This window comes from Paraburkholderia sp. BR14312 (assembly GCF_040948675.1).
Taxonomy (GTDB): domain Bacteria; phylum Pseudomonadota; class Gammaproteobacteria; order Burkholderiales; family Burkholderiaceae; genus Paraburkholderia; species Paraburkholderia nodosa_A.
Window position 1 is genome coordinate 115,343 of sequence record NZ_JBFPKI010000016.1, and the last position, 115,343, is coordinate 230,685.

The 115,343-nt window shown below is 62.2% G+C and carries 99 protein-coding genes and 8 pseudogenes (2 of these 107 running past the window's edge); 67 read left to right on the top strand and 40 right to left on the bottom strand.

All coding sequences use genetic code 11. From position 1 onward, the window contains the following. From AB3X98_RS35750 to AB3X98_RS35790, 9 genes are all read left to right on the top strand, one after another. A protein-coding gene (locus AB3X98_RS35750; RefSeq protein WP_368604579.1) for a LuxR C-terminal-related transcriptional regulator crosses the window boundary here: on the top strand, positions 1-52 show its final stretch. The gene continues 686 nt to the left of window position 1, outside the view; the window shows 52 of its 738 coding nt (coding positions 687-738); the start codon falls outside the window, past its left edge; its stop codon occupies positions 50-52. Between the two features lie 313 nt (positions 53-365). Further along, positions 366-1,358 (top strand): polysaccharide biosynthesis/export family protein, encoded by a 993-nt coding sequence (locus AB3X98_RS35755; RefSeq protein ID WP_368604578.1) that lies wholly within the window; start codon positions 366-368, stop codon positions 1,356-1,358. A gap of 128 nt (positions 1,359-1,486) precedes the next feature. Continuing rightward, entirely contained in the window at positions 1,487-2,566 is a 1,080-nt protein-coding gene (locus AB3X98_RS35760) for a hypothetical protein (RefSeq protein ID WP_368604577.1), read from the top strand. 6 nt (positions 2,567-2,572) lie between these two features. After that, positions 2,573-3,361, top strand: a complete 789-nt coding sequence (locus tag AB3X98_RS35765; protein ID WP_368604576.1) for an ABC transporter permease — start codon at positions 2,573-2,575, stop codon at positions 3,359-3,361. Then, the gene (locus tag AB3X98_RS35770; RefSeq protein ID WP_368604575.1) at positions 3,358-4,014 is read left to right on the top strand and encodes an ABC transporter ATP-binding protein; all 657 of its coding nucleotides are present in this window, start codon (positions 3,358-3,360) and stop codon (positions 4,012-4,014) included. Before AB3X98_RS35765 ends, AB3X98_RS35770 begins: the two co-directional genes overlap by 4 nt. A gap of 44 nt (positions 4,015-4,058) precedes the next feature. After that, positions 4,059-5,381 (top strand): hypothetical protein, encoded by a 1,323-nt coding sequence (locus AB3X98_RS35775; RefSeq protein WP_368604574.1) that lies wholly within the window; start codon positions 4,059-4,061, stop codon positions 5,379-5,381. A gap of 47 nt (positions 5,382-5,428) precedes the next feature. After that, positions 5,429-6,466 carry a GDP-mannose 4,6-dehydratase gene (gene gmd, locus AB3X98_RS35780; protein ID WP_368604573.1) on the top strand — a complete coding sequence of 346 codons (1,038 nt, stop codon included), beginning with the start codon at positions 5,429-5,431 and terminating at the stop codon, positions 6,464-6,466. A 115-nt stretch (positions 6,467-6,581) separates the two neighbouring features. Beyond that, complete coding sequence (locus tag AB3X98_RS35785) at positions 6,582-6,881, top strand: hypothetical protein (protein ID WP_368604572.1); 300 nt, start codon at positions 6,582-6,584, stop codon at positions 6,879-6,881. A 178-nt stretch (positions 6,882-7,059) separates the two neighbouring features. Next, positions 7,060-8,325, top strand: coding sequence for a capsule biosynthesis protein (locus AB3X98_RS35790; RefSeq protein WP_368604571.1), 1,266 nt, complete (start codon positions 7,060-7,062; stop codon positions 8,323-8,325). 94 nt (positions 8,326-8,419) lie between these two features. Here the strand turns inward: AB3X98_RS35790 and AB3X98_RS35795 are convergent, their stop codons facing one another. The 5 genes from AB3X98_RS35795 to cysC all read right to left on the bottom strand — a co-directional run bounded on the left by AB3X98_RS35795 (position 8,420) and on the right by cysC (position 15,129). Next, on the bottom strand, positions 8,420-9,841 hold the full coding sequence (locus tag AB3X98_RS35795; RefSeq protein ID WP_368604637.1) for a mannose-1-phosphate guanylyltransferase/mannose-6-phosphate isomerase: 1,422 nt from the start codon (positions 9,839-9,841) through the stop codon (positions 8,420-8,422). Positions 9,842-9,869: 28 nt separating this feature from the next. Next, positions 9,870-11,747, bottom strand: coding sequence for a capsular biosynthesis protein (locus AB3X98_RS35800; protein WP_368604570.1), 1,878 nt, complete (start codon positions 11,745-11,747; stop codon positions 9,870-9,872). 143 nt (positions 11,748-11,890) lie between these two features. Beyond that, complete coding sequence (locus AB3X98_RS35805) at positions 11,891-13,051, bottom strand: glycosyltransferase family 4 protein (RefSeq protein ID WP_368604569.1); 1,161 nt, start codon at positions 13,049-13,051, stop codon at positions 11,891-11,893. Then, positions 13,048-14,397: a hypothetical protein gene (locus AB3X98_RS35810; RefSeq protein ID WP_368604568.1), complete on the bottom strand. Its 1,350-nt coding sequence runs from the start codon at positions 14,395-14,397 to the stop codon at positions 13,048-13,050. The genes AB3X98_RS35805 and AB3X98_RS35810 overlap by 4 nt, the downstream gene beginning before the upstream one ends. Positions 14,398-14,559: 162 nt before the next feature. Further along, positions 14,560-15,129 carry an adenylyl-sulfate kinase gene (cysC, locus tag AB3X98_RS35815; protein ID WP_368604567.1) on the bottom strand — a complete coding sequence of 190 codons (570 nt, stop codon included), beginning with the start codon at positions 15,127-15,129 and terminating at the stop codon, positions 14,560-14,562. Positions 15,130-17,108: 1,979 nt separating this feature from the next. Here cysC and AB3X98_RS35820 point away from each other — a divergent pair. The 4 genes from AB3X98_RS35820 (at position 17,109) to AB3X98_RS35835 (ending at position 22,393) form a co-directional block, all read left to right on the top strand. Continuing rightward, a complete protein-coding gene (locus AB3X98_RS35820; RefSeq protein WP_368604566.1) occupies positions 17,109-17,732 on the top strand; it encodes a ParB-like protein in 624 nt (207 codons plus the stop codon). Between the two features lie 45 nt (positions 17,733-17,777). Next, on the top strand, positions 17,778-19,478 hold the full coding sequence (locus AB3X98_RS35825) for a SulP family inorganic anion transporter (RefSeq protein ID WP_368604564.1): 1,701 nt from the start codon (positions 17,778-17,780) through the stop codon (positions 19,476-19,478). Positions 19,479-20,024: 546 nt separating this feature from the next. Continuing rightward, a complete protein-coding gene (locus tag AB3X98_RS35830; RefSeq protein ID WP_368604563.1) occupies positions 20,025-21,275 on the top strand; it encodes an AAA family ATPase in 1,251 nt (416 codons plus the stop codon). Then, on the top strand, positions 21,272-22,393 hold the full coding sequence (locus AB3X98_RS35835; protein WP_368604562.1) for a hypothetical protein: 1,122 nt from the start codon (positions 21,272-21,274) through the stop codon (positions 22,391-22,393). Before AB3X98_RS35830 ends, AB3X98_RS35835 begins: the two co-directional genes overlap by 4 nt. Before the next feature lie 393 nt (positions 22,394-22,786). Here AB3X98_RS35835 and AB3X98_RS35840 read toward each other — a convergent pair whose 3' ends face one another. Beyond that, positions 22,787-25,210 carry a CHASE2 domain-containing protein gene (locus tag AB3X98_RS35840; RefSeq protein WP_368604561.1) on the bottom strand — a complete coding sequence of 808 codons (2,424 nt, stop codon included), beginning with the start codon at positions 25,208-25,210 and terminating at the stop codon, positions 22,787-22,789. Positions 25,211-25,282: 72 nt separating this feature from the next. Then, positions 25,283-25,561: a hypothetical protein gene (locus tag AB3X98_RS35845; RefSeq protein WP_368604560.1), complete on the bottom strand. Its 279-nt coding sequence runs from the start codon at positions 25,559-25,561 to the stop codon at positions 25,283-25,285. Positions 25,562-25,921: 360 nt separating this feature from the next. Here AB3X98_RS35845 and AB3X98_RS35850 point away from each other — a divergent pair. Beyond that, positions 25,922-26,170: pseudogene (locus tag AB3X98_RS35850) on the top strand (hypothetical protein); the annotation flags it as partial. Between the two features lie 14 nt (positions 26,171-26,184). Here the strand turns inward: AB3X98_RS35850 and AB3X98_RS35855 are convergent. The 3 genes from AB3X98_RS35855 to AB3X98_RS35865 form a co-directional block, all read right to left on the bottom strand. Next, positions 26,185-28,596 (bottom strand): dockerin, encoded by a 2,412-nt coding sequence (locus AB3X98_RS35855; protein WP_368604559.1) that lies wholly within the window; start codon positions 28,594-28,596, stop codon positions 26,185-26,187. Between the two features lie 61 nt (positions 28,597-28,657). Then, positions 28,658-30,973, bottom strand: a complete 2,316-nt coding sequence (locus AB3X98_RS35860; protein ID WP_368604558.1) for a LamG-like jellyroll fold domain-containing protein — start codon at positions 30,971-30,973, stop codon at positions 28,658-28,660. 168 nt (positions 30,974-31,141) lie between these two features. Further along, the gene (locus tag AB3X98_RS35865; protein WP_368604557.1) at positions 31,142-32,383 is read right to left on the bottom strand and encodes a DUF937 domain-containing protein; all 1,242 of its coding nucleotides are present in this window, start codon (positions 32,381-32,383) and stop codon (positions 31,142-31,144) included. A 153-nt stretch (positions 32,384-32,536) separates the two neighbouring features. Here AB3X98_RS35865 and AB3X98_RS35870 point away from each other — a divergent pair. Then, a pseudogene (locus AB3X98_RS35870) lies at positions 32,537-32,647 on the top strand (IS5/IS1182 family transposase); the annotation flags it as partial. An 8-nt stretch (positions 32,648-32,655) separates the two neighbouring features. Here AB3X98_RS35870 and AB3X98_RS35875 read toward each other — a convergent pair. Next, positions 32,656-33,078, bottom strand: a complete 423-nt coding sequence (locus tag AB3X98_RS35875) for an NUDIX domain-containing protein (protein WP_368604556.1) — start codon at positions 33,076-33,078, stop codon at positions 32,656-32,658. An 814-nt stretch (positions 33,079-33,892) separates the two neighbouring features. Between AB3X98_RS35875 and AB3X98_RS35880 the strand changes: the two genes are divergently transcribed. The 6 genes from AB3X98_RS35880 to AB3X98_RS35905 all read left to right on the top strand — a co-directional run bounded on the left by AB3X98_RS35880 (position 33,893) and on the right by AB3X98_RS35905 (position 38,742). Then, positions 33,893-34,981 (top strand): porin, encoded by a 1,089-nt coding sequence (locus AB3X98_RS35880; RefSeq protein WP_368604636.1) that lies wholly within the window; start codon positions 33,893-33,895, stop codon positions 34,979-34,981. A gap of 114 nt (positions 34,982-35,095) precedes the next feature. After that, positions 35,096-35,416: a hypothetical protein gene (locus AB3X98_RS35885; RefSeq protein ID WP_368604555.1), complete on the top strand. Its 321-nt coding sequence runs from the start codon at positions 35,096-35,098 to the stop codon at positions 35,414-35,416. 101 nt (positions 35,417-35,517) lie between these two features. Continuing rightward, on the top strand, positions 35,518-35,736 hold the full coding sequence (locus AB3X98_RS35890) for a hypothetical protein (RefSeq protein ID WP_368604554.1): 219 nt from the start codon (positions 35,518-35,520) through the stop codon (positions 35,734-35,736). A 67-nt stretch (positions 35,737-35,803) separates the two neighbouring features. Next, complete coding sequence (locus AB3X98_RS35895) at positions 35,804-37,693, top strand: tetratricopeptide repeat protein (protein ID WP_368604553.1); 1,890 nt, start codon at positions 35,804-35,806, stop codon at positions 37,691-37,693. A 118-nt stretch (positions 37,694-37,811) separates the two neighbouring features. Beyond that, complete coding sequence (locus AB3X98_RS35900) at positions 37,812-38,216, top strand: DUF3597 domain-containing protein (RefSeq protein ID WP_368604552.1); 405 nt, start codon at positions 37,812-37,814, stop codon at positions 38,214-38,216. Between the two features lie 307 nt (positions 38,217-38,523). After that, positions 38,524-38,742, top strand: a complete 219-nt coding sequence (locus AB3X98_RS35905; protein WP_368604550.1) for a hypothetical protein — start codon at positions 38,524-38,526, stop codon at positions 38,740-38,742. Between the two features lie 737 nt (positions 38,743-39,479). On the opposite strand, the gene AB3X98_RS35910 is transcribed toward AB3X98_RS35905, so the two are convergent. The 8 genes from AB3X98_RS35910 to tssK all read right to left on the bottom strand — a co-directional run bounded on the left by AB3X98_RS35910 (position 39,480) and on the right by tssK (position 48,111). Continuing rightward, on the bottom strand, positions 39,480-39,653 hold the full coding sequence (locus tag AB3X98_RS35910) for an OmpA family protein (protein ID WP_368610399.1): 174 nt from the start codon (positions 39,651-39,653) through the stop codon (positions 39,480-39,482). Then, complete coding sequence (locus tag AB3X98_RS35915; RefSeq protein ID WP_368604549.1) at positions 39,650-40,087, bottom strand: hypothetical protein; 438 nt, start codon at positions 40,085-40,087, stop codon at positions 39,650-39,652. The genes AB3X98_RS35910 and AB3X98_RS35915 overlap by 4 nt, the downstream gene beginning before the upstream one ends. 261 nt (positions 40,088-40,348) lie before the next feature. Continuing rightward, positions 40,349-40,777, bottom strand: a complete 429-nt coding sequence (gene tssE / locus AB3X98_RS35920) for a type VI secretion system baseplate subunit TssE (RefSeq protein ID WP_368604548.1) — start codon at positions 40,775-40,777, stop codon at positions 40,349-40,351. Between the two features lie 13 nt (positions 40,778-40,790). After that, positions 40,791-43,496: a type VI secretion system ATPase TssH gene (gene tssH, locus AB3X98_RS35925; protein ID WP_368604547.1), complete on the bottom strand. Its 2,706-nt coding sequence runs from the start codon at positions 43,494-43,496 to the stop codon at positions 40,791-40,793. 139 nt (positions 43,497-43,635) lie between these two features. Next, positions 43,636-44,121: an Hcp family type VI secretion system effector gene (locus AB3X98_RS35930; protein ID WP_040140390.1), complete on the bottom strand. Its 486-nt coding sequence runs from the start codon at positions 44,119-44,121 to the stop codon at positions 43,636-43,638. Between the two features lie 155 nt (positions 44,122-44,276). Next, on the bottom strand, positions 44,277-46,022 hold the full coding sequence (locus AB3X98_RS35935; RefSeq protein ID WP_368604546.1) for an OmpA family protein: 1,746 nt from the start codon (positions 46,020-46,022) through the stop codon (positions 44,277-44,279). Then, on the bottom strand, positions 46,019-46,762 hold the full coding sequence (locus AB3X98_RS35940; RefSeq protein ID WP_368604545.1) for a DotU family type IV/VI secretion system protein: 744 nt from the start codon (positions 46,760-46,762) through the stop codon (positions 46,019-46,021). The genes AB3X98_RS35935 and AB3X98_RS35940 overlap by 4 nt, the downstream gene beginning before the upstream one ends. Next, positions 46,759-48,111 (bottom strand): type VI secretion system baseplate subunit TssK, encoded by a 1,353-nt coding sequence (gene tssK, locus AB3X98_RS35945; RefSeq protein ID WP_368604544.1) that lies wholly within the window; start codon positions 48,109-48,111, stop codon positions 46,759-46,761. Before tssK ends, AB3X98_RS35940 begins: the two co-directional genes overlap by 4 nt. 568 nt (positions 48,112-48,679) lie before the next feature. Here tssK and tssB point away from each other — a divergent pair. From tssB to AB3X98_RS36035, 18 genes are all read left to right on the top strand, one after another. After that, positions 48,680-49,192, top strand: a complete 513-nt coding sequence (tssB, locus tag AB3X98_RS35950) for a type VI secretion system contractile sheath small subunit (protein WP_368604543.1) — start codon at positions 48,680-48,682, stop codon at positions 49,190-49,192. Positions 49,193-49,265: 73 nt separating this feature from the next. After that, entirely contained in the window at positions 49,266-50,810 is a 1,545-nt protein-coding gene (gene tssC / locus AB3X98_RS35955; RefSeq protein ID WP_368604542.1) for a type VI secretion system contractile sheath large subunit, read from the top strand. An 88-nt stretch (positions 50,811-50,898) separates the two neighbouring features. Next, a complete protein-coding gene (locus AB3X98_RS35960) occupies positions 50,899-53,247 on the top strand; it encodes a type VI secretion system Vgr family protein (RefSeq protein WP_368604541.1) in 2,349 nt (782 codons plus the stop codon). After that, on the top strand, positions 53,244-54,053 hold the full coding sequence (locus AB3X98_RS35965; RefSeq protein ID WP_368604540.1) for a DUF4123 domain-containing protein: 810 nt from the start codon (positions 53,244-53,246) through the stop codon (positions 54,051-54,053). Before AB3X98_RS35960 ends, AB3X98_RS35965 begins: the two co-directional genes overlap by 4 nt. A 783-nt stretch (positions 54,054-54,836) precedes the next feature. Next, entirely contained in the window at positions 54,837-55,235 is a 399-nt protein-coding gene (locus AB3X98_RS35970) for a DUF3304 domain-containing protein (protein ID WP_368610400.1), read from the top strand. A 5-nt stretch (positions 55,236-55,240) separates the two neighbouring features. Then, positions 55,241-56,863 (top strand): DUF2235 domain-containing protein, encoded by a 1,623-nt coding sequence (locus AB3X98_RS35975; protein ID WP_368604538.1) that lies wholly within the window; start codon positions 55,241-55,243, stop codon positions 56,861-56,863. Positions 56,864-56,898: 35 nt separating this feature from the next. Next, entirely contained in the window at positions 56,899-57,147 is a 249-nt protein-coding gene (locus tag AB3X98_RS35980; protein ID WP_368604537.1) for a PAAR domain-containing protein, read from the top strand. A gap of 4 nt (positions 57,148-57,151) precedes the next feature. Next, positions 57,152-58,387 carry a hypothetical protein gene (locus AB3X98_RS35985; RefSeq protein WP_368610396.1) on the top strand — a complete coding sequence of 412 codons (1,236 nt, stop codon included), beginning with the start codon at positions 57,152-57,154 and terminating at the stop codon, positions 58,385-58,387. Further along, positions 58,384-61,893: an ImcF-related family protein gene (locus tag AB3X98_RS35990; RefSeq protein WP_368604535.1), complete on the top strand. Its 3,510-nt coding sequence runs from the start codon at positions 58,384-58,386 to the stop codon at positions 61,891-61,893. The genes AB3X98_RS35985 and AB3X98_RS35990 overlap by 4 nt, the downstream gene beginning before the upstream one ends. Further along, positions 61,893-63,482, top strand: coding sequence for a type VI secretion system protein TssA (tssA, locus tag AB3X98_RS35995; protein ID WP_368604534.1), 1,590 nt, complete (start codon positions 61,893-61,895; stop codon positions 63,480-63,482). The genes AB3X98_RS35990 and tssA overlap by 1 nt, the downstream gene beginning before the upstream one ends. Then, positions 63,479-64,057 (top strand): hypothetical protein, encoded by a 579-nt coding sequence (locus AB3X98_RS36000; protein WP_368604533.1) that lies wholly within the window; start codon positions 63,479-63,481, stop codon positions 64,055-64,057. Before tssA ends, AB3X98_RS36000 begins: the two co-directional genes overlap by 4 nt. 13 nt (positions 64,058-64,070) lie before the next feature. Next, on the top strand, positions 64,071-65,885 hold the full coding sequence (tssF, locus tag AB3X98_RS36005) for a type VI secretion system baseplate subunit TssF (RefSeq protein ID WP_368604532.1): 1,815 nt from the start codon (positions 64,071-64,073) through the stop codon (positions 65,883-65,885). Continuing rightward, positions 65,882-67,060 (top strand): type VI secretion system baseplate subunit TssG, encoded by a 1,179-nt coding sequence (tssG, locus tag AB3X98_RS36010; protein ID WP_368604531.1) that lies wholly within the window; start codon positions 65,882-65,884, stop codon positions 67,058-67,060. The genes tssF and tssG overlap by 4 nt, the downstream gene beginning before the upstream one ends. Before the next feature lie 25 nt (positions 67,061-67,085). After that, a complete protein-coding gene (gene tssJ / locus AB3X98_RS36015; protein WP_368604634.1) occupies positions 67,086-67,616 on the top strand; it encodes a type VI secretion system lipoprotein TssJ in 531 nt (176 codons plus the stop codon). 27 nt (positions 67,617-67,643) lie between these two features. Beyond that, positions 67,644-67,976, top strand: coding sequence for a hypothetical protein (locus tag AB3X98_RS36020; RefSeq protein WP_368604530.1), 333 nt, complete (start codon positions 67,644-67,646; stop codon positions 67,974-67,976). Positions 67,977-68,070: 94 nt separating this feature from the next. Beyond that, complete coding sequence (locus AB3X98_RS36025) at positions 68,071-68,703, top strand: hypothetical protein (protein WP_368604529.1); 633 nt, start codon at positions 68,071-68,073, stop codon at positions 68,701-68,703. 375 nt (positions 68,704-69,078) lie between these two features. Next, positions 69,079-69,600, top strand: coding sequence for an outer membrane protein assembly factor BamE (gene bamE / locus AB3X98_RS36030; protein ID WP_368604633.1), 522 nt, complete (start codon positions 69,079-69,081; stop codon positions 69,598-69,600). Between the two features lie 594 nt (positions 69,601-70,194). After that, entirely contained in the window at positions 70,195-70,512 is a 318-nt protein-coding gene (locus AB3X98_RS36035; protein ID WP_368604528.1) for an RDD family protein, read from the top strand. Positions 70,513-70,618: 106 nt separating this feature from the next. Here the strand turns inward: AB3X98_RS36035 and AB3X98_RS36040 are convergent, their stop codons facing one another. From AB3X98_RS36040 to AB3X98_RS36065, 6 genes and pseudogenes are all read right to left on the bottom strand, one after another. Continuing rightward, positions 70,619-71,311: a hypothetical protein gene (locus AB3X98_RS36040; protein WP_368604527.1), complete on the bottom strand. Its 693-nt coding sequence runs from the start codon at positions 71,309-71,311 to the stop codon at positions 70,619-70,621. A 7-nt stretch (positions 71,312-71,318) separates the two neighbouring features. Further along, the gene (locus AB3X98_RS36045) at positions 71,319-72,296 is read right to left on the bottom strand and encodes an AAA family ATPase (protein WP_368604526.1); all 978 of its coding nucleotides are present in this window, start codon (positions 72,294-72,296) and stop codon (positions 71,319-71,321) included. Between the two features lie 25 nt (positions 72,297-72,321). Further along, a complete protein-coding gene (locus tag AB3X98_RS36050; RefSeq protein ID WP_368604525.1) occupies positions 72,322-74,304 on the bottom strand; it encodes an integrase in 1,983 nt (660 codons plus the stop codon). Continuing rightward, the gene (locus AB3X98_RS36055; protein ID WP_368604524.1) at positions 74,301-74,933 is read right to left on the bottom strand and encodes a hypothetical protein; all 633 of its coding nucleotides are present in this window, start codon (positions 74,931-74,933) and stop codon (positions 74,301-74,303) included. The genes AB3X98_RS36050 and AB3X98_RS36055 overlap by 4 nt, the downstream gene beginning before the upstream one ends. A 182-nt stretch (positions 74,934-75,115) precedes the next feature. Continuing rightward, a pseudogene (locus tag AB3X98_RS36060) lies at positions 75,116-75,496 on the bottom strand (SDR family NAD(P)-dependent oxidoreductase); the annotation flags it as partial. 61 nt (positions 75,497-75,557) lie between these two features. Beyond that, positions 75,558-75,970, bottom strand: a pseudogene (locus AB3X98_RS36065) (VOC family protein). A 392-nt stretch (positions 75,971-76,362) separates the two neighbouring features. On the opposite strand from AB3X98_RS36065, the gene AB3X98_RS36070 reads away from it, so the two are divergent. Further along, positions 76,363-77,691, top strand: a complete 1,329-nt coding sequence (locus AB3X98_RS36070; RefSeq protein WP_368604523.1) for an MFS transporter — start codon at positions 76,363-76,365, stop codon at positions 77,689-77,691. 1 nt (position 77,692) lies between these two features. Here AB3X98_RS36070 and AB3X98_RS36075 read toward each other — a convergent pair whose 3' ends face one another. Further along, positions 77,693-78,487 carry an IclR family transcriptional regulator gene (locus AB3X98_RS36075; protein ID WP_368604521.1) on the bottom strand — a complete coding sequence of 265 codons (795 nt, stop codon included), beginning with the start codon at positions 78,485-78,487 and terminating at the stop codon, positions 77,693-77,695. A gap of 163 nt (positions 78,488-78,650) precedes the next feature. Between AB3X98_RS36075 and AB3X98_RS36080 the strand changes: the two genes are divergently transcribed. The 18 genes and pseudogenes from AB3X98_RS36080 to AB3X98_RS36165 all read left to right on the top strand — a co-directional run bounded on the left by AB3X98_RS36080 (position 78,651) and on the right by AB3X98_RS36165 (position 97,006). Next, a complete protein-coding gene (locus AB3X98_RS36080) occupies positions 78,651-79,433 on the top strand; it encodes an enoyl-CoA hydratase/isomerase family protein (RefSeq protein ID WP_368604520.1) in 783 nt (260 codons plus the stop codon). Between the two features lie 14 nt (positions 79,434-79,447). Continuing rightward, a complete protein-coding gene (locus AB3X98_RS36085) occupies positions 79,448-81,550 on the top strand; it encodes an acetate--CoA ligase family protein (RefSeq protein WP_368604519.1) in 2,103 nt (700 codons plus the stop codon). Positions 81,551-82,551: 1,001 nt separating this feature from the next. Continuing rightward, positions 82,552-83,322 (top strand): class II aldolase/adducin family protein, encoded by a 771-nt coding sequence (locus AB3X98_RS36090; RefSeq protein ID WP_368604518.1) that lies wholly within the window; start codon positions 82,552-82,554, stop codon positions 83,320-83,322. Between the two features lie 392 nt (positions 83,323-83,714). Beyond that, the gene (locus AB3X98_RS36095; protein WP_368604517.1) at positions 83,715-84,053 is read left to right on the top strand and encodes a BON domain-containing protein; all 339 of its coding nucleotides are present in this window, start codon (positions 83,715-83,717) and stop codon (positions 84,051-84,053) included. Between the two features lie 71 nt (positions 84,054-84,124). Further along, entirely contained in the window at positions 84,125-84,778 is a 654-nt protein-coding gene (locus AB3X98_RS36100) for an NAD(P)H-dependent oxidoreductase (RefSeq protein WP_368604516.1), read from the top strand. A gap of 50 nt (positions 84,779-84,828) precedes the next feature. Next, positions 84,829-85,479 carry a BON domain-containing protein gene (locus AB3X98_RS36105; RefSeq protein WP_368604515.1) on the top strand — a complete coding sequence of 217 codons (651 nt, stop codon included), beginning with the start codon at positions 84,829-84,831 and terminating at the stop codon, positions 85,477-85,479. Between the two features lie 243 nt (positions 85,480-85,722). Then, the gene (locus tag AB3X98_RS36110) at positions 85,723-85,947 is read left to right on the top strand and encodes a CBS domain-containing protein (RefSeq protein WP_368604514.1); all 225 of its coding nucleotides are present in this window, start codon (positions 85,723-85,725) and stop codon (positions 85,945-85,947) included. Next, complete coding sequence (locus AB3X98_RS36115; protein ID WP_368604513.1) at positions 85,947-86,114, top strand: CBS domain-containing protein; 168 nt, start codon at positions 85,947-85,949, stop codon at positions 86,112-86,114. The genes AB3X98_RS36110 and AB3X98_RS36115 overlap by 1 nt, the downstream gene beginning before the upstream one ends. Before the next feature lie 173 nt (positions 86,115-86,287). Then, positions 86,288-86,798, top strand: a pseudogene (locus AB3X98_RS36120) (polyphosphate kinase 2); the annotation flags it as partial. A gap of 135 nt (positions 86,799-86,933) precedes the next feature. After that, a pseudogene (locus AB3X98_RS36125) lies at positions 86,934-87,557 on the top strand (IS110 family transposase); the annotation flags it as partial. 248 nt (positions 87,558-87,805) lie between these two features. After that, positions 87,806-88,648 carry a potassium channel family protein gene (locus tag AB3X98_RS36130; protein WP_368604512.1) on the top strand — a complete coding sequence of 281 codons (843 nt, stop codon included), beginning with the start codon at positions 87,806-87,808 and terminating at the stop codon, positions 88,646-88,648. Positions 88,649-88,898: 250 nt separating this feature from the next. Then, a complete protein-coding gene (locus AB3X98_RS36135; protein ID WP_368604632.1) occupies positions 88,899-90,629 on the top strand; it encodes a PHA/PHB synthase family protein in 1,731 nt (576 codons plus the stop codon). A gap of 66 nt (positions 90,630-90,695) precedes the next feature. After that, on the top strand, positions 90,696-92,438 hold the full coding sequence (locus AB3X98_RS36140; protein WP_368604511.1) for an ABC transporter permease: 1,743 nt from the start codon (positions 90,696-90,698) through the stop codon (positions 92,436-92,438). Between the two features lie 25 nt (positions 92,439-92,463). Further along, a complete protein-coding gene (locus AB3X98_RS36145; protein ID WP_368604510.1) occupies positions 92,464-93,798 on the top strand; it encodes a nitrate/sulfonate/bicarbonate ABC transporter ATP-binding protein in 1,335 nt (444 codons plus the stop codon). A gap of 125 nt (positions 93,799-93,923) precedes the next feature. Beyond that, positions 93,924-94,961, top strand: coding sequence for a zinc-dependent alcohol dehydrogenase family protein (locus tag AB3X98_RS36150; protein ID WP_368604509.1), 1,038 nt, complete (start codon positions 93,924-93,926; stop codon positions 94,959-94,961). A 170-nt stretch (positions 94,962-95,131) separates the two neighbouring features. Continuing rightward, positions 95,132-95,497: pseudogene (locus AB3X98_RS36155) on the top strand (transposase); the annotation flags it as partial. Positions 95,498-95,918: 421 nt separating this feature from the next. Continuing rightward, positions 95,919-96,227 (top strand): DUF1488 domain-containing protein, encoded by a 309-nt coding sequence (locus tag AB3X98_RS36160; RefSeq protein WP_368604508.1) that lies wholly within the window; start codon positions 95,919-95,921, stop codon positions 96,225-96,227. 89 nt (positions 96,228-96,316) lie between these two features. Then, a complete protein-coding gene (locus AB3X98_RS36165) occupies positions 96,317-97,006 on the top strand; it encodes a CBS domain-containing protein (protein ID WP_368604507.1) in 690 nt (229 codons plus the stop codon). Between the two features lie 181 nt (positions 97,007-97,187). Here the strand turns inward: AB3X98_RS36165 and AB3X98_RS36170 are convergent, their stop codons facing one another. Next, positions 97,188-97,688: a universal stress protein gene (locus tag AB3X98_RS36170; RefSeq protein ID WP_368604506.1), complete on the bottom strand. Its 501-nt coding sequence runs from the start codon at positions 97,686-97,688 to the stop codon at positions 97,188-97,190. A gap of 44 nt (positions 97,689-97,732) precedes the next feature. Beyond that, the gene (locus AB3X98_RS36175) at positions 97,733-98,572 is read right to left on the bottom strand and encodes a universal stress protein (RefSeq protein ID WP_368604505.1); all 840 of its coding nucleotides are present in this window, start codon (positions 98,570-98,572) and stop codon (positions 97,733-97,735) included. Positions 98,573-98,825: 253 nt separating this feature from the next. On the opposite strand from AB3X98_RS36175, the gene AB3X98_RS36180 reads away from it, so the two are divergent. The 5 genes from AB3X98_RS36180 to AB3X98_RS36200 all read left to right on the top strand — a co-directional run bounded on the left by AB3X98_RS36180 (position 98,826) and on the right by AB3X98_RS36200 (position 102,141). Further along, complete coding sequence (locus AB3X98_RS36180; RefSeq protein ID WP_368604504.1) at positions 98,826-99,260, top strand: Hsp20/alpha crystallin family protein; 435 nt, start codon at positions 98,826-98,828, stop codon at positions 99,258-99,260. Between the two features lie 171 nt (positions 99,261-99,431). Continuing rightward, positions 99,432-100,265, top strand: coding sequence for a universal stress protein (locus tag AB3X98_RS36185; protein WP_368604503.1), 834 nt, complete (start codon positions 99,432-99,434; stop codon positions 100,263-100,265). 100 nt (positions 100,266-100,365) lie between these two features. Beyond that, positions 100,366-101,373, top strand: coding sequence for a universal stress protein (locus AB3X98_RS36190; protein ID WP_368604502.1), 1,008 nt, complete (start codon positions 100,366-100,368; stop codon positions 101,371-101,373). Between the two features lie 108 nt (positions 101,374-101,481). Further along, a complete protein-coding gene (locus AB3X98_RS36195; RefSeq protein WP_368604501.1) occupies positions 101,482-101,721 on the top strand; it encodes a UDP-glucose 4-epimerase in 240 nt (79 codons plus the stop codon). Positions 101,722-101,790: 69 nt separating this feature from the next. Next, positions 101,791-102,141 (top strand): hypothetical protein, encoded by a 351-nt coding sequence (locus tag AB3X98_RS36200; protein ID WP_368604500.1) that lies wholly within the window; start codon positions 101,791-101,793, stop codon positions 102,139-102,141. A gap of 29 nt (positions 102,142-102,170) precedes the next feature. Here AB3X98_RS36200 and AB3X98_RS36205 read toward each other — a convergent pair whose 3' ends face one another. The 7 genes from AB3X98_RS36205 to AB3X98_RS36235 form a co-directional block, all read right to left on the bottom strand. Then, positions 102,171-102,539: a DUF3564 family protein gene (locus AB3X98_RS36205; RefSeq protein WP_368604499.1), complete on the bottom strand. Its 369-nt coding sequence runs from the start codon at positions 102,537-102,539 to the stop codon at positions 102,171-102,173. A gap of 34 nt (positions 102,540-102,573) precedes the next feature. Beyond that, positions 102,574-102,969: a c-type cytochrome gene (locus AB3X98_RS36210; protein ID WP_368604498.1), complete on the bottom strand. Its 396-nt coding sequence runs from the start codon at positions 102,967-102,969 to the stop codon at positions 102,574-102,576. Between the two features lie 219 nt (positions 102,970-103,188). Beyond that, a complete protein-coding gene (locus tag AB3X98_RS36215; RefSeq protein ID WP_368604497.1) occupies positions 103,189-103,977 on the bottom strand; it encodes a helix-turn-helix domain-containing protein in 789 nt (262 codons plus the stop codon). 13 nt (positions 103,978-103,990) lie between these two features. Then, the gene (locus AB3X98_RS36220) at positions 103,991-104,398 is read right to left on the bottom strand and encodes a response regulator transcription factor (RefSeq protein WP_368604496.1); all 408 of its coding nucleotides are present in this window, start codon (positions 104,396-104,398) and stop codon (positions 103,991-103,993) included. 125 nt (positions 104,399-104,523) lie between these two features. After that, on the bottom strand, positions 104,524-105,177 hold the full coding sequence (locus tag AB3X98_RS36225) for a response regulator (protein ID WP_368604495.1): 654 nt from the start codon (positions 105,175-105,177) through the stop codon (positions 104,524-104,526). After that, on the bottom strand, positions 105,174-107,258 hold the full coding sequence (locus tag AB3X98_RS36230; protein WP_368604494.1) for a PAS domain S-box protein: 2,085 nt from the start codon (positions 107,256-107,258) through the stop codon (positions 105,174-105,176). Before AB3X98_RS36230 ends, AB3X98_RS36225 begins: the two co-directional genes overlap by 4 nt. A 214-nt stretch (positions 107,259-107,472) precedes the next feature. Next, a complete protein-coding gene (locus tag AB3X98_RS36235; protein ID WP_368604631.1) occupies positions 107,473-108,912 on the bottom strand; it encodes an MBL fold metallo-hydrolase RNA specificity domain-containing protein in 1,440 nt (479 codons plus the stop codon). Positions 108,913-109,118: 206 nt separating this feature from the next. Here AB3X98_RS36235 and AB3X98_RS36240 point away from each other — a divergent pair, with 206 nt between their 5' ends. Beyond that, positions 109,119-109,592 (top strand): hypothetical protein, encoded by a 474-nt coding sequence (locus tag AB3X98_RS36240; RefSeq protein WP_368604493.1) that lies wholly within the window; start codon positions 109,119-109,121, stop codon positions 109,590-109,592. A gap of 17 nt (positions 109,593-109,609) precedes the next feature. On the opposite strand, the gene AB3X98_RS36245 is transcribed toward AB3X98_RS36240, so the two are convergent. The 4 genes from AB3X98_RS36245 to AB3X98_RS36260 all read right to left on the bottom strand — a co-directional run bounded on the left by AB3X98_RS36245 (position 109,610) and on the right by AB3X98_RS36260 (position 113,652). After that, complete coding sequence (locus AB3X98_RS36245) at positions 109,610-110,734, bottom strand: PAS domain S-box protein (RefSeq protein WP_368604492.1); 1,125 nt, start codon at positions 110,732-110,734, stop codon at positions 109,610-109,612. Positions 110,735-110,891: 157 nt separating this feature from the next. Then, positions 110,892-111,917 (bottom strand): nitroreductase, encoded by a 1,026-nt coding sequence (locus AB3X98_RS36250; protein ID WP_368604491.1) that lies wholly within the window; start codon positions 111,915-111,917, stop codon positions 110,892-110,894. Positions 111,918-111,960: 43 nt separating this feature from the next. Next, positions 111,961-112,767 carry a universal stress protein gene (locus tag AB3X98_RS36255; RefSeq protein ID WP_368604490.1) on the bottom strand — a complete coding sequence of 269 codons (807 nt, stop codon included), beginning with the start codon at positions 112,765-112,767 and terminating at the stop codon, positions 111,961-111,963. Positions 112,768-112,833: 66 nt separating this feature from the next. Further along, entirely contained in the window at positions 112,834-113,652 is an 819-nt protein-coding gene (locus AB3X98_RS36260) for a universal stress protein (protein ID WP_368604489.1), read from the bottom strand. Positions 113,653-113,886: 234 nt separating this feature from the next. On the opposite strand from AB3X98_RS36260, the gene AB3X98_RS36265 reads away from it, so the two are divergent. Further along, positions 113,887-114,633, top strand: coding sequence for a beta-ketoacyl-ACP reductase (locus tag AB3X98_RS36265; protein WP_368604630.1), 747 nt, complete (start codon positions 113,887-113,889; stop codon positions 114,631-114,633). Positions 114,634-114,688: 55 nt separating this feature from the next. Here the strand turns inward: AB3X98_RS36265 and AB3X98_RS36270 are convergent, their stop codons facing one another. After that, positions 114,689-114,916, bottom strand: coding sequence for a hypothetical protein (locus tag AB3X98_RS36270; RefSeq protein WP_368604488.1), 228 nt, complete (start codon positions 114,914-114,916; stop codon positions 114,689-114,691). 161 nt (positions 114,917-115,077) lie between these two features. Between AB3X98_RS36270 and AB3X98_RS36275 the strand changes: the two are divergent. Together AB3X98_RS36275 and AB3X98_RS36280 are read left to right on the top strand one after the other, a co-directional pair. Beyond that, positions 115,078-115,188: pseudogene (locus AB3X98_RS36275) on the top strand (1-phosphofructokinase family hexose kinase); the annotation flags it as partial. Positions 115,189-115,321: 133 nt separating this feature from the next. Next, on the top strand, positions 115,322-115,343 hold the 5' portion of the coding sequence (locus AB3X98_RS36280; protein ID WP_368610401.1) for a hypothetical protein. It continues 197 nt past the right edge of the window; 22 of the gene's 219 nt are visible here — the first part of the coding sequence; its start codon is at positions 115,322-115,324; its stop codon lies off the right edge, out of view.

Sequence of the window (115,343 nt, forward strand, 5' to 3'; positions counted from 1 at the left end):
CGCGGACCTGGTGCGGTATGCGTTGCGGCATGGACTGGCCCAGCTCAACTAGCACAGGCGCGCTCATAAGCGCAGATTTCGCAGGGAAAAACGCCGCAATGAAGAAAAGGACATTGACCCGTTGCCATAACGGCCGGACCTCCTTTCAGGAACCGGATCTGACACGGGAAGGGCACGGGGCCCACAGTCTTAAAGAGAAAGCGCTCCTGCGGGGCGTAATCGCCGCCCTGTGCATTGCGCCCGCCGCGTGCACCTGGATTCCGAACTCCGGACCGGCCACGAGCGCAGTGATAGAGAGCGGCAGGTCTGCAGCAGCGCCTGGTCCTATCGAGCTCGTAGAGATAGATCCCCAGGTGGTACGGCGCATGGGCAAGACGATGGTGCAGGGTGATTTCGCCAGGTCACTGGGACAGGGTACCCAATGTGGGAACGGGCCCGGTATTGGTGACACGGTATCCGTGACCATCTGGGAGGCGCCGCCTGCCACGCTGTTCGGTGGGGTGGTCGAAATGGGTGTCGCCCCGCAGGTATCAGCCAGCCAGGGAACAACCTTGCCCGACCAGGTCATCGATGGCTCTGGCGCACTGCGCATCCCGTTCGCAGGCAAGGTCCGGGCCGTCGGCCTGACCCTCAGTGAGCTTGAGGCACATATCGCCGCAGCGCTAGCCGGCATTGCGCACCAGCCACAAGTCAGCGTGCGCGTGGTAAAGAACGCCGCTACGGAAGTCACAGTGGTCGGTGACGTGAACAGTACTGCCCGCGTGCCGCTGACGCCTGCATGTGAGCGTGTGCTTGACGCGCTGGCTGCGGCTGGGGGCGTCCGGCAATCCGTCGACAAGATTACGCTTCAGCTAACCAGGGGCGGCGGTGTCTACGCCATGCCCCTTGATGCTGTGATCCGCGATCCCGGCCAGAACGTTCCGCTGCGCGCGGGTGATGTCGTGACGGCACTGTATCAGCCGTCAAGCTTTATTGCGCTGGGCGCAACCGGCAAAAACGAGGAAATCGGCTTCGAGGGTAAAGGGATTTCATTGGCGCAGGCGCTGGCGCGCGCTGGGGGGCTGCTGGATAGCCGCGCCGACGCGGCGGGCGTATTTGTGTTCCGTCTGGAGGATCGCCGCGTTCTCGAAGACCAGGGACGCACGGATATCCCTGCGATGGTGGGAGACAGGATACCCACGGTCTACCGCCTCGACCTGAAGAGTCCCGCCGGGATGTTTCTCGCACAGCAGTTTCCGATCAGGGACAAGGATACCGTCTATGTTTCCAACGCGCCCGTTGCAGACGTTCAGAAGCTGGCCAGCCTGTTCTACACGGTGGTTTTCCCTGCTGTGACGCTGGGAACGCAGTTCAGGTAAGCCTGCCGAAACGCATTCAGCACGCGGCGGGACAATCCTGGAGAGCGGCCAGTCGACCATCAGTTACGCAATTTGGTTACAGCGATATGTCAATTTACAGTGCACTAACAAGTAGTACTAACCGGAAGATGTTCATTGCCACGGTGATTATCCCGACGCTGATCGCGATCACTTACTTCTTCCTGTTCGCATCGGACCTTTACGTGAGTGAGAGCCGCTTTGTTGTGCGCAGTCAGCAAAGACAGGATAGCGGAACACTCCTGAGCACCTTCCTGCAGGGCACGAGCTTCGGTCGATCTCAGGATGACGCGTGGATCGTGACCGACTACATCGAATCAATGGATGCGTTGCAGGAGCTCAACCACAGACTGAACCTGCGATCCCTTTTCGGTGCATCAAAAAGCGACTTCGCAAGCCGGTTTCCCCATCCGGGGGATGATGCGAGCGATGAGAGCCTGCTGCTGTACTACCGCAACCATATCGTGTCGGTCATTCACGACAGTACGTCGAGCATCACGACGCTGCGCACGTCCGCATTCGATGCCCATTCAGCGCAACTGATCAACGAAAATCTACTGGCCATGAGCGAAGGCCTCGTCAATGAGCTCAATCGCCGGGGACTCGAGGACGGGGTGCGCTATGCGACTGAGGCGGTACGCGCAGCCCAGGCGCGAGTGAGCGCGGCGTCGCTGGCCCTTGCAAGGTACCGCAGCGAGCAGTCCGTATTTGATCCCGACAGGCAATCCGCGCTTGCATTGCAGCAGGTCGGCAAACTGCAGGACGAACTCGTTGCCACAAGGGAAAGGCTCGCTGTAGTGGCGGCCGTATCGCCCAGGAACCCGCAAATCGAGACGATGAAAACAAGACAGTCCGTTCTGGAGCAGGAAATCGACACGGCATCGCGTTCGGTTACGGGTCGGGATGCCGGAAGTTTTACCTCGAAGGCGCGGACATACGAACAACTCAACCTCGAGAAGGAATTCGCGGAAAGAGAGCTTGCGAGCGCGCTGGCGTTGCAGGAACAGGCCCGCAGTGAGGCAGCAAAAAAGCAGCTATACGTCGCACGCATCGTCAAACCGGCCTTGCCTGACGCCCCGGTCGAGCCGAGACGGCTTCGCAGTGTGCTGATGACGTTCGTCATCGGGCTGGTGACGTGGGGCATTCTCTGCCTCCTGCTCGCGGGCGTTCGCGAGCATACGCAGGAGTAAGCGTCCATGCACGATACAACCTTGCGTCAGTCGTTCACGATCCAGCTACGCGTCATTGTTGCACTGCTGCTGCGCGAAATCATTACGCGCTACGGGCGTCACAACATAGGGTTTCTATGGCTGTTTGTCGAACCAATGATGTTTACGCTCGGTATAGCGACCCTCTGGTACGTCACGAAAGCAGCGCACGGCCACGATGTGCCCATTGTCGAATTTGCATTGACCGGCTATTCGACCGTGCTTCTGTGGCGCAACTGTGCGACGCGTTGCGTTGGAGGACTCAAGCCCAACCTGAGCCTGCTGTTCCACCGGAATGTGACGCCGCTCGACGTTTTCCTGGCGCGCATTGCGCTGGAAATCGCAGGCGCAACGATCTCGTTCTACAGCCTGACGGTCATCTTCTTCCTGTTCGGCCTGGCCGAGCTCCCCGCAAATCTTTCACGGGTGATTGGTGCGTGGATGCTCACTTCGTTTCTGTCGACGGGACTTGGCGTCTTTGTTGGAGCCGTGAGTGAACTGTCGGAAGTCGCCGAGCGCGTCTGGCACACGGCGACGTATCTTCTGTTTCCATTTTCGGGTTCCGTATTCATGGTTGAGTGGTTGCCACCGCCGGCGAGGCAGGCTGTCTTGCTGCTGCCGTGGGTGCACGGCGTTGAAATGCTACGTAGCGGCTATCTTGGACAGGCGTACCGCTACCACTACAGCCCCGCCTACATGTTGGCCTCATCTTCGATTCTGCTTCTCATGGGGCTTCTTGTACTGAGGATTGTGCATCGCCATGTGGAGGCGGGATGATCAGCTTGCAGCGTGTCACCAAGTGGTACGGAAGCAGTGCGGGCAGGAGGCGAGTCCTGGATGACGTCAGTTTCGAACTGGCAAGAGGGCAACGAATCGGCATCCTGGGCGCGAACGGCGCCGGCAAGTCCACGCTCATCAGGGTACTGGCTGGAGTCGAGCATGCGTCGAGCGGCTCGATCTATCGCGGTATGAGCCTGTCCTGGCCTCTCGCGTTTTCAGGAGGATTCCAGAGCAGTCTGACGGGCCTGGACAATCTGCGCTTTATTGCAAGGATCTACCGCCGCGATGAGGCACGGATGCGCAGTTTCGTGGACGACTTCGCTCAGTTGGGCCCCTATCTGAAGGAGCCCGTAAAGGTCTATTCGAGCGGGATGCGGGCGAGGCTTGCGTTTGCACTGTCGATCGCAGTTGAGTTCGACTGCTTCCTTGTCGACGAGGTTATTGCCGTTGGTGACCAGACGTTCCAGGAGCGATGCCGCGAGGAACTGTTCGTCAAGCGAAGGGACCGTTCGATGATACTTGTGTCGCACGATCCGAATCTCGTACGCCAGCATTGTGACCTCGCCGCGATCCTCGATCGCGGCCGCATAACGGTTTACGACTCGCCAGACGAAGCTTATTCCATCTACACCGCAAAACTCGCAGCCTGAATGAAGGGGCGATCAACAATAGCCGGTCTCAATGAACCAGATAAATGAAACGTGATAAACCAACACTTGCTGTAATCAGCACATACGACGAACTGTGCGGAATTGCCAGCTATGCAAGGGCGATTGTCCGGCAGCTCTCACCGTATTTTGACATCCAGGTGTTCGATCTTGACCAGTACATGTTCCGGCACACAAACCGGCGAGTCCGCAAGATGGCCGACAAGGAGATCGAGCGTATTTGCCGGGAACTGCGCCATTTTGATTGCGTCAACATCCAGCTTGAACACGGCCTGTTCGGCAAGAACAAGCGGGACGCGTACAAGCGCATTTGCCGGCTTATCGCGGCGTCGCCGAAGGTGTGCATTACATTCCACACCGTTTTTGAAGGCGAGTCCGTTAACTGGAAGCAAGTGCGCGAGCGCCTTGCCCGGTTGGATTTCGCCAGCGCGTGGTCGCTTGCCATCAACTCCAAGGTCGACAACGCGCTTCTCGGCGCGGGTATCTATAGCGCGATACGTCGCGCCCAGTGGAGAAAGAAGGTGAGCGTCGTTGTTCACACGCGGCGGGATGCGAGAATGCTCCGCGTGCTTGAGCGTATGTCCAATGTGTATGACCATCCGCTCGCATACTATTCCGAGCGGGAAGCGCTGGACTACGAAGCAAATGCGCAAAGGTCCGAATTCCCGTTACTCAAGCGTTGCTCCGACGATGTGGTGCTGCTTGGTTGCTTCGGATTTACAGGAAGCTATAAGGGCATCGATACCGCACTACGCGCACTACACCTGCTTCCCGAAAACTATCACCTTGCAATCTTTGGCGGCGTGCACCCTGAGTCGATCCAGCGCGGCGTGCCACTGGATCCGTACCTCGCAGAACTGGTGAATATCGTGAGCCCCGGGCGCAACTGGCTGGAGGACATGCAGGCCGACACTGGCAGGGCTATCCAGATCAATGCGTCCGTCCCCGAACTGCTTGAACTGGCTGCTACGCCACACGGCCGAGACATCTCGCGGCGCACCCACTTCATGGGGCCGATATCGGACGACGAGTTTCCGCGCGCGATGGCGGTTTGCGATGCTGTCCTGCTGCCGTACCTCGAAGTCGGACAGTCAGCCTCCGGCCCGATGTCGATGGCAGTGAATCTGAACAGGCCGGTGATTGCGACAAGAACGAAAACGTTCCTGCAGTTTTCCCGGTATTACCCGGGGCGGGTCGCGCTATTCGACATCGGCAACTACCTGCAACTCAGTCAGATCATCCGCGCGGGGGATTTTCGTCGTCGTGCATCTGCTGGCGCGGCGGAGCCTGACACGGTTTCAAATGTTGCGACCTATCGCAATGCGTTGTTTGTGGGCGCCGATTCCTGAGCGTCTGCAACTTTAAAATCGGATGCTGTTATTTAGGGAGAAAAAGAGTGAAGCGTAAGGCTATTGTGACGGGTGTGGGCGGTCAGGACGGGGCATATCTGGCGAGACTTCTGCTGGATAAAGGCTATACGGTTTACGGCACCTATCGAAGGACAAGCTCCGTCAATTTCTGGCGCATCGAGGAGCTCGGAATCAGTGACCATCCCGAGCTTCACCTGACCGAGTATGACCTGACCGATCTGGGCGCGAGCGTGCGGCTTGTCGAGAAAACCCAGGCTGACGAGATATACAACCTCGCTGCGCAAAGCTTCGTCGGCGTTTCATTCGAGCAGCCTGTCACGACGGCGGAGATTACGGGGCTGGGGCCGCTGAACCTGCTCGAGGCCGTTCGCCTCGTTCATCCGAAGGCGCGCTTCTACCAGGCTAGCACGTCGGAAATGTTCGGCCGTGTTCAGGCAATTCCGCAAAGAGAAGATACGCCTTTCTATCCTCGCAGTCCGTACGGTGTCGCGAAGCTGTTTGCGCACTACATGACGGTCAACTATCGCGAGAGCTATGGGATTTTTGGTAGCAGCGGGATCCTTTTCAACCACGAGTCGCCGCTGCGTGGGCGGGAGTTCGTGACGCGCAAGGTGACTGACTCGATGGCAAAGATCCGGCTGGGCAAGCTCGACGTGCTGGAGCTTGGTAACCTGGATGCGAAGCGCGACTGGGGCTATGCAGAGGAATATGTCGAGGGCATGTGGCGCATGCTCCAGGCAGCACGACCGGATACCTATGTTCTGGCAACCAATCGTACCGAAACGGTCCGGGACTTTGTGACGCTCGCGGGGAAGGCAGCGGGCTTCGATATCTTCTGGAAGGGTGCTGGTCAGGACGAGGTCGGCATCGATGAGCTGACCGGTCGTACGCTCGTCAGGATCAACCCCAAGTTCTACCGGCCCGCCGAAGTGGATCTGCTGATCGGGGACCCCTCGCGCGCCATCAATGAATTGGGCTGGCAGCCAACGACCACGCTCGAACAGCTGTGTCAGATGATGGTAGAGGCGGATCTTCGTCGAAACGAATCGGGTTTTTCCTTTTAAGGTTCCGCGGACGACGCAGCAGGTCGAGAACCACGCCATGCGCCAGAGTCGCCGCTTCACCGACTCCCGGCGCGTGTGGGAAGCTGCGCCGTCCAGTCCATATGACGAGGATGGAATGAGCAATTTCGCAGGCTATGCCGTCAAGGCTGCCATTCTTGGCGTTCTGATGTACGTGTCCGCCATCATGCTTGATTTTTCGAAACATGCCGCATTGATACTGGCCATCGCGCCGGTGGTTCTTGTGCTGCTCGGCATCTATACGGGTTTTGTGTATCGGGCTGTCGGGCTGGTGTTTATCGTTGCGTGCGTCAATCTCGCACTGACGGACAGGGGCTACGACCGGAATCAGGTTGCGACGACACTGAACGGATGGGTGGGGACATTCATCGAATCAGTGCGCGGTTCATCGCACTAGATTCGGGACCTGGAAAGCTGGCGTCGCGCTGGCACTGTCAGCGTTACCCAATGGCATCGTCTCGAGTTCGCATGGTCAAGGGATGAGTGAAGAATGGGATCGATCTCTCGCTCCCGACCTCTCTTGCCAGCGCGCAGCGCCTCGGGGGCAAAGTTCGAATATTACGAGGTGAATCTTCATGTTGCCGGGCGGCTGGCATTATTTCTCGGGGAAGAGGGTTCTGTTGCTTCAGGGACCAGTGGGCCCCTTTTTTTCCAAACTTCGGGCAGCGCTTCAGGAAGCAGGTGCAAGTTCTGTCGACAGGATAAACCTTAATGCGGGGGACTGGCTGTTTGCCTCGGGTTCCTCGATCAACTACAGGGGGCGGCAACGCGATTGGTCGGCGTTTCTCGATTCCGTGCTCACCGAGCTTGGAACTGAGGTCGTGATGCTGTTTGGGGATTGCAGGCCCTATCACGTAGTGGCCTGTGAGGTGGCACGCGCCCGTGGCGTGGCAGTGTGGGTGTTCGAAGAAGGGTACGTGCGCCCGGATTTCGTTACGCTCGAACGCGATGGGACAAATGGACATTCACTGTTGCCCCGCGACCCGCTCTTTTACAGAAGCCTGCCTGAGCGCGCCGCGCGGGCGGCGCGGCAGACAGGGCGGACGTTCAGGTACCTTGTCTTGTGGGGCGCGCTCTACGGCGTTGCATCGACTGCCGGTCGCGTCATGTTTCCGCATTACCGGCACCATCGATCGCTCGATCTTTCGGAGGCGTATTGCTGGCTTCGGGCGGCGTGGCGCAAGCTGATGTATCGTGTGAAGGAAAGAGGCATGCTCAACTATCTGACAAGGCAAAGGAGCAAGCATTACTTTCTTGTTTCGCTGCAGACCGCCATCGATTCGCAGATTCGCGTGCATTCCCGCTTTCCGTCCATGACCGCCTTTATCGAGGAGGTCATCTGCTCGTTCGCGCAATCAGAAAATACAGACTACCAGCTGGTGTTCAAGCATCACCCGCTGGATAGAGGGCATTCAGACTATACGAAAGCGATTTCGCGTCTCGCTTGCCGGTACGGAGTGCAAGGCAGGGTGCTTTATCTTCACGACCAGCACCTGCCCACGCTTCTTGAGCATGCCATCGGGCTTGTGGTTGTCAACAGCACGGTGGGTCTTTCGGGCATTCACCATGCGTTGCCGGTGAAGGCATTGGGAAAAGCGATTTACGATATGGAAGGTCTGACGTTCCAGGGGCCGCTTGACGACTTCTGGGGCAGCGCTCAGAGGTCTGCTCCCGATATGAAGCTGTATGAACGGTACAGGGCGTTTGTTGTCGAGCAGACGCAGCTTAATGGAAGCTTCTACACCGGTCAGATGTTTGACGTCACCCGATGGTCCGACGCCATCGGGGGGGAAGGAAGTGAGACGCCGGGCGCGCGCGCCGAGGAGGCCGCGCATCTTTAACTGCTGATGGTTTTTGCAGAGCTGAAAGGAAGCAGTGGGAACCTGGCACCGTCACGACGTCGTGCGTGACGGATTATCGCCAGAACTGGGTTGCTCAGGCGCGGCCGTAGGTATCCGCGAACCGGACTATGTCGTCTTCGCCGAGGTAGGCGCCAGACTGTACCTCGATCAGCTCCAGAGGAATCTTGCCAGGATTGCTCAAACGGTGGGTGGTGCCCAGCGGAATATAGGTCGACTGGTTTTCGCTCAGCATGTGTTGCTCATCGCCAATCGTGACCAGCGCAGTGCCTTTGACCACGATCCAGTGTTCTGCGCGGTGATGGTGCATTTGCAGGCTCAGTTCCGCCGCCGGGTACACGATCAGACGCTTTACCTGGAACCGTTCACCGTGATCTATCCCTTCGTACGACCCCCAGGGCCGGACAACTCGCCGGTGGACGACGGATTCCTGACGACCGGACGCATTGAGACGGTTGACGATTTTCTTGACATCCTGGACCTTGTCCTTGTGCGCGACCAGCACTGCATCAGCCGTTTCCACGATAACCACGTCCTGTACGCCAACGGCTGCCACCATGCGATGTTCGGCGCGGATGTACGAATTGCGTACGCCGTCGACGATCACGTCGCCAGTGGTGAAATTTCCCGCTGGGTCGCTTCCGGAGAGTGCGGCAAGCGTCGTCCATGAACCGACGTCGTTCCAGCCCAGCCCCGTTGCGCGTACCACTGCTGCGTGGGCTGTGCGCTCCATGACAGCGTAGTCGATCGAGATATCCCGGCAACGGGCGAAAGGTTCCCCGGCGAGGCGGATGAAATCGTCGTCCGACGTCGCCTGAGCGAGTGCCGCTTCGGCGAAGCCGGCGGTGTCCTGCTCGTATGCTCGCAATTCGGCTAGATACTGTGCGGCGCTGAGAAGGAACATGCCACTGTTCCACAGGTAGTCGCCCCGGTTCACCAGGGTGCGGGCCGTTTCCAGATCAGGCTTTTCTACAAAGCTGTCGACGCTCGAGGCGTGTCCGTGTGTGCCCACCACGGAGCTTGCCCTGATATAGCCATACCCGGTCTCCGGGCCGTCCGGTTCGATGCCGAACGTGACCAGGTACCCCTCCCTGGCGGTCATCGCAGCGTTACGCACCAACTTTGCAAACTCGGCCGCGTTCGCAATAACGTGGTCGGCCGGAAGAACCAGGAGGAGCGCGTCCGGGGATTTGCGCAGTGCGGCGAGTGCGGCGATTCCAATTGCCGGGGCTGTATTGCGCCCGACGGGTTCGAGTATCATCGCCTCGGGCGAAACGGAGATCTCGCGCAGCTGCTCGGCCACCAGAAAACGCTGCTCGCTATTCGCAATCACAATAGGCGGTGCAACGCCATCGACTGACAACGTTCTTAGCACCGTCTGTTGCAGCAGTGTGTGCTCTCCAAGCAGTTTCAGATACTGCTTGGGCAAGCTGCCACGAGACATTGGCCAGAGACGGGTTCCGTTACCGCCGCAAAGAACGACAGGAAAAATGTGCATATCAGATTCGCTGGTGAGAAAGGGTGATTCAGGATTGCTCGAACGTTTCACGCTTGCGCACGGTCCATGGCCGGTTGGCGACAAACTGGTTTCGGCTCCAGCGCAGCGTCTTTCTGGATAGCCGGATAAAGCGAGATCGTTCGTGCAACAGTGGGCGGGGTGCACATCGCGCCAGCTGGGCGACGATTGCCTCGGGTGTGGTGAACAGACCGAGTGTCCAGTCCCAATAGAGCGGATAGCGTAAGAGCACACCTGCCGTCAGCATGTCGATGCTCAGGTGCCTTGCCCTGCCGCAAATCTTTCCGGCTGCGTCGCTTGTCAGTCCCCAGCCCGCGTAAAACGGAGTACCGTAGGTGAATACGGCTTTGCCACGTAACAGCGCGTCAAAGCCGGCCAGTGAGGTGAGCGTGTGTACCTCATCGGCGATCTCGATCAGAGACACAATATCCGATCGCATGTCGACTACGTCCGCCGTACTGGACGCATCCATCAGACCGTTGCGATTGCCCGCGATGACATCAGGGTGCGGCCGGTAGACCAGGAACGCGTGCGGGCGCTGCGCCCGCACCCGATCCACCAGCGCCTCCATTGTCCGCACAGTCTCTGCGCCCAGAACCACAGAGGCATCATCGGCGACCTGACCGACCACAAGAACGATCTTCCTGCCGCGCGCTCCGGACCAGGTGGGGCGCTGCCGGCCAAGGTTGTATTTTGTGAGTCCATTCGCGACAATGCTCTGTCGAAGTAACGAAGCCCGAACCAGTTCGTCAGGATCGAAGAGGGTCGTATTCAGGATTTCGATGAGATCGCCGGGCGCACGAGGATCGAAGTAAATGCCCGTACGATCGATGATCTGACTGGAGGGTGCATGCAGGTCCGATCCGAGACCGCACGAATGGAGGAATCCATCTTCCACTCTGATAACCTGTCTGTCCGCCGCGGCTCCGGTTGCCGAACGGGTGCCCCAGAGAAGGATCTGCTCAGAGTCCTTTACCGTGCCTGCGTCGCTGGACCAGCGGACGTCGCCCGGACAGGCGGACAGGAAAGGCGAGATGAATGGGCGCTTCCACCGCTGGATGCCGATACCCACCGGATTGCGCAGGTCTTCAAAGCGCTTCGCAACCGCGCCCTGCAATTCCAGAATCTTGAGAAGGGCTTTAAGGTGCCCTGGCTTGTGCGTATGGGGATCGGTATAACGCGTGCACCCATTCATGATCGCATGAAAAAGCTGGCCCGACGTGGGCCGCGCTGTCCTGCCTTCGAGCGGAAATTGGTCCTGCGTCAGCCCCCATCCGGCATACATCGGAGCTCCGAAAACGTGGACGTTGGCGCCTTGAAGCAGCGCCAGCAGTCCCTCTGATGCGCCCAGCGTGTAGACATTACAGCCCTGGCCGATGAGCGACCATGCGGTCGCACGGTCGACAGGGCGGCCGCATGTCTGTCCTGCTGCACATTCAACGGATAGCCAATTTCCGCATCCGGGGTCCGACGATCGTACGATCAGCAGTTCGGCGCGGGGATCCATCTCGCGAGCGGTTGCGAGCAACTGTTCGAAGGTCGCCCGTCGAGGGTGCGGCGATTCAGTGGCAGGGTCATATGTCCACCGTCGTTCGTCGATAACGACAGCGACGGCGCCGATGGGCGTTGGGCCTGCGGCAACGGCGGGACGATGCCGCCCGGAAATCGACTCAATCCACGACGCACAGGTGCGGCGGATCAGCGCCTCGCTAGAGCCGTGGGGGACGTGTGCGGTGCATGCTAATTCGGCATTGAGCCAGTTGACTATCGAGCGAGGCACGCTGTCACCGGTGACGGTGTGCTCCAGCCAGCTTAGGGGAGGGCGGCCATCGCGCCGTGCATGTGCGGGCGGCCCGGACCACGCGATGCGCGGGCGGTAGCCAAGCATGACGGCAAACTTGAGCAGTGTTTTCGAGAGTATCCCGTCAACCCAGAATAGCTGTGTTTGTCCTGGTATCCGTTTGTGTCGCCGCCAGAAGGAGTGGATGCAGGCGGAAGCGGTTCTCGTGCAAGCGGGCGCGCTGCTTCTTCTCATGGGGCTGCACCCAGCTCTTCAAGCAGCGCATCGACGCGGGCGAAGTGCTCAAGCCAGCCCGGTGGTTGATAGCTCTGCAGTCGTGCAAGCTGAAGTGCACGGTCACCCGTATTGCCGTTCGCGTATGTAATGAGCTTGGCGAGCCATGCCGGTCCATCCAGGGGATCGACATAGTCAGGGACGTCGCCCGCGTATTCCCGGAATACCGGCAAGTCGCTTGCAATCACCGGCACTCCGGCAGCGAGCGCCTCGGCGACGGGCATCCCGAATCCTTCCGCGAAAGAGGGGAAGACGAGTGCGCGCGCATGCGTGAGCCAGGCCGCGAGCCGCGCGTCCGGACAGTCTGGCTCGAAGACGACCGCATGTTGAAGCTCGGCACACTCATCGAGCATGCTGATCACATTCTCATACTTCCATCCCTGTCGTCCGACGAGTACGAGGCGAGGCGCGGCTGCGCCGAACTGCGCAACAAGTCGGCGCCAAAGCTGCAGGATGAACCAATGATTCTTCCGTGGCTCTATAGTGCCAACCATCACGAAATACGGCCCAGCCACCAAAGGAGCCGGGGACTGGACCTGCGTCGTACCGGGTGCAAGCTGCGCGACGACCGTGCGCGGAAGACTCAATCCCTCTCGTCGGGCGTATGCGTTGACTGCATCGAGCGTTGCCTGTGAATTTGCGATGATTGCGCTCGCGCTCGCGAGGGCAATGCGCATTCTCCGGTCATGCTGTTGCGCCGTCCCGGGACGACAGAATTCGGGGTGGGACAGAGGAATGAGGTCGTGAATCATGCAGGCCACGTGCACACCCTGGGCGCGCAACGAACGAAAATACCTGCCGGATTCAGCGCCCGAGTGTGAAGTGTGCAGCAGCATGCCGCCGCGAGTGAGGCGCCGCGAGCCAAACAGAAGGCCGCGCAACACGGTAAGCGTCAAGCTCAAACGGCCGGCCGGATGGTATGTCTGAACCGCGGAAAAGAGGCGTGCCGAGGCGCGCGGCGACAAAGCGGCACAGAATCCGCCGATGCAGACCGCCGCGACGGCACGCTCGCCATAATGCTGTACATAGGCAAGGCCGACCCGGTCAACGCCGGTTGGTCGCTTTCGTAACAGTGCGCCTTTTAGAAGGCGCGTAATGTCGAGGTAGATCTGCGTCACGGTTGCGTCAGCGCATTCGCCCTTGGTGTGGGCAGGGTATCAATGTTCGAAGCTTGCGGGTCCTGCGCGCGCCGCACCGCCTCTGCATCGCCGACGCTTGCGGTGAGATACTCTGGCAAATTCGATCTTGAACCTGGCTCGTAGTCGGCTGCATGATGGACGGGGAGCGAGACGGGGCACTCCAGTTCGCACACCCCCCATGAGTAGACGCGACACTCCAGTCGCGATACCGGGAGTTGCAGATCAATTTGCAAGGTGAATGACGCCATTTCGCCGATGCGCAGGTCGGACCATCTGACGTCCAGCTTTGCGAATTCGCGTTCACTCCCGTCGGAGGCGACCACGTCAAGCGTCGCAACGACGGCGTCGGGTGGGAGACCGGAACACGAAGCCCTATGCTGGACCGCTCTTACCTGGAAGGTGACCGCGTACCTGCCCGCATTGATGCGCTCGTAGGGCCCAAACTGGACGTAACCTTCAGAGTCACTGTAAAGGCACGGGTCGCCATACCCACGATGCATGACGCCCTGCGTGCTCAGCCCGGTTAGCGTGCGCGTAGCGGACAATCCAAACCGATCGCGTGCGTACTGACGTACATGCTCGTAAAGCTCGATATCAGCCGCGTTCCTGCGCAAAATGCCGTGCAACGTGTCTGCTGAGACGTTGAAACACCCGCCGCCTTCGTGGAACTCGTTGTTGCTGGAAAGGGTAATGGTTTCATTGGTTTTAGGACGCGTCGAATTATCGTCAAGTCGCAGATCAAGTAATCTTCCGAGATAGTCGAGCGACTCCCCGTAGGAATCGAGCAGACCGATGAAATCAAAACGTTGAAGGCTATTCTTTGCGACAGACAACATATAATCGATGTCGTCCGTTCTCTCATCCGAAAAAAATTCAAATACTGTGCGTGTGTAATAATTGTTGAACGCTGGAATGTAATTCAGAATGGGTGACTGGAAGAAGTCGTCACACGTCATCATCTTGGCAGGAATTGTTTCAGGCTGAGGAATGACTCCGTTCTCGATATCCAGCTTGTAACTGGATAGCCATTCGTAATGCGAAATTAGACGCTCGACGGGATCACGAAAGAACGTGAACAGGAGCTTCTCGCCCGGAATGTTGACTATCTCCTGATTCCTGAATCCATGCCCATAGAAGAAACTGTACTTCTCAAGCATGTGAGGAGGCAGGAATCCCAGAACCGCACGCAGATTTTCCGGGAAAAAGAACTTGCCGAGACGACCCTGATAGAACTGCGCGGCGATGTCCGAGCCTGCTGTCTTCTGCATGTGGAGGAAAACGATCTTCCTGGGCGATAGCGAGTGCATAATTTTCCAATTGTTCATTCAGCGCTTGCCGCGCGTTGGCAGCAACATCTCACGGGACACCCGGCGTTGGGTCCTTTGGGCACCACCGTGTCGAACTGGCGCGTCGTTCGGGAATAGCCTGGCAAGTTAGACATCGACGCGTGACGCCTTCTACGTACTGTGAGCGGGGGAGAAGCCGGATTACATGAGCGCACCGGCGTACGCGCGGTTCGCACTGGCGTTCAGCAATTGCAAAGTGTCGGAAACCGCATTCTTCACGCTGATGCGCGTGGTGTCGATGACGAGATCGGGATTGGATGGCGACTCATAGGCGGCAGAAACGCCCGTGAAATGGGATAGACTTCCCTTTCTTGCAAGCGCATATAGCCCCTTCGGATCACGTGCAATGCAGACCTCGAGGGGAGCGGATACAAAGACTTCCAGGAAGCTGTGGCCGATGATGGATCGGGCGAGCTCGCGATGCGCGTGTTGCGGAGCGATTGCTGCGACTACGACGACGTAGCCTTCCATGGCGAATAGCCGGGCAATGTGCGCAATCCTGCGAATGTTTTCGGTGCGTTCGTCTCGCGAGAACCCCAGATCGGAGCATACTCCCTGCCGGATCTCGTCACTGTCCAGTACGATGGCTTTTGTGTCAAGCTCGCGTAGCGATGAGCAAAGTGCGAAAGCAATGGTGGACTTTCCAGCACCCGACAGGCCCGTCAGCCAGATCGTTGGAGGTAGTCCTTCGGTTTCATTCCATCGGATCATTAGCGCTTGCGTCAATGCGATAGTTTTGGTGATTTGGATCGTTCTGCCTGTTTCGAACCATGGCGGCAGGAGCTCTCCCGTGGCAGATGCGAGACTGTCGGTACAGCTTATATCGAATGACGGTTGTGATTTGTCAGAACCTGTCAGGAAGGCTCCCGGGCGCTTTCCGACCCATCGTGAAGGCGCTCCGCACGACGTACCGCCGCGGGGCATTTTGAAAAGTCGCGCCCCGCGCGTCCCTCCGTTGAAGTTCACAAACAGCCAGTCGACTGATTCCGGGTCGTAGATCACCCCTGGCTGGCCAGATCATTTTTGTGTTTCGTAGACGTGCACTGTCGCGGACATGCAACCAGGCGCGAGCTCCTGCTCGTCGGCAGTCGAGCGTTTCCGCGAAGTTCGGCACACCGGCTTTGACGCACACGTCTTTGATCATCGACGCGCTCTGAGAACTGCGATGCGGCGGTGCTGAGGCACGTCGAACACATGCCCAGTGAAGGTCGTGAAGGGATGGTCATCATCGCCGTCATAATGCGACCAGGCGAGGGCCCATAGGCATCACTTATCGATACCGTAAGGCAGCCATGTTGCTGCATGCGATGCGGGTATCGAGGCCTGGAAAGTCCGTGCGACGAACAGGAAGTCTTCCTGCGGGCCTCGACAGCTCCCATTTAACGATATTTCCCGTTTGCCTGGAGGACCGCAGGGCAGGAGCCCCGGAGAGACCTCAACCCGTCGCGGGACGATATGAAAAAGTGCGCGCCGGACTAGCCGGCGCGCAAAGCGGGCCACGCCACATTGACAGGTTCCAGGGGCTGTCCTGCCCAGACTACGGCAGATGGCGAGAGCAAACTGTCAGGCATTGTCAGCTAGGGGATTCCCGGCCCTGAGATGCTCCAACCTGTAAGGCGGAGACTTCCCGGATTGTGGTTGAATCTGGTAATCGACCATGCCGGTTTTTATCGCCGCCACGACGGGGAGGCTTGGGGGCGGGTAACGCTCCGGCACGCTCTTCGAGCGACAAGCTATCAGCGGTCTGGTGTTTCCCTGGTGCCAAGGTCATGCAAGCTCACCGGCAACTGCGCCGCATTGAATATTGGGTTTCAGGCGGTCTTGCAGCAGTTGCGTTGCCGGCGCGCTGTCGCAGGTCTCGCGCATTTGCTCCGCCGTCTGTCGCGGACGGAATCTGGATATTGAACGACCCGCTGTTTGCCGGTTCTGCGCTGATGCAATGCGTCGAAAGAGGACGAGAAAAAAAGTGTTCAAGGTCGCAGGGCGAAACACGCGTAACCATGCCGCACAGTCGGGCACCCACTCCGTCTTGACACTGGCAGAAGAGCCTGGATCTGAAAATCCTTGGCCTTGATAGCGCCGCGCTGCATTGTCCCGGCGGTTTCACGCCAGGCAGTTACTGATGCGGCATGCACAGATGGACTATCGGCGACCGAACGCCCAGTCGCCTGCCACTAACCTCGGCGGTGAATCGACGAACCAGGCGACTTGACGTCGCACAAGACCGTTAGAACACATAGGGCCAATGCTCGTTTTTCTGGCACCCAAAACACCGGGGACGAAAAAAGGGCGCGCCGCTCGAACGGCGCGCTAAACGAGTACGCACACTTAGACAGTTCAGACCAGCAACTGTCATCCCCAAGGCTAAGACATCTACGCCAGATGGACTGTCAGGGAGTGTCATGGACTCCTCACTGACAATATTTGACATTACGCTCCGCGGTAACTTTATAGAATGGCGGACAAGTTCTGGTTGCACTCCAAGCGCGTCGGCCGGGACCCAGGAAGCCCTGGTTCGCCATGAACGGCCCGGGGCTTTCGTCTTTCCGGGGCGTTCATGGCGAACCATGAGCTTCATTTCGCCCTGATCGTTGTCCGTCTCATCAGGCGCGCGTAATGGATTGCGCCGGGGAACGCTTCGCGAACACGATCGATTCCCGGCCAACTGAACAAATTGGCGGATAAACACTGTGGTACCGAATTCGAACATTCATCTTGTTCCAGCACAACTCGAAGCGCTGCGTCCGACCCAGATGACGGTGGGCTATCGTGAAGTTGCCGCAAAGCGCGAACACTGGAAGGCGCTTCGCAAAAAGGCTCGCAGGAAGACCATTGCGTCGCACTGGTTTCCCGTTGTGCTGGGGCCACAGGGCCGCCAGTATGTCATTGATCACCATCACCTGGGGCTCGCGCTTTTCGAGGAGGGCGTCAGGGAGGTAACGGCAATGGTCATCAAGGATCTGTCATGGCTTGATGACATCACGTTCTGGCGCATGATGGAACACGGCCAGTGGGTTCATCCGTTCGATACCGAAGGCAAACGGCATGATTACGACCGTCTGCCGAAGGTCCTTACCGGGCTCGAGAATGATCCCTATCGCAGTCTCGCCGGCGAACTGCGCGGCGCTGGTGGCTACGCGAAGGACACGACACCGTTCAGCGAGTTTCTGTGGGCGGATTTCCTGAGGCAGCGTATATCGCCCAGCCGGATCGAAAAGAACTTTGCCAGGGCGCTCGACGAAGCGAAAGCGCTTGCACACCTGCCTGAGGCGCGTTACCTGCCGGGCTGGTCAGGCGTGGCTGCCGCTGGCTGACCGACGCGTGCGCGGCGCGTCCGCGATTTTTTCACATGGCTTGATATGAACTCCGATCCTGGACATCCAGCTACCCAACTTCAGCATGCCGACCATTTCGCGGCACCCGCTGAACAATCAATTGAGCGCGGACCACGCGTCGCGCGCGACGCGCTCGCCGGCATTTCGATCGCGGGGCTGCTGCTTCCGGAAGCGGTAGCTTACGCAGGCATTGGCAATCAGCCGCCGCAGGCCGGTCTGATCGCGCTGCTGGCGGGCCTCATGGTGTATGCGTTGACCGGCAGCAGCCGTTTCGCGATCGTCTCGGCGACGTCGTCATCGGCCGCCGTGCTCGCGGCCACCGTGCTGTCTGGATCCGCCGTCAACGCTGCGACGCAACTGGCGCTGGCCGCAGCGCTCGTCGCCACGACCGGTGTGCTTTTTGTGCTTGCGGGCGCGGCGCGCCTCGGTGGCATGTCGGATTTCATCGCCCGCCCCGTGCTGCGCGGCTTCACATTTGGCCTCGCGCTGACCATCGTCATCAAGCAGTTGCCGAAGATACTCGACTTACCCGTGCATCACAGCGACACGCCACGGATTGCGCTCGATCTTGTACGCGAAGCTGTCCAATGCAATGTGTACAGCCTGGCACTAGGTGCGGTGGCGCTGGCGATCCTGTTCGTTCTCGGACATCGCGCCCGCGTGCCCGGAACGCTGATCGTCATCGTGCTTGGCATCGGCGCCGGCTACTGGATCGACTGGCATCGGTACGGCATCGCCGTGGTTGGCGCGATTGATCTGCAGCACATTTCCTTTGGGCTGCCCGAGCTCGGTCGCGCGCAGTGGATGCAGACCGCAGAACTCGGCTTTGCCCTGATGCTGATCCTGTACGCTGAGTCGTACGGGGCGATTCGCAACTTCGCGCTAAAGCACAGTGATACGGTGTCGGCAAACCGCGACCTGGTTGCGCTCGGTTTCGCGAATATTGTCTCCGGGTTGCTCCATGGCATGCCAGTCGGCGCCGGCTATTCGGCGACATCGGCCAACGAGGCTGCCGGTGCACAATCCCGCCTTGCCGGTCTCTGCGCCGCGGCGGTGATCGCATTGATCGTGTGGTTTCTCCTGCCGCAACTGTCACGCACGCCGGAGCCGGTGCTGGCCGCCATCGTCATTTTTGCGGTGAGCCATTCACTGCATCCGTCGGTATTCAAGCCGTACTGGACCTGGCAACGGGACCGTCTGGTCGTGCTCGCGGCGTTGCTCGCGGTGCTGGTGCTCGGCGTGCTGCACGGGCTGCTGGTCGCGATCGGCGTGAGTTTGATGCTGACCCTGCGCAAGCTCTCAGAGCCCAATATCAGCGTGCTGGGTCGCCTGCGCGACAGCCATGACTTCGTTGACATATCCCGCCACGAAGATGCACACCCGGTTCCCGGGCTGCTGATCGTGCGCCCCGAAGTGCCGCTTTTCTTCGCGAACACTGATCGCGTGCTCGGCAAGGTGAGGATGCTCGCACGTATTCCCAATGCGCGAACCGTCATGTTGAGTCTCGAAGAAACACCGGATGTCGACGGCTCAGCGATCGAGGCGTTGCGCATATTTGCCGCTGAATGCGTTGCACGTGGACAGCAATTGCAGCTTGTACGCCTGAAGCCGCGTGCATTGGGTGCGCTGCAGCGTGCTGTTGACGACACCTTGCGTACCGACATGCTGCATGAGCTGAGCGTCGATGAGTGTGTGCAGTCGCTTGCCCGTTGCGAGCGGGTCTGATTGTGCGGCTGCTGTCCGGGCGGCGAACTTTATCGGTATCGGTCGCAGTGCTCCCGCGCCGGTACTGGGTACTCGCGCTGCGCCGGTGACGTCGTCTTCGCCGCCAGGATGCGCATTCTCGAGCAAGGGTTAATTCGACGTATCCATTCATTTGCGCTCTGTGCGATCGCCACGCCGGGTCTGCCAGGAAGCGCATCGGCGCAGAAGGCCAGCCTTTCGCTGGCTGCCAGCTGCACGTGGAGTCGAAGCTGCCGTTGCTACACGAGGCGAACCTAACCGGTATCTGGTGCACGTCACGCTCAACGGGCATACGCAGTATTTCGGGATGATGCCAGCTCCGGGATCATGTGTGCATCGATATCGTCTCGAAACCCGGGCACCTGAACATGAACCAGATCGCCACGCCATGAACACGAACAGGACAGCCATGACTGTACTTTCCCCGATCCGGGTCACAGGAACCACCTGGCGGGCACGCGCAGGGCTTGCGGCGCTAGTGGCCTTCACGCTGCGCCTGACTGGGTGTGTGGACAACGGGGCGAACCGATGCAAAGGCTAACCACCTTCGCGGCCCGATTTGCACCGCTCGCCTTCCTTCTCATGACAGGTATCGCGGTGGCGCAGTTCCTCCTTCAGCACAAACCCGATCGCGCAGATGTCGAACGCGACGCACATGACGTTGCCGTTTTCCTGCACGAGCATGTTTGGAGCATGCTCGGCATTGCAATCGCGTTCTGGCTGATAACCATTGCAGGTTTTTTTTACGATCGGCATCGGGGTAAAAACCCTGACGCCACCAAAGGCGGGTGGTTAATGGATGCGCTTGACAGACTCACGAACCGGCGTGCGCTCGAGGAGAAACTCGCGCACGAGCCGAAGCCCCAGATAATCGATGCAGAGGCGCTGGCCAGTGCACTGAAGCGCAAGGTTATCGGCCAGGATGCGGTTTGCGACGATGTGGCGGCTCAAATTCGTCGCCGCCTCGCGCTGCAGCAGCGCAACAAGCCGGTTGGCGTATTCATTCTTGCGGGACCGCCTGGGACCGGGAAAACCTATCTGGCGAAATGCCTCGCGGCAGAGTTGGGGCGCCGCCTGTTGCACTTCGACATGACCCAGTTTTCGGGCGGCGCACACGCGGCGACCCAATTGTTCGGTGCCTCCAAAGGCTACGTTGGTTCAAATACGTATGGCAAACTCACGGCCGCCTTGCGCGATACACCCGATGCAGTTGTCCTGCTTGACGAGATCGAGAAGGCTCATCCCGAGATCCACAAGAACTTTCTCACTGCCTGGAACGACGGCTTCGTCACTGAGGCATCTGACGGCAGGCAGATCTCGACCACTCGCGCAATCTTCATTCTGACCTCGAACGCGGCGACCGATGAACTCCAGACCCTGAGCGTCATGTTCGCGAATGATGCAGACGAACTGCGTCGCGCGTCCACGAATGCACTGCGCGAGGCAGGGTTCGCTCCCGAGGTACTGAACCGCATCGACCGGATCTTCGTCTTCAAGTCGCTCTGCGGTCTCGACATCGCGCGGGTCGCGGCGCTCGAGATCGAAGCGATGATCAAAAGTTACGGCCTGGATGTTGCCGAAGAAGGCATCGATCCCGATATCCTGGTGGACATGATGCGGCGGCAGCAGCGAATGGGCAGCGGTGCTTCGTCACGGGATCTTGTGCGTGCGGTCGAAGAGTCTCTCGCCGACACGCTGATTGACGCGAAGCGGCAGGGACACGCCAGGGTCATGCTGGTGTCGGTCGACGGCAAGGTGATCGCGCGAGCTGAGCGATGAATTCGAACACACCCGAAGTCGACAGGGCGCCCGTCAAATCGCTGTGGACGCGCGCGCCGCTCTGGCGCGCTTGCCTGTCCGTGGCTGTTTTGCTCTCGGTTGGAGTCGTGTCTTTTCTGCCGACCCGGCACTCGGTGGATACCATTCCGTCGCCGGAAGTACCGCGGCCAGCGCTTCGCGACCCGCAACAATTCAAGGCGCCTCCCGGTCCGGCAGCCATCCAGGCGCCCGTCGCGGAGGTCGTGCCCGCTGCAGTGGCACAGGCGCCGGCCAGTACTGTGCCGAAGCCGGCATCCGCCGAAGCCAAAAGCAAAACCCCAGCGGCAATCCCGACAGCCGATTCGGGCCAGACGGCGCAAGCGCCAGTGCACGCACACGTTGTGCCCGCGGCGCCCGGCCCGGCTATCAGGGCAGACTCCTCCGGCCTCGACAGTCCACTCGTCGGACGCACCTATCGCCAGTCGATCGAGATCGAAGGGTTCATGGTGCCGCTTCCACCGGGCCAGTGGGCCGTACTGGCAAACAGCAGCGGCCGTCTGCATGGCACATCTGGCGTCGCGTATTTTCTGGGGCGAATCGAGCAAAGGAGGCTTGTTGGAGCCATTCGCTTGTTTGCAGTCCGGAGCGACGAACTACCGGGAACCGGCTTTCCCGCCGCAAACGGGTGCAGGAGCGGCAATCCCGACCTGAATTACCTTGCGCTTGAAGAGGTAACGCCATACGGACATCAGGCATGCTGGCTGATCAACAACTTTTTTGCATCGCCCCTGCAGCAATGGGAGGATCGCGCCCTCAGGATGCCTGCGCTTGATCGTCTTGCGGGCCGCGACCTGTCTGCAAAAGGCATGAGTTTTCCGCAGGATTTCGTAGACGTCCGATTCACCCGGGCGGAAACGTGGGGCTTGCTGGAGGTATCCTACTTGTTCGACCCGGAACTGGATGGCATCGAGTCCAGCACCTCGCTCTCAGCAAGCGAATCAGACTGGCATGCCCCAAACGTTGGCCGTTTCCCGGACAAGGTCGCGTATCTGGCAAAGATGCGTGACTGGGGTGAGGGCCTCTGGCCCAGATTCAAGCTGGCATTTGCGTCTGGTGAACAGCCTTCCGTGCGCCCCTGACCCTGGTAGTCGAATGACGTTCAGGAGGCCAACGGCAGCCTCCGAACTGCGCGCCGCGTGCGCCTGCCGGTCGAGAACCGGGCACTGCTCAGACGGCTGGCAGGCATGGGCGTGTCGGATCACACGTTCATTGCGGCGCTGGCCATCGTGCAGATGATGAGGTTCGATATGGACTCCCGGCTAGCGGCGCCGCCCGCAGTGTGCCAACGCACACGTGGCGGCGATGGACACGCATGCCAACGGACTGGCGCCGTCGAAAGCTGCCGCCGCGGCAAGGCCGGCGACAAAAAGAATGCACGGCGCATTGACCAGGGTTATTTGTTTCGAAGCCAGGCTTGTTGCCTCAAGCATTTTGCGACCTGTCAGTGGGGCTGAGACGCGAATGCTGGACGCCTAACGTTGCCGGAAGGCTTCCATGCCAGTTTCCGCACCGAAGACGGGCAGGTGCATTGTCATGATCGTTCCTGTGCCTTCTGAACTCACGCAGTGAATTCTTCCGCCATGTCGTGTCACTACTGCCTTCACGAATGCGAGCCCCAAGCCTACGCCATCACTTTCAGGCTGACCGGGCGCACGAAACCGTTGAAACCGCTCGAACAGGCGAAGCTGCATGGCCTGCGGAATGCCATAACCCTCATCAGATACGACGAATTCCATCTGATGATGAGGATGTGGCCGATACCTCAGCACGCATCTGACAGCGGTGCCGGGCGGACTGTACTTGATGGCGTTGTTCAGAAGATTGACGAGCGCTCTGGCAATCATGCCGCGATCGACGTTTACAAGTAGTTCGTCGTCCGTGCACTCGCTCACGAAATTGACCTGCCTGGCAATTGCCAGCGGCCAGACTTCGTCCGCAGCACTATTCACGATATCCGCGAGATTCGTCACTTCGAAAATGTAGTCGCGATTCTCCGCAGCAGCAAGTCGCACGAAGCTGTCAGCAAGGGCGAGGGCACGTCGTGCGTAGCGATCGATCCGATCGACGATAATGGTCGCCCCACCGTTACCCATTGCACGTCTCTCGATCTCGATAAGAGAGACGATAGATGAGTTGGGTGAGCGCATGTCATGAGAAATCAGATGTAGCATTTCATCGCGTTGCGCCTGTGCTTTATGCAGAGCCGTAATGTTGCTCAGCGTCGCAATCCATCCTGTAACCTCATTGCTCGAATCCAGGCAGCGCGCGTATTTGAGGACGTAGCGAGCGCCGCCTGCATCTTCTACCTCTACGCCATGCGCCATGACAGTGGCATCGATCGCTCGCGCGGGATCAAGAACGTGCGGCCACGCTCGCGCTGCACGGGAGTCCGCGGCTTCCGCAATGAACCGGATAAAGCGCAGTCGGCCGAGTCGCTCCTGAAGGTTATGGCCAACAAGCCTGTCTTCTTCGTGCAGTGCGAGACTGGCGAGCGCTGGCCGGTTGGCAACGCGGATGCGCCCCTGCGGGTCAGCAACGAGCACCGGGTCCGGGAGGCTGCTCACGCTGTCCCAAATAAACCGCCGCAAATCACGAATATGCTGCGTTGCCTGCCGCATCAGCTCCATGTCGCGATTAAGTGCCCTGCCCGCGAGGATCGAAGATCCGGGGAACGCAAGAGAGACGAAGTCCGGCTCTTCGGCCAGTAGTTCAAGCTCGGTGCCGATCGCGGACATGATGGCGTCCAGTCGACGCCATCCCCAGATCGGGTAGAACAGAACGATCGAACTCACCGCGGGCAGTGGAGGGATCCAGACTCTTGCGAACTCGAGGAGCAGGTCGCTCGCGACAAGAGTTGCGAGCAGGAGAACGGGGACGGAAACAACGGTCTGACGTGGCGTGAGAAAAACAAAACCCGTAAAGAGCAGGAGTACTGCGACAAACGAGAAGGTGGACTGTAGCCACACATTTGCCCGATGGGCGCTGCCCCCATGCAGAAGATTGTCGAGAATGTTGGCATCGATGTCGACGCGCGAAGCGACGCCGCTGTCACCTGAAAGCGGTGTGAGCAGATGATCGGGAAGGCCGTCTGCAGTGTTTCCCACCAGCACGATCTTGTCGCGGAACACTTCCGGATCGATATGCCCGCGCAGTACGTCGACGAAAGAGAAATGCGCATAGCCATGCATCGCGGGTACGTACGAGATGAGCACACGTCCCAGTCGCTCTTCGCGCGGACCTTCAAAGTACCGGTGCAATTCGTGCGGGTCGTCTACGCCGGTGGGAATACGCGCGCTGGCCCCACGCAATTGTTGATACAGCGGTAACGTGAATTGCGGCCATTTGCCAACCGTGCTCCCCTCGTAGAGCGCGACACTGCGCAAAACACCGTCCCTATCGGGTTCCAGGTTGATATGTCCGATTCCTGCTGCGACCGATGCGAGCCTGTTCGGGGGCTCTATCGTCTCTCCCGCATGAGGATTGGTAGCGCCACTCTGGACGATCACGGGAAGGTACACCGGCACGCGCGACATGGCTCGCGCGAATGCCGCGTCCTCAAGGGAAGCGTGGGCAAGGAGGACATCGTATAACACTGCGCGAGGCTTGCTGGACGCAAGTCTTGACAGCAGTCTTGCATGAAGCCCGGTCGGCAGGGGCAAGTGCCCGAGCGTAGCGAGAGTGTCATTGTCGATAGCAACGATGACGATATCGGCGTCTGCCGTCAAGGAGAACTGCGAAACGAGGTAATCGTAGAACGCCTTGTCTGCGACTGCAGTTAAGTTCGAAGTAGCGAGCGCGCAAGCAAACAGCACGGCGGCTGTACCAAGCAACAACAGTTCGCGCAGGAATCGACGGTCTGCTGCACGCTGATAGTCGCCGACGAACCGATTGGGCATTGGAAGGTACCGATTCTCGCCGATACTGACTCGCTCGCGAAGTGTTGTGGGGCAACATGCCGTGCGACAGCATCAATGTTTGTTGGGGTTTACTGGTTTTTCCGTCACCATGCTGGCGCCGTCAATGATCGAACCACCTGCGTTCGTCTGAGTCGCAACCGACTCCGCCGCTGCGAAGCCAGACTTTGAATTCTGTGCCTGCGCTTCCGGGCATCGAGTGGCCGACAAAATGCTGGGTTGACGGATTACGGAAGTGCGGTTTTTCGCCTCCGCGTTTTCCCTTTTCAGGTCAACGGGATATGGGCGTTCGTAAAAACGCGAAGAAGTCCGGACAGGGAGCGGAATATTCACACCGGCTGCCTGGCAGGAAAAATTGCCAGACTTCTGATAGCAGTTCACTGTTCATTATATGGTCTGAAGAAGTCATCGGATTCGCATATAGGTGTAAACGGCATAATTTTCGTATACCTTAGCGGTATCGGAATCCGATAACTCAATGGACTCCAAAGTGATTTTTATAGCATGGAGTCCTGTCTATTCAAACGGTTCCGCGGGAACGAATAAGAGGAAAATTCCTGATTCTTTCGTAAGGATATCCTGATAGGCGCCCGGTTATTTCCCGCTTCACCCGCCACTAAAAAATCTAGCCCCGGGACAACAAGCCATTTTGTTCAATAAATGGGATTGTAGATGTTTTTGCAGAAGGCCCAGGAGAAGTTGATGCGCGCTGAATTCGTGAAAGCGTTCAACATTCGCGACAGGAAGCGCGTGGCCAACGCCCGTGCGAACCTGTTGGCGGTCCAGCAGCCCAGCAAACCGAGCGCGGTAAAAACCGAACAGCAGCAGGCGATGCTGGCGCTGCACCGTATGCGTGAGCAATGGGTGAAGTTCTGTACGAGCTTCCGTTGTTCTGGTGCCCAAGGCTCTGCGTCCGGTTGCAAACCGCAACCGGACGGTCGACAGGTCGATCAACCTCAATTGCTAAAGATCAGACCGCGTGCGGCGCCATTGACGTAAATCCGGCCGTAGGTATTCCAGTCTCCTGCCATCACGCTGGAGCCGCCGAATTGGTGCGTGTCATCGTTGAAGCGCGCCCACGTTGCACCACCATCGTCGGAATGGTAAATGCCCCATACGCCGTTCAGCGTGCCTTCCACGTAGACCGCGGCCGGGTAGGGCGAACCGGTCCCTGCTTTGCCCAGAGCGATCACGGTGGCGCCTGGCGTGCCGTTGGCCGACGCAAAGGCGCTGAGCTTCGTCCAGGTCGCCCCCGAGTCTACCGAGTGGTACACGGCCGTGCCGTCGGCCAGCCAGAGGTCACCCTCGGCGTTCGGATTGACCGCCAACGACGTATCCCCCCACGCATTCCAGGCCAGTTTCGCGTTCACCGAGCCCTGGCTCAGCGTGAACGTGTGGCCGCCGTCGTTCGAGACGTAGATCTTGCCGGGCTGCCAGCTCCATGGCGCGCCGCCGGAGTCGTAGGCATACACCTTGTGCGGGTTCTTGCGGTCTGCGGCCAGCCGGTAGGCCCGCTGGAAGCCGTTCCAGATGGCGCTGAACGCCGGCAGGTTGGTCGCCGTCCAGCTGGCGCCATTGTTTGTCGTGTACGACGGCACCGAGTCTGGCGGTGCCCAGGTCACGTTGTTGCGGGACGGGACCACCAGGTTGCCCACGTTGCTCTGGCTTGCCGCCGCGCCGTTGGGCAGCGACGCGAAGGTCGCCCAGCTATTGCCGCTGTCGCCCGACCAGAAGCCCCTGGTGGCGTGGCCGTTGGCATTGTCGACGCCCGCGGCGGCGATGTACGTCGGATCGGACCACGACATATCGGCCGAATTGCCGCTGCTCCACGTGTTCAAGGGGCCTTTCGTCGGCCTCGTCGAGAGGTTCGTGTTGACCCACGTGCCGATGTCGCCCGCACTGTTGATGAAGTTGTACGACGCACCGGGCGGCGCCGTGACGAGGGCCAGCGTCACGGTTTCCTCGAGGTTGTTGACCTTGGCGCTCCAGGTCGGCGTGGCCGACGAGGCGTTCATGGTTTCACAGATGCCGCCGCCGTGGACGTGCATGACGTGGTCGCGGTCGGCGGGGTCGATCGCGACGCCCTCGACCCAGCCGGCGCAGCCACCGGCGGCCAGGCCGGTATGCGGCATGCCGGCCTCGATTTCGCGCCACGTAGTGCCGCCGTCGTCGGAAAGCTGGATGGTCTTGCTGGTGTCGCTCCAGCCGGTCATGCCCAGTGCGATGCGGGCGGACGAGCCCAGACCGGAGACGGACAGGCCGCCAAAGCCGTTGCTGCTGGAGCTGTTGAGCAGCGTCCAGTTGCTGTTGTTACTGCCGCCGAACTTGTAGAGATGGCTCGGTCCGCCGATGCCCTGGCCGACTCCCGCGTTGAACACCACATAAAAGGTGCCGTCGGAAGTGCGCACGACGTGCGGGATGTAGTAGCCGGACACCGCCTGCGGGACCGGCACCGGCGTCCACGAGGCCCCGCCGTTGGTGGACTTGTACAGGGTGGACGTCAGGCCTGCCGCGTTGGCGTAGTCCGGGGCGACGGTGGCCCACATGATCCAGGTCGGCTGGCCGCTTCCTTTGCCCGAGGTATCGAAGATGACCTGCTCGACGCCCAGCGGAGAGCCGCCGCCGCTGATCGTGGTGGAGGACAGAGCCGTGACCTGCGCCCAGGTGCGGCCCGAATCGGCACTCTTCCACAGGCCGGCCGTGCGCGATCCGTAGAACAGCGTCGAGGGATTGTTGGGGTCGACCTGCAGGCGCTCGCCGGTGCCGCGGCCGTTGTCGTTGCCGCCCACCGGGAACGGCAGGTCGTAGTGCGTCCAGGTGTTGCCGCGGTCGCTCGAGATGTAGATGCGGCCGTTGTGACCCTGCGTCACGGTAATGCCGGTCATCATGTAGACGAGCTGGTCGTTGTTCGGGTCGAGGGCGATGCTCTCGATGCCGTGGAAATCGCTCTCGCCTGCGCCGAAGCCGACACCGTCGGTGATGGGCGTCCACGTCGAGTTGGTCGGGTTCCAGCGGTACGCGCCACCGACGTCGGTGCGTGCGTACAGCAGGCTCGCGTTGGCTGGATGGTAGATCAGGCCGGTGACATAGCCGCCGCCGCCCCACTTGACGCTGGTCCAGCTGGCCGCTGGCAGGTTGCTAACGGACGTGCCGCCGCTGGTGTTTGCGCCGGCATTGCCGCCGGCCTCGCCAGGATGGCTGCCTGCATCGGTCCCCCCATTGGTCGCGCCTGTGGTACCACCAACAGCGCCGCCTCGTATCCCTGTGACACTGCCTGCGCCTGTCGTGCTACCGGATCCGCCACCACAGCCAGATAGCGCACAGGCCATCGCCGCAGCAGCAATCCATCGTTGAGAAAACACGTCCATTGGAGAAATCCTTAAACGAAGAGGTCCATCGGGTTGCCGGCCCGCCATGGGCCTGCAGTAATCAATTCGCCGCGAGCGATGAAATCTGCGCAGCGCTGAGCGCACCGCGATAGATGCGGAAGTCGTCGATCAGCCCGTTGAACGTGGCATCGTTGTACTGCGATTTGCCCAGCCAGTTCTGCGTGGAACTGCCAAGGCGGAACGGTGCCTGGAACATTGCCCTGTTGGTGCTGACGGGCGTGCCGTCCACGTACATCGTGCCGGTCGAACCCGATAGCGTGACGGCCACGTGTACCCATCGCTTGCTGGGCAGTTCATTGGGGGCGTCGATGATCTGTTCGGGAGGGCCGTCGCCGGGGCCGTTGGCCGTCATGGCGAAGCGCATGCCGGCCCAGCCGTTGCGCAACTGCGCGCGCGGCGTGAGCATCATGTAGCGGTGAAAGCCCGTGCCGAAGTCGAACACGCGAGCCCACGTTTGCGAGCCGTTCCAGAACACCCAGGCCGCGATGGTGAAGTCCGACACGTCGGTCAGCAGATCGTTGGGCAAGGCCACGTAGGCGCCCGAGCCGTTAAGCGAGACGGCGTGGCCGCGGTGCCCCGTTGCCCACGTTGCGCCCTTGAGCGTGGCGTGGCGCCCGCTGTTCGCACTGTCGGCGGCCGTGGTGCCACCGCCCTCGTCGAAAGCGAAGTGCGCGAGCAGCTGCTGCGCCGTGATCACTTTCACTTCGTTGGAGAGCGCCGATTCCCCCGAAGGCGTTTGCGCGGTGACGACGTAGAAGTACGTGCCCGCAGCGGGTGGTGTATCGGTATAGGTCAGCAGTTCAGTGATACCGCTCTTGACGGTGCGGTACGGTCCGCCGGCGATGGTGGCGCGCTTGACGTCGTAGCTGGTGGCATTGGTCGTGCCCCACCACGACAGCACCACCTTGCCCGCGCTGGCGTAGCCCGTCAGGCCGCTCGGCGCTGCGGCAGGGGTGCCGGGGTCCAGCGTGCAGGTGAGCGTGCCGTAGCCAAGCTGGTCGAACCCACCACTGTTGGGGCCGTAGTTGCCGCCCCCGCCTTCCGGCGACACCAGGGCGGCAGCGCGCCTGGTGTAGGGTGCCGCCAGGCCTTTGCGGTTGATGTAATGGTTGGCCACCAGCGCCCAGCAGGGTCGGCCCAGGGCGCCGCCTCGGCCGCCGGTGGCGAACTGCGTCTGGATGACGCCGGCGCTGTTCTGGTACGTGACGAAAGGCACTGTGTAGAACGCGCCGTCCGCCTGCTTCAGGTTGGCCTTGGCCACGTATTCCGCACCCGCCAGGAAGCGGTTGTTGTCATAGCCATACAGGTCGATGCCCTGATTCCAGGCCATTTCGCAAATGGCGCCGGTCAATGCAATGCCCAGCGTGCTGTGGCCCTGATCGCGGCCGGCTTCCTGCCATTGTCCGAGGTTGCCCGGGTGCATGTAGTACACGGCTTGCCGGATGCAGCCGTTGCTGCCACCGGTCTTGAAATGGTTGACGGCCTCGTTGACGAGTTCGGCATCGTCGCACAGCACGCCAATGGCCAGGACGCACGCGATGTTGGCCAGGCCCCAGTTGGCCCAGTAGTGCGTGTCCATGGCGGTGTCGATACGGGTCAGAAAAGCATGGCTGACCGGGTAGAAGACCTTGCGCATCATCGCCTGAAACGCGGCGAGGCCGGCCGGACTCCAGCCGCTATAGCTGCGCATGATTTCGGCTGCATTGGCAAATTCGTAGCCATAGATGCCGGCGGCGAGCGCCACGTCGCTGCCGCCAAGCGTCGTCAGCGCCGACGCCCATTGGTCCAGGTACTCCACAGCCTTGTCGGCGTAGCGCTTGTCGTCTGACACCTTCCAGCGCAGCGCGTCGCCATAGGCGGCAGCGATGTCGTTGTAGAGGGCGCCGTAGTTCTGACCGTGTGTCGGGTCATTGCCACGATAGATGCCGACCTGCGGGTTCGGCTTGTTCGTCAGGCGTGTGTGGCCGTTGGCGACGAGCACGTTCCAGCTATCAATCCAGGGCGAGGCCTTTGATCCCACCTTGGCGCGCATGCGCGCGAAATCCGCGTCGGTATGCAGCAGGCCCGGATGTGTGAAGCGCCGAATCCGCACGGTGCTCTCCGGCTGCGCGACGGGCGTCCTCTGCGGCGCAGGGGCGTGCGACAATGTTGGCGTGGTCGCTCCCGGCTGCGCGCCGCTGCCCGTCGTTGCCGCAGCGGCATCCACCGCGACGGCAGCCTCGCCGTCGCCCGCGCAACCGGCCAGCAAAGACGCTCCCAGCCCCACCATGAAGTGCCGGCGCGAAGCGCTCCTGATACCGCCCGCTTCGCACGCATTGTCCGAAAGCGCTGGCCACCGTATCTGATCGTTGTTCATACACTCGTTCTCTTTCTTGTTGTCGCCAAACCGTCTGCACGGGTACTCGATTGGCGTCCCACCGACCGTTACACGTTCCGATCGGCCAAGCCTGATCGCGTCCGGGTCGACTACGGTTTCGACACAAACGCAACGGGCGTAGCCGACCGCAGTATCAGCGAGAGCGGGTTACTGGGTGATGCGGATCTCGACGCGGCGGTCTTTAGCGTCCGACGTATCGCCGCTCACTGTGTCCGGCTTGTCGAGACTGATCCGGGACTGGTCGACGCCTGCCGCAACAAGGGCTGCCTTGGCACTTTCGGCGCGCTTCATGGCCAACTCCGCATTCAACGTTGCATCACCGCTCGAATCCGTGAAGCCCGACACGCTGGCCTTCGCCGACGGGTTGCTCTTCAGATAGGCGAGTACATCCTTGGCCTTGTCGGCGAAATCCGGTGCGACTTCCGATTTGCCGTAGTCGAAATAGACCTTCAGACTCGGTCGACCTTCGAGCATTGCCGCGATGATGCCAGCGCCCTTCGGAATTGCGCTCGACACTTCGCTCGCTGCGTCCGCCATCGCGGCAGCGGTACTGCTTGCCGCGCTATTGGAGGCCGTTTCCGGACTGGCAGCTTGCGTCGCGGTCGACGACGAGGCGACAGGATCCATGGCCTTCGAGGAGTCCGGCGACTGTTTCATGCAGTACCCAAGCAGCAGTAATGCAAGCAGCGCGAGCGCGAGCAATGCGAGCCATTTCAATGGACTGCTCTTGCGCTTCTCGGCAACGATGCTTCCCGCCGGCACGGTCGTTTTCCGCGTGGCGGTTGCCTCGTGCATGCGAGCCTTTACCGTGTCCCGCTCCGTGGTGACCCACGCAGCAAGCGTGCCGAGACCCAGCGCCTCCAGGAGCCGCTCGGACATCCGCCCGATCACGTGCTTCTTTTGGGGGGTGATAGCGCTGCCCAGATTCGAAGCGTTCAGGTGGCCATTCACGGTCGCGGCTTGCTTGATTGCCGCCAGGACGAACGGCGTCAGCATTGCGGTAAGCGTGGCCGCGCCCTTTTCGCCGATACCGACGATGGCGGCCAGCGACTCGTTGAAGTGCTGAATCCGTGAACCGAACAGGGCTTGCAAGTGCGACAGGCCGGTATCGATAAGGCCTTGAGTGATCGGGCCACCCGCAAATACTCCGTCGAGATTGCTCGACAGCAACGCAGTATCGACGCTCGACATGTGCAGCAGCCGCAGCACCAGGTCGCAGCCTTCCGCCGTCGAGGCGCGATGAAGGATCGCGCCGATCAGGTTCGGCAATGCTTTATCGGTGGCCGCATCGACGATAGCACGCGGTTCGTTCAGGAAGACAGGTACTTGCTCAGAAATGGGCTCGGCAATCAACGACTGCACGGAATGGAGGATGTTGACTGATGTCATGGTGCTGGTGCTCCTTGGTTTGATGATCTGAGATCCTTGATACACCTGATCAGCGATGGACAGAGAGCTCAATTCGGGGGCTCGCCTGACTCGCGTCCGCTACTACCTTGCCAACCTTTGCTACTTCGCGTCCGGCACAATGGGCGTTGCGCGTATCGGCGCACGCGCTTCGAGCGACGTGCCGACATTTACGAAGCATTCCTGAAACTTGGCTGTGCGCTCGTCTGCTGGAACATCTTCAGTCAAACTGAGCAATTTTTTTGAATTGATCTCTAAGGAAAGATCTCGTCTTGCGTGCTGTTCAGGGTGGCTAAACGCGCCTCGGTGATGCGTCGCTCGCGAAGGCACGCGAGGTCGACGATGGCGCGTGTTGCCAACCCGGTTGCGACCATTGGCAGTACGCGTGGATGGATCCAGCAGCACTGCGAAATCTCGCTGCTCGGGCGCGCAAGCCGGTCAGTCCCGATCTGGACGCCAAATACGTGATGTCTTCTGCGTGGGCCGTCAAACCGGAAAAGATACGAGAGTTCAATTCCAGAGAGAGTCGTTTCCTCTCCCAGTTCACGAAGCGCGGCGTGCGACGGCTCCTCGCCGATCTCCAGTTTTCCGCCCGGGAGGTTCCAGCGTCGTTGCTCTTTGGCGACGAGAAGTATTTTTCCGCGCTGCCAGCACACAACCGTTGCTCGTTCTTTCATGGTTTCTGGATTTAAAGCCGTGCCCGCCTGGCAACCTGTCCCGCATCCTTAAGGAGTGCGTCAAAAAATCGGGATTCAAGAAACACATCGTATGCCGGTGTCCTCCCGGTGAGAAACGGCTCGCCGATTGCACGCCGCGGAGGAACGTTGCCGGTCTGGGATCTAGCCCCGCAACTCCGGCATATCGCGTTCGCGTCTCCATCGTTCAATCTGTGGGGTATCTTCGCGCGGGGGAAATGCTTCAGCCGGGAAGAAGACCGTTGCGGGTGACGGCCGATTGATCATTCAAAAAAAGCCCGGACCGTCGGTCCGGGCGAGCTCTTCGCGCATGGTCGCGAAGTCCAGTCGGAGATCTCGAATGGCGTCGCCAGCATATCGCGTCCTCTTCGGCAGGAATGTAAAAGAGTGTCAGCAATGACGCCGGATCTTGATACCGGAAAGGGGAGGGCGAACCGGTTTTGACAGGCGCGTCTCCGGGACGCCGCGGCAATGACAGCTGCAAGCAGCGCTTTGCCGAAGCGCTAGCGGCTCCGAACCGAATCGGCAAGAAGAATGCCACGAATGTTGCAAAAAAGAACCGGCCTGACCATCCCTGACAGTTCCGCTCGTGGCAGCTATAGACAATGCGGGCGACGCAACGGTCCATCTGAGCGTTCGGCGCTAGTTCGCGCCGTCCTTTGCAGCGCGGACTTCTTTCGCGAAAACGATCGTCTGCATGCGGCCGTGCGTCGCTCCGATGCGGCTGGGAGGCAGCCACAGGCACCTCTGCGCATCGCGATACCGATCTTGCCTGAACCCTGTTTGGAGAAACTCAATGAAAAAGAATGTTGTTGCACTCGCAGCGCTGGGTGCGTTTGCGACTCTCGCTCATGCACAAAGCAGCGTCACGCTGTATGGCGTAATCGATGAGGGATTCGACTTTACGAGCAACGTGGGCGGAGCGCGCGCGTATCAGCTGTCGAGCGGCGTGTTGCAGGGCAGCCGTTTCGGCTTCAAGGGCACTGAAGATCTGGGCGGCGGAGTTGCCGCGATCTTTCAGCTCGAAAACGGATTTGACCTGAATAACGGCACGCTCAAGCAAGGCGGACGCGAGTTTGGCCGCCAGGCATATGTCGGCCTGTCGTCGAATGCGGCGGGCACCCTCACCGCTGGCCGCCAGTACGATTCGGTCGTTGACTACCTCGCGCCGCTCACGGCCAACGGAAACTGGGGCGGTGCGCTTTTTTCACACCCGCTTGACAACGACAATACCGATAACTCTTTCCGTATCAACAACTCTGTGAAGTATGCCAGCCCGAACCTGGGTGGATTCAGGTTTGGCGGCCTTTACGGGGCGAGCAACGAGGCAGGCTCACTTTCCGACAACCGGGCGTGGAGCGTTGGCACGAGCTATAACAACGGTCCCTTTGCTCTCGGCGCAGCCTTCCTTGACATCAAGCACCCTGGCCGGACAACAACTGGCGCCGTCACGAGCGACGCGACCTTTGACGCCGGGTGGGAGCGCGTTGCGGGCATTGGTGCGAACTACGCCGTTGGCCCGGCGACGCTTGGCGCGGTATTTTCGTATACCAACGTGCACAATGTTTCAGGCTCCTTCGCCACGCTGATCTTCAAGAACTACGAACTGAACGCAAAGTACATGTTGACTCCAGCGTTCTCGTTGGGCGCCATGTACGACTACACGTCGGTCAGGGGCTCCTCGGCCGGCTCCGCGTCCAAGGGTCACTGGAATGAAGGCGGCTTGATGGCTGACTACTTCCTGTCGAAACGCACGGACGTCTACGCGCAGACCGTCTACCAGCAAGGAAGCGGAATCGCTGGAGCAGATATCAGCGGGAGTGCGGGCGCGTCGTCCAATCACCATCAGACTGTCGCGCGTGTGGGCCTGCGTCATAAATTCTAAGCAGGAATCTGCCTGTCAGGCGGCACTTGCGCGCCTTGCGAAGGGGGCCCCGCGCCAGCGGGGCGTCTGATTGATTGATCTGCGCGACGCATGTTAGCGATTTCCCGATAGCTCTTGAATTTGCAGGTGGCAGCGCGCTCCCGCGCGGTAACAGGGCGTTGGCACGTGTGCGAGAATTTCGCCGCGCTGAGCGTTCTATCGCATGTTTGCACCGAGGATGTCGACGTTTCCCCGATGCACAACCACGGGTGTCGAAAGTCGGAACTCGACGAGTACATTCCGGTGCAAAGGAGGGGTCCACAGGTGCCCACCGTTCAGTTCGAAGGGCCGGAATTGTTCCTGTTGCTCAGACTGGATGCCGCCCGATGCGGCAAATCGTTTCCCGACTGTGTGATCGAAGCGGTCGATCGGGATGACAACTGTCAGGAATTGTGAGTTTTCGCTGCCGAGAGCGAAACGGAGTCAACGCGACTCGTCGTCCTCCCGTTATGGCGTTACCACACGTTGTGGTCACTAAATTGACAGAGGAGTCTCAAATGAACAGCAGGATCGTTGTGGCGCTGATTGCGCTCGCAGTTTCGGGCACCGTTCTCGCCCAGGCATCGGCAGGTGTACCGGCATCGGCGCCGGCGGAGCCGGCTGCTAACGCGCCCGCAACCAGCGCCAAGGCGGCACCGGCCAAGCGTCATCACAACCATCATCATCATCACAAGCATCACGTGAACGCAGCGTCCGACACCGCTGCCAGCCAGTAAAAGGCCGAGTTCCGGTGCGCTGTTCCAGATGGCGGCGCACCGGGAAGGTTGATCGGACTGCATAATCATGGATTGTTTTCCATCCTGCCGTCCTGCGCTGTCGTTCGGGCACAATGAAATGACATCGACTGCGAATCGTCCCGATACGGCGGATAGTATTCGCCAGGCCTTCCTGGAAGGCCTGGCTGCTCAGCAGAAGCGTTCGTGGTCGGACGCCGAGCGGCATTACAGGAAAGTTCTGGAGCTTGCCCCCCTCCACGCCGAGGCACTGAACAATCTTGGTGTGATCCTTGAGGACACCGGTCACGCTGAGTCGGCGGAGGCGCTTTATCGCAGGGCGTTGCAGGTCAAGCCGGAATACGTCGATGCCACATGCAATCTTGCACTCCGATTGCACGTCGAGGGCAGGCGCGCGGAGGCAGAGACCTACTACCGGCGCGCTTTTGCGTTGAAACCGGATTGCGCGCTGGCATACAACAAACTCGGCGTGTTGCTTCAGGAATCCGGCCGATTGCCGGAGGCGGAAACGTGCTTCCGCAAAGCGGTCGAGTTGATGCCGCAATACGGCGATGCGCACGCGAATCTGGCCGTACTGTTGCATCAGGGCGGCCGCCTCCCGCAGGCTGAAGCGTGTTACCGCGAGTCCCTTGGCATGTCACCGGGTCGAGCCGACGTACACAACAACCTCGGCACGTTGCTCCAAACAAGTGGGCGGCTGGAAGAGTCGGAAAATTGTCTGCGGGCAGCGCTTGCCCTCAATCCCGACTACGCAGACGCCCACGGCAATCTGGGCAACCTTCTATACGCGCAACAGCGATATGAGGAAGCCGAGGCGTGCTATCAGGCGGCCCTGCGCCTGCAACCGGACCGTGTTGAAACGCTCAACAACCTTGGTCGACTCCTTCACGACACCGGGCGTCTTCACGAAGCCGAAGACAAGTTGCGTCGGGCTTTGAACGCTGATCCGGGTCGGCTCCCGACGCAACTCAATCTCAGCCTCGTGTTGCTCGCCATGGGGCGTTACAGGGAAGGCTGGAAGTTGTATGAGTCCAGGTATGGACAATGCCAGCATTGGGGAGCGGACGCGCAATATCATGTCAGGCCGCGGCTGCCATTTCCAGAGTGGCAAGGCGAATCACTCATAGCGAAATCCCTTCTTGTTCTATCCGAGCAGGGACTGGGCGATTGCATACAGTTTTCAAGGTACCTGCCGTTGCTGAAGCGACAAGGCCTGTCGATGCTAACTGTAGTTTGCCCGCCGCCACTGGTCAGATTATTTTCGGACATGGAAGGAGTCGATTGTTGCGTCCCGCCGGACGCCGTTGAGCGCCTGCCGCGACATGACTACGCTACGTTGACGATGAGTCTGCCTTTACGGCTCGGCACGACGCTTTCGAGCGTGCCATCGAGGGGCGCGTATATCCGGCCGGATCGAGAGCTGGTCGCACACTGGCGCAGGCGCTTGCCCGCGGGCGGCTTCAAGGTCGGCCTGGTTTGGGCAGGTGACCCGCGTCCTGGCCTGGCTAGTGCAAACGCAATCGATAGACGGCGATCGCTGCACGCGACCGCATACATACCGTTGCTGTCAATACAGGGAATTGTATTTGTCAGTCTGCAGAAAGGCGAGACAACAAGGCGGCAGCTTCTTGAAATTCCGGAAAACATCCGTCCTTTCGACATGATGGACGACGTAGGGGATTTCGCCGATACCGCGGCGATCATCGAAGGTCTCGACCTCGTTATCTCGGTGGACACTTCCGTTGTCCATGTCGCGGGAGCGTTAGACATACCGGTCTGGGTCCTGTCCCGGTTCGACGGATGCTGGCGCTGGTTATCGGAGCGTGACGATTCTCCGTGGTATTCGTCACTCCGTCTTTTCAGGCAACCGACTCCTGGTGACTGGGCACCGGTTCTTGGCCGCGTAGAAAATGAGCTGAGAGCTATGGTGCGCGCTTGACAATTGTTGACACCATCGCGTCTCCATGAGGCCCTGTTGTCACGTACCATGGGGAGGGTGCATGGAGGCTCTGGCGTTTGTGCACATTGGCAGACCTACCTGACTGGAGGATTTAAAAATGAGCATCTTCGGCGAGATCGTGAACAAGCTTTTCGGCAAGGCGAAACCGGACCAGCCACCGCCGTCTGCGGAGCCGACGCCGGATCCTGCCGCCACCCAAGCCGCTGCCTCGGACACTGCAACCGCCTCCCCAACGCCGCTCGCCGACGTCGATGTGGCAGCAGTCATGGACCAGCTCGTGAGTGAGAGTGGTGAAGCGTTGAACTGGCGTACGTCGATCGTCGATACGATGAAAGCACTGGGCGTCGATAGCAGCCTTGAGCATCGAAAGCAACTGGCGCAGGAATTGAAGTTCGACGGCGACATGAACGATTCGGCTGGAATGAATATCTGGCTGCACAAGCAACTGATGCAGGCGCTAGCGGCGAATGGTGGAAAGCTGCCGCAGGATCTGGCAGGCTAACGTTCTTCAGCGCCACCACCGAAGCCGCCGGTATTTTGACAGGCCTGCAGGCGATCGGACTAGCCGCCTGTCCCTGTCGTCTGGCTCACGTTGGGCGCAGACAACGGCTAAGGCCGCAGCGCACCAGCATCGTGCATGTCAACTCGATGAATACCACCATCACGGCGTCTGCGGATGGATCGCATAAGGGCGGAATCTGGCATGACGCTACGAGCGGGCACGAATCGCCGGTCGAATCGTCTCAACCAGGACGGATGTCCCACCGTTCTCAACGAACAACGTCAACAACTTCAATTAAGGATAAGACATGAGCATTCTCGATACCGCAGGAAAGATTGCCGGAGCCTTCTCGGCCGTGGAAGCCGCTGAAAAAGTCGACCCGAACGCCGGCCTCCTCACCGAGGCTGCAGCCGCGGTCGGAGGCTTCGAGGGCGCGAACGCACTCGAAGGGCTGATCGAGCGAAAGGGCGATACGGCTGCTCAGCCGGAGAATCAGTCCGCCGACAACGATGGCGCGACGACGTAGGGAATGCAACATTTGCGTTGACACGAATCGGGACGGCTGAGAGCACGCCCACTTAACCATCCGTAGCCGCTGGCGTCCTGTGGATGGGTTCTTCCTTCGTGGCTCCCGGTGCGGGGCTGAACGGCATCGATTGTCGGGCCAATCGGTCCCAGCCGGGCGTCAACGTCTGCTTGACGTTCCCTGCGAATACCCGGCGCAAGCATGTGGCCGGGCGCTTCAGAGTACGTGCGGAGACGACCGGGTCCGGTCTTCTGTATTGACATGTCAGCTCGGGGCATCACGTGGCTGCCGGAGGGGTCGTTCTGGATGGACCCTGGCGCCGATCTACCTGATGCAAGGGCTCGGATCTAGCAGTTTCCTCCATCTGCTTCGCTCAGCGATGACCCGCGCGGACAGACGTATGATAGTTCGCCGCAAAGGCCGCGATGGGGTCATTTCCGCCTGGCTGACTTCGTGGCGTAGCCGCATGTCTTTCTGCCGATTTCGGCGACGTCTTTGTCGGCCGACAGTGCACGGCCTGGCTCCCGCAAGTGAAATGCGATTTAGCGTGTGATGTTTGAGCTTCGTGTTTTAGTTGCTCGGGGCTCAACCATTGTTCGGAGTACGACGCATATACACGTGTTGTTGCTATCGTCATGGCGATGAGTGTCAGACTACCCAGAATACGACTTTTCTTCATGCTGTCCGGTATGGCTCGTACGTTGTGATTGATCCACATGCGCCGGTGTGAGGCGCGGCTATTGTGGGACGATGAACTCCACGCGACGGCTTCTCGTTCGTCCCTGACGCGTTGTGTTCTCGGCTGCGGGCTCAGCGTTTCCCTTTCCCGTTGCGTCAATGCGATCGGTCAGCACGCCCGCCGAGACCAGGATCTGGACGACCTCCAGCGCGCGTGCGTCAGACAGCGTCAGGTTGAAAGTACGTTGCGCCGGGGAGAAAGGCTGGCTGTCGGTACGCCGGTGACGAGCACCTGCCGGGGGGTATTCGCGATTTTCTGTCCGATGGAGGCGATCATGGGTTCGACCCCCGGGTTGACGGTCGATTCGCCCGCTTCGAAGATGCGATCAAGCCGCAGTGTGAGCGCGGTGTGGTGGGTTTTTCTGCCAGTGCGATAGTCCCAACGTTCATTTCGTTCGTCAGGCGTTCTGTTCACATTTGCCTTCCGTGTCGCGCCCTCGCTTGTCATGATGAGCAGTAAAACCAGAACCGTCCGCCTGCATGGCAGCCGCCGAAAGCCACGCCGCTCATTGCTGAGCCGCCACTGCCAGATATGTCGCATCCGCCAGGCGTCAAAGCCGCGACAATGAGCACGGTCGCAGCCGTAATGGTTCGTCGCCTCTGTCATCTCACTGTCGGATCGGAACGGCGGGAGGCGCATGAATCAGTATGGCGTCGAGGCACAACCATGTGAGCAACACGGAGATTGCGACCGCTATCGTTGACATGAGCAGCGGCCTGCGTGAGCCCGTTCTGTGCGTCTTTTTCCCAATTGGCCCGCTTGGGCGTTGCCCGGCCATTCGCTTCAGATCGCCGATGCCGAACGAGTACTCGTGCTTGCTCATGCATGCATCAGATCTCCGTTGGCGCCACGCTCGCTCAGTCACTATCAGGCGTCCTTCGGTTGAATCTTTCGCTCGACGCGCATCCGACCCGGCGGCTCGAAGTACGTGCCGAACCGCACAAGCCCGGTCTTCTTCAGGTGGCACGTCATCTCGAAGCTGACCAGCACGCCGGGATCGTCGTTCCCGAGGATCTCGACGTCGATCGAGCGGATGCGTGGCTCGTAGTTCAGCAGCGTCGCCTCCATCTGTTCCTTGAGCAGGTGCGCGGACGCCGGGAGCGCCTTGTAGATGTTGGTCAGGTCCGGCAGACCGTAGTCGGGCAGGTGCTTGAGCGCACCCGCACGGGTGTTCAGGATGCGCTGTACATTCTGCTGCACACTCAGGCACTCGAGCGTTCGGTCGTCGTAGGCATCAAGCGGCTCGCCGCCGATCTGCCCAAGCAGCATGTCGTAGAGGGACGGTCCAGCCGGCATGATGTCGCTCCCGTTACGCGATGACGGGCGCCAGCGCCATGTCGTCGGCCGCCGTCTCGTTATGGTCGACGAAATCGATCGTCAGATTGCCTTGCGCCGAGCTCGACAGCACGATCTTCGCGGGCGTGGCGCCGGTGGCCATGCGCGCCAGCAGCTCGCGCGCGACGGTGGGCAGGATGCGCTGGTTGAGGAACGCGTCGACGTTGCGCGCGCCAGACTCGCGCGCGAGGCAAAGCTCGGCCATCGCGCCGATCAACGACTCGTCACAGGACAGCTGCACGTCGTGTTGCCGGCGCAGGCGGTCCGCAACCTTCGCAAGCTTCAGGCGCACGATAGAGGCGAGGGCAGTCGCGTCAAGCGGCCGGTAGACGAGCGTCTGGAAACGCGCGAGCAGGGCAGGCTGGAAGTGTCCAACAAGCTGCGGGTGAATCGCCTCAAGCAGATCAGTCTGCGCGATCGCGGGATTGTCGGCGGTTGCTTCGTCGATCTGCGCGCTCCCGAGATTGGACGTCATCAGGATCACGCAGTTGCGGAAGTCGATCTCGCGGCCTTCGCCGTCGCGCATCATGCCGCGGTCGAACACCTGGTAGAACATGTCGAGCACGTCGCGGTGGGCCTTCTCCACTTCATCAAGCAGCACGACGCTGTACGGACGCTGACGTACCGCCTCGGTCAGGATGCCGCCGCGGCCGTAACCCACGTAACCCGGCGGGGAACCCTTCAGTTGTGACACCGTGTGCGATTCCTGGTACTCCGACATATTGATCGTCGTAAGCGCAGCTTCCCCGCCGAAGAGCAGGTCCGCGAGCGCGAGCGCCGTTTCGGTCTTGCCCACGCCCGATGGCCCCGCGAGCAGGAACACGCCGAGCGGCGCCTGTTCGTTCCTGAGTCCCGCTTTCGCGGTGCGCAGGCCTTCCGCGAGCGCGCCCAGCGCATCGTCCTGAGCCACCACGCGCCTCGCGAGCTGCGCATCGAGCGTCAGCAGGCTCTGCAGTTCGTTCTCGACGAGGTTGCCGACCGGCACGCCGGTCCATTCGGCGACCACGCGCGCGATTGCCTGCGCGTCGACGTCCGCGAAAATCAGCGGAGCCTTGCCCTGCGCACTGGCGAGCGCCTGCCGTGCCGCAGTGAACGACGCGCCGTCCGGTGTGGCGCGCCCGGCATCGCGCTGTTCATGCAGTTTCCTGACGAGCGTGAGCTCAAGCTCGTAGCGCACCTGCAGTTCGGTCAATTCGTCCTGTGCGCCTGCGAGCGCCGCATCAAGCGACGCACGGCGCGCTGGCGCGTCCTCGATGCCCGCACGTGCATCGTCTTCCAGCGTCGCGAGCTCCAGTTCCAGCGCGGCGACTGCGGCGCGCGCCCGTTGCAGTTCCGCCGGCGGGGATTCGAGACCCATGCGCACGCGCGCGGCGGCCGTATCGATCAGATCCACTGCCTTGTCCGGCAGTTGCCGCGCGGGAATGTAGCGACGCGAAAGTTTGACCGCGGCGACGAGCGCCTCATCGCGGATATGCACTTGATGGTATTGCGCGTATCGGCTCTTCAGGCCGCGCAGCATCAGGCACGCCGCATCGTCATCAGGCTCGTCGACCTTGATGATCTGGAAACGCCGCTCGAGCGCGGCGTCGCGCTCGAAGAATTCCTTGTATTCGGACCAGGTGGTGGCCGCGATCGTGCGCAGCTCCCCGCGCGCGAGCGCGGGCTTCAGCAGGTTCGCAGCATCGGCGCCGCCCGCCGCGTTGCCCGCGCCGATGAGTGTATGCGCCTCGTCGATGAAGAGCAGGATCGGCACCGGCGAGGCCTGCACCTCATCGATCACGTTCTTCAGCCGCTGCTCGAACTCGCCTTTCACGCCGGCGCCGGCCTGCAGCAGACCCAGATCGAGCGTGAGGATGCGCACATCGCGGATCACGTTCGGGACGGTTCCTTGCGCCACACGCAGCGCGAGGCCCTCGACGAGCGCGGTCTTGCCGACACCGGGCTCACCGACCAGGATCGGATTGTTCTTGCGCCGGCGTGCGAGCACGTCAACCATCTGCTGGATCTCGCGGTCGCGGCCGAACACCGGGTCGATCTGGCCGTTTCGAGCCTTGCCGGTCAGGTCGATCGCAAAGCGGGCGAGCGCCTCCTCATCCGTCTTGCGCGGGACGGCTCGCGGTTCCTGTGCCGCCGACGCGGTGGCGGGAGGCTCGCCCTGCTCGACGGCGGCTGGTTCACTGACCTCCGCTTCCGGTTCTTCCGGTGCACTCTCGCACGAACGATGGGCAAGGCGCGGCAGAACCCGCTCAATCTGCGCGCTGCTGATCGACAGCAGCGGCCAGGCATTCTGTGCGCGCAGCACGTGTGGCGCGTCGACGATGGCCTGCAGCAGGTTGCCCGACCGGATGGACGCGTCTTCGGCGTCCAATGCAGCGTGAGGCCATGCGTCCTGCAACACGGTTGCCAGTTGCAGCGAGAGGGCCGGCTTGCCTCGCAGGTTGCGCGGCATATGCTCAATCGCGGCAATCAGCGCATCCCAGACCTTGTCGATGTCGATCCCGTAGTGCCGCAGGATCGCCGGAATATCGCCGTCGCCAGCCTCGATCAGCTTCAGCAGCCAGTGCTCGAGCGTGATCTCGTCCGAGAGCCTACCCTGGCAAAGACTCGCGGCCGCCTCCAGCGCCTTTGCGCAGTGGGGATTAAGCCGGCGGAGCAGGTGAGTGGTATCGCGCAAGGTCATGTCGATGCTTGGTCACGGAGAAGAGCAGGCAACGGCCTTCGGGCCTGCATGCCCCTCTGGGTAGAAAAAGACCAGCCCGACGCACGGGCTGGTAAAGGAACCGGCAGCAGCGGGCCGGTTCCGCCACGCGGTGCAGATATCAGGAACGCTCGTTCCAGGTATCCTTGTGGATGATGTTGCCGTCCTTGTACGACCAGGTGATCGTCTCGTAGCGCAGCTCGACGTTTTCGAGGTGGTTGTGCTTCTCGTAGTCCGGGTTCTTGATGTCGTACATCACCGGGTTGACGGCCACGATCTTGACGTTGTCGAGCTTCGTGTTGAAGTACTCCTTCTCCTTGCCCGCGTCGTCGATCTTGTACCACTTGATCTCGACCGACTTCAGCGTCTGGCCGCTCGTCACCGCCTTGTAAAGGTACGGGGTCGACGCATCCGTTTCCTTCGTCAGCGTGATCGGCTTATGCACGCGCGTGCCGGTCAGCTTGCCGGTGTTGCCGTCGGTCGGGATGTGCACGCCATGATCGAACGCGACGAGCTCGACGCTGCCTTCACGGCCCTGAACCGTCACCGAACCCTTGATGTCGGCGCCGCCATCGTCCTTGAGCCACATATAGGCCGGAATTGCCATTGCTTCACTCCTTTTTACGTACTGCGACAATCGCCCGGAGCCAGCCCCCGAGCTTCAGAAACCCGAAGCGAGGCGCTTCGGGGGCTAAAGACTGTTCGTTCAATCGCCGGAACGTCTGCCGGTCCCCCAATGGGGTTTCCTCCGGGACGCAGGACTCATCTCAGTGTGTCCGGTACCAGGGTGATTTCCACGCGCCGGTTCCTCGTGCGTCCATCTGGCGTGTCGTTGCCCGCAATGGGTCGCGTATCGCCGTACCCCTGGATCGCGAACTGCGTGCCGGGGATGCCCGACGCCTCGATCAGCCAGTCGCGCACGGCCTGCGCGCGCGCCGTCGACAGTTTCAGGTTGCTGTCCGGATTGCCCACGTTGTCGGTGTAACCCGCAACGAGAATCCGCTTGTCGGGATGCGCCTTGATCATCTCGAGCGCGCCGACCATCGCGCGCGTGGAGCCGGGCTTGAGCTGCGCCTTGCCGCTGTCGAAGAGCGACATGCTGTCGAGCGTGACAACCGCTGGCGGTGGGGAAGGGGGCACATAGGACGCGATCGCATCGTTCAATACCGGCATCAGTTGCGCGCCCCGGTACATGCCGAACGACAGACGCAGCGGTACGCCCGTGCGCGCGTACCGGTCGAGCTGGTCCCGGTCCGCAACCAGCGTCTGCAGAGCATCTCGCTTCGCTGCGTCGTGCGCGGTCAGGATCATCGAATAGCGGCCGAGGTCGGCGCCAACGCGAGTCAGCAGCGTCTGGTTGTTTCTGGCGGCGCCCCAGAACACCACGGCGGCAGCGCAAGCGAGCAGGGCGATCGCATGGGCGAAGGCAACCCTGCGCGGCGACATCCAGTGCCGCCGGGGCAGTGCCTGAATCAGCGGCTGCGGCAGAGGCCACGGTGGCGGTGACGCGATGGCCGCTGCACGCACGACCTGAGTCTGCATCTCGACGTCGCGGGCCCACGGGTTACCCGGGCCATTCGCTGGCCCGCAATCGATCCAGCCGGCACCGAACAGCGCCCACGGCGTGGCGGGTTGCTGCCGGTCCGTCAGCGTGGCGATCACGACGCGCTGCGTCCATCCGATGATCGATGCAAGGGCTGCCGCGCGCACAGCCGCGGTACGATCACCGTCCGCACGCTGCACCTCGTCTTCGGCTGCCCGGATCACTGCTTCAAAACGTTCGGCATCCACCAGGCGTGTCGCGGACGAGACGCCATACCACCCGGGCATCGCGAGCTCTGCCGCACTGTTCGTCCCACGGTGACTTCCTTCAGGCGTGAGCCGCTGGTAGACCGCAACATACCCGGGCAGCCTCGTGCCAAGCAGGCGGGACGCATCGGCCACGGCCTGGCGCACGACGCGCAGTTGCTGCGTCAGACCATCCGCTCCAACGTACCGGGCAGGCACAACCGATAACACCACGCCGTCCGGTGCGCGACCGTCGCGCCACTGCCTGACCGCTACCGCAAGCCGCGGCAGATCGTGCGTGCGGTCGACGCGCAGCCAGATTGCGCCATCGCCGACATGCGCCTGCCGCACCTCTTGCGCCTGATCGAACAGCGCCGGCAGGCCGTCCCCCACCACCAGCACGAGCGGCATACGCGTACGCAGCCTCACGGGAATGTCCGCCGTCGCCGCACCCAGCGCGGCCAGCACGTGCGCGCTCTGTTCGCGCGCGCGGTCAAGCAGGCGGGTGCGCCACCCGACAAGTGCAAGCGCAATCACGCCGATGATGGCCGTGACTGTCCAGGCCGCGCTGCGTGCGACCGGCAACACCAGCCAGATCACGGCGAACGCCAGCGCGGCCGCGAACAGGACCATCACGCGAAACGGATAGCCGAGCCCCTCGTGCCCGTGATCGGGCGTGTGCGCCGGCGTTAGGGACAGAACAGGCAGGTCGGATTTCACGGACGGATGCCTTTGGCCGGCGCCAGATGCGCAAGCTGCACGTCAAGCGCTGCCGCCCACACTACCCAGACGATCACTGCCACCATGCACGCGAGACCCGCGATGGCCCACGGTGAGAGCCGGTAGAACCAGTCGGACAGCCTCCGGCCTGCGCGGTCCGCGACAAACGGGCGCCCGGACGGTGAGCGAAGTTTTTCGAGCTGGGCGTTCAGCGTTGCTATCAGTGCAATGCGTTTCCCTTCGCCGTCACGCGCGTAGCGGCCGACGAATCCCACCCCGAGGATCGCCGAGTAGCATTCGAGCAGCTCAATTTTCAAGACGCCGCGCGTCGAGGTCTCGCGCATGCGTACCTCGAGCCGGTCGAACACGCTCTCGCCGGCGTCGTGCAGGTTGAACTGTTCCACCTGTAGCGGCTTCAGTTCCCAGCCGGCACGCATTTCAGTCGGCAAGGCCCGCAGCACCGTTTCGTCCAGCAACCCGCACTGCGCAATCACGGCCTCCCGGCGCACATCGTCCGGATAGCTGCGGCGTTCCAGCGCCTGCGAAAAATGATCGATCAGTTCCCGGCATCGGTTGCGCAGTCCGTCCGCATCCTTCACTACCCCACCGGTGCCGAGCGTCGTCACGAGCAATGCGGTATCACGCAGCAGGTCGCGCATGCCGTCGCGCGGGGTGCCGCCGGTGCCGGACACACTATCGAGCAGGGCGGGCTCCTGCCGGCTGGAAGTCAGGGCATTCATGAGCGCAGCACCGCGTAGAGTTCGAGCGAGGCGTCAGGCACAGACGCCGGCAGGTAGATCTGGCAGGCACGCGCGGCGAGCATCTTCGCGTGCGCGGCGCTGGACGAATCGAGGGCGAAGTATTGATTGTCCAGGCGCACGGGAATCGCCGCCGGCACACGCTGTACGGCCTTCAGCGGAATGCCCAGCAGGGCCGAATTGATGATGTGCTCGACGTCGTCCGGCGCGCCGATCTTGCACAGCCGCGGGAACTGCTCCACGAGCTCGAACGCGGACATCGGCGCGTTGACCGACAGATACCAGTCGGCGGCATCCCCGACGATACGCTCGTCGAGGAACTGACCGGTCCACGTGGTCGGCGTCTTGCGCGTGAGTCCGATCGATACGACGCGCGACGGAATGATCGCGTCGAGCAGATCGCGGATCATCGATTCGAGCTTCGCAAATACCTCATCGGCACGCGCATGGTCGTACGCCGGGATGTCGGTGAGCTGCGCACCGGTCGAGAACGTCATCAGCGCACTCGCCAGCTGGGCGAGTGTCCCGTACAGGTGCTCCGGCGAACGGCCGGGGTGCGTGGCAAAGAGGCGCAGTTGTGGCCATGCCGCATGGATACAGTGCAGCAGCCAGAAGAGCTGCACGTCGGCCACGCCGTATTCTGCGACCTGCTCGATACGCTCGCTGCGACGCGCACCCAGTGCGAGGCTTTTGGCCTGCAGGATGTCGGCGAGGCGGTTGATGCGCTCAAGGTGGAGCGGATGGCTGCCGAGCGTCAGGCACGGTGGAACAAACCGGTGATCGACCTGGAACTGGCCACTCGTTGTCCGGGTGAGCCGTGCGATCGCGCACGCCGTATCATCGGCATGCGACTCGAAGTCGAACAGCAGCCGCACTGCGTGGCGCGCCGCCGCGATCTCGGTTTCGGTCGCGCCATTCTGGTCCGTGACCTTGACGAATTCGCGGTATAAACGGCGAGGACGCGCGAGCGTGGTTTCGTCAAAGCGGCAGTTGTTGCCATTCGCATCGGGCAACGCGAGCGCCGCGAGCACCGTGACGCTTTGCTGGTCGGCCGGCAGGCCCTGCGTCAGATCGCGTCCCGCTGGCAGTGCGTCGGCCAGCGTCGTGTCGATTGGCGTTCCATCCGGAAAGCGAAGCTTCAGCCGGGTGAGCTTGAGGCGCCCTGTGGCGAGCGCCTCCTCGTCGACCTCGACGCCGAGCGTGCCCCACGGTTGCGCGAGCGTAGCAGTCGCGAGCTGCTGCATCGCGAACCCCGCCCATCGGTCCTGCTGCTGGAAGTGCTGCTGCGTGAGGATCAAGCCCTCATGCCAGAGCGGTTTGTCGATCCGCATAGGTGTGGTGTACGGCTTGTTGATTATGAGAGAACGAATTCTAATGGACAGATTCGTAAAAGGTAAACGCAGAAGAGTAGTTCGTCATGCAAAGCGTCAGAGATTGTCAGGTACATCGAATTTAAAACGGACTTACGGGCTACTCTCAATTTGCATGGAGCATTTTTGAGATAAGCGTCACGCGATCTCGCAATAAAAGTCGACAATGATCAACAATAGTCAAATCACGAGATCCTTGCTGGACGGGAGATCTGACGGTTTTTATTTTCCTTGCACCATCTCTGTATTCACTCGCAATGAATTCGATCTAAAAACCACACGATTTGATAATCTTTGACATTGCGTCGCCTTCTCGCAACGTTGTTTAGCTTTGACGGCGAACGGGTAAACCTGTTTAATATCGCGTGGCAATAACGTCGCATGAATGGAGACCACGCCATGGGGTGCCGTCAGTATTCCTTTGTGAGTCGCATCAAGCGCGAGCGGGTACGCACGCGCACGAAGGAGGTCGCCGCATCGCAACGGGGGAGTTCTGCGGGATCTTGAATCTGATTAGATAAGGACGACTATGGACAGTTTCCAGCGAGAAATTCCGAAATCGAGAGTTTCGATCACACTCGATCTGCACACGGGTGGGGCTCAGAAGAAGGTCGAGTTGCCGCTCAAGCTGCTCGTCGCGGGCGACTTCAGCGCGGGCCGTGAGCAGGCGCCGCTGGCAGAGCGCAAGAAGGTCAATATCGACAAGAACAACTTCGATGCTGTTCTGGCCGACTACGCACCGGATCTAAAGATCGCGGCGGAAAACACGCTCGCGGGCGATGGTTCCGAGCTGCCGGTGAGCCTCTCGTTCCGCTCGATGAAGGACTTCGAGCCGGAGCAGGTCGCCCGCCAGATTCCGGAAATGCAGGCGATGTTGGCGATGCGCAACCTGCTGCGCGATCTGAAAAGTAACCTGCTTGACAACGGCACGTTCCGTCGCGAGTTCGAGAAGATCCTGAAGGATAAACGTCTGTCTGACAAGCTGCGCGGCGAACTGGCGCAGATTGCAACGGCGGCGACGCTACCGGAAGGCCATGCCTGAGCGCGGCCGGCCAAAGATGGCCCTCACCGCCTCACGCAATCACGTCGCCATTCGAACCGAGACTGAGAGAATCATGAAACAGAACGAATCCCGTCAGGGCGCAACCGAGACCGTTGTGCTCGACGCCTCGCAGCAAACGGACAGTGTTTATGCCTCGCTGTGCAGCAAGATCAACCTGAAGACGGTCGCCGAGGCGCGTCCGCTTGAAGTGTTCCGCGACAACGATGCGCTGTCGGAGGCGTCGGCCGACGAGCGCGTCGCCCGCGGCATGGATGCACTGCTCAACCTGATCGCGAAGGAAAGCAAACCTGTCGACCGGCTCGACAAGTCGCTGCTCGATTTCTACATCGGCCAGCTCGACCGGCAGATTAGCCGTCAGCTCGACGCCGTGATGCACACGCCGGAATTCCAGGCGCTCGAAGGCCGTTGGCGCGGCCTCAAGATGCTTGTCTCCCGCACGGATTTCCGCAAGAACGCCCGGATCGAGGTGCTCGACGTGTCGAAGGATGCGCTGCAGCGCGACTTCGAGGACACGCCGGAGCTTATCCAGAGCGGCCTCTACCGCCTCACGTACATCGAAGAGTACGACACGCCGGGCGGCCAGCCGATCAGCGCGATGATCAGCGACTTCGAGTTCACGAATTCGCCGATGGACGTGGCGCTCCTGCGCAACATCTCGAAGGTCGCGGCCGCGGCCCATATGCCGTTCATCGGCTCGGTGGGGGCAGCGTTCTTCGGCAAGCAATCGATGGAGGAAGTGGCCGCGATCCAGGACATCGGCAACTATTTCGATCGCGCCGAGTACATCAAGTGGAAGAGCTTCCGCGACACGGACGATGCGCGTTATGTCGGCCTCACGATGCCGCGCGTGCTCGGCCGCCTGCCGTACGGCAAGGATACGACGCCGGTGCGCGCCTTCAACTATGAAGAAGCGGTGAAGGGCCCGGATCACGACAGGTACCTGTGGGTCAACGCATCGTTTGCGTTCGCGGCCAACATGGTGCGCAGCTTCGTGAACAACGGCTGGTGCGTGCAGATTCGCGGCCCTCAGGCAGGCGGCAAGGTCGAAGACCTGCCGGTCCATCTGTACGACCTCGGTACCGGCGTGCAGCCGAAGATCCCGACCGAAGTGCTGATTCCGGAGACGCGCGAATTCGAGTTCGCCAACCTCGGTTTCATCCCGCTGTCGTTCTACAAGAACCACGATTTCGCCTGCTTCTTCTCGGCCAGCTCGACCCAGAAACCGGCGCTGTACGAGACGAAGGAGGCGACCGCCAATAGCCGCATCAACGCGCGCCTGCCGTACATTTTCCTGCTCTCGCGCATCGCGCACTACCTGAAGCTGATCCAGCGCGAGAACATCGGTACGACCAAGGACCGGCGTCTGCTTGAGCTTGAGCTGAACAGCTGGATCAAGGGTCTCGTGACCGAGATGAAGGACCCCGGCGACGAGCTGCAGGCTTCGCACCCGCTGCGCGACGCGAAGGTCACGGTCGAGGACATCGAGGACAACCCGGGCTTCTTCCGCATCAAGCTCTTCATCATCCCGCACTTCCAGGTCGAAGGCATGGACATCGGTCTTTCGCTGGTGTCGCAGATGCCCAAGGCCAAGAGCTGATCCCGTCGCACGTATGTGCCTGTCGCCGGAGCAATGACGGCTCCGGCGTCGCTGCTTTTATCGTTTGCTCGCTCAACGGAGTTGCTGCATGTCGTCGATTCTGCCTACACAGGCTTACGAGTTGAAGCTGGCGCCGCATCCGGCGCCGACTTCCGTCCTCAAATTCGCGGGCATGGACGCCGTGAGCGAGCTGTACCGGTACGACATCGAGTTCACGAGCCCCGTCGCCGGCATCCCGATGGAGCAGGTGGTCGGCCGCCCCGCGAAGTTCATCATTGCCCCGGTCGATCCGAACATGGACTATCTGCGCAAGATGTTTGGGGAGAACGCGGAGCAGTTCAGCAAGATGCCGGCGGCGTACACCATCCACGGCATCATCACGGAGTTCGATGAGTTTGCAACGTCGGCTGACCAGACGCACTATCGGGTCCGGCTCGAGCCGGCGCTCGCCGACCTGAACCGGGGCGTCACGAGCCGGCTGTTCCAGAAGCAGTCGGTCGAGGAAATCGTGACTGACACGCTGCGCCATTACGGCTACCGTGCTGGCGTCGATTTCACATTCCAGTTGCGCCACAAATACAAGCGGCACGAGTACGTCACTCAATATCACGAGACAACGTTTGCCTTCATCCAGCGCATCTGTGCGCAGGAGGGGATCTGGTTCCGCTGGGAGCAGAAAAAGGACCGGTCGGTCATGGTGTTCGGCGACGACCTCGACGCGTACGCGCGCAAGCAGCGCACCGTGCCGTATCGTCGCGACTCCGGGCTCGAGAGTTCCGGCATGGACGCGATCAAGACGCTCGACAAGCGGACCCGGCGCGTCCCCGAAGCAGTGCGGTTGCACGATTACAACCACCGCGAGGCGGGCGTGTCGCTGCTGGTCGAGGAGAATGCCGCGCGCGACGACAAGACGACGAACGGCATCGACTACCGCTGGGGCGAGCACTACGAGACGCCGGAAGAGGGCAAGAACGTCGCCCGCCGGCGCCACGAGGAGTATCTGGCGAACCAGATCACCTTCAAGGGCACCGGCAATCCGTTCTGGCTGGAGGCGGGTGAGGTCATGCGCGTCGACCCGAATCCGGTTGATGCGAGACACGGGATCTTTATCACGTCGGTTGAATCGGGTGGTGGCCGCGGCGACTCGTACTGGGTGACCTTCGAGGGGATTCCGTCGGACCGGGTCTGGCGCACGCCGATGAGCTCGATCAAGCGGCCGGCCATCGACGGCATCCTGCCGGCGCGCATTACATCGCCCGGCAACTACAAGTACGCGTACCTGACGGAGCAGGGCTGGTACGTAATCAAGCTTCCGTTCGACCTCGACGAGTGGAGTCCAGGCGGCACGAGCCGGCCGGTGCGCTTTGCCAAGCCGTACAGCGGCGACAATTACGGTCATCACTTCCCGCTGATCGACGGGGCGGAAGTCGCCATCGTCTTTACCGACGGCCATCCGGACAGGCCTGTGATGCTTGGGGCCATGCATGACAGCCTGCATCCGGACCTCGTCAACAACCTGAATCACACCCGCAACATCGTTCGCACGGCCGCGCAGAACGAACTGCGGATGGAGGACAAGGAAGGTGTCGAGCACATTCACCTGACCACGCCGCATCAGACCAGCGAACTCAATCTCGGCCACATGGTCGATGAAAACCGCAAGGAACGTGGTGAAGGCGCCGAATTACGTACAGACGGGCACGCCGCAGTCCGAGCGGCAAAGGGCGTGTTTGTGTCTGCCGATCCACAGGAGGGCGGGCAGGGCAAACAGCTAGAAATGCAGTCCGCGCGCGAATTGCTTGAGCGCGCGCTGGAGCAGATGCAGGCGTTGTCTGACGCCGCACAGGCGGCTCACGCTCTCGCAGCGGACTACGAGCAGCAAAAGGCCCTGTTCGAAGGAACCTTGAAAGAGCTTCGACAAGCTGGCGTTCTCATAAGTGCACCTGCGGGGATGGGATTGGTCTCTGGCGGTCACCTGCAGGTAAGCGCAGGTCAAAATCTCATCGCGACTGCAGGCGGTAACGCCGATGTCGGTGTGCTGAAGCGATTTACGATCGCCGCCGGTGAAGCGATCTCGCTGTTAGCAGAGCGTCTCGGCCTCAAGATATTCGCGGCAAAGGGTAAGGTCGAGATTCAGGCGCAAAGTGACGCGATGGAACTGGCTGCACTGAAGGACATTTCGATCACCAGCACCAACGGTCGACTGGTTCTCTCGGCAGAAAAAGAGGTTTGGATTGGTGCTGGTGGTTCGTATATAAAGATCGACGGAAACCGCATTGAGAACGGAACCATGGGCGCCATCCTGGAAAGGTGCACATCGTGGGATAAGCCCGGACCCGCATCAATGCAGCCGATACTGCCGCTGTTGCCCAAGTCTATCTGTATTCCTTGTCTGCTGGCCGAATTTTCCCAGGGCGCACTGCTGGGCACAAAATGAACACGCAAAACCCCGAACTCGAGACGGAATCGCTCATCGAGGCGATTCGAGAATTCCAAGCATCCAATCCCGGCCTGCAAACCTGCGCCTTGGTGTATGGCGTTGCCTATCCGAAGCTCTATCGCGAGTTGCAACAATGGCTTGGGCAGAATGTCGGCAACCAGCGACTCTCTTTGATTTTCGACGCTCCGTCAGATGACCGGCGCAACCAGTACGGTCCATACCTTGTCCACATTTCAGGAACGACGGCCCAACCATCAAGCCTGCTGACGAGGCTCGCGCAATGTTGCGCCGACGATTTTCGGGCCGTCTCCTTCCTGTTTTCACAGCTCGAGTTTAATGACCTCGTTGCCGGCCTTAAGGAGCGACTGAATGTGATCTGCGATGACCGCAGTGAGTGGCAGATGAAATTTTTTGATACGCGCTCGCTTCCGGTACTCGACTGTGTTCTGTCCTCTGAGCAGCACCGATCGTACTTCTGCCTTGCGAAGGAATGGTGGCATATCGACCGTTACGGTGCATTAAAGAACATTGGGTGCACTGATGCGACAGTCGATCAGTATCGCGGTCCTCTTCAGTTGGACGACTCGCAGACGACTGCATTCCTCGATGCCGGTCTGCCAGACTCAATCCTGCACATCCTCCAATTGACAGATGACGATCTTGTCGCAGCCTTCGACGCACGGACACGCTATCGGATCTGCGAAGAGTCTATCGCCAACGCGTCGCAAGATGAACTGAATAGCACGATGCTGCTTGCCGACCGCGTGAGATCGGATTTGCAATGCGCTATGCGTGACAACTGAGGTTTATTGATGCAGCAACGAATAATGCCAGGTCCCTGCCAATACAAAGAAATCTAACGGTGAGCCGAATGTCAAAAGCTGCGAAATTATTCTCGCAATCACCGCACTTGCCGTATTCCTTGTTTGGTCGGGGCTATGGTTCCTAGACAAATTGGACGATCCATCCGATCCAACGTTTTGTCTTTTTGGTACGCGCGACCAGGATGTGCGCACGCGCTGGAACTGGCCTGTCGCCAACAGGGAGCGGCGACGTCGAGAGGTGCTGATAGATGAAGTTTCCTGCGCCAGTTTGGGGACAGGAGTTCAAGTTAAGGAAACATATTCTGCCCGATCTCTGTCTACGCATGAACTTTGGCGAGTGGCTCGTGATTATTCTGAAGTTGGAACCAATGAGACAACAAAACAATGTATGGAAAAAAGGGATACGTGGTTACTCAGCGAAAGGAGTGGCTCTGTTCTCCTCAAAGAGGAATTGATTAAAAATTCGTAATCGCAGTTTGAGCGACATATACATTTCTTTCGCGATAGCGAGACTGCCCGGCTATGAGTAGCACACAAATTCCTGCTGTGGCAGGTCGAGGCCATTGGCCGGCAGCGACGAGCCACCTCTATACCGTCTGCCGCAACACTCGAATGGCCGAGCACTTCACAGTGCTTGGGAATTCTTCCGGGAGAAAGCCAGCAACCATGCGACTTAAGCAAACCATCCGATGGACGTTCATTGCGGTTGTCGGCTTGCTAGCTATCGGCGGGATGTCCGCCTGCAAGAAAGAGGAGCCGTACATGCTCGGGATCGTTGGCTACAACTACACCGATCGCGCTGTCGCCAACTTCGGAGTGAACGGTCAAGGCGGAGGAAACCTTGAACTGAGCACTCCAACGGCTGGAGGAGGAGGAACCACATGCTGCGTAGTGATGAGTCGAAGCACCAAAACGCCATTTTCGGTTGACGTGAAATACCAAATGGACGCTCTCGAATCCTATCCTCCGAGAAAGATAATTGAAGCTGCTGCTCCGTACAAGGAGGTGCAAGTCGAAGTGAAAGGTCCCATCCCTCCGGACCCGAGTTATCTCGAAATTCACTTTTACCCTGATGGTCACATAGAAGCTGCTATCTCCGGCTCAGACGGCCCATCGCCTCCGCGATTGAAGCTTGAGCGACGTCTACCTTTCGTTCGATAGAGAGAATGAACGCCATGTTGGATAACACGCAAATCCCTACTTCAGCAGGTCTGCGGTCGTTAACAGCCATTGAACGTCAGCAACGTGCCGCGTCTATGGCATGTGTAGACGCAACCAAACGTCCTGGCACGCCAGATTGCTCACAATCGCTCTGGATTTCGCTCTTCTTCGATGGGACGGGCAACAATCTCTTCAAAGATACGGAAAAGTCCAAGCAGAGCAATGTCGCACGACTGTACTCCGTACACCCCGTTGACGACGAAAGTACGGGACGGTATCGCATCTACATCAATGGCTTGGGAACACCATTTCCTGAGATTGGGGAAAAGACAACAAGTCCGTTGGGGCTCGGGTTTGGCGTCGGTGGCGAAAAACGCCTGCAATGGGCACGGACCGAGTTCGACAAGCGAATTGCAAAGGCCAAGGCGCGTGCGACGAACCCAAAGCAGCCGATCCGTATGGTCAATGTCGCCCTGTTCGGCTTCTCACGAGGGGCCGCGTCGGCCCGCGCCTTTGCAGTTTGGCTTTCCAGGGAATGCAAAGAGGATGGAGGGGGATGGCGCTATCAGGGCTATCCCATCCGGCTGTATTTCATGGGATTGTTCGACACAGTTGCGTCAGCCGGTTTGCCGGCCAGCGCACAGTCGGTGGACCGCAGCCCGGTCCTGAAATTTGCCGTCAATGTGATTTCCCCGGTTCTAGGTGCCGGGTTGGCGGTCGCGCCGAAGGACGGTCACTACGATTGGGCGAAAAACCTCAAAATACCTGGCATGGTCGAGCAATGCATTCACTACGTGGCTGCGCACGAAGTTCGTGATTCGTTTCCGCTCGATTCCGTGCGTGACGGGAAAAATTATCCCCGAAACTGTGTCGAGGTCGTCTATCCGGGCGTGCATTCGGACGTTGGCGGCGGATACGCTCCCGGAGAGCAAACAAGGGCGCTTCAAGACGAGGAGAAGCTGAGCCAAGTCCCGCTCTTGCATATGTACCGCGCGGCGCGCGCTGCCGGCGTTCCACTTCAGTCTTTAGAAAACGTTGGCGCAAAGGTCCGAGCGTCGTTCGACCTCTCGCCGAAAACTCAGGTGCTCTTCGATCAATATCAGAGAAGAGCGCAAGCAAACGGGCCTCTCGAGCAAGCGGTTGCAGATCATCTTTATCCTCTTTATCTGGCACGCAGCTACTTGTCCAAGCTGACCAATGACGAAACGGCCCGCGCCCGTCTTCCCAAGGCGAAGCAGGTGCTTGCACAGACAGGTAACGGCGATCTTGTTAAGGATCAGGATAAGGAACTCGGTCTCATCACGGCGGGCGGTCTCGCGGTCAATGCTGCGACGGGAGAAGCGGAGACCATGAAACTGAACGGCAAGACCCTGACCCTGCGAGAGGCGACCTTGGCACGCGCCTATGAAGACGTCTCGCTGATTACCGGCGCAAGCAGTGAGGCGAAAGTCCTCCTCGATTTCTTCGGCTACCTCGTTCACGATTCGGTGGCCGGTTTCGGAACAGACTTTTCGAAACTTCAGAACTGGCGAATGATGTACTTCGGCGATGTTTCGTATGTGCCTGCAAACGACTGGAGCCTCTCGGAGGCAACGGTGCCGTCGAACGATACAGGTGCCACTGTCTAGCGCTGTGCGGCGACTGAATATTAGAGGAGAAGAAAATGATGGACCTCATTCGTCTGGGAGACGCTACCGATCACGGCGGCCGGGTAATCAGCGCATCGAAGACCATGCGTTTCGATGATCAGTTTGTCGCCCGCAAAGGCGATGAAGTGACATGTCCTTTGCACGACATCAAGCCGAACCTCATCATCAACGGGGACGACACGATGACCGATGACGGTATCCCAATTGCACGGCACGGATTTCGTGCCATGTGTGGCTGCCGTCTGATCTCGAGTTTGCGGTAAGCTGATGCCTGTAACACTCCCTCCTGCGGAATCGCCAGAGCCCCGTCCGTCACCGCCGCGATTGATTCTATGGCTGGTGTTCCTGATACTCATTATGGTAGCCGGGGGCGTCGGCACCTTGGTGACATGGCCGAAAGCCGACCCTACGGGAACGCAAAAATTCTGGATCCAACTTCTCGCAATTCCTTTTCTCCTCTGGGCTGTCGGTTTCGGGCTCCGCGCTCTCTATTACGAGCAGGAGAGTGATCGTATCGATGCCGAAAGCGAGGTACTGCGCGCGGACCGTGAAAAGGCCTTGCAATTTGCCTGTGATCCGCTCGCGGTCGTCGGATCTGCCTATTTGACTGGAGCCGGAACCGGCGACGTCGCGGCCATTCTCGCTAAGGAAACGGACGCTCGCGAAGCGTTGGCTTTAGGGAATGAAACTGACGTCAACGGTTTTTCTGCGCTGCCGCTTATTGGTGACGATGAAGACCCATCGCGTTACCGCGTATGCTTCCAGGAGTTGATTCGTTCAATTGCGAATAGCGTACGAACGATTCCTCGCGATGCGCCCTTCTCCGTGAAATTGCAGTTGCCCGAAGATGCCGATAAGGAAGCGCTGCTCAATCTCTGGCAGGCGTGCTGGCACGCTGAAAAATTGCGTGTAATGAAAGCTGGTGTGATCGAAACCGACACGGGCGTCATGTTACTGGATGAATGGCTTGACGTTCGAGGCGGCCCGGAACTGGAAAAATTCCTCCTGCTCGCTGCAGCGCGGCTTCACCATACGCCAGAGCAAGGCGGCTCTGAGGCCGCGGTCGCGCTGTTGCTATCGTGGGCACCACTGGCTCGCCGTCACTACATCAATCCAATCGCGCTACTGCACCGACCGGTGGAAGCAGAAGCGGATAACACTGACACAGCTCTCATTAATGCATTGCAATGGGGCCGAACGACCGGCGACAAGGTTAATCACCTTTGGGAAGCCGGGCTTAGGTCTACCGATAAAGCAGCAATTGCCAAAAGCATGTCTGGTCTCGCGAGCGGTGTCACACAATCAGAGAACCTCTCAGGTATCCATGATGTCGATTCGATTCTCGGGCATCTCGGCGGTGCCACGGGTTGGCTTGCTATTGCGCTCGGGATTGAACATGCGGCGAACAGCAACAGTCCGCAACTGATTGCATGGCGAGAACACCTGCTTCGCTTTGCGGTAGTGCAACCGGTAGGCCAAACATCGACAGACGCAACGGTATGAAGTTACATAAATCTGGTTACTGGATTCTCGTTGGGGCACTAACAGCGCTCGCCGCCATATATGTTTGGTTCAATGGTTCAAATTTCGAACCTTCGCCCAAACGCAGACTGGCTTTCGTTTGCCTCATCGGCTTGGTCCTGCTACTCGGGAGGGGAGCACTGTCAGCCGCATGGCGTGTTGCGGCACGCCACTCACACTATCGTAAAGGGGGCCGACATGAGCGTGACCGGCTCGCACGCGTTGAAGCGCCTGAGACCGCACGCAATGAACTCTCTCTTATTAGGCGTGACAGCATCAGAGCAACTCTCAAGGACCGCCACGGCCGGCGCTGGCGCTATCACGGACGATGGGTGCTCGTGGTCGGCGACGTACCGCTGGTGAAGCGTCTGGCGCCAGGACTCGTCGATGCGGGGTACCTGATCACCGGTGACACGATCCTGCTATACGCCAGGCAAACGCGCGACACGCTCGAGACCGAATGGCTCGACCAGATCAGGCGCCTGCGCCGCCGTCGCCCGGTCGACGCGATCGTGGCGGTGACGCGTAACCGCAGTTCAGCCAACACGCCGTTCGACACCGACGACCTCGCCCAACGGCTCGCGCGCCATGCCCGCGCGCTGCGCTGGGCCGCGCCCGCGTATCTGCTCAACGTCACCGATTTCGGCGACGAAATCTCAAGTCCCGACGAGGCGATCGGCTTCACGTGGTCGAACGCGCGCGTTAGAGCCGACGAGATCGACACGTCGCTGCACGACCTCACCTACAACCTTGCGGACGCCGGCGTCGTGCGACTGACGAAAGATGCCCGCGACCGCTATCCCGCCGAACTGTCCCAGCACATTTCGAACCTTCGCAGTGCGCTGTCGGGACTGGTCCTGCAGACTGCCCAGTCCCGTGTCTGGCGGCATGCAGTTCATGGACTTCTGTTCGCACCGCTGTTCAAGGAACGCGAACTGGCGCCGCCGACGCCCGCCGATGCGAATGATGGCGAGCCGCACGTAGGACCGCAACACCGGACGATCTGGCAGACCGTCGCCGCCCACAGTCGCAAGATCCACGGCCGCCGCGTTGGCTTTTCGCTGTCGACGACAGCGGCATGGCTCACTACCGGGCTGGTCGGCTGCTGGATCGGTGGCACGATGCTGTCGGGATTCGTCAACCGTGCGACGATCCGGAACGCGGCCGATACCGTCGCCCAGCTGTCCACCGTCCAGGATCGAACGCAGGCCCTGCAAACTCTCAATGGTCTGGATCGGCAGATCGATACGCTGGAAATCCATCAGCGCGACGGCGCGCCGTGGACGGCGCGGCTCGGCCTGAACCGCGACGGCGCACTGCTCGATGCACTATGGTCGGGCTATGCGAACGCGGCGAGCCGCATCCTTGTCGCACCGATCCGGCAGAAGCTCGAGGAACGTCTGCGCCAGCTTGCATCGCTGTCGGATGCCGAGATCGCCAGCGGCGGCAATGCGCAGGTGCAGGCCGCCTACGACACGCTGAAGGCGTACCTGATGCTGGCGAGGCCCGAACGCGCAGTCGCCGCCTTCCTGACCCCGCAGCTCGTCGCGACTGCCGCGCCCACGCGCCCCGCGAACTCGCCCCTGTCGTCGGGCACCTGGGAAGACCTGCGCCAGCACACGATCGCATTCTTTGCGGACCACCTGGGCCGCGGGGTGTTGCCCGAAATGACGCCGGATCTCGGGCTCGTTGCCTCGACGCGCCAGACGGTCATCAGCGTACGCGGCATCCAGAACTCGACCGACGCGGTCTACCAGCAGATTCTCGACGAGGCGAAGGCCAAATATCCGCCAGTCTCGCTCGCGACGCTGCTCGGCGACACGACCGGTCGGGGGCTCTTTAACACGACGGCGACCGTGCCGGGCGTGTTCACGCGTGCCGCGTGGGATGAACGGATCTCGAAAGCGATCGACGAAGCAAGCGAGCAGCAGAACGTCGCCGGTGACTGGGTCCTGTCCGACGTGAAAACCCGTAATCAGGCGCCGTCGACGCTCAAAGCCGAGCTACGCCAGCGCTACTTTGACGATTACGCGCGCGCGTGGGCGCTGTTCCTTAACAGCCTGCGCTGGCAACCGGCGCCGACGCTTTCGGCCACGGCCGACCAACTGACGCTGCTGGGCGACCCGCAGCGCTCGCCGCTCGTCGCGCTGATGAATGCGGTCGTCTACCAGGCGGGCGCCGGCGCGAACGCGCAGTCGCTCGCGGATAACCTGATCAGCAAGGCGCAGCAGCTCGTCGGCACCGATCAGAAGGACCCGTCGAAGCAAGCCCAGCCGCAGCTGGCGCCGCTGGCCGAGGCTTTCGGCCCGATCCTGCGCCTGACGGGCAGTGATCTCGTGTCCGGCGCGCCTGCGAACAGCAAGGCCGCCGCACAACTGGCCGCGACGGGTGACCTGAGTCTCGCGCGGTACCTCGAGCGGGTCACCGCCATGCGCCTCAAGGCTTCGCAGATTGTCTCCGGTGCCGACCCCGACGCGATGGCGCGTCAGGCGGCACAGTCGGTCCTGCAGGGCAAGACGTCCGACATGGCCGAGAGCCGAGACTACGCCAGCCGCCTCGCCGCAAGCCTGGGCGAGCAGTGGTCCGGGTTTGGCGAGCTGTTCCGCGCACCGTTCGACCAGACCTGGCAGGTTGTCGTACAGCCGGCCGCCTCGAGCCTGAACGAGATCTGGCGCACGGCGATCGTCGCGGACTGGAACAGGACATTCGGCGGGCGTTACCCGTTCGCCGACTCCGACAATGACGCGTCGCTGCCCGAAATGGCGCGCTTCATGCGGCCGGATAACGGCGTCATCACGCAGTTCGTGACGACGCAGCTCGCCGGCGTCGTCGAGCGGCAGGGCGACCGGTGGGTCGCCGCGCAGGGTGCCGACCACGGCGCGCTGACGATCGATCCGGGCTTCCTCGCCAGCCTGAACCAGCTCACCCGCATCTCGACCGTGCTGTTCCCGTCCGGAGATGCACACGTGCGCTACGAGCTGCAGGCCGTGCCGACACCGGGCGTCACGGACATGAAGTTCGTGCTGTCCGGGCGCGAGCTGCACTACTTCAACCAGAAGCAGGAGTGGACGCCGTTCGAGTGGCCCGGGCAATCGCTGGAGAACCTGTCGCACATCGAATGGCAGACCGAGCAGGGCGGGCTGCGCACGGCGCTCGATTCGCAGGGCCGGTTTGGCCTGATCCGGCTGCTGGAGCGCGCGAAGGTGTCGCCGCAGGACAGCGCGCGTTACCTGCTGATGTGGACCCCGGATACGAGCCAGGGCATTGCGCTGCGCGTGCAGTTGCGCAGCGAGGCGGGTGCGGGGCCGCTCGACGTGCTGCAGCTCAGGCACTTCACGCTGCCCACCCGGATCTTTGTCACGGGCGCAGCGAAGGCGGGTCCGAAGCTGTCGGCCGTCAATCCGCCGCCGCTGCCAGCGTCGATGATCGAGGCGGCAAAACACGCCGCGATGCCGTTACCACGTGGCACGCTGCCGGAGGTCGAGTGATGCTGGGCGGACTGTTCAAAAGCCTTTTTCCGGCGCGCGACGACGCCGAGCAACTCGCGCGTACGCGCCTCGACGCGTGGAACGCGTGGCTGCTGCCGCTCGCGGGCGAGGGGGGCGTCGGCCGCGATCCCGGCTACGAGGACGTCTTCTTCGCGCTGCGGGAGGAAACGCAAAAGCTTTCCGGCATCGATGACGGCCTGATCGTCCGCTCCTGCGAGCAGTTGCTCAAGGAAACCGGCAAGGATCTGCGACTGGCGGGCTATCACGCGTTCGCCCGGTTGCGGCAGGATGGTCCCGCGGGCTTTGCCGACGGACTCGAGCTGGCCGCCGCGCTCGTCGACCGCTTCGGCGAGGCGGTGCTGCCCGCGCGCGCCGAGGCGAAGAAGGGCGCGCTCGAAATGCTGGCCACCACGCGCGTGATCGAGTTGCTCGACAGCCGGGGAGCGTTTGCGCCGGCGGACCTCGAACGCGCGCTCGCCGCGCTCGACGTACTGGTGTCCCGAACAGGTGCCTGGTCGGAGGCTGCGCGCCCCAATCTCCAGCCACTGGTCTCCCGGTTTGAGCGCAAGGACGATTCCATGCGCGGGACGGAACCGGAGACGGCGCCGCCGTCGGCCAATACCGTATCAACATCGTCCAGCGCCATCGCCTCGACGCGCGATCTGCTGGACCAGGCGCGCACGATGGCGCTCTGGCTGCGCGACCAGGAAAACGGCTACCTGCCGTCCGTGCGGCTCGTGCGCAGCGTGCGCTGGGACACGCTGCACGAAGTGCCACCAGCGGATGCGGCTTCCCGCACGCGCCTCGTTCCCCCGCGCGGCGAACTGCGCCAGCAGCTAAAACGGCTTGTGCTGCAGAAGCAGTGGCACGAACTGCTTGAGCGCGTCGAAGGCGCGTTCATGGAGGGTGTGAATCACCTGTGGTTCGACCTGCAGTACTTCCAGCACGTCGCGCTCGACCACGTGGGCGCACCGTACAGCGCATGGCGCGAGTTGCTGCGCGCGGATTTCGCGCTGTTCCTCGAACGGCTACCTGGTATCGAGCGGCTCGCCTTCAACGATGGCACGCCGTTCGCTGATGACACGACCCTCGAATGGATCGCGCGGCACGCCGTCGTACGCGACCTGGAAGCGGGCGAGACCGTTGCGCCGCTACCGGTGTCGGCCGATAGCGACGGCGATTCCGCCGGCGACTGGCCGGAGATCGAGGCACAGGCGCGGGAGCTTGCCGGGCGCGATGGCGTCGAGGCAGCGTTCGGCTGGCTTGACGCACTGCCCGGACTGAAGACCGACCGCCACCGTTACCTGCAACGGCTCGTGATGGCACGCCTTGCCGACCACGCGGGACGGGCGGACACGGCGCTGGCACTGCTCGCCGAACTGGACACATCATCCCGCTCGCTGCCGTTGATCCGCTGGGAGCCGGCGCTGGTCTTCGAGGTCAAGCAGCAACTGGTCCGAGCGCTGAAAGCGATGAGCAGCCGCAAGGACGCGGACAAGCCGGCGCTCGCGCGCCGAATCGGGGAACTGCAGGCGGAACTCACTGTACTCGACCCGGCACGCGCACTGTCCCTCTCGCTACAACCATGAACAAGACTCTCAACCTTTACACGTTCTTCGGCACCGCGTACGCATTTGCGGTGTTTGAGGGCTATTTCACTCCATTATTCGACCATCAGGATGGTTTCAACATCGCCCAGATGTTTGTTGCCGGACTCGTGGCGGCAATCGGTGCGAAAGGCGGACAGGTCTTGGGCCGACGCGTCATTTCGTTGCATCCGGAAACCTGGCTCTGGCAACTCGATTTCCGTCGCTGGATTGTCCCGTATCTGGCCGTGCTGATCCTGTTGCCGCTGATGGGAGCCGTGATCGGCTACGTGTTGCGTGGAAATCCTGTTCTCGTCATTGCAATGGCGGCGTCGAATTTCATCCTGACGCCCGTCCTCTTTGCCGTCATGACGCGTTCGCTGAAACACGATCGGCTTGCACACATCTGCTTTTCAGCATTGAGCACCTGGCTGATCTGGCTGCCGTTCTCGATCATCAAAAAGCAGCCCCTTCAGTTGTGGTTCGCTGCCTTTACCTCGGCCGGGTTGCTCGCGATCGCCGGTTATCTGATGGCGCAAGGGCTGGAAGCAATTCGCAGACGCCCGATGGTCTTATAGAGAACAATTTTCAATGGAAAACGACGATCCGATCCTGCGCTACTACGAAGCGGAAATGCGCTATCTGCGCGAGTCCGGCAAGGAATTCGCGAAGGCCCATCCCGACCGGGCGCGCCTGCTCAACCTCGATCGCGTGGGCGACCGCGATCCGTATGTCGAGCGGCTCCATGAGGGTTTTGCATTCCTCGCTGGTCGCCTCCAGCAGAAGCTCGACGACGAGCTGCCGGAGCTCACCGAGGGGCTGGTGAGCCTCCTGTGGCCACACTACCTGCGGATGATTCCGTCGCTGTCGGTCGTCGAGCTGATTCCGCTCGCGGAAAAGCTCCAGAAAACCGAAGTGGTGCCGGCGGGCGTGCCGGTGCGTTCGGCGCCGATTGCCGTGCCGCCGGTGGCGGGTGCTGAAGGCACGACGCCAAAAGCGGTGCAGTGCCTGTACCGGACCACGCAGGCGGTGACGCTGCAACCGGTCGCCATCACGCATGCCGGGCCGACCGTGCGTCACGACGGCCGCTCGGTGATCCGGCTTGGCTTCGCGCTCGACGGCTCGGCGCGCCGCAAGGAAACCGATCTTTCGCGGTTGCGCCTGCACCTGAATGCGGATCTGCCGGTTGCGTTCTCGATGCATCTCGCGCTCACACGGCAAGTCGACTCGATCCACTGGCGCATTCCGGAAGTACGCGACGGCGAAGCGGTGCCGCTTACCAGCGTCACGCTCGAACCCGCCGGCTTCTCGACCGAAGAGCGGCTGTGGCCGAAGGCTGATGCCTCGTTCTCGGGATACCAGCTGCTGCTCGAGTACTTCACGTTCCGCGAGAAGTTCCTGTTCGTCGACCTCTGCGGACTCGACATTTCGAAGCTGCCAGAGAAGTCGACCCAATTCGAACTTGAGATCGTGCTGAAGCACACGTACCCGTCCGACCAGCGTTTTGACGCGGAGAACGTGCGACTCTTCTGCACGCCGGTGATCAACCTGTTCGAACTCGACGCCGAGCCGATCGAGATCGATCACCACGAGACGGAATATCGCGTGGTGCCGGCCGGCCATCAGGGCGAGCACGTCGAGACGTATTCGGTCGATGCGATCGAGGCGTTCGATCACGACACGGCAGAACGTTACGAATACGTGCCGTTCGCGACCTTCCGGCATCGCGGCGGCATGTTGCGCCACGAAGCGCCGGAGCGGTATTTCCATGCCCGTGTGCGCCCCGGCGTATCGGGGCTGCACGAGAGCTGGGTCGTTCTCGGCGGCCACGCATGGGAAACGATGGACACGCTGCCCGAGGAAAGCCTGTCGCTGCGCGTGACGGGCACGAACGGTATGCTGCCAAGGAAGGGCCTGCGCGAAGCGAGCATTGCCGAGCTCGCGGCGAGCACGCCCAACGTGGTGGGTGTGAAAAATCTCGTCGCGCCAACCCTGCCGCTCTATCCACCGACGGGCGACCGCTTCCAGTGGCGGGTGCTGTCGCACCTCGCGCCGAACTTCCTGTCGATGATGAACGCGGAAGTCCTGCGCGGCGCGCTCGCGCTCTACGACTGGACCAACGACGAGCTGAACCGCCGGCGGCTCGCCGGCATCCTGTGGGTTTCGCAGGAGCTGCTCGAGGAAGTGTCGGGCGGCTCGGTCGAGCGCGGCGTGCTGATCGAGGTGACGCTCGATTCGCACGCGTTCGCGGGGGAGGGTGACGTAAAGCTGTTCGGCGAGCTGCTGCATCGTTTCTTCGCGCAGTACGCGGAAATCAACCTCTTCACGAAGCTGTCGATCGTGAGCCTGCCGTCGCAGACCCGCACGGACTGGCCGCGCAGCAAGGCGCAACGGGCACCCCTATGAAACCGCGCGCCCCGCAGGAAGTCCCCTTGGGGAACGAGTTGCCCGATCTCGACCCGCTCGTGGCGTCGCTGCTCGCCCGCGCGCCGCTGATGAACTTCATGCAGCTATGCCGGCTGCTTGAGGTGCGCATGCCCGGTGCCTCCGGGGAAGCGCCTTCGGGGCGGCTGCCGGGCTTCGGCACGCGCGATACGCCAGAGCACGAGCCCGTGCGCTTCCGGCCGCGCCCGCGCACCGGTTTCCCCGCTGGTGAAATTGCCTCGGTGGAGTTCGATGACGGGTCGGGCACATTCGGACCGGATGCGCCGCCAACCGTACGCACGACGTTCATGGGCCTGTATGGCGTCGACGCGGCGATGCCGCCGCACATGATCGACGAAATCGTGCTGCGCGAGGAGGGGCACGAGGTCGTCGAGGCGTTTCTCGACCAGTTCAACCACCGTTTCGTGACGCTGCTGTACCGCGCTTGGAAGAAGTACCGCTATCCGGAAAGCTTCCGTCCGGGTGGCAGCGACGGGCATTCGCGCAATCTTCTCTGTCTGGCTGGTTTCGGGTGGGGCGACAAGCCGCAACGCGCCGGTCTGCCCGATTCGCGCATGCTCGCGCTGCTTGGGCTGCTGATCCAGCACACACGCACACCCGAAGGGCTGGCCGGTGTTGTCGCACTCGCCGTCCCCGGCGTTGGGGTGCGTGTCGACGAGTTCTTTCCGGCGGTCACGCGCGCAGGACAGCCGCGGCCGCTGAGCTCTGCGGGCCGTGCCGCTGCGCCGGAAGATGGCGCCCGCCAGGGGCTCGGCGGTGGCTATGTGCTCGGCCAGCGGTTGACCTATCGCAGTCGCGCGGTGCGCGTCACGCTGCGGCCGGTCGATGCCCGGCAGGCTCATGATCTCCTGCCCGGCGCATGGCTGCATCGCGAGCTGATGGCGTTCGTGCAACTGTACGTGGGGGTAAAGGCCGACGTGCATCTGCGCTTGGAGGTCTCCTCACGACTCGCGCCCCGGCCGGCAATTGGTGCGACAGGTCCCGCAGGCCCGGGATCGGCAGGTCCTGCCCCGCGCCTTGGCTGGACCACCGTGCTGCCCGCCGACGAGGAACGCCTCATCAACATCGCACTCGGCGTCTACGAAGCGTTCCCCGCGCCCGCGCCCAATCCACACCTCACTCCACGCCATGCCTGACCGAGGAATTCCGATGTCCATCTCCATGTTAGTCCGTCTTGCCGTCTCAACCGTTGCATCCACCTTGCTGCTGTCCGCATGCGGCGCATGGCAGTCCGTCTCCGACGCCTCCTCAAGCGCCTATCACGCGGTGTTTTTCAAGCAGGTCAAGGTGCTCAGCGTCGATTTGTCCGCCCGAGAGGCAGTGAACCCGGACGACGCCGGTCGCGCGACGTCAGTCGCGGTACGCGTCTATCAGCTCAAGGACCGCAAGATGTTCGACGGCGCGTCCTACGAGGATCTCCTCAGGAACGACCGGATCGCGCTCGGGCAGGACCTGCAGTCGAGCATGGCCTCCGTGCTGAACCCCGGCGCGTCGGCCAGTCTTTCGCAACCGATGCAGACCGACACGAAATACGTGGCGATCGTCGCGTTCTACCGTAACCCGGGCGACGGCGACGGCTGGAAATACGTGATCGAAAAGAAGAAGCTCGATGCCGACAAGCCGTTGAAGCTCGAACTCGTCGACCAGTTGCTTATCGCATCCGGCAGTGCGCCGCAGAGCGCCTCCCGATGACGTCGGAACCTTGAACGGAGCACGACCATGAATGCCGACGGCACGACACCCAGGCGCTCAAGAGGATATTCCCCGCTCGATTGCCTGATGGGGCTTAACCGCAAGTTTCCAGAGCTGCTTCGGACACTGGATTGTCTGCGAGCCAAGGCTCAGATGGACGGAGACCGGCTGGGCATGTCGCCGCATTGGTACCTGCCGTTCCATATGACGGCGAAGACGCTCAACGACGTACTCGGGCGGATGGATCGCATGGGAATGGAGGTTCAGCGTGTCGCCCATTCGACGCCCACGTTGGTCAACACGCTCGCCGCGTGGCGGCTGACGCAGGGGGATTTACCGGTTCGACGCGACGCTTTTTGACGAACTGTGCGCGACGCCCGTCACCGGTGCCCTGCCGACGGATCTGCTCACGCGGCTTCCAGAGTGGACCGTCTATGTCGAAACGCCCGGGTTCATGTGGAACGGCTCGGTACTGGACGGGGTATTTGCTCAGGCCGGCGAAATTTTCGACGGCACGGAGGGGCTCGCATTCGTATTGAACGCGAGGGAATGCATGACCCTGCTGGTTCTGCGCCTCGATCAACCGTCACTCGAAGCCGCGATCGAGGTGTCGACCAATGGCGATGGCGAATCCGCACCTGCGCTGGCGGCGGAAATGCGAAGCGTGCTGCCGCGTCTTGTGTCGCTGGTGCTGTATCTGTGCAGTGAGGCGCCGGAGCTGGGTGATGGTACGTCGCTGCCTGCCAGGCCGCAACCGAGGCGTACGCACCGGGGCGTCAGGATGATGCCAGCGCGACGCCCCGTCAGGTGGGAGGTGGGAACGCGGCTGGGCGCATCGTTGCGTGCTGCATGGCAGTCGGCGAATGAGCAAGGCGAAACCGAGGCCACACGCGGGTCTCATGCGAGCCCCCGCGCGCATATCCGGCGGGCGCACTGGCACACGATTCTGAGCGGCCCGAGGCAGAGCCCCATCCGTTCCTTGCGCTGGCTTCCGCCGATTCCGGTCAACGTGACGGAACCCGACGATCTGGTACGGACCATCCGGCCGGTCACGTCCGGTTACTGCCGCGAGGACGCGATCCGATGAATCGTGCAGCGTGGTCACCACGCGTTCCTGCCACCATCCGCAAGCGGGTGCAGCGTGTTCTTCCGACGTTGCCGAGACCGGGCGGATGGCCACGTTGATTGCATCGATATTTTTCGCGTGGGCTTTCCTGCACGCGATCTTCCTCCATGTATTTTCCGCTGGCTCCGTCCGGCATTGAGGCGACTATGTCACGACCAAAGATCACTACGGCGGTGCTGGCTCTCATTACGTCGTTGTCCCTGGGAGCGTGCGGGCTGTTCGGTTGCGGCGGGGCGGCGACCAATGGTGCAGCGTTCGGCGGGTGCCATGCGGGCGCCCGATTCTAAAAGGACTATGTCTATGAAGAAGAAACGAGATAGGAAAAGACAGTTCGTGATGCTGCTCGTCGCCAGCGCAGTCAGCGTGCTGGCAGCCGGTTGCGACGAGCAGAAGGTCACCGACGCAGTGAACGCGATCAAGCCGGATGCAATGGCGTTCGGGAATCTCCAACCGGGCGTGTCGACGGTCGACGACGTGCGCCAACAGGCGGGCAAGCCCGAGATCGTCTGGCAGAACGACGACGGCTCAGAGCGGCTTGAATACCCGCGGGGCCCCAACGGCTTGAACACGTACATGCTGGATTTCGGTCCGGACGGCCGGCTCATCTCGATCACGCAGGCGTTGACCGCCGACAACATCGCGAAGGTTATGCCGGGCATGACGCAGGACGACGTGCGACGGCTGCTCGGCAAGCCAGCCACCGTCGCGCAGTATGCGCTGAGCCATGAGACGGTCTGGAGCTGGCACTGGGCCGAAGGCGGCGTGTCGGGCGACGCGATGTTCAACGCGCATTTCTCGCCAGACGGCGTAGTGAGCCGGACGTCTCGATCGGAAGCGCCCGGACGGGAAAAGCCGTGAGGCAACAGGTCCGTCGTCGAGCGGTCTCGTTAAGCCCGCAGAGATGGCCGCTTCTTGCAGCGCCGCGCTGGTTTGACGTTCAGAGATCGTGCCGGGCGCATGCGGCGACAGCAATCGCGCGGGAGACTCGCAATGAAAGATGGCGACCATAGCTCGCCGACGGGAGGCCCACGGCTCTCAGTCGCACAGGCTCAATCGTTCGTCGATATCTCCCGGGCAGTACACGCACCGATTTCCCGGACGGCAGCCACCTTGTCGGAGGCCTCGAGGGCGATAAACACATCTTCTCCGAGGCAGGTGACATCAATGCAACCGTACCCGAGATCCGGCACGTGCAGATCGACGACCTCAGGTTCTGCAGCACGAGATCGCTCACGTGCATGCGACGACGTTCCACACATTGCACTTCATCGGGGACGGGGCGTTTTCCTACTTGCATCTCCGCGACGGACGCTGTATGTCGATCCAGGCAAAGCGCGTGCTGTTCCGGACGCTGCCAGTTGGTGTGATTGTCGTGTGCGGCACCGCCCCGAATCAGGCAGCAGGTAAGGCTGCCGGAGACCATCAACCGTCAGCAATAGAAGGAGATTAGGGATGACGGACAACGAGACCCTGGACGAAAAAGCAGCGCGCGACATTGATTGCGCGATGGCGGCCGGCTTCTGGCGCAGGACTGCCGCATTCGCGATCGATGGCATCCTGCTGGGTCTAATCGGCATGGTCGTGATTGCGTTGGGCTTTGAGTGGCTCGCCCGCATCGGCACGTGGGGTAGGCTGGTCGGTTTCGCATTCGGCTCGCTTTACTTCGCGCTGATGGAGGGCACGGGAGGCCGATGTCAGTCGTTCGGCAAACAGGCGCTGAAGATCAAGGTGGTGCGGGTCACACCCGACGGCTGCCGTAGACCAAATTAAAGATGTCACAACTTCGCTAATAAAGATGTCACTTCGCGGATTCATCGCGAAGGCTGCCGAAAAATCGCCGTAAATTCAAACGTTTACGGAAAACGAATTAAAGTTGTCACCGGCTTGGCGTCGTACAGGTGTCAACAAAGGGGGCAGCGATCGGCCCTTGAGCGACCGCTGCGTCGATGCCGTTGCCCAAGCGCAGATGCAATCGCAATCGGCGAGTCAGGGCGATGCGGTCCTGCCTGCGCATTGCAGGCGTGGTCGACAGAAGAGGAAGACGCCCATAACTGAAGTGCGAATGGCACCAGACGCATCGAAACGGCGCCTCGATCACGCTGGTGTTGACGAGGTAAGGCGTCTCGCCTCGGCAGTGCGGACAGCGCGTTTCGAGCGATTGATGATGCGCCGGGCAGCGATCTTCATCCTCGAGCTGATGCAGCACACTGTGGTAACCGTGCGCTACGCACTGTCGGCAATACCGGAACGTCGCGTGATACCGACCTGAGCGTGCGGCTTCGAGCAACGAGACGCGCAAGATGTGCTCGGGCAGGCGGAGGATGCAGCGCAGGCGCATGAGGTCGATGTCGTCGCGCACCGGCGCCACGCCTTCAGACGCGTCAACCTCGGGGCTCAACAACTGAACGAGCACGTGGCTGGGCAGCGAATTGGCACATGCGAATTTCCACAGGATCGAGAGTAGGGATTCCCCGGGCATCAGCCACTTGAGGTTAATCACGCTGCCGAACGCGAGCGAGAGTTGCCGCTCGTCAAAGGTCAGAATCGGAAAGCGTGGCGGCTTGAGCACTGCGGCATCACGCCGTGACAAGCACGCGTCCGGTGGCATGGCGGGATTGGACGTAGCCGCAATGCTGCACGGCGTAAGCCCACAACGCTGCCGTGGGACAGTAACCGGGTGCATCTTTGAGTTCGCTGTCCTTGAGCACGATTTCGACGGCGCGTGCGAACGATTCCATCGGGATTTCGAGCCGGCCCGGCAAGCTCGCCTTGTGGTGCGCTGCCTCGAACGCCTGCCACAGCACACCGGCGTCGTTGATCAGGCGGTAGCCGGCGTCAAACGCCTGCGGCACGTAGAAGCGGGTAAAGCTCCACTGGCTGCCCTCCGGGTAGGCTGTCTGATCGTAGCCGTCCAGGCACGTGGCGACATCTTCGGCGTTGCGGATGCCGCAGAAGGCGAATTCCTCGACCATGAGACGCGCGACAATCTGTGTCTTGCCGGCGACCTGCAGCGCCGTCTTCTGAGCGAGCAGATCCTCCTGGCCGACGAGAAAGGTAAAGAGTTTGATGTGCTGACGATCGAGGGCGTCGTGCACATCACGCAGCCATTCGTATTCGTTCTCGTTGTAGCGTTGCGCCTCGTCACAAAAGAGCAGCACCGTGCCGCTGCCGGCGCGGGCGGCGGCCTCGCGAATGCGCAGCGTCAGGCGCATGCGTTTGGCCGGATTGGTGCCGGAGTTCGGCGTGTGATCGCCAACGGCCTCCAGCAAGTTCACGAAGAATGGACCTTCGGCGTGCCGCGGCTTGTGCTCGCACTGCGCGTGGAAGGTCGTCATCTTCGGATGCTGTCGCGCGAGCATGAGCCGCACGTACTCGATTGCGCGGGTTTTACCAATGCGCGAGGGGCCGTAAATGAGTGCCCCCATGATCCGGTAGCGCAGGCAGCGCGTGACGAGCTCATGGAACGCCTCGATCGCGGGTGTGGCGATGCGGTAATTGCCAGTGACGAGCGGGTGCAGCGACGGGTCGATCGGACGCGGGATTTGCGGCGACATGGGGCCTCCCTTGCAAACGACAGCGTTAGAAAACCTGTCCGGTGCCGATGGTGAGCTTGCGGGGACGCACACTCGCAGGCGGGGTCGTTTCGGCGTTCGGCGCAGCGGCCAGCGACGCCGCAGGCGCGGCGATCTTGGCCAATGTCACGGGACCTGGCGGCACGCGTACCATGGGTGCTGCGGCGAGCACGCGCATCGCCTGAGCGAGGTCGGAGGCGGCCTTGCGGGTCTTCCTCGCCTCGGCAAGCTTGGCTTGTATGTATGCTTCGATGGGATTGGAGGCGAGCGGACGGGCGCGCTTGTCGCCATGTAGCTTCAGAATTTCTTGGCGCAGCTTGAGATTGTGCGGTACGACGCGCCACGCCCCTTGCGCCTCAAGTACGCCGAGCTCGGTGCCGTCGGCGAGAAAGGCGCGCACACAACGCAAATCGTCCGCATTCATGTAGACGAGCAGCGGCTGCCCGATCAGGTGCGTGCTGCAGGCGAGCACGGGGTTGGTGTAGCGGACCCGATACAGGTTGATGTGCGGGCGCACGCCCTGCTCGAGATAAGCCCGCACGCGGCAGCGCCTGGCCGTTTGCATCAGGCACAACGTTCGGCGGTGCTGCTCAGGAAGCCAGGTGAGCAGCTGCTGTTTGCCGCGCACGAAATACGTCATCGCTTCGAGCGGCGTGATGCTATTCAGGCCTGCATGTGGAGTCCCGTGGTAGCTTGCGATCGCATATTCGATCAGTTCCTCCAGCTCGTCGAGCGACACGTAGAGGCGCAGATTGCCCTTGGGATCGGCCAGCGCCCGGCGCAGATCGCGCGGGTGCGAACCGGTGTAGCCGGGCAATCGCGAAGACAGGCGAGAGGCGACCGTGCCAAAGAAGCGCTCGATATAAGGTCGCTCGTCCGGGCTATAGTGGGGACCGGCGTCTACGCTGCAGCCGACGAATTCGCACAGCGCGGCCAGCGTGTCGCTCGCGAGATTCGCCTTCGCGTTGTCGAGCTTCATCCACTCCCACGCCACGTAGGCCAGCTCGGGCAGACGCTGGGAGGGAAACCCGTCGTGTGTTCCGTATGCGAGACTGGGAATGCTGAAGATGCGCGCGGGGTGGGGCTCAAGCGCTTTCTCGATGGTCTTGATGACGTCGTAGCGGCTGTACTCGCGCGCCAGCACAAGGTGGTAGCCGAGCACCGCGCGCGTGCAGACGTCGATGATGACAAGCAGCCAAACCCGCTCGATTTCGAACTCGTGCGCGAAGCCCAGTGGATCGGACACGACGACCTTGAGCCGGATGTCGAGCTTGTGACCATCGAATTCGACGACTTGATAGGGGCGGCTTGCCGCTGGCGCGCCTGCCTCATCATCAGGGCGAGGCAAGCCTTTCAGGTGCGAGGCGCCGGCCGCGCGCGCAGCAGCGCCGAAGCTGCGTAGCAGCTCCGCCTTCACGCACGCTGAGAGGGAGCGAATCGCCTGGCCTGCCGTATTGAACGGATAGTCCGTCGCAGTCAGGCCCACGTGCCGGCACTGCTGCAGGAATTCCGTGTGCAATGCTTGCAGGCCGCGCAGGCGCGTATGCAGAGCGCCGTCGGTATGGCGCTGATCAAGCTTGACGCGGCGCTGCTTGAGCTGCAGCCGGAGCCAGCCGGCGAGGGTAGGGTAACGCTCAAACAGTTGTGAGAGGGCGCCTACGGCGCCACGGCTGCCCCGCTCGCCTTGTACGGTGACGGGGCGCATACGGACGTACTCCGTCACGCGTACATGCGCGATGAGCGCGCGAAACCCATAGATGCGCCCGTCGCGATGCGGTTCGAGCGCCCGTTCGAGCAAGCGATAGAGCTGCCGGCGATTTACTCCGGTCGCATGTTCGATGTCCTTGACAGGTTCGCCGCGCGCGTAACGCTCGATTGCCAGCATCCGAAGCTTGATGCGCTTGCGCGTGGGCGCATCGAACTCGGTCCACGCCACGGTCGGCCAGGTCGTCAGGTCGAGTGCTTGCAGTTCGGGTTTGCGGCGACTCATGAGCGGGCCTCGGCAGCAGCAAAGCGCGTGAGCCACGAAAGTGGCTCGGTGCGCAACTCGGGTGCTGTCACGCGGCCTGTATGCAACAGGCTGAACAAGGCGGCGCGCACGATAATGGGGTCACCCGTTGAGAACTCTCGCTCGATGTCGAGCAATGCTTGAGACGTTGCAACGAAGCGCTCGATCGAGTTGAGCAGCGAAGCCGGCACGAGACCGCGTGTGGCGATCAGGCACGGCAGCATGCGCTGCCAGTTGTCGACCCACATGCGCGAGGCCGCCAGCTCCGCGGGCTCGACGTGGCGCACAGTCATCGCACTGGCATCAATGACCGCGCGAGGTTTGCCGTCTTCGACGATGACCGGATCGGGCAGGAGCAGCAGTTCATGACGGTCAGCGTAACGGACGTGGAAATCGACGAGATATCGCCGGCCATCGAACTGGGCAAAGCCTGGACGCTCGCAAAAGATGCGCACGGTCGGATCGGATTCGAGCACGAACCATTGATCGACGGCGCAGCGTCGGTCGAGCGTCAGCCGGCGTTTGAGTTTCGGGCTGAAGACTTCGAAGCGGTGTGCGCCGCGCGCACGCGCGAACGCGACCGGCTGCGTCAGGTGTGCAGGAACGTCCATAAGATCAAGACCTTAGGAGCGGGATTCGAAGTCTAGAACGCGAATTGACGTATTTAATGCGGACTTATGCGAATTGACGACTTTATTTCGTTGAGACTGCAAATAAAGTCGTCAATTCGATGTGCGGAATCCTTACGCTTCGGGAATTTCGAATTGACATCTTTGCTTTGTTCTACGATTGTCGGCAGCACAGCGCGCGTAACATTCAAGAGGCCGAACACGTTCGTGTCGTACATTCGACGGACGTCCTTGTCGGCGGACTCCTCCACCGCACCCAACAGTCCGAAGCCCGCATTGTTGACCAGCACGTCGAGGCGGCCGAACTTTTCCACCGCATGCTGAACCGCCGCCTTTGCCTGCGCTTCAACGGTCACGTCCAGCGTCACCGGCAGCACAGCGTCCGAATCGCCGAGACGCTCGACGATGGCCGCGACGTTGCGCCCCGCTGCCACGACAGCGTTGCCATCCGCGAGCGCCGCTTCGGCAATCAGTGCGCCGATACCGCGTGACGCGCCCGTAATGAACCATACTCGCTTGAAACTGCCCTGCCGGGTGTCAGCCATGATGTTTCTCCTACGTGTGGGCGAAGTGATGCCATGATAGGCGCCGCGATTCGATGTGTACTTACAAGGGCGGATCCAGATCGAATTCAAGGCGAATGCCGCCGCGCTCATAAATCATCATGTGGCGCTTCGGCCCGTTGCCGAGCCATTCCGGAGAAAATTCCACCTTCACGCCGGGCCAGTTGGACACGCGTTCGAATATCGAATCGAACGCGTTTTCGTCGACAGCGCGCAACGCGAGATGATGTAGCCCGATATTCGACTTTCTGTCGAAGTCGACACCTGACTCCATGTTCTTGCGTTGCCACAAAGTCAGCATGACGTGTCCATCCGACACGAACACTGCCGGATAGTCAGGTTTTCCGCCCACCTTCTTCCAGCCCAGGCAATCGACAAAAAATGCGCTGGTGCCCTCGATGTCCGTTACGGTGAGACCACATGGTCGATTCCCATCGTGGGTGAAGCTGAGTTCATGTCATACCTCCAAGCTGCCACGGTTCATTAATTGGCCACGTCGATAAAGTGCCGCATCAACGCTTTCGACGCTGCGCGGTGTGGTGCCTACTGCCGCAACCCGGCAGTCGAACAGCGAAAGCATCAAGCGGGCTGTAGTGTCCCGCGAGTTCTCAAAGGACTCGAATATATGCTCGATCGTCCCAAACGGTTCCGGAATGGCCGCCGCTTGATTCACATGATGCACTTGAACCGTTCAGTTCGAGCTGGCCTCCATCGCCGGCTGTTCCATACAGTGGAACTGACGCCGTTGAACCTGCGTGCCGGCGCCGATAATCATGCTCAGGCCGCGCGTGACCCGAAGACCAAGCCGGGACTTCGAGCGCCGCGAGCGAACAATGATTGGAGACACCATGCAAGCAGTTTCAAGTCCATCGCCCGTGGCAACTGCCGCCCACGATTTCGCGACCGAAGCGGTGTACCGCAAGGTGACGTGGAAGCTGATGCCGCTGCTGTTCGTCTGCTACGTCTTCGCCTATATCGATCGCGCGAACATCGGCTTCGCGCACCTTCAGTTCAGGCGGGATGTCGGCTTGTCGGAGGCGGCGTTCGGGTTGGGCGTAGGGCTCTTCTACCTCGGCTATATGCTGCTCGAGGTGCCGAGCAATCTTTGGCTGCAGCGCATCGGGATCCGCCGCACGCTACTGCGGATCATGACGTTATGGGGCGTGGTGTCGGTCTGTACCGCATTCGTCCGCACGCCGATGGAGTTCTATCTCGCACGCGTGCTGCTCGGAGCGGCCGAGGCGGGTTTCTTCCCGGGCGTCATTCTCTACTTCACGTACTGGTTTCCCGCGTCGCGTCGCGCACGTGTGACGTCCATCTTCATGAGCGCCATTTGCGTGTCGGGCATCGTCAGCGGACCGATGTCCGGACTCATTCTCGATGCGCTCACCGGCGCGCATGGACTTAACGGCTGGCAATGGATGTTCGTCCTCGAAGGCTTGCCGTCGATCATCGCGGGCGTGGCCGCCTTTCTATGCCTGACCGATCGGCCCGAGCAGGCGAGCTGGCTGAGCGCGGCAGAAAAGGAGCTCGTGCTCGACGCGCTCCGGCGCGAAGCCGCGATGAAGGAGACGCGCGCGCCGAATTCGATCTGGCTCGCGCTGCGCGAACCGAAGTTCTACTTCCTGACATTCGCCTACTTCAGCGTTCCGTGGGCCAGCATCGTCGTGCATATCTGGGCGCCGAGCGTGATCAAGAACAGCGGTGTGACGAATCTCTGGCATATCGGCGCGCTGTCCGCGATTCCCTACGTCATCGGCGCGGCGGCGATGTATCTGCTGGGCCGCAGTTCCGACCGCAGGCTCGAGCGGCGCTGGCACTTCATGGCCAGCGCCGCGCTGGCCGCAGGCGGGGTCGTGCTGCTGCCACTCTTTGCGCATGACGTCGTGGCGTTGATGGTGCTGCTCTGCCTCGCGACGGCGGGGTATCTCGGCATGCTCTCGCTGTTCTGGACCTTGCCTCCGGCCTACCTGAAGCCGGCCGTGGCCGCGAGCGGCATCGGCCTGATCAGCAGCCTCGGCCAGTTCGGCGGCATCTTCGCGCCCACCGTCATCGGCCTCGCTTCGTCGCGGTTCGGCAGCAACGCGATAGGCCTCTACGCCGTCGCGCTCGTGTCCATCCTGGGCGGGCTCGCCATCGTGTTCGGCGTGCCGCGGCGCGCAATCAGCGAGCAATGAGTCACTCGCCGTCGAGCGCGGCGATCGCCTCGACGATCGCGTCGCGCAACTGCAGCAGCGGCGCCGACAGGTTCGCCGACACGTCGGACGGCGCATCGGTGGTCCGCACGCTGAAATTCAGCACGATGGGCCGATAGCCGGGAATCGCCAGCGGCGTCGCGAGCGCGACGACTTCAGGCTGCCAGCTTGCGACGCAGAAACCCGCACGCCGGACGTGATCGATCGCATCGAGAATCTGCGCCCGGATTGTCTTCCAGCGACGAGCGCCGCGTCGTTCGAGCGATGCGAGACGTGCGGCACATTCGTCCTCGCTCAGCGTCGACAGATGCGCGCGGCCCAGCGCGGTCAGCTCCATCGGAACGCGCTGGCCCGACACGACGGTGCGAAGCGCAGCCCGCTGGTTAAAGCGGAAAGACTCCAGATAGACCATGTCATCGCCGTCCGCTGCCGCGAGGCCGACGTTGATCTGGCGTTTTTGTGCGGTCTCGCGCATCAGCGGGGCAGCCGCCTGAAGGAGCTTCGAGCCCGTGCGCATCGCATGGGCCACGCTCAGTATCGGCACGCTGAGCCGATACACCTGACGCGAAGCGTCGTGTTCGAGAAACCCGCACTCGACGAGCGTGCGCGCGAGGCGGCTCACTGTGGCCTTGGGCAGGCCGGTGCGCTCGACGAAGTCGCCATTGCCGAGCGTGTCGGCGCCGGGGCCGAAGGCGCGCAGCAATAGCAGCCCTCGTTCGAGGGATCGATTCAATACGGCCTGGGGAGCCGCGCGAGAAGCCTCTTCAGGTGTCTTCATCGTGTCGTGACGTAGTGAGGGCGAACTTCTGCGTTCCAAGGAGTGGAACTGGACCGGTTTCAATCGAGTATGCCGGGACTATGCTCCATCACACAAGGAACTGCATCGGGCCGCATCGCCCGCACTCGACGAACATCGTCCAACTCAAACAACCGAGACATCCATGACCGCCTCAACGATTCATCTTGCCGTCGAATCCGGCATTGGCATCATCACCCTCAACCGCCCGGAAAAGCGCAACGCCATCACCGACGACATGCGCTCCGAGCTCATCGAAGCGCTCGAGAGCACATCCCGCGACAGGGCCGTGCGCGCCGTCATCCTGACCGGCAACGGCAAAGGGTTTTGCGCCGGCGGCGATGTCAGCGGCATGGCCGAGCGGATGGAGGCGCCGGCAGGCGACGTCGCGTTCAACGGCTGGTCCCGCCAGCAACGCGTGCATCACACGGTGAACCTGCTGTACACGATGCCCAAGCCGACGATCGCGGCGGTCAACGGCGCAGCGGCAGGCCTCGGCGCCGACATGGCGCTTTCCTGCGACTTCGTCGTTGCCTCGGACGAGGCCAGCTTTGCATGGAGCTACGTCAGGCGCGGCTTGATCCCGGATGGCGGAGGCCTCTATTTCCTGCCGCGCCGCGTTGGGCTTCCGCGCGCAAAGGATCTGATCTTCAGCGGACGCCGCGTCGATGCGAAGGAAGCCCTCGAGCTCGGCATCGCCGATCGCGTGTGCGCGCCGGAGCGGCTGCTCCACGAGGCTCGCGCCTGGGCCATGGAGCTGAGCGAAGGGTCCGCGACCGCGCTCGCGCTCGGCAAGACCATCCTGAACCAGAGCTACGAACTGTCCGCCCACCAGGTATTCGCACAGGGAAGCCAGGCGCAGGCGGTCTGCTACACGAGCCGCGAGCATCGCGAAGCCGTGCATGCGTTCCTGAACAAAGCCAAGTGAGCATGGAGACAGACATGAATGCGATTGCCCATCTGATGCGCCCGGAAAGCGTTGCCGTCATCGGCGCGTCGGCCGATCCGTCGAAAACCTCGGGACGTCCCGTTGCCTATCTGAAGAAACATGGATTCACGGGCACCGTCTATCCGGTCAATCCGCGCTGTGACTCGATCGACGGGCTGACCTGCTACCCCGATGTCGCGTCGCTGCCCGCTGCGCCGGACGTCGGCATCGTCCTGCTCGGCGCAGAGCGCGCGCACGTGGCAGTCAGAGAACTGGCGAATCGCGGCACCCGCGCGGCAATCGTGCTCGCGAGCGGCTACGCGGAGACCGGTGCGAAAGGCGCAGAGCGCCAGGCTCAACTGCTCGACGCGGCCGGCTCGATGCGCCTGCTCGGGCCCAACACGATCGGTCTCGTCAACCTGACCGACCGCATCACGCTGTCGGCGAGCGGCGCGCTGGAAACCGATGCGTTCAGCGCGGGCAGCATCGGCGTGGTATCGCAAAGCGGCGGGATCCTCGGCGCGCTGCTTTCGCGTGCCGCGGCAAGCGGCATCGGACTCTCGAAGTTGGTCTCGACGAGCAACGAAGCCGACCTCGACATGGCCGACTTCGTCGACTACCTCGTCGATGACGACGCCACGGCCGTCATTGCGCTCTACATGGAGGCCGTTCGTCATCCCGAGCGGTTCCGTGCCGCAGCATTGCGCGCAGCGCAAGCGGGCAAGCCGGTCGTCGTGTTCAAGATCGGGCGGTCCGAGTCCGGCGCTCGTTCGGCCGTCTCGCATACGGGCGCGCTCGCAGGCTCCGACAGGATGTACGACGCGCTGTTCCGGCAGACCCGCGTGATCCGGGCAGCCACGTTCGCGGACCTGCTCGACATTCCCAACGCGCTCTCTAGCGGCCGGCGCCCTGAAGGCAAGCGCGTGGCCATCCTGACCTCGACGGGAGGCGCCGGCACCCTCGTCGCCGACAGTCTGGGCGTGGCCGGCTTCGAAACGCCCGCGCCCGATGAGGCGACCGCGGCGCGTTTGCGAGCCTTGCAAACGGGCGATCACGCGGTGCTCGACCGCAACCCGATCGACGTCACGCTGGCGGGCTTGCAGCCGGAGCTGCTGCGCGGGGCGATCCGTGCGCTGCTCGATAGCCCGAGCTATGACGCGGTGGCGATCATCGTCGGGTCGTCCAGCCTGGCCATGCCCGACTTGATGGTCGGGGCGATTCGCGACTCGCTGCCCGGAACGAGCAAGCCCGTGGTGGCCTTCGTGAGCCCGCACGCGCCTGCGATCACCCGCTCGCTGAACAGCGAGGGCGTTCCGGCGTTCACGAGCCCGGAGAGCGCGACGAGCGCGCTTGCGGCGATCTGGCAGTACGGCGAAACGTTGCGGCGGGACCGTTCGCAGGCGAACCTGCCTGCGCGTGTCGAGTTCGACGTCAGTGAGCTTGCGGCGGGCTCCCTCAACGAGGCCCAGGCGAAAGCGCTGTTCGCGCGGTTTGGCGTGCCTTCGGTCAGAGAGGTCGAGGTGGCGAGCGCGAAGGAGGCAGAAGACGCCGCACGCACGCTCGGGGACAAGGTCGTGCTGAAGCTGCTCTCGAACACGATCACGCACAAGAGTGATGTCGGTGGCGTCGCAGTGGGGGTGCCGGTCGATGCCGTCGGCGCGCGTCTAAACCGGATGCGTGACGACGTGGAGACGGCGACCGGCACGTTGGTGCAGGCTTTCCTCGTCCAGGAGATGGTAAACGGCGGCGTCGAGCTGATTCTGGGCCTCCACCGCGATCCGCTCGGTACCGCAGTGCTGCTCGGCATGGGCGGAGTAACGGCCGAGCTGATAAACGATACGGCGATGCGCCTGATCGATCCGCAATGTGGCCTGTCGCGCGAAGATGCGTTGGCATTGATCCGCGAGCTCAAGACGTTTCCTTTGCTCGATGGCTTCCGGGGACGGCCGCGCGCGGACATCGACGCGCTGGCGTCGGCGATCGTCACGTTCTCATGGATGGCTACCCAGCTCGGTTCACGTCTCGTGGAGGCCGAAATCAATCCGATCTTCGTGCTGCCTCAGGGGGAGGGTGTCAGGGCGGCCGATGGAGTCGCGGTGATCAGAAACGACGCTTGACCGTATTGGTTCACCGGACGGCGAGGTGAGCGGGGCTACTGCTTCGTCGCTGTTTACCAAATCGCGTGCGAGCGCAGCGTTTCGCGCCTGCCGGCCAGCTTACATCGGGATCTAACGATGTAGATTTCGCTCGGCCAATGCCCCCTTTGGGCGGAGAGCCGCCCCCTGAGTGTCCAATGATATGAGTGAATGTCGGGTCATGGCCGAACCCGGAAGTTCGCTAACCACGCGGTGACCGCTGATAGTCGCGTGGCACGAGCTTCCGGAAACGGACCCTGAAGAGACCTACAGCATTCCAAAAAATCAGTCCGCTTTCCGACTGATTTCCGCCCGCGACGCCTCGGTCATCGTGTCGGGCAGCGGCCAGCGGGCAGCGAGTGGATGTACACTGAATTCCCGGGTTCGACCACGACCGCGCGCACAGGAGAACAGGGATGCCCCCGAACGCCCCGGCGGACAGGCTTGTGACGTACATTTGGTCCCGCGCCAGTTTGCGTCCCCGTCTGACCGTCGTTCTGTGTTTCGTCGCAGTTTTCGCAGTCAGGCTAATTCTTACATCAATACTTCCTTGTCCGCGCGCGGGAACTCGATCAGCGCTTGCATCGCCTCGAACTGCAGGCCATGACACTGGATGTCGCCGTTCAAAATAACAAGCAGCAGCTGCGGTTTCTCCGCAGCAGTGCAGAGCAAATGATTGCAGGCCCGTCTGCACCGTGGTGGCCGCCTACCCCGCGTTGAGCGACGACCAGACAGTAACCGTCCTCGCTTCGGTCATGGTTGTACGCCCCTCGTTACCACCGTCACCTATCTTTTTCTCTGCCTTCTTTCTAAAGTAACTGATGATCGGCAAACGCGAAGAAGGCGCAGACCAGGGGCTTTGCAATAGCAATGGACCGTCTGCGCATTTGTGCCTTGAACCGCGCTCACGGTAGCAATGACGTCGTCACCAACCTCGCCGGTCCGAGCTAGCGCCGTTGACAAACATCAGGGAGGTGGGAGGCATGCAGATTGGTGTCCAGAACTTTGCAAGCCGCTCGCGGCCGGTGTTCGAGAGTACAGACGCAGAGCGAGTGCACGTGTTGCAGCGGCTAGCTGCAACCTGCCGCATCTTAGGACGGCGTGGCTACTCCGAAGGCCTGCTCGGCCACATCACCGTGCGCGATCCCGAAGTGCCGGATCGTTATTGGGTTAACCCAGTCGGCATCCCCTTGCACCAAGTCCGCGTCTCGCATTTGGTGCAGGTTAATCACGAAGGTCAGATCGTACATGGCGCCGGGATGGTGAACCCAGTCGGGCTGCTGCTGCACACGGCCGTCCATCAGGCGCGACCCGACGTATCGGCGATGTGCCACGCGCACGCTCTGCATGCCTCGACGTGGGCCGCATTCGAGCGGCTGCTCGATCCGATCACACAGGACGCGTGCGTATTCTTCGAACAGCAGGCATTAATCCTCGAACCCCGTGTCGTGCGCGACCCAACTGCGGCGGCACGCTTTGCCAAAGGTTTTGGCGACAAACTGGTGGCGATCCACGGGGGCCACGGCATTTTTACAACCGGACAGACCGTAGATGAGGCGGCGTGGTGGTTCGTGTTGATGAACCGTTGCTGCGAAGCGCAACTGATTGCGCAGGCTTGCGGGGAGCCGTCATTGTGGGCCCCCGATGACGCGAGATGGCTGGCTTCGGTGCTTGGTTCACCGCAGTTCGGTTGGCTGTCGTTTCAAACACTGTGGGACGACATCATCCTGAGTGACCCGGACCTGGTCCAGTAACGTCGGGGGCGGACAAATCGGGAGCCGAGTGCTACGAAACCCAGGCCACTCGCGCTTGATCTTCTAGCGGCGTGCGTTTCTTCAGTCTGCCGAATCCGCGGGCGAACGGCTGGTCACGGCCCGCAAGAAGTCGTCGCACCGAACACTATCACCGCCCGTTCCTGGGCCGCATTCGGGCCTCCACAATCGCGCTTCCTGAGATTTCGCGACGAACCAAAAAAAATGGCCGTCCAGCGCGCTGTCGAGCGTGTGGCCGGATGCCGGGCAGTCGTCATTGACCTTACGGTTTCCCTGCCGCCCAGGCTTCAGCATTCGGATGTCGATCTTGCCGAAGCCATCATGGCTGCACTGCGCTGGCAGGCGGGTCTCGCCGGGACCAGGTTCACGTCGAGGTGGAGCGCGGCTGCGTCACGCTCGTTGGCGACGTGGAATGGGGCAACCAACGCAATCTGGCAGAGAAAGTGGTGAGCCGCATGCACGGTGTGATGGGCGTGGTCAACCGGATTGCCGTGCGCAACAGCGACGCCGTGGCTCACGTTGCCGAGCATATTTCGGCGGCTCTGGCGCGCCGCGCACAGCGGGAGTTCGCGGGCATTCATGTCACGGTCCAGGATGGCGTAGTGACGCTGAGCGGCAAGGTGTCGTCGTTGCGTGACTGGCGTGCGGCATGCGGCGCCGCCTGGGCGACGTGTGGCGTGCGCCGCGTCGTGGACGAGCTGGTCGTCGAGTAAACCGGGGAACGGGCAGGACGATCCTCGCATGATTGACGTGTGTCAATCGGATAGCGGCTGGCGCGCGCACGGTGAACCTGTTCGTGCAGCGGTTTTTTTTAAAAGGAGCCACCGCCATGCAGAAACATCTGATCGTGACCGCGCATCCATTGGAAGACAGCTTCACGATGAGCGTCACGTGTGCTTATCTGGGGGAACTGGTTCGCATGGGCCATGACGTGCGTATTCATGACCTGTACCGCCTGGGGTTCAATCCCGTGCTGTCCGCCGATGAATTGACCGAGGGAAGCGACGTGCACGTTCGCATGGCCGACGTCGTGATCGCGCAGAAAGACGTGCTTGCCGCGGACGTCGTGACGGTCGTCTATCCCCTGTGGTGGATGGCGATGCCGGCGATGATGAAGGGATATATCGACCGCGTGTTCAGCCGGGGCTTCGCGTACGAGACCCAACCGGACGGCGTGCACGGCTTGCTGTCGGGGCGCCGCGCTGTCGTGGTGACGATCTCGGCCGCTCCACTGGCGTCGTTTGTGCAGGACGGCCGGTGGCAAGCGATGCAGCTGCTGCAGGACACGCACGTTTTCCGCGCATCCGGTTTCGATGTGATCGGGCACCTGCATTTCGACGAAGTCGGCCCGGCAATGCCACCCGCTACGGCCTCCGCCAACCTCGCGCGGGTGCGTGAATTCGTTCGCGGACATTTCGCTTCGGTACCGGCGGCGTGAAGCCTGGCTGAAACGAAACGGCAACGGGGCGAAATGAGGAGTGGACTGCAATGAAATCGGATTTGGAACTCAAGCGTGACGTAGAGGCCGAGGTCGCATGCGACCGGTCGATCCAGCCGGCGACAATCGGCGTTGAGGTGTCGAACGGCGTAGTAACGCTGTCGGGGCATCCGGCGAGCTATGCGGCCAAGGTCGCTGTGCAGAGGGCGACCGCCCGGGTGGCTGGCGTGCGCGGGATCGTCGTGGAGATGGAGGTGCGTCTGGCGCTGCACGATTTGCGCAGCGACGAAGACATTGCGAATACGGCGCGCGCGATTCTTGAATGGACCGTCGGCGTCAACAGCCAGGACGTACAGGTCGAGGTCGAGAAGGGCTGTGTCACGCTGCTCGGCGAGTGCGATTGGGGGTATCAGAGCCACGCCGCGCAGCAAGCAATCGCGCATTTGCTCGGTGTGACGGGCGTGAACAACAAGATCCGCATTCGCGGCGCGACCTCGGCCGAAGACATCGCACGCGGAATTCGCGCCGCGATCGGGCGCCACGGCGAGCGGGAAGCGAAGCACGTGGACATCAAGATCGAGGGGGACACGGTCATCCTGACCGGAAAGGTCGCTTCGCATGCCGAGCGCAAGCTCGTCTACGGCGCGGCCAAGGCGACGCCGGGCGTACACACGATCGTCAACCTTCTGAGCGTCGAATGAACCAGGGGCCACCGCCATGCATCACTTCTTCCGCCGGTTTGAACGCCTTGCGTTCGGCATCGTGACAGCCTCGGCCATCGTCTGCGCAGGCGGTCTCGCTGTCCACCGGTTCGGTGACGCGCTGGTGGCGGACCTCTTGCCCCAGCATGCCGGGAGCGCGGGCGTCCCGTTCGCACTCGCGTGTGAAGAGGGGAGCCACGTTGGCTCGTGCGAACAATTGCTCGCCGTAAGGAAGGATGTGCAATGAACGCTGCCACGCTTTGTACACGCGAAGTCGCCACCTGCAACCCGCAAACATCCATCGTCGAAGCCGGGGCGAGAATGCGCGCGCTGGACGCCGGAGATCTGGTGGTGGTGCAAGACAAAATGGGCGTGCGCGTGCCCCTCGGCGTGCTGACCGATCGGGACATCGTGCTGGCCGTGGTGAGCCCGCACGAAGGCGGGCGAGCTGTACAGCCGGCGACGTGATGTCGACACCCGCGTTGGTCGCAGATGGCGCCGACGATATCTGGCTGCTCGCAAAGCGCATGCGCCTGCATGGTGTGCGCCGGTTGCCCGTGACCGGCGAAGACGGCGGCTTGATCGGCGTCGTTTCGCTCGACGATCTGCAGCTCGCACGGCGTGCGCCGATCTGAACTTGTGCGATTGCCGCGCGAGACATGCGTGCCGACGCGGCGGTCGAGAAGGTTTCCCGCTTCGTGCTGACGATCAAGGACGCACTCGGCGCGCGCGAGCGTGAGGCAGCGGCCAGATGAACCGCGCCCGGGAGCCTGGTATGCGCGCGCAGCGTTTCGATTGCGTCCTGGTCATCAAGGCGATCACCGAACGAGTGAGTCCGCGCATCTTTCGGGTGATCGCGCTGCCGGCTCCTACGGAGCGCGAGAAGTCGCAAATGTACGTACAGCGCTATCTGCCTCATCTGCCGCCCGCGGGCGAAGTGGCGATATTCGCAGCTGGTACAACCGCGCGGGCGTCGAACGGGTCATGGGATTCTGTACGGACGACCAGGTCAGGTCGTTCCTGAAAGACGTGCCGCTCGTCGAAAAGGCAGTCATCGACTCAGGCGTGATTCTGCTTAAGTATTGGCTCGAGGTGAGCCAGGAGGAACAGACGCGGCGTCTGGAGGCGCGCATTCACGACGCGCGCAAGACGTGGAAGCTTTCCCCGATGGATCTTGAGTCCTATCACCGCTGGTATGACTACTCGAGAGCGCGCGATGACATGTTCGTCGCAACCGACACCGAATTCTCGCGATGGTTCGTCGTGAATTCGAATAACAAGAAGCCGCGAGGCTCAACGTAATCAACGACTTGTTAAGCAGATGGTATGGACGCCTCCCCCCGGAAACGGGCCGTCGTGGAAGTGACGGACCGGGCGCGGGAGACTTGGCACGCGTCGGTCTGCGTATGCCAAAGTAAGGGTGCTCGTCAACCGCGCGTCAAGGAGAACCGGAAATGAAACCCACCCTCATCGGAATGGACATTGCCAAGCAGGTATTCCAGCTTCATGCACTCGACCCGCAGAGCGGCCAGATCGAAAGACTCAAGCTAAAGCGTGCACAGGTTCTCGAGTTCTTCGCCAGGCGCGCACCTTCGGTTGTTGTGATGGAAGCCTGTGGCAGCGCACACGACTGGGCGAGACGGTTGCAGCAGCTCGGTCATGATGCGAGGCTCATCTCCGCGCGGTCGGTGCGGCCGTTTGTGTTGCGTAACAAGACCGACGCGGCCGATGCCCGAGCCATCTGCACAGCGGCGCAGCAGCCGGATGCGCGCTTTGCTGCTATCAAGAGTGAAGATCAGCAAGCCATCCTGGCGATACATCGGATGCGTGCCCAGCTCATGAAGTTCCGCATCATGCAAACCAACGCGTTGCGCGGCCTGTTATACGAGTTCGGCGAAACACTGCCCGAGAGTTATCGGGCCTTCGCCAAAGCATTCCCTGCCACGCTTGCAGGGGTCGCTGAACGTCTGCCAGGGATCCTGATCGACAGCCTGCGTGAGCAATGGAATCGCGTTCAGGCCACCGACAAGGAAATCACCATGCTTGAGAGGCGGCTCGCTACCGCCTTTCGTAACAGCCGCGCGCCACGGTGAAACTGCCCGAACGGGACAAGGCGCGGGGCACAAGGAGCGGGACTACCCGTTCCGCTTCGTTGAGGAGCGGTTCTGAGCCGTCTTGATCCAGGTCACAGCCAGGTCCGGCAACGGTGAGACGCTGAGCGTATTTCCGTGCACGGAGTTCCCGACGTGACCTGCGATGAAATCCCGCCTGAACCGCAAACGCGACCTCCACGCCGCCGCGACTTGCATAAAGAGGGAGACGGCAAATGAGTGTCGGCTGGCACAAGGCAGGGCTCGCGGGCGTCGATTCACATGACGGCCCCGCTGCACAGCGCGCGTGGTCGCACGCCCGTTGGGTTTTGCTTGCGGGCTGCCTGATTGCCATTCCGGCTTTCTATGTCGAACTGCTCGCAACGTCGAGTTCGATGCTCCTGACCGCACGCGTACTCTACGGCGCCATGGCGGTGGCGTGCGCGGCCGCCGTTGCGCGAACCGCATGGTCGAGCCGCAAACCAGCACGGTTTCTGGATCGCAATGCGTTCGATGTGGCGATCGCTTGTGGCGCGCTCGTCAGCATGATGGGCGGAGCGAACCCCTGGTCTTCGATCGAATGGGTGCTCAGACTCGCGTTCATGGCGATGATTGCGCTGCGTATCGTCGTTGCCCTGAGTTCGTATTTCGAACTCAACCGGCTCGCGCTGCTCCCGCTCGCAGGCGGGATCGTTCTGTTACTTGGTGGTGCGGGATTTTACGCGCTGGAGCCGCGGGTGCACAGCTACGCCGAAGGACTGTGGCTCGCATTCGAAAGCAGCGCCACAGTAGGCTATGGCGACATCGCGCCTACGACGCCCGCCTCACGTGTATTTGCCGTGTTCGTCGTGCTGCTCGGCTACGGCATGCTTTCGCTGGCATTTGCCGGCATTGCCGCGTGGCTGATCGGCAAGGAAGAGCGGCGCCTCAGGCGCGAGATGCATCGGGATATCAAGACCCTGCATGCGGAAATTGTGTCGCTGCATCGCGAGCTGGAAGGGCTGCGAGATACGCTCGCGCCGAGCCGCAGCGGTCCGCAACGAGGAGACAACGCGGCCCGACAGATCGGAGCCGGTTGATCGCGCGAGGCGTGGCGTGCCACCGCATCGGTCCTTCCTCGTCCCGCCAGGCCGGCTCGCATGGTTGATTCAGATCAATCGCCCCCCTCACCAGCCAACGCACAGTAGTGCGGTTGACGCCGCCGGCGGGCCATACCGCGCACGGACGGCCCGACAAACGAAGAGCGCCCCCACCATGACCGATTCCGCTGTTAGCGACGCCGACCCCTTTCACGCGAGCCGGTCAATCCACCGGGTGCCTGCGCGTGCCATGGAGTGCAGTCAGCCGGACGACTCGCCCGCCGATCAGTGGAACCGTGCAGCCCATGCAAGTCTGGCCGCAGCGACATTCGGCCTTTCGCCGCTCGCGCTCATGCTTTCGGCGTTCGACTGGGCGGGGCACCTCGCAGTCTCACCGGGAAAATGCTTCGAACTTGCTATACACGGCTGGCTTGCAGCAACTTTTCCATCGCGATTGCGCCCCACTGGTGACGAAGCGCAGGAGGGCGGGATGACGGTGTACGCCGGACTTGCCGACCCTCGTTTCGCGTCCACCGCATGGTCGAACTGGCCATTCCGGATGTACCGTGACGCGTTTCTGGCGATCGAGCGCTGGTGGCGCGAAGCGACGCGCGGGGTTCCGGGCGTCGAGCGGCACCACGAGGAGTTGGTCGGCTTCGCCGCGCGCCAGTGGCTCGACGCGTGTTCGCCAGGCAATTTCATCGCGACCAATCCAGAGGTGTTGCAGGCCACGGTGCGCAGCGGTGGCGCCAGCCTCACTGCGGGCATGCGCAACTGGCTTGACGACGCGAACGCCACGGTCGACACGCTGCGAGGCGCGCGAGCACGCGTGGCGCAGCCCTGGACTCCAGGGCGAGACGTCGCGGTGACGCCAGGTCGCGTCGTCTGGCGCAACGAGTTGTGCGAACTGCTGCAATACGCGCCCACGACGCCGGATGTTACGCGCGAGCCGATCCTGATCGTGCCGTCGTGGATCATGAAGTACTATATCCTCGACCTGCAACCGCACGACTCGCTGATACGGTTTCTGGTCGAACAGGGCTACACGGTGTTCGCCATCTCGTGGCGCAACCCAAGCCCGGAAGCGCGCGATCTCGGCCTCGACGACTACCTGCGCGACGGGTTCCTGGCGGCGCTCGAATCAGTTCGCACCCGATGCGGCGAGGCAATCCACGCGGTCGGGTACTGCCTCGGCGGCACGCTGCTCGCGATCGGCGCGGCGGCGCTTGCACGCGACGGGCGGCGCGACATGCTGTGCTCCGTCACGTTGCTGGCCGCGCTCACCGATTTCAGCGAGCCGGGCGAGCTTGGCTTGTTCATCGACGCAAGCGAACTCGCCGCGCTCGACGCGCTGATGTGGCGGCAGGGCTATCTGGACGGCGCGCAGATGTCAGCGGCGTTCCAGTTGCTCAACGCGCGCGATCTGATCTGGTCCCGCATGATGAGCGAGTATCTGCTGGGCCGGCGCACGAAGCCGAACGACCTCATGTCGTGGAACGCCGACACGACGCGCATGCCGTACCGCATGCACAGCGAATATCTCACGCATCTATTTCTCGACAACGATCTCGCGGCGGGGCGCTATTGCGTGGACGGACAGCCCATCGCACTCTCGGACATCGAAGCGCCGATGTTCGTCGTCGGGACCGAGCGCGATCATGTTTCGCCGTGGCGTTCGGTCTACAAGCTGCATCTGCTCACGCACAACGCGCTCACGTTCGTACTCACGGCGGGCGGCCACAACGCTGGCATCGTGTCCGAGCCGGGCCACCCAGGGCGTTACTTCCGGTGCGCAACACGCGAACCCGATGCGCCGTACCGCAGCCGCCATGAGTACGTGAGCGACACACCCGTGATCCACGGTTCGTGGTGGACCTGCTGGTGCGACTGGCTGCACGAGCACTCGACGGGCGAGGTGCCGGCGCGCACGCCGGAGGCCGGTCTCGGGCCGGCGCCCGGTGAATACGTGCTCGAAAAATGAACGCGCGCAGCCAGCCAGCGGGCAGGTGGTTCGAGGTCAAACGCAGCCGGGTGGGCAGGTAATGCCATGGAACACCATGCCGAAGTATTGAGAGGAATGCGCTGGTACCCGCGCATGCCAGGCTGGCGCGACGTTGCGGCCGTGGTGCTGGTGTTCGGCACGATCGTGTTGCTGGGCGAGGGCGCGCGCCAGATGACCGGCCCGCTGACGGGCGGCCACGGAGCGGCCATCTCGCTCTCGCCCGCGGCGCTGCCGGGCTATACGCTGCGCACCGTGCTGCGCATGCTGATCGCACTCGTCGCTTCGTTCATCTTTACGTTCACATACGCGACGCTCGCGGCAAGGAGCCGCCGGGCGGAGCGCATCCTCATCCCGCTTCTCGACGTGCTGCAGTCGGTGCCGATACTCGGCTACCTGTCGTTCACGGTGGTGTTCTTCATGTCGCTCTTTCCGGGCAACGTGCTGGGCGCCGAACTGGCCTCGATTTTCGCTATTTTCACGAGCCAGGCGTGGAACATGGCGTTCAGCTTCTATCAGGCGCTGCGCACCGTGCCCTCCGATCTGGACGAGGCGAGCCGCAGCTTCCGTCTGTCCGGATGGCAACGGTTCTGGCGGCTCGAAGTGCCGTTCGCGATGCCGGGGCTCGTATGGAACGCGATGATGTCGATGTCGGGCGGCTGGTTCTTCGTGGTGGCTTCGGAGGCCATCTCCGTGGGCGACGTGCAGGTGGCACTCCCCGGCGTGGGGTCGTGGGTGGCGCAGGCGATCATGAAGCGCGATCTCGCGGCGGTGGACTGGGCGATACTCGCCATGAGTCTCGCGATCATGCTTTACGACCAGTTGCTGTTTCGCCCGCTGGTGGCGTGGGCCGACCGGTTTCGTTATGGCGATATCGCGGCGCAGGCTTGCCCGCGCAGCTGGCTGCTCGACCTCTTTCATCGCTCACCGTGGATGCGGCACGCGTGCCGCCCGGCTGGCGCGGCACTCGCGCGCGCCGCGCGTTTGCGGCTCTCGCCCGGAGCAGGTTGGCGCGGCTTCGCACTGGCGAACGGGCCGTTTTCGCGACGCGCCGGCGAAGCGCTCTGGTTCGTACTGTGCGCTGCGGCCGTAACCGCTGCGGCCATCGCCGTGCTGCGCTTCGCTGCGCCGGCTCTCGGATGGGCCGACGTGGTCGATGCAGCACGCAACGGCTTGCTCACGTTGCTGCGAGTCGCGGTACTCATAGCGCTCGCCTCCGTGATCTGGGTTCCGGTGGGCGTGGCGGTGGGGCTTCGCCCGATGCTCGCGGCCTGGGTCCAGCCGGCCGCGCAATTTCTGGCCGCCTTCCCCGCCAATCTGCTGTTCCCCGTCGTCGCGTTCTGCATCGTGCGCTTCAGGCTCGCCCCGGAGATCTGGTTGTGCCCGCTGATGATCCTCGGCACCCAGTGGTACATCCTCTTTAACGTGATAGCCGGCGCTACCGCCTTGCCGAGCGATTTGCGCGAGGCGGCGAGGAGCCTGCGGCTGCGGCGGCGTGTGCGGTGGCTGCAAGTGCTGCTGCCCGGCATCTTCCCGTATTACGTGACGGGCGCGCTCACGGCGAGCGGCGGTGCGTGGAACGCGAGCATCGTGGCCGAAACCGTCAGCTGGGGCACGACCAGCCTGAGCGCAGGCGGCCTCGGCGCCTATATCGCGCAGATGACTGCAAGGGGAGACTACCCGCGCATCGCCCTCGGCATCGCCGTTATGTCGATCATGGTCGTCGCCGCCAACCGTTTGATCTGGCGGCCTCTCTACGCATTTGCCGAACGCCGTACGCGGCTTGCCTGAACCCATCGCTATGGAAATTGCCCCAATGCCCGACGCCGCCCGCTCCGCGCTGGCACTTGATGACGCGCTGCATGGTGACCCCGCTGCGCCGGTGCTTGAACTCGACCACGTGGGCATGGCGTTCGCGCGGCCCTCCGGCGAGCCGCTGCCGGTACTTGTGGATATCGACGTGACGCTGCGCGAAGGCGAAATCCTCGGTCTGCTCGGGCGCTCGGGATCGGGCAAGTCGACGCTCTTGCGCGTAGCAGCCGGCCTCGCGCGGCCGACGTCGGGCCGCGTGCTGTACCGACGCACGACGCTCGCGGGTCCCGCAGAGGGTATCGCCGTGGTGTTCCAGACCTTTGCGCTCTACCCGTGGCTCACGGTGCTAGCCAACGTCGAGCTGGGGCTCGACGCATCGGGACTCGCGCCTGGCGTGGTGCGCGAGCGCGCGATGTCCGCTATCGAGATGATCGGGCTCGACGGCTTCGAATCCGCGTTTCCGCGCGAACTTTCAGGCGGCATGCGCCAGCGTGTGGGTTTTGCGCGGGCGCTGGTGAGCGAGCCGAAACTGCTGCTGATGGACGAGCCGTTTTCGGCGCTCGACGTGCTCACCGCCGAAACGCTGCGCAGTGACTTTCTCGACCTGTGGACCCAGCGGCAAACACCGATCGAGGCGGTGCTCATGGTCACGCACAACATCGAGGAAGCGGTGCTGATGTGCGACCGCATCCACGTGCTGGGCGGCCATCCCGGCCATATCGAGGCGACGCTGAACGTGCCGCTGTCGCGCCCGCGCAACCGGCTTGACCCGGCTTTTCGCGCCATCGTCGACACGCTGTACGGAATCCTGACCGCTCGCCTCGCGGAGTCCGCCAACGGCTCGGGTACTGTGCGCGGCGCGTTTGGGCTGCGACTGCCAGCGGTTTCGAGCCATCGCCTTGTCGGATTCCTCGACGCGCTCGCGGCGGCCACGCACGACGGCCACACAGAACTGGCCTCAATGGCCGCGGCGCTGATGCTCAAGCCCGATGAGCTCTTTCCCGTGGCTGCGGCGCTGCACCTGCTGGCATTCGCGGAGCTGCAGGAGCGCACGATCAAGCTCACTGCGGCTGGACGCATGTTTGCCCACGCCGACGACAGCGAGCGCAAAAAGCTTTTTCGCGAACACGTGGTGCAGTTCGTGCCGCTCATCGCCCACATCCGCGAGGTCCTTGACGAACGCGAAGGGCACCGCGCGCCGCGTGCGCGTTTCGAACTGGAACTGGAGGACCACCTGCATCGCGCCGATGCCGAGACGACCCTGCGCAGCGCGATCGACTGGGGTCGGTATGCAGGATTGTTCAGCTACGACGATCACTCGCGCACATTTGGCGATTGAATCTGCCAGCCTGGCAGGTACTTGATCGATGTCAAACTTACGGCCTTACCGCCGCTCATCATGAGACAGGTGTTGATACCGTCACGGCCACGCCGGCCGTTGTTCCGAACATCCTCGGAGGGAACATGAAAGCACTGGTCTACAACGGTCCGGGCAAATTCGCACTCGAAACGCGGCCAATGCCCGCCTTGCAGGGACCTGGCGACGCCGTCGTCAAGATCTCGAAGACGACGATCTGCGGCACCGATCTCCACATTCTCAAGGGCGACGTGCCGAGTTGCGAGCCGGGCCGCATTCTCGGCCACGAAGGGGTGGGCGTCGTCCATGAAGTCGGCAGCGGCGTCTCGACGCTGAAAGTCGGCGATCACGTGCTCGTCTCGTGCATCTCGAGCTGCGGGCAGTGTGAGTACTGCCGGCGCGGCATGTATTCGCACTGCAAGACGGGCGGCTGGATTCTCGGTAATCGCATCGACGGTACGCAGGCCGAATACGTGCGGACTCCGCACGCGCAAACGAGCCTGTACCGGATTCCCGACGGCCTCGACGAGGCCGCGCTCGTGATGCTCTCGGACATCTTGCCGACGGGCTTCGAATGCGGCGTGCTCAACGGCCGGGTCGAACCCGGCAGCACGGTTGCCATTGTCGGCTCGGGGCCGATCGGGCTGGCTGCGCTCCTGACCGCGCAGTTTTATTCACCCGCGCAGGTGATCATGATCGATATGGACCCCAACCGCCTGGAATGCACGAAGAAGTTCGGGGCAACGGCGTGCATCGATCCGCGCGCAGGCGACGCCGTGGATGCGGTGATGAAGCTCACGGATGGCGTAGGCGTGGATTGCGCCATGGAGGCCGTCGGTGTGCCTGCGACGTTCGAACTGTGCCAGCAGATCGTGGCGCCGGGTGGCGTGATTGCGAACATCGGCGTGCATGGTGTGCCGGCATCGCTTTTCCTCGACAAGCTTTGGGACCGCAACGTGGCGATCACGACCCGTCTCGTCGACACGGTGAGCACGCCCATGCTGCTCAAGACCGTGTGTGCCGGACGCATCGATCCCAGTCGGCTGATCACGCACCACTTTGCGTTCGAGGACGTGCTCAAGGCCTACGAGACGTTTTCACACGCGGCCGACACGCAGGCATTGAAAGTCATCATCGAGATGTGATTCACATGGGCAACCGGGGCATTTCCGTTGCAGAGCGTCTCGCGCCTCGCGTGCGCCGGCTCGTCGAAAGCGGGAGCTATGTTCAGATGGAATGGGCACCACCCACCCCAACGGCATAGATATGCCAAAGTTGACGTGCGACGTTCAACTGAGAAGTGGAGGTACCCAAAATGGAGATTACCGCTATCGGCGTGGATTTGCCGAAACACGTCTTCCAGATTCACGCGGTTGATGCTCACGGACATACGGTGTTACGCAAACGTCTCAACCGGTCCCAGATGGTACCGTTCTTCACCCGTCTGTGCCCCTGCCTAATCGGTATGGAGGCATGCGGCGGCGCACATTATTGGGCGCGCAGGCTGGCAACGATGGGGCATACGGTAAAGCTGATGGCACCGCACTTCGTCAAACCCTATGTCAAGACGAACAAGGATGACATGAACGACGCGGAAGCGATCTGTGAAGCTGTGCAACGGCCGAACATGCGCTTCGTCGCGGTCAAGTCAGTGGAGCGACAGAGTATTCTGCATCTGCACGGTCCAATACCGCAATCGCCGCGCTGTCTGCCGTATCCGGGAGCAACGCTGGTTTACCGGCCCGCAGGACGGATTTCCCACGGCGAAGAGACCATCGAGTCGCCGGCATGCTATGAGATGCGCAGTCCCACGCCTTCGCAAGCGACAGAATGGGCACGCAACGCGGATGGCGCGGTCTTTTTTGAAGCAGTGAAGATTTTTGCGCCGTCGTGCTACAACCCCGAATTTCTCGTCTCGATCAACGACACGCTCTCCTTCGTTCCGGTGTTTTGGGCCAACGGCGCCCCCGGCTTTTTTGGCACGTACATGGCGCGCGCGCCTGCCACGACAGAGATATTGCACATGGAACTGCCGTGGTCCTTCCAGGGTTACATCACGATCTAGCTCGTCCACGAGCGCCCATGCGCAGGAGTGCATCCGCATGAACATCATCTTTTCCGACCGGTCGCCGCAGTATGACGCCAGCCGACTCGCGTTGACCTTTCCTGCCACGGCCGGCGACATGCACGTCAAATGCGCGATCACGGCCGAGGCGCTCGAAGATCATTTCGGCGCCGCCTCCCTGCGCGAAACGGATTTGAGCGGCGCGTTCCTTGCTCACCGGGCGGCGATAGAAAGGGCAGCAGCTCGCATGATCGAGGCGACGCAGTCCGAAGCGATCACGCTCCACAGCGGCTACTTCCGCATGTACAGGGATCCGGACGATGCCGTGAAAACCCGTCCGCAGTGAGGCCGTGCGCTTGATTCAAGTCAATACCCGCAGCCCGGCAAACTCTAAATTGAATCACATCGGGGCGTTGGCCCTTAACGGAGGACATCATGCAAGCATCAGACATCATGACGACGGACGTCGTCACCGTGCGCCCCAATGCGTCGATTTTCGAGGCGGCAACGCTGCTCACCGAACATCACATCAGTGGCATTCCGGTCGTTGACGATGACGGAGCGGTTGTCGGTATTCTCAGCGAAAGCGATCTGCTGCATCGCGTGGAAACCGGCACAGGCAAGCCGCAACGGAGCTGGTTTGGGGAATTCCTCCATTCGACACAAAAGCTTGCTGGCGAGTACCTGAAGGAAAACGCGGGGAAAGTGAACGACATCATGACGAACAATGTCGTTTCGGTTTCGCCTTCCACGCAACTCAGCGAAATCGCAGATTTGCTGGAGCGCCTTCGTATCAAGCGTGTGCCCGTGCTCGACCAGGGCAAGCTGGTGGGGATCGTGAGTCGTGCGAACCTGATATGCGCGCTGGCGAGCGCCGCGCGACCCGATCAGGCGATGCTCGCTTCGGACGATGCCATCCACCGCAACGTGATGCACGCGCTGGATGGGCATCGCTGGGCAACGGCGGCGGAGAGCGTCGTCGTTAAGGAAGGAATCGTCCATTTCTGGGGCACGGTGAACTCAGAGGAAGAGCGCCGGGCGATACTCGTCTCCGCGGAGCGTGTGCCCGGCGTCAAGGGTGTCGAAGACCATCTTGGCTACCCGGTCGTGTTCACGCCGATGTAAGGGCGGTGTGCGCATCCGGGAACAGCGAACGCTGGGCCAGCAGCACGACTGGCCCAGTTTTTTGTCTGCCTCTCCGTCGTGGCGCTTCTTGCTTGAGGAGAGTTTAAGAAGATGTCGCAGACGGTAAGGCCCCCAGCAACTTTTTCGAACAAACGCGACTCACACGCGGCTATCCGTCCACTCAAGCCGGTACGCGCGCGTTGTGCTGCGCCTGCATTTCCTCGTCGGACGCCGCCGCATGCGCAGGTACGAGCAACACGGGACGGCGCGCGCACCGCAACACGCGCTCCGCCACGCTGCCCAGCATGAGGCGGCGCACACCACGGCGCCCATGTGTGCCCATGACGATCAGATCGGCATGCCAGTCCGTCGCCGCCTGCTGGATGCACTGCGCAACGTCTTCCGCAGGAAGTTCGACCTCAACCGAGCGCGAGGAGCCTTTCACTCCTTGTTGTGTCATACGCGCATCGGCATCGGCACGAATCACGCGCCCCTCTTCGATATACGCGTCGCGCACGATCGAAGGATCGTAGCCCGGCACGTCGTATGCGATGACGGGGAGGTCCACCACATAGAGCGCCTGCAGTTGCGCGCCGGTGTCGAGCGCCAGTCTGATCGCGGCGTCGAGAGCGTGTGAGGCGGTCTTACTGCCGTCGAGAGCGACCAGAATGCGTGAGTACATGGTGAGGCTCCAGTGGAAGCTGAACAGAGTCGAGACGAGGTATGTCAATGAGACATGAGCACCGGCAGCGTCATCGTGGCAAGGATCGAACGCGTCGCCCCGCCCAATACGAGTTCCTGCAGGCGCGCGTGCCCGTATGCGCCCATCACGAGCAGATCGTAGCCGCCATCGGCCGCATAACTGAGCAGTGCACCGCCTGTGGATTCGGCTGCGTCACGGTCGAACCGGGTGATATCGACCGTCGTTGCGCCATGGCGCGCAAGCAAGGCCGCAAGGTCGGCACATGACGCCTGCGATTCGGCTGGCGTAAAGGTCGTGGAAGCGGCCACGATGGTTACATGGGCCGCCCGCGCAATGAAAGGCATGGCGTCATGAACCGCGCGAGCGGCCTCGCGGCTTCCGTTCCAGCCCACGAGCACGCGTTCGCCGACCGACTCGAAGCTGCCTGTGTATGGCATCAACAGAACAGGGCCGCCCGCGCCCAGAAGCACAGTCTCCGGAAAGTGTTCGGCAATATAGGATTCCGGATCTTCCTGGTCGGTTTGCCCGAGGATCACGAGGTCGGCGGTCCGGCTGCGCTGCATGACCGCCGTGACCGGGTCGCCCTCTGGAGTCACCCAGGCGCCATCGACCTGCGCTCGCGCCAGTTCGGCGCGAAAGAGCCGTTCGATCGCGCCGCGCTGTTCGCGGCGCAGCTTGCGGTGCGTGTCGTAATAGTCGGCCGTGCCAGCCATCACGTAGAACTCGCGCGGGTTCGGCTCGAACGCCGCGAAGAGTCCATCCAGATGCGCGCCGAACCTGCGGGCCAGCTTCAGCGCAAGCGAGAGTCGAGCGCTCGCGCGCGCGCTCGTATCCATATGCACCATGATCGTCTTGTAGCTCATCGTGATCTCCAGCGTACGGGGTGGTCGCGCCGCCCCCCTCGGGGCGGAGAACGCGATTCGAGTCTAAGAACGGAGCGCTCGCGACGATTGATTTGCATCAAGCATCTGTTCACGGATGAACACGGTGCCCGTGGATTTCAAAAAAACGGAGACATTGAGGCAGATCAATCAGAAAACCCGCTTACTGCCTAGATTGGGTACAGCGCGACTCATCGCAGGGTTGTGCGCACGAAGGGCTAAAGGAGGCAATGCAATGAGCAATCTGACACGTTATGACCCGTTTTCCATGGAGCCTGTTTCGGACCTCTTCCAGGGGCTGTTTCGACCGATGCGCGGGATGCTCGCCGCCGAGGAAAGCGAACTCGCGGCGATCAAACTCGACGTCACGGAAAACGAGAAGGCCTACACGGTAAAGGCCGAACTGCCGGGTGTGGACAAGAAGGACATCGACGTAAAAATCGAAGGGAACGTGGTTTCGATTCATGCGAAGGTCGAGCGCAAGACCGAGCAGAAGGACGGCGAGCGCGTCATTCGCCGCGAACGCTACAGCGGGTCGTTCGCGCGCACGTTCTCGCTTGCGAGCGACATCGACGAAGCCAGCGCCAATGCGCAGTATCAGGACGGCGTGCTCTCGCTCACGCTGCCGAAAAAGGCGGCCGCCGAACAGAAGCGGCTGCAGATCCAGTGAGCGCCTGAGGTTTTCGAGACGGGGAGAGGGCGCGTCGATCGGGCATGAAAGCACGGCGCGCGCCATTACGGCGCTGGGGCATTGGCTCCGCGCCTTCTTTTTTGCGTTTGTGCAGCCCGGCTTGCGCGCGGCGCAACGCGTAGCGAGGGCATGAACGAGAGGAGGCAAAAAATGAAACGACCGACTGCCGCGGCCGCCAGTATGCAGCACGTTGCGCCTTATTCACGCCTCTATGTCTTGTTCACCGGAATGGAGCGCGTAGCCTCGCTGCTCGACTACGTAGCGGGGTGGGCAGTTCGTGGCGCGCACGTACGGCTTGCGGGCCTCGCACCCTCGGCTCTGCTGACAGATCCGGATCAGCGGGCCGCGCAGAACTTTTCCACACGGATCACCCTGGCCGCGACCCTCGAAGCCGTTCGCGAACTGCTGGCGCTACGCGGAATCGACGCGGACTGTGAATTCCTCGGCACCGGGCCGGACAGCGCGGCGCGCAACGAGGCGCTGGCTCGCGCGGTACGCGGCTGGAAGGCAGACTTGACGATCGGGGCGCCGGCCAATCCGGTCGCGCTCGCGGGCGAAACCGCCAGCCCTGTGCTTCTGCTGCCTACGCCCACCGCGCGACACTGTTCGGTGCCGCCGCGGCGTGTTTTCGTGGCGAGCGATGCAGGCGCAGCATCGGATTGCGCCGTGCGTGAAGCGGCGAGGCTGGCAGGACCAGGCACGGCAGTGCGCGTGGGATACCTCGCATGTGACCCGGCGGCCGCGCAACAACCCGAAGACTTCGACGCGGCCATCCTCGAAGCCCAGCACGATGGCGAGTCAACGGCGCACGCGATCATTCAGGCAGCGCTGCAGTGGCGCGCGGATCTGCTGGTGCTCGGCACGCGCGGCGGCCAAGAAGGCGGCCGGTGGCGCTACGCGAGCGTCGCCACCGACGTGGCGCAGCGAACGGTGTTGCCGCTGCTCCTCGTGCCTCAAGGCGCGAAAACCTCGATGCTGGCGTGAGGGTGGATCCAGGTCGCGGCCACGCATTGTGCCCCTATGGTCTTGGTCAGTTGAACTGGATACGAACATGGAACGCCCATCGAAACCTTTCCAGCGCCTCATGGCGACCGCCGAAGGCGGAAGTGGCCTTGCTGCGCTCGCGGCATTTGCCTGCCGCCTTGCAGATCGCGATGCGCCGATCAGTCTCGTCGAACTCATCGCCAACCCCGCCTCCCTGATGCCCGCGCACCAGTTGGGGCTGCCGGCGGGCGCAGGGACGCACGCGGCGATGCTCCGCCGGGCAGAACTCGACTTGCGCGATGCCGCGACCGCGTTGGCGCTCGAGCGACGCGAACCGGACGTGCAGTTGCTCGATCTCTCGGCGCTGCATACAACCGCGCCGGTCGCCGTTGCGCGCGCTGCCGACGCTTGCGACGCCGATCTGGTGGCGCTCGCCGCGCATCACCCCGGGCAGCACTGGGCCTGCAGGCTTGATCCGGAGGAAATCGCGTACGCGACGCACCGTACGTTGCTGTATGTGCCGTCGCAGTTGCTTGCCTTTGAGGAACCGCCTCTTGCCCGCGCGCTAATTGCGGTCGACGGAAGCGCAAGTGCCTACGCCGCCCTTCGACTCGCGGTTGGGTGCCTGCCGGCGGACGTGGAATTGCGCGTGATCTACGTCGTCGAACGCACGCTCCATGTGGGCGGGCGAGAACTCGACCACCTGTTCGAAGACGACCGTGCCAGTACGCTTGCTCGTGCAAGAGCGCTCGTGGCATCCTGCGGCGCCCGGGTATCGCTTGCGGCGCTGGCGACGCATGTCGAACTCGACGACGTCGCCAGCACAATTTTGCGCGAGGCGCGTGGCTGGGGCGCCGATCTGCTCGTCATCGGATTGCAGGGGCGGCGTATGCGCGCGCAGGCGCTGCCCGGCAGCGTTGCGTCGCACGCCCTGCGCGACGCCCTGTGCCCGGTTCTCGTCGCGGCGCCGGCGATCCGTGCAACAGCTCAGCCGATCGTGACGCGCGCATCGCATGGGGCAGGTGTTGGCAGTGAAACGTCGGTCCACTCTCGCAGCGGCCCGCGTGAGCCGCGCGCCACGCGGGCCTTCGGTACCACACCGCGGTGAGCGGCGCGAGTCAGGTTGACGTGCATCAAGTGGCTTCAGCTACCCGGTCTTATCCTGAATTCAATCCCAGATCCAGTCGATCGCCACCACACCCCAGGGAACGGAATCATGTCACTCACCGGCCATATCGATTCGGGCGCCTGGCGCGTCCAGGCACTCACGTCGCCGGCCCCGCAAGGCGGTTTTACCTGCGAAATTTGTGTCACGCATGGTCCGCAGACGCAATGCTTCTCCCACGCCTTTGCGCATCACCGTGTGTTCGAAACTGAACGGGAGGCGGTGCTCGAGGGACTGCGCGAAGGCATGGTGTGGATCGATCTGAAAATCCGTCACGCGTTTGAAGTGTAGTCAGGCAGGGTCGATGGCGGCGACGAGCCTTCGGGCAGCAACAACGCGGATTTCTGAAGGGGCACGGTGATGGGACTCGGGATGCAAATCGTTTATCTGGGTTTCCCCGGTTCGGCTACCCTCGAGGCGGAAGCCGGCGTTCAGTTGTTGCGCCTCGAGCGGTTCAGCGGCGTGCTGGCAGGCTGTCATCTCGCGATCGAGCGGGTGCACCCCTTGCAGCCAGGAATCCGCGAGCCGGCCTATGACGTTCGTCTCGACCTCGTTTCAGCTTCGAGGGAGCTCGCGCCGCTTGGCCATTGCGAGGGTGACGACCCTGTGGCCGCCATGCGCGCGGCGTTCGACGCGGCCGAGCGCCAACTCGGTTCCGCCGCGCCCCCAAGCGCCTTTTGCGGAAACGGTGCTGGGCGCCGCGACCGCTGAGCAATGCTGCGTCTCAAGAGGAAGCCCGATCAGACTTCATCAGCGAAGAGGCCATCCTCTGGTTCGGGCGCGCTCTCATCGACACATTGCACGTGCCAGCGTGCATCGAGCGGCTCGGCACGCATGCGCGCACGCCAGTGCACGGCACCGCACTCGCCTTCAAAGGGCCCTTCGCTCGCCCCGAGATTCAGGCCCTCCAGCGTGCAGACCTCGCGCTGGTCTTCACACGCCAACAGGCTAATGCCGTCTGGCGACGGGGAGCATCGCCCCCATTCGGAAAGACTCACACCCGCATGTCCTTCGCGAGACCATTTGTTCGCTTTGGTGTCGATCCAGACGATCGCGTAAGCGGAAGGATCGACCCGGTCGAAGCTGTCGAGATGGACGGTAACGCGCATGGAGATGCTCCTTTCCTTTAGATACCCGGTGCAATTATTGGCTCAGTACCCATTGAACAAGCGTACTCGCGTCCTGGGCCGAGAGGGGGCCGCCACGGTCGGCGGGGAGGGGCATGGGCATGTCGCCCCAGTGCGCCTTGCCGCCGTGCCTGAGTTTTTCTTCGAGCATGGTGCTGGCGTTCGGCTTGTCGCGGTAGCGCTCGGCGATCTGTTGAAACGACGGCGCGAGAAATGGCGCGTCGGATGTGTGGCAGAACATGCAGTGCTGCTGATCCACGAGTTCAGTGGGTTCGGCGAGCTGCGCATGCGCAGCTACGGCATACAACGCGACAGCGCAGACCGCCGCAGCGTGAATCAGGATCTTGCTCACCCGGTCAAGGAAAGACGGAATCACCAGGACGCAAGCGGCGGGCGTGGGAGTGCGTGACATCGAATGTCTCCTCGAGTGCGGCCGGGAAGCGGAAGGCGGCCGGCCAGATCCATGGTGTCATCGGGGCCATTTTCCCCGTTGATATGTGTCAATCGCCGGCGGATTCCGGTCGTGGGCGCTCGCACCAGGATCTCTCAAAAGAGAGCGGCGCCTGGTGCACTTCAGCGATTGGGCTTGCTGTGCCAACACCAGGCGGCGACTGCAACGCCGCATGTCGCTTCACACACGCGCAAGTCCCTCCAGGTCGACGATGCGGACCTGCTTGCGGTTCGGCTCGACCAGGCCTTCGCGCTGAAAGCGCGAGAACATCCGGCTCACGGTTTCGAGCTTCATGCCGAGAAAGCAGCCGATTTCCTCCCGGCTCATCTTCAGGTTGAATTGCGCGCCGGAGTAGCCACGCGCCTGGAAGCGCGCTGCGAGGTCGAGCAGAAACGCGGCGAGGCGCTGTTCGGCGGTCATCGTGCCGAGCAGCATCATCAGGCTGGATTCGCGGACGATCTCGCCGCTCATGAGTTGATAAAGATGGCGCTGCATGCGCCGGCTCTCGCGACAGAACGTTTCGAGCTGGCCGAACGGCATGATGCAAACCGTGCTGTCTTCGAGTGCAATGGCGTCGCAACTATGCGTGCCGGAGCAAACGCCGTCGAGCCCGAGCGGCTCGCCCGGAATCTGGAAGCCCGTGACCTGCTCACGTCCGTCGCGATGCATGACGACCGTCTTGAACGATCCGGTCCGTACGGCGTAGAGGCTCTGGAAGGTGTCGTGCGCACGGAACAGCGTCTCGCCTTGGTGCACGTTGCGTGTGGTGAGGACCACGGCGTCGAGTCTCTGGAGTTCCGTGGACGTGAGGTCCGGCGGCATGCAGACCGCACGTAGCGAGCACGTCGAGCAGCGCGTAGCCGGCTGGAGCGGCGCGGCTTCGCGCACGGCCGGCTGCAGCGGTATGACGGACCAGCAGTCGGCCGGCGGCGTGGACAGTGAGGAATCGCAGGCAGGCTCGGCATACATGATCGTCTCCGGTTCAGCGCGAGGGGGCGGCGCGCTGTTTCACTAACGTTTCAATGGCTTTGCAAGCGGCGTCGAATTCCGACGTCTTGTCGAAGAAAAAGTGGGCTCCCGCTCTTTGGCAGGCTGCGCGAAACGGTGCGCCGGAGTGGTTCGTCAGCACGACCGTCACAACCGAGGGTTGCTCGCGGCCAAGCAGGGTGAGCAATTCGATGCCGCTGCCGCTCGCGAGCCTCAAGTCGACCACCGCGACGTCCGCACCGCTTTGCGCGATGCCGGTCAGGGCGCTAGCCGCATCCTCGGCTTCGCCAATCACGGTCACATCGGGAATGGCCGACAACACTTCGGCGATTTTCCTGCGTACCGCAGTCGCATCCTCGACGAGGAAGACCTGCAGGCGCTGGCGGACAGGACTGGCTTTCATGTAGCCAGTATCGGCAACGCTGTCTCAAAAAAATATCGGCGGCGATGGAAAGTGACGTACGCGGAACGGAAGACGCGTAGGACGATTCCTACAGTCATGCGGCGATCGGTCGCGACATCTACGGGTCAGGCTTCGTCGGGATCGTCGACGAGCTTGTGCCGCATCGCGTAGCGCACGAGCGCGGCTTCGTGCGGCATCTGCATCTTTTCAAGGATGCGCACCTTGTAGGTGCTGACGGTCTTCGCACTTACGCAGAGTTCCTGCGCGATCTCGGTTATGGTCTGGCCGGACGCGATCCGGCGGAAGACCTCGAACTCGCGGTCGGAAAGCCGTTGATGGGGAAGCGTGTCGGCGGGCTCGTTCAGGCTCTGGGCGAAACGCTCGGCCATTGCCATGCTGACGTAGACGCCGCCGGCGGCGACCTTCGTCACGGCGCTGACCAGTTCCGTGCTTGCGCACTCCTTGGTGAGATAACCCGAAGCGCCAGCCTTGAAGGCACGCACCGCGTATTGCTGCTCGGCGTGCATGGTCAGCACAAGAATTCGCAACTCGGGCTTCTCGTCCTTGATCTGCTTGACGAGGTCCACGCCGCTTCGCCCTGGCATCGAGAGGTCCAGCACCAGGACCTGGGCGGCGTGTTCACGCACGAGCGCGAGCGTGGTCGAGCTGTCACAGCCTTCGCCGACGATTTCGAACTGAATGTCGCGCGCGCTTTCGAGAATGCGGCGCAGTCCGTCACGCACGAGCGCATGGTCGTCCGCAATGATCACTTTGATCATGATGCGGCCTCTTCGGGGAGGAGAGCATGAAGTGCGAACGTGATCGTCATGGCGAAGCCCTTACCGGGCGCGGTATCGATTGAAACGGTGCCGTCCAGCATGCGGGCGCGCTCGCGAATGCCGAGGAGGCCAAACGATTTGTCCCGCAAGGCGTCGCGCTGCCTGTCGGCAGGGTCGCCGGTCGCACCGAGGCCGTCGTCGGCAATGCGCAGGACACAGAGTGGCCCGTCCACCTTCAGCGTAATCTCGACGAGATTCGCGTCGGCATGACGGGCGACATTGGTCAGCGCTTCCTGAACGATGCGAAAGAGTGCAGAGGAGGCGTCGTTCGAGAAGTTCGTGGCGTCCGCGTCCAGATCGCAATCGACGGCGATGCCGTAGCGATTCGTGAAGTCATTTGTCAGCCACTCGATGGCCGGCACGAGGCCGAGGTCGTCCAGCATGACCGGCCGCAGGTCAGCCGCGATGCGCCGCAAGGACCCGACCGTCGAATCGATCAGGTTGCGCATGCCGGCGAGGCGCGCAGGGACGTCGGCGGCGTCATCCTCACCGAGCCGGTGCTCGAGGGCGGAGAGATCGATCTTGAGTGCGGTGAGCTGCTGGCCGAGGTCGTCGTGAAGCTCGCGCGCGATACGTGTTTTTTCGGCCTCACGCACGTTCTGCAAATTGGCCGACAGTTCCCGCAGTTCTTCGCGCGAACGCTTGAGCGCCTCCTCCGCGCGCACGCGTTCAGTGATGTCGCGCAGCATGACCGTGAAAAGCTTGCCCGAGTCGTCACGGATCTGCGAAATCGATGCCTCGATGGGAAACTCCTCGCCATTGGTTCGCAACCCGTGGAGCACCCGTTGCGGGCGGCCCATCTGGCGCTCCGTGACGCCGGTCTCGCCAAACTGTTCGACATGCTGCTCGTGTGCGGCCCGGAACCGCTCGGGAATGAAACGGGAGATCGGCGAGCCGATCGCTTCCATGGCGGACAGGCCGAACACCTGTTCGGCGGCTGGATTGAAGATCACCACGCGCTGGGTCTCGTCGACGGTGACGATCGCTTCCATCGACGAGCGGATGATCCCCATCATGCGGGCTTCGTTGAGCCGCGCGTCGCCTGCGACCTTCGGTGGCGCCAGGTTTGCGCGCATGAGGCGTTGCGAGAGAAACGCGAGCGCGGCGGCCCCGAGCAGCCCCGCGAGCAGAATGGCGGTGGCGCAGGCGGCTGCACCCGTAAGCAGCGGACTAGCTTCGGCACTGACGTCGAACGCGAGCGTTGCGCCGCCAAACACGAGCGAATCACTACGCCGGAACCGCTGACCGGGCAACACCTCGTCTTCTTCGCCGCGCTCACTCGTGTAGAGGTGCAAGGCAGGAGTACCGATCCGTGCGCTGATCGCAAGCCCAGGATCGGCGGCAACGAGCGGTGCGAAGAGCCGCTGTGCGTCCAGCACGGCAACCGCGAAGCCGATGACCTTCTGCGCGTTGCCTTGTGCATCGGGTGCCGTCTCGTACACGGGCAGCCAGAACGTGAGAAGCGGTGGCGCATTGGCAATCTCCGGCACCGCCGCGAGCGCTGCGTTGCCGGTTTCGGCAGCGTAGCGGCGCGCGGCACGTGTCGCGACGGTCTCCGCGAAAGCGTTTGCGGGGACAGTGGCGCTCAGACCCGCCCATTGCGCCGTGACGCCCGGACCTTCGGCTGCGCCCGCCGACGGGCTGGCGTGCGGGGTGACGTAACCGAGCGCGGTGATCGCCGAGCGGGAGTTGTCCAGATCGATCGCTGACACGAAGTGCTTCCAGGCTGCCGGATCGGGGCCGGGCGTTTGCTCGAGCACGGCGCGTGCGCCGCGCAAGATGGCCTCGTTGGCAACCAGCGCCTGCGTGAGTGTTTCGTGCAGCGCCGCCGCGCGACGGCTGAACCGCTGTTCCGCCGCCGCTTGCCACTGCCGCGTAACAAACGTTGCCACGACGCCGGCCAGCGCGAAGGCCACGACGAATGCCAGCACGGCCGAGACGGCCGGATCGCGCAGGCGCGCGACAATTGCAGGCCTTGCGCCTTGTCCAGCGCGCATGTGCCGGTCAGCGCCCGCGCTCATGACGTTTATCCGGGGCGCAATGCTTGCGCGAGATCGATGCGTAGGCCATTCGCATATGAAGTATCGACTTCAAAGGGAGGGACGCCGTTATCCCGTGTGAGGGATGCATGCCCATTTTATGAGCCACTCGGAACCGTGTCCCAAAAAAGTTTGGCGCGCGTCCGCGAAGCTCGCGCGGGACGCGCCGCCTCCCGTTTCGCGTTCAGGCAGCCTTTCAGGGCTCCGCGCCTGCCGACGGCGCGGGCCCCAGTTCATCCGCGGGGCACGGCGCGCAGGGATAAGGCCGCACGGCATCCTCGGCAAGTTCGAACGACTCCCCGAATTCCGGCACGCAGCAATCCCAGTGCAGCGTCTCCACAATGCGCCGCCGCAAGGCATCCGCCGCTGCGGGCTCGCCGTGCGTGACGAACGTGCGAATGGGCGGGCACGTCATGCCGGCGAGCCAGCGCAGGGTTTCCCGGTAATCGCTATGCGCAGACAGAGACGTGATCGAGGACACCTCGGCGCGCACGCGCACATAGTCGCCGTGCAGCTTGATGGCTGGCGCGTGAGCCTCGAGCGCCGCGCCGCGCGTGCCTGGCGCCTGGTAGCCGACGAGCGCGATCGTGTTACGCGGGTCCGAAGCATACAGGCTCAGGTGATGCAGAACCCGGCCGCCGGTGGCCATGCCGCTACCGGCAATGATCACCATGGGGCCGTTGCGTCCGGCAATGGCCTTCGACTCGTCCACCGTCCGGGCCATGAACGCCGCATGGTCGATGGCGTGGACCTGCGAGACCGTTAGCCGATGGTCGGTCATGTGACGCCGGTAGAGGTCGGTCACGCTGATCGCCATTGGACTGTCCAGGTAGACCGGAACATTCGCCATGCGGCCCGACTGTTTCAATCGCGCGATGTAGTAAAGGACTTCCTGTGCGCGTCCCACGGCGAAGCAGGGCATCACCACGATCCCGCCACGCGCAAACGTGCGCGAGAACATCTCCGCGAGCTCGTCCTCGGGGTTGGATGCGTCGTGCAGCCGGTCGCCATAGGTCGATTCGACCACCAGGTAGTCCGCATGCACCGGCGGGGTCGGCGCACGCACGATCGGATCGTCGGGGCGCCCGAGGTCGCCCGAAAACGCAACGACCGTATGCCCGTTACACAGTACGACGCTAGCCGCCCCAAGGATGTGGCCGGCCGGCAGCAGCCGAAAAGTCAGTTGTTCGCCGAGCGTGACGGGTTCATCGAACGGACGCGGCGCGACGAGCCGCAGCGCCTGTTCGGCGTCTTCCAGCGTGTAAAGCGGCAGCGCTGGATGGTGTTTGGAGAAGCCGTGGCGGTTCGCAAACGCGGCGTCTTCCTCCTGCAACCGGGCGCTGTCGCGCAGCATGATGCCGCATAGATCCGCAGTTCCCGGCGTGCAATAAACCGGACCGCGAAAACCGTTGCGCGCAAGGACTGGCAGGTAGCCGCAGTGGTCGATATGGGCGTGCGTGAGGATGACGGCATCGAGCGAGTCGGCGGGAAAGGGCAGCGGAGCCCAGTTGCGCAGGCGCAGGTTCTTGGTCCCCTGGAACAGCCCGCAGTCGATCAACACCCGCTTGCTCGCCGCCTCCAGCAGGTAGCGCGACCCGGTGACCGTTTGCGCCGCGCCCAGAAACGTCAGCTTCATCATGCGCTCCTCGCGTCACGCGCGACGTGCGCGTCCGACATCGATTGGAGCGCACGCCTGTGCGTCGGCTTTGACTTGAATCAGACGAACGGGCATTGACCCGGACCCGTCTCGACTTGAGGTAGATCAATCGAAACGCGTCATTCGATTCATACATTGGAATCAGTGGGCCGCGGTCGCGGGCCGAAACACGGGCGGGGGCGGAAATGTCGAGCAGGTTGTCCTTCGGCGCGGCGCTGGGACTGATGCTGTTGATTGCATCGCTTTTGTCGTGTACGACGTACCGCGAGACCAGCCGAGACGAAAACGCCGCCTTCCGTCGGTCCGAGACCGAACTGGAAGCGCGACGAGAGCAGAGTGCGATCAAATGCGCAACGCCCGACGACTGCGCGCAGGCCTGGGCCCGCGCCAGGGCCTTCGTCCAACGGCACTCTCCCACGCCTGTCGAACGTGCGACTGACGACACGATCGAGACACGCATGCCGCATGAATTCGGCATCGCCTACTTCTGGGCGGTGCGCCAGCTGGCCGAAGATGGAACGACGACGATACGGCTCAAGGGCTTGTGCCGCGGCATGTATAGCACTGACAACGGACCTGGCTGGCTCTATGCGCGCTGCGCTGAACAACTCCTGCAGGCGCAGCTCGAATTCGTGCGCGAAATGGGTAGCGTCAGATAAAGAGGAGTGAATGTTTGCTATCGACCGGTGCTCGCGAGCGCCGGATGAATGTCCACCGGCAAGCGGATGTCTGCCGATATTGTGACGCCCGCGCCGGGACGCCCCTCGACCGTCAGCAAGCCGCCGAGCTGCAAAATGCGCTCGCGCATGCCGATGAGCCCGAACGCATCGGGATGCGACGCCGAGCGCGGGTCGAAGCCGACGCCGTCGTCGCTGATGCGAAGCCGGCAATGTTCTGCATCGTTCTCAAGCTCGATCGTCACACGGTGCGCGTGAGCATGGCGCGCCACATTGGTCAGCGCTTCCTGGACGACGCGAAAGAGGGCGGTCGTAGCGAATGCGCCGAGATCAGGTTCCGAAACCTTGAGCCTGCACTTGACGCTCACGCCGTAGCGGCTCTCAAAGTCCTCTGCCAGCCATTCCAGCGCAGCCTGCAGTCCGAGATCGTCGAGCATGGTGGGACGCAGGTCGGCGGCAACGCGCCGTACTGCCACAGCAAGGGCGTCGATCTGTGCGCCGATTTGCGCGATGGCTTCCAGTTCGGCATGCAATTGCGTCGGCAATGCGTTCTCGAGTTCGGCCCCGTGGATGCTGAGCGCCATTTTCAGTGCGGCGATGCGTTGTCCGAGATCGTCGTGCAGCTCGCGGGCAATGCGCCTTTGTTCGTTTTCGCGCGCCTGCTGAACGAGCGCGGACGCGGCATGAGCGCGTTCGAGTTCTTCGAGCCTGCGCCGCTCGGTCAAATCGCGCGTGATCTTTGCGAAGCCGACGAGCGCGCCTTGGTCGTCGCGCACGGCGGTGATGACAACGTTCGCCCAGAAGCGGCTGCCGTCCTTGCGCACGCGCCAGCCCTCGTCTTCGATGTGCCCGCGCAGCGCGGCAGTCTCCAGCAGGTACGTGGGCTTGCCTGAGGCGATATCGTCCGGCGTATAGAACACGGAGAAATGCTGACCGACTATTTCATCCGAAGAATAGCCTTTGATGCGCTGCGCGCCGGCATTCCAGCTCGAAACGCGCCCGCCAGGTTCGATCATGAAAATGGCGTAGTCGCGCACCGCGTCGATGAGAAGACGATACCGGTCTGCGATTGCAATATTGCTGTCGTTGCGTCCGACCCAGTTCGTGGGCCCAGCCGTTTGCATGAAACGCTCCGGATGATTTGCCGAGTCAGCGGTTATCGGACGCAGCCGGGCGCACCAGGCATGTCGCACCGATATGCCGCATGGTAGGGCAAATTCCTTGCCGCGTTCAGATCTATTGCAGGCCGAAGGATCTTGATGATTGGCTTGCGACGAGTACTTATGCTACGACATCGCTTAGCGGGCGGCGCGGCGACGGCGCGTCCGGCGTGCCGTGTCCGATGCGCAGCAAGAGCTGCGGGCAAGCGGATTTCGGCATGCCGAGCAGCGTACCCAGCTGCGCGCGTAGTTCGGCCACCTCGATGGGCTGGTTCAGATAGGAGGCGCACAGTCCGTGCAAGGTCAGCACGAGCAGTACCCGTTCGAGCGCCTCGCCCGCGGCAAGCCACGCCTGCGCATCGTCGACGCTCGTCGCGATGCACAGCAGCAGAGGCGATCCTGCCGCGAGCTCCCGGTGGGTCGCCGCCACGCCGCCCCCCACGTCGAATGTGCGGATCGCGGAGGCAACGAGCGGCGTTGCGAAGTCGAGCAGGGAATGGAGTCCGGCCGCATAGGCCGGCATGCCGTCGCCGGTGCGGCGCGGATGGATCCATTTCGCGAGTTCGCGGCGGAACCTGGGATCGGCGAATTGCCGCCGGTCGGCTTCGGCGATGAGTTCCGCGATCGCCTCGCGCTTTCCGGCTTCGGTTGCGCATGCAACTTCGACACCCTCGGCGCGGGCCGCTTCGAGCAGTTCGCGTTCGACGGCTGCTGCGACCGGTGCGGGAGAGAACGGGTGGCGTGTGGTGACCCGGAGCGAAATGGCATTGAGTAGCGGAACCAGATCGGCGCCAACGAGCCGCTCACGAAGCAGGCGCACATCGGCGAGCAGATCGGGATCGAGGCTCGTTGGAAAGAGCGTGATGGCATAGCCGATGCCGAGGCTCGCGAGCGCAACGCGCAGATTGAAAAGTGCCGCGCCGCAACTGATGATCAGCTCCCGATCGAACGGATCGACGACGGGCATCGCCCGCAGACGGTCGGCGCACAACAGGATCCGGTCGTGGGCGGGCACGAAGCGCCACGGCTGGCTGTTATGGCTCGACGGGGCGAGCGTGGCGTGGCGCACGGCGTAACGCAACGCGTAGTCGTCGAGCTTGTCGAGCGGGCTGGCGCTGGCGGCAGAGTCGTGGGGCTTGTCGAGCATGGTGATTTCCCGCCTCTTCAAAGGTTCGGTGCGCCAGGTGGAGTCAGTGCGACATGAGGACCGGAACCGTCATCGCTTGCAGCAGCGTGCGCGTCACACCGCCAAGGACGCTTTCGTGGGCACGCGAGTGCGCGTAAGCGCCTGCGACGATCAGGTCGGCGTGCAGGTCGCTGGCGCGGCTGAGCAGCGCCGCTCCGGTCAGGACCGCAGGGTCATTCGCGCTTTCGTGAAACGATGCCTGTACGCCATGCAGATCGAGCCACGCGGCAGCATCGATGGCTTCGTTTTCGGCGCGCGCGCGCTGCGCGCCACGGTGCGAGGAAACGACTTCGATCGAGACAGACTGGGCCCGCTGCAATAAGGGAAGCGCGTCAGAGACGGCGCGCGCCGCTTCGCGGCTGCCGTCCCACGCGACCAGAATGTTCTGCGCGAACTCAGGGAAGGCACCAGAATGCGGCACCACGACGGCGGGGCGCCCGGCTGTCATCAGCAGATCCGCCACGAAGCCGCCCGCGCTCTGCGCGAACCAAACCGCGTCTTCTGGCTGCCCCAGTACCAGCAGGTCAGCATGGCGCGCGTGCATCGTCGCGATCGCGGGATCGCAAGGCTGCGGCGCGCGCCACTCGACAACGCGGCCCGCATGCTCAGCAGCAAGGAGAAAGCGCTCGTGTGTTCGCGCGAGGCGCGCCTCTGGTGTTGGCACGCCCGCGGATGTGTCCCGGTACGCATGCGACCAATACAGTCCGGTCAGATGCGCATCGGAGCGTTCTGCCAGATCGAGCGAGAGCGCCAGGCGCACCGCGCATCGTTCCGAGTCGTCGAGGTGGACGAGGAGGCTTTTGTAGCACATGGCGATTTTCCTTGAACCTGAGCAGGTGCGCCAGCCAACGCAGGCGCACGATACGTCAATGCGCGTTCAATGCGACATCATCACCGGGACAGGCATCGACCCGAGAACGGTTTGCGTGACGCCGCCGAGCACAAGTTCCTTCCAGCGAGCGTGACCGTACGCCCCCATCACGAGCAGGTCGCTGCCCAGTTTGTCCACGCGCGAAAGCAGGGCATCGGCAACCGACACCGTGGGGGGCGTGTGCAGGTGAGTAATTTCCACGTCGATGCCGTGGCGCGCGAGGACGAGGGCGATGTCGGCGCCTGGTACGCGGCCTTCCCGCTCGGCATTGAGCGTGACGATCGCGGTATGCCCGGCAAGCTGCATGAAGGGCAGAGCGTCGTACAGTGCCCGCGTGGCGGACTGGCCTGCGTCCCACGCAACGACGATCCGTTCGCCTACAGTGGGAAACGTCCCGACATAGGGCACCCACAGGACCGGCCGTCCCGCCGCCAGCGTCACCTGAACCTGCAGGCGGTTACTCAGCGAAGCGTCCGGATCGTGTGGATCGCTTTGGCCAACCACGATGAGATCCGCAAACGGCGAGAGGGCAAGCAACTCTTGCTGGGCATGTTTCGTGGCAGTACGCCAGGTGCCTTTGAGGTTCGCCTGGGAGAGTCCGTTAAGGAACTGGTGCTCCAGCGCACGCCGCTCGGCTTCCCGGGTCCGCACGCGATACCCCGTGTCGAAACTGACAGACCACGCGCTTTCGTGGTCTGTCGTGACCGGCGCAAATAGTGCGTTGAGATGGGCGCCATGCTGGCGCGCGACAAGCAACGCGAGATCGAGGCAGGCGCTTGCGCGCTCGCTGCCGTCCAGATGAACAAGAATGCTGCGGTACTCCATGATCGGCGCTCCACGATTGAGAAAACCGCGAACAAGGGTGGCGTGCGATGAGTCTAGGTCCCGGCGAGTGGTCACAATTGATTTGAGTCAACCCTTCGCGGATAGCGATGGTCTCCGGCGGGAAAGCATCCGATTGATGCATATCAATCGCGGGTGAACGGGCGTTTTTATAGTGGTGCGACAGTTCGATCGCGCCGATCCGCGGCCGATCACCCATCTGCGAGGAGAAGCATGATGCGCAAGGACCGGATTGCCTTTGTGAGCGGCGGAATGGGAGGCCTTGGCGCCGCCATCAGCCGGAAGCTGTACGACGCGGGCATGACTGTGGTGGTTTCCCATTCGGAGCAGAACGATCACGTGGCGACATGGCTGCACGGCGAACGCGAAGCGGGGCGCACGTTCCGTGCGTTCGAACTCGACGTGGCCAGCTACGACTCGTGTGAGGAGTGCGCGCGAAGCGTGATCGCGGAGTTCGGCGGCGTCGATGTGCTCGTCAATAACGCCGGCATCACGCGCGATGCGAGCTTCATGAAGCTCTCGAAGCCCGAGTGGGATGCGGTGATGCACACGGATCTCGACAGCATGTTCAATCTCACGAAGCCATTCTTGCCGGGCATGTACGAACGTCGGTTTGGCCGCATCGTCAACATTGGTTCCGTGAACGGTTCGCGTGGGGCCTTCGGGCAGACGAACTACGCGGCCGCAAAGGCCGGTATTCATGGTTTTACGATGTCGCTCGCGCTCGAAGTTGCGAAACGTGGCGTGACCGTGAATACGGTATCGCCGGGCTACCTTGTCACTGCGATGGTGGAATCCGTGCCGCAGGACATCATGGATACGCGCATCCTGCCGCAGATTCCCGTTGGGCGTCTTGGGCGGCCGGAGGAGGTGGCTTCGCTGGTTGCGTACCTGTGCTCGGACGATGGCGCATTCGTGACCGGGGCCAATTTTCCCGTCAACGGTGGCATGCACATGGAGTAGGCACGGGCCATCTGCGCTCCCTGAATCGCGAGGCGGCGCGTTGTGCTCGCCGCGCTCAGGACGCGCCGGCTGCGACAAGGGCGTCGCGCAGTGCGGCAGCGAAGCGCTGGAACGCATGCAACGAGCCCGCCACGCTCTGGTATTTTTCCCGGCCTATCTGACCGTCGAGGGTGACGAGCAAGCCGGCGGTACGGGCGAGCGCGAGCAGAGTTTCGGGATCCTCGGCGACGCTGGCGTTCAGGAGCGAAGCGTCGGTCAGCGAGTGGATTTCGACGGTGGACATCTCAGCGCTCCTTGCATCGGATTGGGTAGAGCGGGTGCAGTGGTACGTCTTCAGTATGTGACGCCGCCGGCCGCGTTCCAATGAGCGTGCGCTGAAATTGGCGTAAGCATTTTTCTTGGCGTGTAGGCAAATGCCTACGAAAGGGGGCGAAGGTAGTCGAAATCGTGACGCTTACGCTTAACCCGGCCGTCGACGTCTCGACGGCAGTGGAGCGGGTTGTCGATACGCACAAGCTGCGTTGCGACGCCGCGCGCCGCGATCCGGGCGGCGGCTGCGCATTGCCGGCGAGATGCGCGAAACTTCTCGGTCGCGGTGCGCTCGCCGGGCCACGAATTCCGGTTCGTCTCCTCTACGCGCTCGAATACGACGCGGGCGCACTCGACGCGCAGTCGCGCGCTCACTGCGGTGCAGGAGGCGCTACGCCTGC

What these genes read in the sequence shown, in the direction of transcription:
- AB3X98_RS35755 (WP_368604578.1), top strand. Translation starts at nt 366, where the DNA reads ATGGGCAAGACGATGGTGCAGGGTGATTTCGCCAGGTCACTGGGACAG.
- AB3X98_RS35760 (WP_368604577.1), top strand. Translation starts at nt 1,487, where the DNA reads ATGTTCATTGCCACGGTGATTATCCCGACGCTGATCGCGATCACTTAC.
- AB3X98_RS35765 (WP_368604576.1), top strand. Translation starts at nt 2,573, where the DNA reads ATGCACGATACAACCTTGCGTCAGTCGTTCACGATCCAGCTACGCGTC.
- AB3X98_RS35770 (WP_368604575.1), top strand. Translation starts at nt 3,358, where the DNA reads ATGATCAGCTTGCAGCGTGTCACCAAGTGGTACGGAAGCAGTGCGGGC.
- AB3X98_RS35775 (WP_368604574.1), top strand. Translation starts at nt 4,059, where the DNA reads ATGAAACGTGATAAACCAACACTTGCTGTAATCAGCACATACGACGAA.
- AB3X98_RS35785 (WP_368604572.1), top strand. Translation starts at nt 6,582, where the DNA reads ATGAGCAATTTCGCAGGCTATGCCGTCAAGGCTGCCATTCTTGGCGTT.
- AB3X98_RS35790 (WP_368604571.1), top strand. Translation starts at nt 7,060, where the DNA reads ATGTTGCCGGGCGGCTGGCATTATTTCTCGGGGAAGAGGGTTCTGTTG.
- AB3X98_RS35795 (WP_368604637.1), bottom strand. Translation starts at nt 9,841, where the DNA reads ATGCACATTTTTCCTGTCGTTCTTTGCGGCGGTAACGGAACCCGTCTC.
- AB3X98_RS35800 (WP_368604570.1), bottom strand. Translation starts at nt 11,747, where the DNA reads ATGCTTGGCTACCGCCCGCGCATCGCGTGGTCCGGGCCGCCCGCACAT.
- AB3X98_RS35810 (WP_368604568.1), bottom strand. Translation starts at nt 14,397, where the DNA reads ATGAACAATTGGAAAATTATGCACTCGCTATCGCCCAGGAAGATCGTT.
- cysC (WP_368604567.1), bottom strand. Translation starts at nt 15,129, where the DNA reads ATGATCCGATGGAATGAAACCGAAGGACTACCTCCAACGATCTGGCTG.
- AB3X98_RS35825 (WP_368604564.1), top strand. Translation starts at nt 17,778, where the DNA reads ATGAACTCCGATCCTGGACATCCAGCTACCCAACTTCAGCATGCCGAC.
- AB3X98_RS35830 (WP_368604563.1), top strand. Translation starts at nt 20,025, where the DNA reads ATGCAAAGGCTAACCACCTTCGCGGCCCGATTTGCACCGCTCGCCTTC.
- AB3X98_RS35835 (WP_368604562.1), top strand. Translation starts at nt 21,272, where the DNA reads ATGAATTCGAACACACCCGAAGTCGACAGGGCGCCCGTCAAATCGCTG.
- AB3X98_RS35840 (WP_368604561.1), bottom strand. Translation starts at nt 25,210, where the DNA reads ATGCCCAATCGGTTCGTCGGCGACTATCAGCGTGCAGCAGACCGTCGA.
- AB3X98_RS35855 (WP_368604559.1), bottom strand. Translation starts at nt 28,596, where the DNA reads ATGGACGTGTTTTCTCAACGATGGATTGCTGCTGCGGCGATGGCCTGT.
- AB3X98_RS35860 (WP_368604558.1), bottom strand. Translation starts at nt 30,973, where the DNA reads ATGAACAACGATCAGATACGGTGGCCAGCGCTTTCGGACAATGCGTGC.
- AB3X98_RS35865 (WP_368604557.1), bottom strand. Translation starts at nt 32,383, where the DNA reads ATGACATCAGTCAACATCCTCCATTCCGTGCAGTCGTTGATTGCCGAG.
- AB3X98_RS35875 (WP_368604556.1), bottom strand. Translation starts at nt 33,078, where the DNA reads ATGAAAGAACGAGCAACGGTTGTGTGCTGGCAGCGCGGAAAAATACTT.
- AB3X98_RS35880 (WP_368604636.1), top strand. Translation starts at nt 33,893, where the DNA reads ATGAAAAAGAATGTTGTTGCACTCGCAGCGCTGGGTGCGTTTGCGACT.
- AB3X98_RS35890 (WP_368604554.1), top strand. Translation starts at nt 35,518, where the DNA reads ATGAACAGCAGGATCGTTGTGGCGCTGATTGCGCTCGCAGTTTCGGGC.
- AB3X98_RS35895 (WP_368604553.1), top strand. Translation starts at nt 35,804, where the DNA reads ATGGATTGTTTTCCATCCTGCCGTCCTGCGCTGTCGTTCGGGCACAAT.
- AB3X98_RS35900 (WP_368604552.1), top strand. Translation starts at nt 37,812, where the DNA reads ATGAGCATCTTCGGCGAGATCGTGAACAAGCTTTTCGGCAAGGCGAAA.
- AB3X98_RS35905 (WP_368604550.1), top strand. Translation starts at nt 38,524, where the DNA reads ATGAGCATTCTCGATACCGCAGGAAAGATTGCCGGAGCCTTCTCGGCC.
- AB3X98_RS35915 (WP_368604549.1), bottom strand. Translation starts at nt 40,087, where the DNA reads ATGACAGAGGCGACGAACCATTACGGCTGCGACCGTGCTCATTGTCGC.
- tssE (WP_368604548.1), bottom strand. Translation starts at nt 40,777, where the DNA reads ATGCCGGCTGGACCGTCCCTCTACGACATGCTGCTTGGGCAGATCGGC.
- tssH (WP_368604547.1), bottom strand. Translation starts at nt 43,496, where the DNA reads ATGACCTTGCGCGATACCACTCACCTGCTCCGCCGGCTTAATCCCCAC.
- AB3X98_RS35930 (WP_040140390.1), bottom strand. Translation starts at nt 44,121, where the DNA reads ATGGCAATTCCGGCCTATATGTGGCTCAAGGACGATGGCGGCGCCGAC.
- AB3X98_RS35940 (WP_368604545.1), bottom strand. Translation starts at nt 46,762, where the DNA reads ATGAATGCCCTGACTTCCAGCCGGCAGGAGCCCGCCCTGCTCGATAGT.
- tssK (WP_368604544.1), bottom strand. Translation starts at nt 48,111, where the DNA reads ATGCGGATCGACAAACCGCTCTGGCATGAGGGCTTGATCCTCACGCAG.
- tssB (WP_368604543.1), top strand. Translation starts at nt 48,680, where the DNA reads ATGGACAGTTTCCAGCGAGAAATTCCGAAATCGAGAGTTTCGATCACA.
- tssC (WP_368604542.1), top strand. Translation starts at nt 49,266, where the DNA reads ATGAAACAGAACGAATCCCGTCAGGGCGCAACCGAGACCGTTGTGCTC.
- AB3X98_RS35960 (WP_368604541.1), top strand. Translation starts at nt 50,899, where the DNA reads ATGTCGTCGATTCTGCCTACACAGGCTTACGAGTTGAAGCTGGCGCCG.
- AB3X98_RS35965 (WP_368604540.1), top strand. Translation starts at nt 53,244, where the DNA reads ATGAACACGCAAAACCCCGAACTCGAGACGGAATCGCTCATCGAGGCG.
- AB3X98_RS35970 (WP_368610400.1), top strand. Translation starts at nt 54,837, where the DNA reads ATGCTCGGGATCGTTGGCTACAACTACACCGATCGCGCTGTCGCCAAC.
- AB3X98_RS35975 (WP_368604538.1), top strand. Translation starts at nt 55,241, where the DNA reads ATGAACGCCATGTTGGATAACACGCAAATCCCTACTTCAGCAGGTCTG.
- AB3X98_RS35980 (WP_368604537.1), top strand. Translation starts at nt 56,899, where the DNA reads ATGATGGACCTCATTCGTCTGGGAGACGCTACCGATCACGGCGGCCGG.
- AB3X98_RS35985 (WP_368610396.1), top strand. Translation starts at nt 57,152, where the DNA reads ATGCCTGTAACACTCCCTCCTGCGGAATCGCCAGAGCCCCGTCCGTCA.
- AB3X98_RS35990 (WP_368604535.1), top strand. Translation starts at nt 58,384, where the DNA reads ATGAAGTTACATAAATCTGGTTACTGGATTCTCGTTGGGGCACTAACA.
- tssA (WP_368604534.1), top strand. Translation starts at nt 61,893, where the DNA reads ATGCTGGGCGGACTGTTCAAAAGCCTTTTTCCGGCGCGCGACGACGCC.
- AB3X98_RS36000 (WP_368604533.1), top strand. Translation starts at nt 63,479, where the DNA reads ATGAACAAGACTCTCAACCTTTACACGTTCTTCGGCACCGCGTACGCA.
- tssF (WP_368604532.1), top strand. Translation starts at nt 64,071, where the DNA reads ATGGAAAACGACGATCCGATCCTGCGCTACTACGAAGCGGAAATGCGC.
- tssG (WP_368604531.1), top strand. Translation starts at nt 65,882, where the DNA reads ATGAAACCGCGCGCCCCGCAGGAAGTCCCCTTGGGGAACGAGTTGCCC.
- tssJ (WP_368604634.1), top strand. Translation starts at nt 67,086, where the DNA reads ATGTTAGTCCGTCTTGCCGTCTCAACCGTTGCATCCACCTTGCTGCTG.
- AB3X98_RS36020 (WP_368604530.1), top strand. Translation starts at nt 67,644, where the DNA reads ATGAATGCCGACGGCACGACACCCAGGCGCTCAAGAGGATATTCCCCG.
- AB3X98_RS36025 (WP_368604529.1), top strand. Translation starts at nt 68,071, where the DNA reads ATGTGGAACGGCTCGGTACTGGACGGGGTATTTGCTCAGGCCGGCGAA.
- bamE (WP_368604633.1), top strand. Translation starts at nt 69,079, where the DNA reads ATGCTGCTCGTCGCCAGCGCAGTCAGCGTGCTGGCAGCCGGTTGCGAC.
- AB3X98_RS36035 (WP_368604528.1), top strand. Translation starts at nt 70,195, where the DNA reads ATGACGGACAACGAGACCCTGGACGAAAAAGCAGCGCGCGACATTGAT.
- AB3X98_RS36045 (WP_368604526.1), bottom strand. Translation starts at nt 72,296, where the DNA reads ATGTCGCCGCAAATCCCGCGTCCGATCGACCCGTCGCTGCACCCGCTC.
- AB3X98_RS36050 (WP_368604525.1), bottom strand. Translation starts at nt 74,304, where the DNA reads ATGAGTCGCCGCAAACCCGAACTGCAAGCACTCGACCTGACGACCTGG.
- AB3X98_RS36055 (WP_368604524.1), bottom strand. Translation starts at nt 74,933, where the DNA reads ATGGACGTTCCTGCACACCTGACGCAGCCGGTCGCGTTCGCGCGTGCG.
- AB3X98_RS36070 (WP_368604523.1), top strand. Translation starts at nt 76,363, where the DNA reads ATGCAAGCAGTTTCAAGTCCATCGCCCGTGGCAACTGCCGCCCACGAT.
- AB3X98_RS36075 (WP_368604521.1), bottom strand. Translation starts at nt 78,487, where the DNA reads ATGAAGACACCTGAAGAGGCTTCTCGCGCGGCTCCCCAGGCCGTATTG.
- AB3X98_RS36080 (WP_368604520.1), top strand. Translation starts at nt 78,651, where the DNA reads ATGACCGCCTCAACGATTCATCTTGCCGTCGAATCCGGCATTGGCATC.
- AB3X98_RS36085 (WP_368604519.1), top strand. Translation starts at nt 79,448, where the DNA reads ATGAATGCGATTGCCCATCTGATGCGCCCGGAAAGCGTTGCCGTCATC.
- AB3X98_RS36090 (WP_368604518.1), top strand. Translation starts at nt 82,552, where the DNA reads ATGCAGATTGGTGTCCAGAACTTTGCAAGCCGCTCGCGGCCGGTGTTC.
- AB3X98_RS36105 (WP_368604515.1), top strand. Translation starts at nt 84,829, where the DNA reads ATGAAATCGGATTTGGAACTCAAGCGTGACGTAGAGGCCGAGGTCGCA.
- AB3X98_RS36110 (WP_368604514.1), top strand. Translation starts at nt 85,723, where the DNA reads ATGAACGCTGCCACGCTTTGTACACGCGAAGTCGCCACCTGCAACCCG.
- AB3X98_RS36115 (WP_368604513.1), top strand. Translation starts at nt 85,947, where the DNA reads ATGTCGACACCCGCGTTGGTCGCAGATGGCGCCGACGATATCTGGCTG.
- AB3X98_RS36130 (WP_368604512.1), top strand. Translation starts at nt 87,806, where the DNA reads ATGAGTGTCGGCTGGCACAAGGCAGGGCTCGCGGGCGTCGATTCACAT.
- AB3X98_RS36135 (WP_368604632.1), top strand. Translation starts at nt 88,899, where the DNA reads ATGGAGTGCAGTCAGCCGGACGACTCGCCCGCCGATCAGTGGAACCGT.
- AB3X98_RS36140 (WP_368604511.1), top strand. Translation starts at nt 90,696, where the DNA reads ATGGAACACCATGCCGAAGTATTGAGAGGAATGCGCTGGTACCCGCGC.
- AB3X98_RS36145 (WP_368604510.1), top strand. Translation starts at nt 92,464, where the DNA reads ATGCCCGACGCCGCCCGCTCCGCGCTGGCACTTGATGACGCGCTGCAT.
- AB3X98_RS36150 (WP_368604509.1), top strand. Translation starts at nt 93,924, where the DNA reads ATGAAAGCACTGGTCTACAACGGTCCGGGCAAATTCGCACTCGAAACG.
- AB3X98_RS36160 (WP_368604508.1), top strand. Translation starts at nt 95,919, where the DNA reads ATGAACATCATCTTTTCCGACCGGTCGCCGCAGTATGACGCCAGCCGA.
- AB3X98_RS36165 (WP_368604507.1), top strand. Translation starts at nt 96,317, where the DNA reads ATGCAAGCATCAGACATCATGACGACGGACGTCGTCACCGTGCGCCCC.
- AB3X98_RS36170 (WP_368604506.1), bottom strand. Translation starts at nt 97,688, where the DNA reads ATGTACTCACGCATTCTGGTCGCTCTCGACGGCAGTAAGACCGCCTCA.
- AB3X98_RS36175 (WP_368604505.1), bottom strand. Translation starts at nt 98,572, where the DNA reads ATGAGCTACAAGACGATCATGGTGCATATGGATACGAGCGCGCGCGCG.
- AB3X98_RS36180 (WP_368604504.1), top strand. Translation starts at nt 98,826, where the DNA reads ATGAGCAATCTGACACGTTATGACCCGTTTTCCATGGAGCCTGTTTCG.
- AB3X98_RS36185 (WP_368604503.1), top strand. Translation starts at nt 99,432, where the DNA reads ATGAAACGACCGACTGCCGCGGCCGCCAGTATGCAGCACGTTGCGCCT.
- AB3X98_RS36190 (WP_368604502.1), top strand. Translation starts at nt 100,366, where the DNA reads ATGGCGACCGCCGAAGGCGGAAGTGGCCTTGCTGCGCTCGCGGCATTT.
- AB3X98_RS36195 (WP_368604501.1), top strand. Translation starts at nt 101,482, where the DNA reads ATGTCACTCACCGGCCATATCGATTCGGGCGCCTGGCGCGTCCAGGCA.
- AB3X98_RS36200 (WP_368604500.1), top strand. Translation starts at nt 101,791, where the DNA reads ATGGGACTCGGGATGCAAATCGTTTATCTGGGTTTCCCCGGTTCGGCT.
- AB3X98_RS36205 (WP_368604499.1), bottom strand. Translation starts at nt 102,539, where the DNA reads ATGCGCGTTACCGTCCATCTCGACAGCTTCGACCGGGTCGATCCTTCC.
- AB3X98_RS36210 (WP_368604498.1), bottom strand. Translation starts at nt 102,969, where the DNA reads ATGTCACGCACTCCCACGCCCGCCGCTTGCGTCCTGGTGATTCCGTCT.
- AB3X98_RS36215 (WP_368604497.1), bottom strand. Translation starts at nt 103,977, where the DNA reads ATGTATGCCGAGCCTGCCTGCGATTCCTCACTGTCCACGCCGCCGGCC.
- AB3X98_RS36220 (WP_368604496.1), bottom strand. Translation starts at nt 104,398, where the DNA reads ATGAAAGCCAGTCCTGTCCGCCAGCGCCTGCAGGTCTTCCTCGTCGAG.
- AB3X98_RS36225 (WP_368604495.1), bottom strand. Translation starts at nt 105,177, where the DNA reads ATGATCAAAGTGATCATTGCGGACGACCATGCGCTCGTGCGTGACGGA.
- AB3X98_RS36230 (WP_368604494.1), bottom strand. Translation starts at nt 107,258, where the DNA reads ATGAGCGCGGGCGCTGACCGGCACATGCGCGCTGGACAAGGCGCAAGG.
- AB3X98_RS36235 (WP_368604631.1), bottom strand. Translation starts at nt 108,912, where the DNA reads ATGAAGCTGACGTTTCTGGGCGCGGCGCAAACGGTCACCGGGTCGCGC.
- AB3X98_RS36240 (WP_368604493.1), top strand. Translation starts at nt 109,119, where the DNA reads ATGTCGAGCAGGTTGTCCTTCGGCGCGGCGCTGGGACTGATGCTGTTG.
- AB3X98_RS36245 (WP_368604492.1), bottom strand. Translation starts at nt 110,734, where the DNA reads ATGCAAACGGCTGGGCCCACGAACTGGGTCGGACGCAACGACAGCAAT.
- AB3X98_RS36250 (WP_368604491.1), bottom strand. Translation starts at nt 111,917, where the DNA reads ATGCTCGACAAGCCCCACGACTCTGCCGCCAGCGCCAGCCCGCTCGAC.
- AB3X98_RS36255 (WP_368604490.1), bottom strand. Translation starts at nt 112,767, where the DNA reads ATGTGCTACAAAAGCCTCCTCGTCCACCTCGACGACTCGGAACGATGC.
- AB3X98_RS36260 (WP_368604489.1), bottom strand. Translation starts at nt 113,652, where the DNA reads ATGGAGTACCGCAGCATTCTTGTTCATCTGGACGGCAGCGAGCGCGCA.
- AB3X98_RS36265 (WP_368604630.1), top strand. Translation starts at nt 113,887, where the DNA reads ATGCGCAAGGACCGGATTGCCTTTGTGAGCGGCGGAATGGGAGGCCTT.
- AB3X98_RS36270 (WP_368604488.1), bottom strand. Translation starts at nt 114,916, where the DNA reads ATGTCCACCGTCGAAATCCACTCGCTGACCGACGCTTCGCTCCTGAAC.